This is a genomic window from Cylindrospermopsis curvispora GIHE-G1 (assembly GCF_014489415.1).
GTDB classification, from domain to species: Bacteria; Cyanobacteriota; Cyanobacteriia; order Cyanobacteriales; family Nostocaceae; genus Raphidiopsis; species Raphidiopsis curvispora_A.
Window position 1 is genome coordinate 980,418 of record NZ_CP060822.1, and the last position, 115,343, is coordinate 1,095,760.

General features: G+C 40.4%; 87 protein-coding genes, 2 tRNA genes, 1 other RNA gene, 3 pseudogenes and 1 CRISPR repeat array (2 of these 94 cut by a window edge). Of the genes and pseudogenes, 41 read left to right on the top strand and 52 right to left on the bottom strand.

From position 1 onward, the window contains the following. A protein-coding gene (locus tag IAR63_RS04715; protein ID WP_187706775.1) for a DUF4276 family protein crosses the window boundary here: on the bottom strand, nt 1-455 show its 5' portion. Its footprint begins 178 nt before the window's first position; only the first 455 of its 633 coding nucleotides appear in the window; the start codon lies at nt 453-455; its stop codon lies off the left edge, out of view. After that, on the bottom strand, nt 455-1,657 hold the full coding sequence (locus IAR63_RS04720) for an AAA family ATPase (RefSeq protein WP_071242149.1): 1,203 nt from the start codon (nt 1,655-1,657) through the stop codon (nt 455-457). The genes IAR63_RS04715 and IAR63_RS04720 overlap by 1 nt, the downstream gene beginning before the upstream one ends. Before the next feature lie 305 nt (nt 1,658-1,962). On the opposite strand from IAR63_RS04720, the gene IAR63_RS04725 reads away from it, so the two are divergent. The 6 genes from IAR63_RS04725 (at nt 1,963) to IAR63_RS04765 (ending at nt 20,805) form a co-directional block, all read left to right on the top strand. After that, complete coding sequence (locus IAR63_RS04725; protein ID WP_235678416.1) at nt 1,963-2,691, top strand: LptF/LptG family permease; 729 nt, start codon at nt 1,963-1,965, stop codon at nt 2,689-2,691. Nucleotides 2,692-3,356: 665 nt separating this feature from the next. Continuing rightward, nucleotides 3,357-4,214, top strand: coding sequence for a DNA adenine methylase (locus tag IAR63_RS04730; RefSeq protein ID WP_187706776.1), 858 nt, complete (start codon nt 3,357-3,359; stop codon nt 4,212-4,214). Between the two features lie 245 nt (nt 4,215-4,459). Then, nucleotides 4,460-8,716, top strand: coding sequence for a choice-of-anchor I family protein (locus tag IAR63_RS04735; RefSeq protein ID WP_187706777.1), 4,257 nt, complete (start codon nt 4,460-4,462; stop codon nt 8,714-8,716). Between the two features lie 92 nt (nt 8,717-8,808). Beyond that, complete coding sequence (locus tag IAR63_RS18185) at nt 8,809-15,405, top strand: ExeM/NucH family extracellular endonuclease (RefSeq protein WP_223007710.1); 6,597 nt, start codon at nt 8,809-8,811, stop codon at nt 15,403-15,405. 623 nt (nt 15,406-16,028) lie between these two features. Continuing rightward, nucleotides 16,029-18,314, top strand: coding sequence for a calcium-binding protein (locus IAR63_RS18350; protein WP_235678353.1), 2,286 nt, complete (start codon nt 16,029-16,031; stop codon nt 18,312-18,314). Between the two features lie 121 nt (nt 18,315-18,435). Beyond that, complete coding sequence (locus IAR63_RS04765) at nt 18,436-20,805, top strand: metallophosphoesterase (RefSeq protein ID WP_187706779.1); 2,370 nt, start codon at nt 18,436-18,438, stop codon at nt 20,803-20,805. A gap of 55 nt (nt 20,806-20,860) precedes the next feature. Here the strand turns inward: IAR63_RS04765 and IAR63_RS04770 are convergent, their stop codons facing one another. Next, complete coding sequence (locus IAR63_RS04770) at nt 20,861-21,553, bottom strand: IS1 family transposase (protein WP_187706780.1); 693 nt, start codon at nt 21,551-21,553, stop codon at nt 20,861-20,863. 309 nt (nt 21,554-21,862) lie between these two features. After that, nucleotides 21,863-22,254, bottom strand: a pseudogene (gene tnpA, locus IAR63_RS04775) (IS200/IS605 family transposase). 196 nt (nt 22,255-22,450) lie between these two features. Between tnpA (IAR63_RS04775) and IAR63_RS18355 the strand changes: the two are divergent. Next, a complete protein-coding gene (locus IAR63_RS18355) occupies nt 22,451-22,639 on the top strand; it encodes a hypothetical protein (protein WP_235678236.1) in 189 nt (62 codons plus the stop codon). Next, a complete protein-coding gene (locus IAR63_RS18360) occupies nt 22,588-22,989 on the top strand; it encodes a transposase (RefSeq protein ID WP_235678354.1) in 402 nt (133 codons plus the stop codon). The genes IAR63_RS18355 and IAR63_RS18360 overlap by 52 nt, the downstream gene beginning before the upstream one ends. Here the strand turns inward: IAR63_RS18360 and IAR63_RS04785 are convergent. After that, nucleotides 22,904-23,554, bottom strand: coding sequence for a P-loop NTPase family protein (locus IAR63_RS04785; protein WP_223007712.1), 651 nt, complete (start codon nt 23,552-23,554; stop codon nt 22,904-22,906). The genes IAR63_RS18360 and IAR63_RS04785 overlap by 86 nt on opposite strands. Nucleotides 23,555-23,620: 66 nt before the next feature. Then, the gene (locus tag IAR63_RS04790) at nt 23,621-24,397 is read right to left on the bottom strand and encodes a tetratricopeptide repeat protein (protein ID WP_187706781.1); all 777 of its coding nucleotides are present in this window, start codon (nt 24,395-24,397) and stop codon (nt 23,621-23,623) included. Nucleotides 24,398-24,909: 512 nt separating this feature from the next. Here IAR63_RS04790 and IAR63_RS04795 point away from each other — a divergent pair. The 3 genes from IAR63_RS04795 (at nt 24,910) to IAR63_RS04805 (ending at nt 28,456) form a co-directional block, all read left to right on the top strand. Then, complete coding sequence (locus IAR63_RS04795; RefSeq protein WP_187706782.1) at nt 24,910-25,869, top strand: protochlorophyllide reductase; 960 nt, start codon at nt 24,910-24,912, stop codon at nt 25,867-25,869. An 86-nt stretch (nt 25,870-25,955) separates the two neighbouring features. Then, complete coding sequence (locus IAR63_RS04800) at nt 25,956-27,347, top strand: pentapeptide repeat-containing protein (protein ID WP_187706783.1); 1,392 nt, start codon at nt 25,956-25,958, stop codon at nt 27,345-27,347. A 161-nt stretch (nt 27,348-27,508) separates the two neighbouring features. Beyond that, nucleotides 27,509-28,456 carry a zinc-binding dehydrogenase gene (locus tag IAR63_RS04805; RefSeq protein WP_187706784.1) on the top strand — a complete coding sequence of 316 codons (948 nt, stop codon included), beginning with the start codon at nt 27,509-27,511 and terminating at the stop codon, nt 28,454-28,456. A 39-nt stretch (nt 28,457-28,495) separates the two neighbouring features. On the opposite strand, the gene IAR63_RS04810 is transcribed toward IAR63_RS04805, so the two are convergent. From IAR63_RS04810 to tyrS, 7 genes are all read right to left on the bottom strand, one after another. Beyond that, complete coding sequence (locus IAR63_RS04810; protein WP_187706785.1) at nt 28,496-28,777, bottom strand: hypothetical protein; 282 nt, start codon at nt 28,775-28,777, stop codon at nt 28,496-28,498. Beyond that, complete coding sequence (locus IAR63_RS04815) at nt 28,770-29,096, bottom strand: hypothetical protein (protein ID WP_115538979.1); 327 nt, start codon at nt 29,094-29,096, stop codon at nt 28,770-28,772. The genes IAR63_RS04810 and IAR63_RS04815 overlap by 8 nt, the downstream gene beginning before the upstream one ends. After that, entirely contained in the window at nt 29,089-29,394 is a 306-nt protein-coding gene (locus IAR63_RS04820; RefSeq protein ID WP_057178071.1) for a hypothetical protein, read from the bottom strand. The genes IAR63_RS04815 and IAR63_RS04820 overlap by 8 nt, the downstream gene beginning before the upstream one ends. After that, on the bottom strand, nt 29,387-29,671 hold the full coding sequence (locus tag IAR63_RS04825; protein WP_187706786.1) for a hypothetical protein: 285 nt from the start codon (nt 29,669-29,671) through the stop codon (nt 29,387-29,389). Before IAR63_RS04825 ends, IAR63_RS04820 begins: the two co-directional genes overlap by 8 nt. Before the next feature lie 81 nt (nt 29,672-29,752). Continuing rightward, the gene (locus tag IAR63_RS04830) at nt 29,753-30,337 is read right to left on the bottom strand and encodes a protein kinase family protein (RefSeq protein WP_187706787.1); all 585 of its coding nucleotides are present in this window, start codon (nt 30,335-30,337) and stop codon (nt 29,753-29,755) included. A 104-nt stretch (nt 30,338-30,441) separates the two neighbouring features. Then, entirely contained in the window at nt 30,442-31,185 is a 744-nt protein-coding gene (gene pyrF / locus IAR63_RS04835; RefSeq protein WP_407927147.1) for an orotidine-5'-phosphate decarboxylase, read from the bottom strand. A gap of 27 nt (nt 31,186-31,212) precedes the next feature. Next, complete coding sequence (gene tyrS / locus IAR63_RS04840; protein ID WP_187706788.1) at nt 31,213-32,409, bottom strand: tyrosine--tRNA ligase; 1,197 nt, start codon at nt 32,407-32,409, stop codon at nt 31,213-31,215. Nucleotides 32,410-32,645: 236 nt separating this feature from the next. Between tyrS and IAR63_RS04845 the strand changes: the two genes are divergently transcribed. Continuing rightward, nucleotides 32,646-34,568 (top strand): transglycosylase domain-containing protein, encoded by a 1,923-nt coding sequence (locus IAR63_RS04845; RefSeq protein WP_187706789.1) that lies wholly within the window; start codon nt 32,646-32,648, stop codon nt 34,566-34,568. Between the two features lie 350 nt (nt 34,569-34,918). Here the strand turns inward: IAR63_RS04845 and IAR63_RS04850 are convergent, their stop codons facing one another. Together IAR63_RS04850 and IAR63_RS04855 are read right to left on the bottom strand one after the other, a co-directional pair. Further along, the gene (locus tag IAR63_RS04850; RefSeq protein ID WP_009343452.1) at nt 34,919-35,242 is read right to left on the bottom strand and encodes a DUF1825 family protein; all 324 of its coding nucleotides are present in this window, start codon (nt 35,240-35,242) and stop codon (nt 34,919-34,921) included. 126 nt (nt 35,243-35,368) lie between these two features. Beyond that, a complete protein-coding gene (locus IAR63_RS04855; protein WP_187706790.1) occupies nt 35,369-35,776 on the bottom strand; it encodes a universal stress protein in 408 nt (135 codons plus the stop codon). Between the two features lie 88 nt (nt 35,777-35,864). Between IAR63_RS04855 and IAR63_RS04860 the strand changes: the two genes are divergently transcribed. Then, nucleotides 35,865-37,067, top strand: coding sequence for a phosphoglycerate kinase (locus IAR63_RS04860; RefSeq protein ID WP_187706791.1), 1,203 nt, complete (start codon nt 35,865-35,867; stop codon nt 37,065-37,067). An 80-nt stretch (nt 37,068-37,147) separates the two neighbouring features. On the opposite strand, the gene IAR63_RS04865 is transcribed toward IAR63_RS04860, so the two are convergent. Continuing rightward, nucleotides 37,148-37,924, bottom strand: coding sequence for a PatU (locus IAR63_RS04865; protein ID WP_187706792.1), 777 nt, complete (start codon nt 37,922-37,924; stop codon nt 37,148-37,150). Between the two features lie 196 nt (nt 37,925-38,120). Further along, the gene (gene hetZ, locus IAR63_RS04870) at nt 38,121-39,317 is read right to left on the bottom strand and encodes a heterocyst differentiation protein HetZ (RefSeq protein WP_187706793.1); all 1,197 of its coding nucleotides are present in this window, start codon (nt 39,315-39,317) and stop codon (nt 38,121-38,123) included. Between the two features lie 19 nt (nt 39,318-39,336). On the opposite strand from hetZ, the gene IAR63_RS04875 reads away from it, so the two are divergent. Next, nucleotides 39,337-39,816, top strand: a complete 480-nt coding sequence (locus IAR63_RS04875) for a hypothetical protein (RefSeq protein ID WP_187706794.1) — start codon at nt 39,337-39,339, stop codon at nt 39,814-39,816. Between the two features lie 104 nt (nt 39,817-39,920). Here IAR63_RS04875 and sds read toward each other — a convergent pair whose 3' ends face one another. Continuing rightward, nucleotides 39,921-40,901, bottom strand: coding sequence for a solanesyl diphosphate synthase (sds, locus tag IAR63_RS04880; RefSeq protein WP_187706795.1), 981 nt, complete (start codon nt 40,899-40,901; stop codon nt 39,921-39,923). 770 nt (nt 40,902-41,671) lie between these two features. Here sds and IAR63_RS04885 point away from each other — a divergent pair. Together IAR63_RS04885 and fabG are read left to right on the top strand one after the other, a co-directional pair. Next, complete coding sequence (locus IAR63_RS04885; RefSeq protein WP_187707362.1) at nt 41,672-41,851, top strand: hypothetical protein; 180 nt, start codon at nt 41,672-41,674, stop codon at nt 41,849-41,851. 73 nt (nt 41,852-41,924) lie between these two features. Further along, nucleotides 41,925-42,665, top strand: coding sequence for a 3-oxoacyl-[acyl-carrier-protein] reductase (fabG, locus tag IAR63_RS04890; RefSeq protein WP_187706796.1), 741 nt, complete (start codon nt 41,925-41,927; stop codon nt 42,663-42,665). 66 nt (nt 42,666-42,731) lie between these two features. On the opposite strand, the gene IAR63_RS04895 is transcribed toward fabG, so the two are convergent. Further along, nucleotides 42,732-43,814, bottom strand: coding sequence for an MraY family glycosyltransferase (locus IAR63_RS04895; RefSeq protein WP_187706797.1), 1,083 nt, complete (start codon nt 43,812-43,814; stop codon nt 42,732-42,734). A 242-nt stretch (nt 43,815-44,056) separates the two neighbouring features. On the opposite strand from IAR63_RS04895, the gene groL reads away from it, so the two are divergent. The 5 genes from groL to rnc all read left to right on the top strand — a co-directional run bounded on the left by groL (nt 44,057) and on the right by rnc (nt 48,924). Further along, nucleotides 44,057-45,733, top strand: coding sequence for a chaperonin GroEL (gene groL / locus IAR63_RS04900; protein ID WP_187706798.1), 1,677 nt, complete (start codon nt 44,057-44,059; stop codon nt 45,731-45,733). A 103-nt stretch (nt 45,734-45,836) separates the two neighbouring features. Continuing rightward, complete coding sequence (corA, locus tag IAR63_RS04905) at nt 45,837-47,009, top strand: magnesium/cobalt transporter CorA (protein WP_235678355.1); 1,173 nt, start codon at nt 45,837-45,839, stop codon at nt 47,007-47,009. Nucleotides 47,010-47,040: 31 nt separating this feature from the next. Next, a complete protein-coding gene (locus tag IAR63_RS04910; protein ID WP_187706799.1) occupies nt 47,041-47,757 on the top strand; it encodes a hypothetical protein in 717 nt (238 codons plus the stop codon). A 36-nt stretch (nt 47,758-47,793) separates the two neighbouring features. Further along, nucleotides 47,794-48,171, top strand: an RNA gene (gene rnpB, locus IAR63_RS04915) — RNase P RNA component class A. Between the two features lie 30 nt (nt 48,172-48,201). Beyond that, nucleotides 48,202-48,924, top strand: a complete 723-nt coding sequence (gene rnc / locus IAR63_RS04920; RefSeq protein ID WP_187706800.1) for a ribonuclease III — start codon at nt 48,202-48,204, stop codon at nt 48,922-48,924. A 98-nt stretch (nt 48,925-49,022) separates the two neighbouring features. Here the strand turns inward: rnc and IAR63_RS18690 are convergent, their stop codons facing one another. Further along, on the bottom strand, nt 49,023-49,829 hold the full coding sequence (locus IAR63_RS18690) for an RNA-guided endonuclease InsQ/TnpB family protein (protein ID WP_328701250.1): 807 nt from the start codon (nt 49,827-49,829) through the stop codon (nt 49,023-49,025). Continuing rightward, nucleotides 49,766-50,188 carry a hypothetical protein gene (locus tag IAR63_RS18695; RefSeq protein WP_328701233.1) on the bottom strand — a complete coding sequence of 141 codons (423 nt, stop codon included), beginning with the start codon at nt 50,186-50,188 and terminating at the stop codon, nt 49,766-49,768. The genes IAR63_RS18690 and IAR63_RS18695 overlap by 64 nt, the downstream gene beginning before the upstream one ends. Before the next feature lie 196 nt (nt 50,189-50,384). Between IAR63_RS18695 and tnpA (IAR63_RS04930) the strand changes: the two are divergent. Beyond that, a pseudogene (gene tnpA, locus IAR63_RS04930) lies at nt 50,385-50,781 on the top strand (IS200/IS605 family transposase). 147 nt (nt 50,782-50,928) lie between these two features. Further along, nucleotides 50,929-51,705, top strand: coding sequence for a D-Ala-D-Ala carboxypeptidase family metallohydrolase (locus tag IAR63_RS04935; protein ID WP_187706801.1), 777 nt, complete (start codon nt 50,929-50,931; stop codon nt 51,703-51,705). Nucleotides 51,706-51,716: 11 nt separating this feature from the next. On the opposite strand, the gene IAR63_RS18775 is transcribed toward IAR63_RS04935, so the two are convergent. Then, entirely contained in the window at nt 51,717-51,890 is a 174-nt protein-coding gene (locus tag IAR63_RS18775) for a hypothetical protein (RefSeq protein WP_407927148.1), read from the bottom strand. A 105-nt stretch (nt 51,891-51,995) separates the two neighbouring features. After that, nucleotides 51,996-52,565: a Uma2 family endonuclease gene (locus IAR63_RS04940; protein ID WP_187706802.1), complete on the bottom strand. Its 570-nt coding sequence runs from the start codon at nt 52,563-52,565 to the stop codon at nt 51,996-51,998. Nucleotides 52,566-53,097: 532 nt separating this feature from the next. Here IAR63_RS04940 and IAR63_RS04945 point away from each other — a divergent pair. After that, on the top strand, nt 53,098-57,123 hold the full coding sequence (locus tag IAR63_RS04945) for a WD40 domain-containing protein (RefSeq protein WP_187706803.1): 4,026 nt from the start codon (nt 53,098-53,100) through the stop codon (nt 57,121-57,123). Here the strand turns inward: IAR63_RS04945 and mnmA are convergent. Further along, a complete protein-coding gene (mnmA, locus tag IAR63_RS04950) occupies nt 57,113-58,162 on the bottom strand; it encodes a tRNA 2-thiouridine(34) synthase MnmA (protein ID WP_187707364.1) in 1,050 nt (349 codons plus the stop codon). The genes IAR63_RS04945 and mnmA overlap by 11 nt on opposite strands. Nucleotides 58,163-58,441: 279 nt before the next feature. Between mnmA and IAR63_RS04955 the strand changes: the two genes are divergently transcribed. The 3 genes from IAR63_RS04955 to IAR63_RS04965 are packed head-to-tail and all read left to right on the top strand — an operon-like array spanning nt 58,442 to nt 61,076. Continuing rightward, entirely contained in the window at nt 58,442-59,173 is a 732-nt protein-coding gene (locus IAR63_RS04955; RefSeq protein ID WP_187706804.1) for a hypothetical protein, read from the top strand. A gap of 11 nt (nt 59,174-59,184) precedes the next feature. Then, entirely contained in the window at nt 59,185-60,753 is a 1,569-nt protein-coding gene (locus tag IAR63_RS04960) for an NAD(P)H-hydrate dehydratase (RefSeq protein ID WP_187706805.1), read from the top strand. A gap of 35 nt (nt 60,754-60,788) precedes the next feature. Beyond that, nucleotides 60,789-61,076, top strand: a complete 288-nt coding sequence (locus IAR63_RS04965) for a hypothetical protein (RefSeq protein WP_187706806.1) — start codon at nt 60,789-60,791, stop codon at nt 61,074-61,076. A gap of 14 nt (nt 61,077-61,090) precedes the next feature. Here the strand turns inward: IAR63_RS04965 and IAR63_RS04970 are convergent, their stop codons facing one another. From IAR63_RS04970 to IAR63_RS04990, 5 genes are all read right to left on the bottom strand, one after another. Continuing rightward, nucleotides 61,091-62,671: a metallophosphoesterase family protein gene (locus IAR63_RS04970; RefSeq protein ID WP_187706807.1), complete on the bottom strand. Its 1,581-nt coding sequence runs from the start codon at nt 62,669-62,671 to the stop codon at nt 61,091-61,093. Beyond that, nucleotides 62,668-64,284, bottom strand: a complete 1,617-nt coding sequence (gene murJ, locus IAR63_RS04975) for a murein biosynthesis integral membrane protein MurJ (RefSeq protein ID WP_187706808.1) — start codon at nt 64,282-64,284, stop codon at nt 62,668-62,670. Before murJ ends, IAR63_RS04970 begins: the two co-directional genes overlap by 4 nt. A gap of 93 nt (nt 64,285-64,377) precedes the next feature. After that, entirely contained in the window at nt 64,378-65,091 is a 714-nt protein-coding gene (locus IAR63_RS04980; RefSeq protein ID WP_187706809.1) for a serine/threonine-protein kinase, read from the bottom strand. Between the two features lie 70 nt (nt 65,092-65,161). Beyond that, the gene (locus IAR63_RS04985; RefSeq protein WP_187706810.1) at nt 65,162-66,532 is read right to left on the bottom strand and encodes a cytochrome c biogenesis protein; all 1,371 of its coding nucleotides are present in this window, start codon (nt 66,530-66,532) and stop codon (nt 65,162-65,164) included. Between the two features lie 39 nt (nt 66,533-66,571). After that, nucleotides 66,572-67,312 carry a cytochrome c biogenesis protein CcdA gene (locus IAR63_RS04990; protein ID WP_187706811.1) on the bottom strand — a complete coding sequence of 247 codons (741 nt, stop codon included), beginning with the start codon at nt 67,310-67,312 and terminating at the stop codon, nt 66,572-66,574. 191 nt (nt 67,313-67,503) lie between these two features. On the opposite strand from IAR63_RS04990, the gene nifJ reads away from it, so the two are divergent. After that, on the top strand, nt 67,504-71,067 hold the full coding sequence (gene nifJ / locus IAR63_RS04995; RefSeq protein WP_187706812.1) for a pyruvate:ferredoxin (flavodoxin) oxidoreductase: 3,564 nt from the start codon (nt 67,504-67,506) through the stop codon (nt 71,065-71,067). Between the two features lie 32 nt (nt 71,068-71,099). Here nifJ and infC read toward each other — a convergent pair whose 3' ends face one another. From infC to IAR63_RS05025, 6 genes are all read right to left on the bottom strand, one after another. Further along, on the bottom strand, nt 71,100-71,633 hold the full coding sequence (gene infC, locus IAR63_RS05000; protein ID WP_006278519.1) for a translation initiation factor IF-3: 534 nt from the start codon (nt 71,631-71,633) through the stop codon (nt 71,100-71,102). A 243-nt stretch (nt 71,634-71,876) separates the two neighbouring features. After that, complete coding sequence (locus IAR63_RS05005; RefSeq protein WP_096545543.1) at nt 71,877-72,212, bottom strand: hypothetical protein; 336 nt, start codon at nt 72,210-72,212, stop codon at nt 71,877-71,879. Between the two features lie 202 nt (nt 72,213-72,414). Then, entirely contained in the window at nt 72,415-73,374 is a 960-nt protein-coding gene (locus IAR63_RS05010; RefSeq protein ID WP_187706813.1) for an orange carotenoid-binding protein, read from the bottom strand. 130 nt (nt 73,375-73,504) lie between these two features. Beyond that, complete coding sequence (locus IAR63_RS05015) at nt 73,505-73,975, bottom strand: Tab2 family RNA-binding protein (RefSeq protein ID WP_187706814.1); 471 nt, start codon at nt 73,973-73,975, stop codon at nt 73,505-73,507. A 44-nt stretch (nt 73,976-74,019) separates the two neighbouring features. Then, nucleotides 74,020-74,093, bottom strand: a tRNA-Met gene (locus IAR63_RS05020). 193 nt (nt 74,094-74,286) lie between these two features. Continuing rightward, a complete protein-coding gene (locus IAR63_RS05025) occupies nt 74,287-76,086 on the bottom strand; it encodes a peptidoglycan DD-metalloendopeptidase family protein (protein ID WP_235678390.1) in 1,800 nt (599 codons plus the stop codon). A gap of 173 nt (nt 76,087-76,259) precedes the next feature. Here IAR63_RS05025 and IAR63_RS05030 point away from each other — a divergent pair, with 173 nt between their 5' ends. Then, complete coding sequence (locus tag IAR63_RS05030) at nt 76,260-76,400, top strand: hypothetical protein (RefSeq protein ID WP_187706816.1); 141 nt, start codon at nt 76,260-76,262, stop codon at nt 76,398-76,400. A gap of 486 nt (nt 76,401-76,886) precedes the next feature. Here IAR63_RS05030 and IAR63_RS05035 read toward each other — a convergent pair whose 3' ends face one another. From IAR63_RS05035 to IAR63_RS05055, 5 genes are all read right to left on the bottom strand, one after another. After that, the gene (locus tag IAR63_RS05035) at nt 76,887-77,348 is read right to left on the bottom strand and encodes a tRNA (cytidine(34)-2'-O)-methyltransferase (protein WP_187706817.1); all 462 of its coding nucleotides are present in this window, start codon (nt 77,346-77,348) and stop codon (nt 76,887-76,889) included. Between the two features lie 91 nt (nt 77,349-77,439). Next, on the bottom strand, nt 77,440-78,603 hold the full coding sequence (gshA, locus tag IAR63_RS05040) for a glutamate--cysteine ligase (RefSeq protein WP_187706818.1): 1,164 nt from the start codon (nt 78,601-78,603) through the stop codon (nt 77,440-77,442). A 41-nt stretch (nt 78,604-78,644) separates the two neighbouring features. After that, the gene (locus IAR63_RS05045; RefSeq protein ID WP_235678356.1) at nt 78,645-79,493 is read right to left on the bottom strand and encodes a hypothetical protein; all 849 of its coding nucleotides are present in this window, start codon (nt 79,491-79,493) and stop codon (nt 78,645-78,647) included. Continuing rightward, entirely contained in the window at nt 79,471-83,862 is a 4,392-nt protein-coding gene (locus IAR63_RS05050) for an AAA domain-containing protein (RefSeq protein ID WP_187706819.1), read from the bottom strand. The genes IAR63_RS05045 and IAR63_RS05050 overlap by 23 nt, the downstream gene beginning before the upstream one ends. A gap of 244 nt (nt 83,863-84,106) precedes the next feature. Beyond that, on the bottom strand, nt 84,107-85,567 hold the full coding sequence (locus IAR63_RS05055; protein WP_235678357.1) for an S-layer homology domain-containing protein: 1,461 nt from the start codon (nt 85,565-85,567) through the stop codon (nt 84,107-84,109). Nucleotides 85,568-85,732: 165 nt separating this feature from the next. Here IAR63_RS05055 and IAR63_RS05060 point away from each other — a divergent pair, with 165 nt between their 5' ends. Together IAR63_RS05060 and uvrA are read left to right on the top strand one after the other, a co-directional pair. Further along, complete coding sequence (locus tag IAR63_RS05060; protein WP_187706820.1) at nt 85,733-86,620, top strand: alpha/beta fold hydrolase; 888 nt, start codon at nt 85,733-85,735, stop codon at nt 86,618-86,620. A 90-nt stretch (nt 86,621-86,710) separates the two neighbouring features. Next, on the top strand, nt 86,711-89,590 hold the full coding sequence (uvrA, locus tag IAR63_RS05065; RefSeq protein ID WP_187706821.1) for an excinuclease ABC subunit UvrA: 2,880 nt from the start codon (nt 86,711-86,713) through the stop codon (nt 89,588-89,590). Between the two features lie 163 nt (nt 89,591-89,753). On the opposite strand, the gene cas2 is transcribed toward uvrA, so the two are convergent. The 4 genes from cas2 to cas6 are packed head-to-tail and all read right to left on the bottom strand — an operon-like array spanning nt 89,754 to nt 92,544. Continuing rightward, a complete protein-coding gene (cas2, locus tag IAR63_RS05070) occupies nt 89,754-90,038 on the bottom strand; it encodes a CRISPR-associated endonuclease Cas2 (protein ID WP_006278534.1) in 285 nt (94 codons plus the stop codon). A 1-nt stretch (nt 90,039) separates the two neighbouring features. Then, nucleotides 90,040-91,044 carry a CRISPR-associated endonuclease Cas1 gene (cas1, locus tag IAR63_RS05075; protein ID WP_006278535.1) on the bottom strand — a complete coding sequence of 335 codons (1,005 nt, stop codon included), beginning with the start codon at nt 91,042-91,044 and terminating at the stop codon, nt 90,040-90,042. 52 nt (nt 91,045-91,096) lie between these two features. After that, nucleotides 91,097-91,693 carry a CRISPR-associated protein Cas4 gene (cas4, locus tag IAR63_RS05080; RefSeq protein WP_057177009.1) on the bottom strand — a complete coding sequence of 199 codons (597 nt, stop codon included), beginning with the start codon at nt 91,691-91,693 and terminating at the stop codon, nt 91,097-91,099. 2 nt (nt 91,694-91,695) lie between these two features. Continuing rightward, nucleotides 91,696-92,544 (bottom strand): CRISPR-associated endoribonuclease Cas6, encoded by an 849-nt coding sequence (gene cas6, locus IAR63_RS05085; protein WP_187706822.1) that lies wholly within the window; start codon nt 92,542-92,544, stop codon nt 91,696-91,698. A gap of 210 nt (nt 92,545-92,754) precedes the next feature. Here cas6 and IAR63_RS05090 point away from each other — a divergent pair, with 210 nt between their 5' ends. Next, on the top strand, nt 92,755-93,594 hold the full coding sequence (locus tag IAR63_RS05090) for a helix-turn-helix transcriptional regulator (RefSeq protein WP_187706823.1): 840 nt from the start codon (nt 92,755-92,757) through the stop codon (nt 93,592-93,594). 144 nt (nt 93,595-93,738) lie between these two features. Here the strand turns inward: IAR63_RS05090 and cas3 are convergent, their stop codons facing one another. The 4 genes from cas3 to cas10d all read right to left on the bottom strand — a co-directional run bounded on the left by cas3 (nt 93,739) and on the right by cas10d (nt 105,002). After that, nucleotides 93,739-96,141 carry a type I-D CRISPR-associated helicase Cas3' gene (cas3, locus tag IAR63_RS05095; RefSeq protein ID WP_187706824.1) on the bottom strand — a complete coding sequence of 801 codons (2,403 nt, stop codon included), beginning with the start codon at nt 96,139-96,141 and terminating at the stop codon, nt 93,739-93,741. A 186-nt stretch (nt 96,142-96,327) separates the two neighbouring features. Beyond that, a CRISPR array of direct repeats spans nt 96,328-99,607; the repeat unit is 37 nt; unit sequence GTTTCAATCTCCTATGGAGATAAGTCTAAATTTGAAC. Between the two features lie 258 nt (nt 99,608-99,865). Next, nucleotides 99,866-100,630 carry a type I-D CRISPR-associated protein Cas5/Csc1 gene (cas5d, locus tag IAR63_RS05100; RefSeq protein ID WP_187706825.1) on the bottom strand — a complete coding sequence of 255 codons (765 nt, stop codon included), beginning with the start codon at nt 100,628-100,630 and terminating at the stop codon, nt 99,866-99,868. A gap of 20 nt (nt 100,631-100,650) precedes the next feature. Beyond that, complete coding sequence (cas7d, locus tag IAR63_RS05105; RefSeq protein WP_187706826.1) at nt 100,651-101,682, bottom strand: type I-D CRISPR-associated protein Cas7/Csc2; 1,032 nt, start codon at nt 101,680-101,682, stop codon at nt 100,651-100,653. A gap of 131 nt (nt 101,683-101,813) precedes the next feature. Next, the gene (gene cas10d, locus IAR63_RS05110) at nt 101,814-105,002 is read right to left on the bottom strand and encodes a type I-D CRISPR-associated protein Cas10d/Csc3 (protein WP_187706827.1); all 3,189 of its coding nucleotides are present in this window, start codon (nt 105,000-105,002) and stop codon (nt 101,814-101,816) included. A gap of 54 nt (nt 105,003-105,056) precedes the next feature. Between cas10d and IAR63_RS05115 the strand changes: the two genes are divergently transcribed. Both IAR63_RS05115 and IAR63_RS05120 read left to right on the top strand, forming a co-directional pair. Next, on the top strand, nt 105,057-105,269 hold the full coding sequence (locus tag IAR63_RS05115) for a hypothetical protein (protein ID WP_187706828.1): 213 nt from the start codon (nt 105,057-105,059) through the stop codon (nt 105,267-105,269). A 371-nt stretch (nt 105,270-105,640) separates the two neighbouring features. Beyond that, nucleotides 105,641-106,423 (top strand): class I SAM-dependent DNA methyltransferase, encoded by a 783-nt coding sequence (locus IAR63_RS05120; protein ID WP_187706829.1) that lies wholly within the window; start codon nt 105,641-105,643, stop codon nt 106,421-106,423. Between the two features lie 84 nt (nt 106,424-106,507). Here the strand turns inward: IAR63_RS05120 and tnpA (IAR63_RS05125) are convergent. After that, a pseudogene (gene tnpA / locus IAR63_RS05125) lies at nt 106,508-106,868 on the bottom strand (IS200/IS605 family transposase). A 196-nt stretch (nt 106,869-107,064) separates the two neighbouring features. On the opposite strand from tnpA (IAR63_RS05125), the gene IAR63_RS18365 reads away from it, so the two are divergent. Together IAR63_RS18365 and IAR63_RS18370 are read left to right on the top strand one after the other, a co-directional pair. Continuing rightward, entirely contained in the window at nt 107,065-107,253 is a 189-nt protein-coding gene (locus IAR63_RS18365) for a hypothetical protein (RefSeq protein WP_235678236.1), read from the top strand. Then, nucleotides 107,202-107,588, top strand: a complete 387-nt coding sequence (locus IAR63_RS18370) for a zinc ribbon domain-containing protein (protein WP_235678358.1) — start codon at nt 107,202-107,204, stop codon at nt 107,586-107,588. The genes IAR63_RS18365 and IAR63_RS18370 overlap by 52 nt, the downstream gene beginning before the upstream one ends. 88 nt (nt 107,589-107,676) lie before the next feature. Here IAR63_RS18370 and IAR63_RS05135 read toward each other — a convergent pair whose 3' ends face one another. Continuing rightward, the gene (locus IAR63_RS05135; protein WP_187707368.1) at nt 107,677-109,341 is read right to left on the bottom strand and encodes a metallophosphoesterase family protein; all 1,665 of its coding nucleotides are present in this window, start codon (nt 109,339-109,341) and stop codon (nt 107,677-107,679) included. A gap of 61 nt (nt 109,342-109,402) precedes the next feature. Between IAR63_RS05135 and IAR63_RS05140 the strand changes: the two genes are divergently transcribed. Further along, entirely contained in the window at nt 109,403-110,236 is an 834-nt protein-coding gene (locus tag IAR63_RS05140) for a carbohydrate ABC transporter permease (RefSeq protein ID WP_187706830.1), read from the top strand. A 126-nt stretch (nt 110,237-110,362) separates the two neighbouring features. On the opposite strand, the gene IAR63_RS05145 is transcribed toward IAR63_RS05140, so the two are convergent. Next, nucleotides 110,363-111,952, bottom strand: a complete 1,590-nt coding sequence (locus tag IAR63_RS05145; RefSeq protein ID WP_187706831.1) for a glycoside hydrolase family 57 protein — start codon at nt 111,950-111,952, stop codon at nt 110,363-110,365. Between the two features lie 126 nt (nt 111,953-112,078). On the opposite strand from IAR63_RS05145, the gene IAR63_RS05150 reads away from it, so the two are divergent. Next, a complete protein-coding gene (locus IAR63_RS05150; RefSeq protein WP_187706832.1) occupies nt 112,079-112,837 on the top strand; it encodes a hypothetical protein in 759 nt (252 codons plus the stop codon). Between the two features lie 104 nt (nt 112,838-112,941). Here IAR63_RS05150 and murA read toward each other — a convergent pair whose 3' ends face one another. After that, nucleotides 112,942-114,273, bottom strand: coding sequence for a UDP-N-acetylglucosamine 1-carboxyvinyltransferase (gene murA / locus IAR63_RS05155; RefSeq protein ID WP_187706833.1), 1,332 nt, complete (start codon nt 114,271-114,273; stop codon nt 112,942-112,944). 121 nt (nt 114,274-114,394) lie between these two features. Between murA and IAR63_RS05160 the strand changes: the two genes are divergently transcribed. From IAR63_RS05160 to IAR63_RS05170, 3 genes are all read left to right on the top strand, one after another. After that, nucleotides 114,395-114,476, top strand: a tRNA-Leu gene (locus IAR63_RS05160). Nucleotides 114,477-114,506: 30 nt separating this feature from the next. Then, nucleotides 114,507-115,298: a TrmH family RNA methyltransferase gene (locus tag IAR63_RS05165; protein ID WP_187706834.1), complete on the top strand. Its 792-nt coding sequence runs from the start codon at nt 114,507-114,509 to the stop codon at nt 115,296-115,298. Between the two features lie 18 nt (nt 115,299-115,316). Continuing rightward, nucleotides 115,317-115,343: the 5' portion of a thermonuclease family protein gene (locus IAR63_RS05170; RefSeq protein ID WP_187706835.1), read on the top strand. 540 nt of this gene lie beyond the right edge of the window; only the first 27 of its 567 coding nucleotides appear in the window; the start codon lies at nt 115,317-115,319; its stop codon lies beyond the right edge, outside the window.

Consider the following 115,343-nt stretch of genomic DNA (forward strand, 5'->3'; position numbering starts at 1 on the left):
TCGGGACTGCGAAAGATTCCTGATTTAGGTGATATACTCGGCAAGCTGGAGAAAGCTTTACGCAAAGCCTCTGTATCTCCAATAAACCAAGATTCTAGTTCTTTGATCACAATCCGATTGAGAACTACAAATCTTCCTTCAGAATCTGGTTTAGATTTGGTGGATAATCCTGTTTGTTGAGCAATTGCCTCTAATTGATTTTTTAATTTTTTACAATCATCATTGTCTTGATCCACTAATACAATAATCCGTACGTTTTCTCCTTTGCTGATGCGATCGCCATAGGCAGATAAACGTTGGCTCAGTAACTTAAGCAGTTTTGATTTACTCCCAAAATTAATGATTTTATGGCGAGATCGCCCCTTGAGTAATTTTGGCAAAAGGGTTTTGAGGGCTTCTTCAGCAGAAGGTTCTTCTACTAAAACCTCGATGCAAAAACTATTTGTTTTGGGCATTAAATACCCTCCTGATTTAAAGGATCGCCAACTTCAAAATGTCCCTCCATCCACAAATCTCCTAAGTTTGCTCCATGTTGGATAAATTCCTTGATCCCTGGAATATCCTCAATAAGTTGTGTTCGAGTATAGCCATCAGTTCCTCTATAGATAATTCGCACTTGCTTAGGCTTAAGCTGATTGATGAAGAAGGGAGAGTGGGTGGTGACAAGCATTTGAGTTCTAGCAGTTGCCTGCTGGCACTCCTCAGCGAGTTCGGGGAGCAATCTGGGGTGGAGATAGTTTTCAGGTTCTTCAATGCCAATAAAGGAAGGGGGAGCGGGATCTTGCAGCAGCACCAAATAGGCCAGCATTTTTAAGCTGCCATCGGAAGCAAAGCGTGCTATTATAGGGTGGGTAAAAGGAGTATCTTTGATTTGTAGGAGTAGGCGACCATCGGGCATAGACTCAGTCAAAACCCTTTCAATGCGGGGGATTCGCCGCCGCAAAGTTGTAAAGATTGCTTCTAGGCGATCGCGATGTTGTTCATTTAAGTATTGGATCACGTTGGCAAGGTTATCTCCGCTGCGGTTTAGATGTTCTTGGGGGCCTGCTTCAGGTTGAGTGCGGATACTGTCGGCGGAGAGATAGGAGACGTGCCAACCGGTGATGAAGTCTCGTAGGGCGGCGACGCGGGGATGTTCAGCAAATTGACCCAGGGCGTTAACAGCTAGCAGGTCAGGGGATTTGAGAGGAATTTCAATGCGTTTGTCTTTTTCATCGGGTAGCTCACCACTGATTGCTTTTCCATTTCCCTCCTTGTAGTCTAGGAAATTAAACGGTTGACCATGTTTGCCTCGTCGCCATTTCAGCCATTCTTCCTTGACAAAGGGTGCGCCATTGCGTTCGTCCACTGCTAGGTGGTAGGTAATGGTGGGATAGTCGGGTTCTTTATATTGAATCTCAATGACGATCGCCTCATCACTGCCCCTAGTTTTTAGTTCTTTAGCTCTACCACGTTTATCCCAGGCGCGACGCAGTCCTAGTTCAAAGCACTCAGAGAGGAAAGCAAAGACATCAAAGAGGGTAGATTTACCGCTACCATTGGGACCTAGGAGGACTGTGAGGGGCGTAAGGTTTTTGAGCTCGACTTTCCGTAATGCCCGAAAGTTTTCGATTTTAAGGTATTGGATCCGAGGAGGAGTTTTATTTTGATTCATCATATCTAAGGTACTTCTTGAACTCAACATAGCAGTTCGGGGAGGCTTCTACAGGCGATCGCTTCCCATAGGTTCCCATTCTAACCTTTATCTTAACACACTAGTTCGGATAGGTTTTTGCCAATAGACTATACCACAGGTAGACGAATGCCACAAGCGATCGCTTGCTGATTGGTTCATTTTAATAGTATTAAAACGTACTTTTAAAAAATACGTACGTAATTTTTCTGAAACCTATTGACAAAACATTATTAATATTATTTTTTAGTAGTGATTTCATTGTTCCATATAGTAACCATCAAGCTGCTATTGCCTTAGAGTCGGTGATGAATATAAATCGAGAGAGATTGGATAATAATGACATTATATATAAAGAGTTGGCACAAACAAGTAAGAGTGATCTATCAAACAAATATAAGTTTATTAAATACTTGTTTTACGCTGAAAAACTGATCGATCACAAGATGATTAACCCTACTTTACTGATTTCAGACTCTCAAGGATTAAAAGTAATAATAAACTCTCAAATTGCCCTAATTTATGGAGAAAGTAAATGTCTTCATTTTTATAATGGAGTTAAAAATACAATCAACCAAGATGGATCTTTTGGTAAGGAACAAGTTTTTGAACAAATTGTGGTTGATTCGCCTAATATATGTCAGCAGTTTCAACTAGATAGAGAAAAATTGGATGATAGAGAAATGAATATTCTCCAGATCTACCAGAGATTGATAGTTTCCAATAAACTAGGAGACATGAACAAAATAATAAACCTAAAAATTACCTTATTTAATCGTTTCAACTTACCTATATCTTGCGTCATTTTCACCCTACTTGGGTCGTCAATAGGAATCAATATGCGACCGAAAATCAAATATAGTAGCTTTAGCCTTACGTTGCTAATTATTGGAGCAATAAAGGTCTTTGAAGCTATAATTAACGCTTTAATTATTCAAAGGTATGTCCCAGTATTTGCCATCTTCTCGCCTAATATACTTGGACTTGGTATAAGTCTTTATTTGTTGTCAAGACGCTAATCACAAAAATAAGCCCTCTAACGACTCTAACGACCAATTTTTATGCGATCGCATTTACGACCATATCTAAACACGGTAGCTTAGATAGATTTTTTTAGTGAGCGATCGCATAGGGGAGTCTTATATTGGCAAGATCACATTATCTCCCTGAGTCCTAGGTTAATATATATAAAACCGCCATATTATAAAAAATCGCATTAAATAAAGTAGAATAATCTCTTGGCTTCAAATATAATCTATTACGCTTAAAAGTGCATTACGTGATCTCGAAGGAAGGGATCTCATACCGACTAGTAACCAAGGGGAGGTTATGAGTATACTAGTAAATGAAGAGCGATCGCTGATTTTGTGGTACGTTATATTTCACAATAACATTTCCTTTTTTTAATGGTGATGCATGAAACCCAACACCCCCATGGGTTATGCTACCCCTAACCCATCCTACAAATAATTGTGCGTCTCTACTTAGTGGGAGGAATCTATAGCCTTAGGCAGAATCATTGCATGAAGTGTAAACAAAAGCACTTTAATATATCAGAAGTTACCTCCGCATCTATCCTAGGGTAGATCTTTAACCTTAAACGCTGGAACGAATACAAAAAGTTTATATGCGATTACATACTACATCTAATAAAATAATCTCTTGCATTCAAATATAATCCATTATGCTTAAGAGCCCATTACGTTATCCTGGTGGTAAACAAAAGGCAATTTCTCAAATTGCTCACTACCTACCTCATAAATATAAAGAGTTCCGCGAACCTTTTGTTGGGGGAGGTTCCGTATTCTTTTATGTTTTACAAAATCACTATCATATACCCTGTTGGATAAATGATCTCAACCCCGAACTATATTACTTCTGGTCCATGGTCAAAACTAATCTACCACAGTTAGTCGAGTCCGTGTGGAAAGTAAAAAAACAGACAACAGATGGGCGTGCCTTGTTTAAATCTCTCTCCCTAGCTCCCACAAGTAAAATGAGTCCACTGGAGCGAGCTGTCCGATTTTTCGTTCTTAACCGAATTACCTTTTCCGGGACAATTGAAAGCGGAGGTTATAGCAATGCTTCTTTCAACAGTCGCTTTACAGACTCTTCTATTGAACGGTTAGCAGCACTGGATAGTTGTTTTACTAATACCCACGTGACTAATTATGACTACAGTGTCCTACTGACAGAACCAGGAGACGATGTATTTATATTTCTAGATCCACCTTATTTCACCAATACTAAATCTAGGCTTTATGGTAAAAAAGGGGATTTACACACGTGTTTTGACCATTCTCGCTTTGCCAACCTGATGAAAGATTGCTCACATAAATGGTTGATCACCTACGATAATTGCGAACAAGTGCGGCACAGTTTTTCCTTTGCCCATATTTATGAGTGGGAGTTGCAATACGGAATGAACAACTACAAACAGAATAAAGCAGACAAGGGCAAGGAATTATTCATCACTAACTATCCATTTGAAGTCACCACCGAGGCGATCGCTAATCAAGAACGTCAGAGACTAGGACATTGATACCTATTGCTGAATTTATGTGCACGCATCTTCCCCTGTCATCACCACAATAGCTGCTCGACGAAATTGCTATTTTTTAATTCTTAACCTAATTATAACCGTATCTTAAGCCGATTGCCTATCTTAATCTTGTATATTCGTTAATTGTTTGTTCTTAAGAAAGTCTTTAACTATCTTGAGCTATCACCCAGAAATTTGTGGATTTTCAGTTGAAATATTGATATATTTAGAGGAGATGGGCGAAAATGGCAATTAGACTAAATAAGGTTGGTAGTGCCACTAGTACAACCAATTCAGAAATTCCTGCTTTTGACTCTATCAGTAAACGTCTCTATGTTGTTGCTGCTAGTGTTGTAGATATCTATACAATGACTACTACAGGGGCATTGACCAGTGTTGGAAAACTGACCCCTGGGTTTAGTCCTACTTCTGGAACAGCTGCGCCTAATAGCATTGCGATTAAAAATGGAATAGTGGCAGTTGCCTACGAAATAAAAGATACGGCCACAGGAACTCATCAGCGCGGTCGGGTTAGCTTTTTTGATGGTGGCAATGGTAACTTCATTAATTCCGTGGAAGTCGGTTTCTTACCTGATATGCTCACCTTTACCCCCGATGGTAAGAAGGTTTTAGTGGCTAATGAAGGGGAACCCAATGAGAACTATAGTTCTGATCCAGAAGGTTCTGTTAGCATCATTGACCTAACCAATGGTCCAGCTAATGCTACCGTCCAGGAAGCTAAGTTTAACGCTTTTGATAGTCAATTGGCTACCCTAAGATCCCAAGGACTGCGGGTTATTGGCAACAATACAACCCTATCGCAAGATGTGGAACCCGAGTATATTGCCATTTCCCCCGATGGTTTAACCGCTGCAATTACCCTACAAGAAGCCAATGCGATCGCCTTTCTTGACGTTGCTAGTGCCACAATTACCAGCATTAAACCTCTAGGGCTAAAGAATCATAATCTGGTTGGTAATGGTATTGACCCCAGTGATAGAGATGTTAATGGCACTTCAGGTGGAGGTGGCAAGATCAATATTGCTAACTGGCCAGTATTTGGCATGTATCAACCTGATGCGATCGCTAGTTTCATTAGCAATGGTCAAACCTACTATATTACAGCCAATGAAGGTGATTCCCGGGTACGTCCCACCTCTAATAATTCCTTTGGCAATGAAGGGACGATTTTCAATGAGGAGTCAAGAGTTGGCGACGCTTTCTACGTACTGGATCCTACAGTTTTCCCCAACGCTAGTGACCTGAAAAAACCTGAGAAACTTGGTCGTTTGGTAGTTAGCAACAAATCAGGGGATGCGGATGGTGATGGGGACTTTGACCAAATTCAAGCCTTTGGAGCCAGATCCTTCACCATTTGGGATAGCAGTGGCAACTTGATCTTTTACAGTGGTGATCAGTTAGAGAAACTCACTGCCCAATTTAATCCCACAGGGTTTAACTCCGATGGTGCACCCAATGCAGGATTCGATACCCGCAGTGATAACAAAGGTCCCGAACCAGAGGGTGTGACTGTTGGTGTGATTGATGGGCGTACCTATGCCTTTGTTGGTTTAGAGCGCGTTGGTGATGTAATCGTTTATGATATTACTAATGCCAGCAACCCAACCTTTGTACAGTATGTTAATACTGCTGAAGATCGTAGCGCAGAGGGGTTGATTTTTGTCCCGTCCGTTGATAGTCCTACTGGCAAACCATTAGTAATTACTGCCAATGAAGTCAGCAACACTGTTAGTGTATTTGAAACTGTAGCAGCTATAACTAGTACAGGCAACTTCACCCTGCAAGTTCTCCATGGTTCAGACTTTGAGGGTGGCATTCCTGCTGTTACCGATGCAATTGGCTTTTCAGCTGTTGTCAATAAACTCAAGGATGATCCTAAATACAAAACCAACACGTTGATTCTCTCTTCTGGCGATAACTATATTCCAGGCGCATTTTTCAATGCTTCCAGCGATACCAGCTTGAATAATGTGGGTGGATTGGGATCTAGCACTGCTCCAGTCATTGGACGTGGTGATATTGGCATTCTAAATGGGATTGGCATTCAAGCTTCCGCATTGGGCAACCATGAGTTTGACCTGGGTGTGAGACAAGTGCGTGATATTCTCAGGACAGGAAGCGGTAACCCAGGGACCAACTTCCCCTATTTGAGTACTAACCTGGATTTTAGCCCTGAAATTACAGCGGGCAACCTCAGTGCAACTGACCTGGCCGCTAACCAAAATACCGCTGATGCCAGCTCTATAAAGGGTAAGATTGCTAAAAGTACCATCATTAATGTTGCGGGTATTGATGGTATTACTGGCACTGCTGACGACCAAAGAATTGGCATTGTAGGTGCAACTACACCAACTTTGGCAAATATTTCTTCAAGTGGTAGCACTATAGTTAAGCCAGCTAACCCCATTGACTATGACGCATTAGCTGCGGAAATTCAGACTTCTGTAGATATACTCAAAGCACAGGGTATTAACAAGATTATCTTGTTAGCTCACATGCAGCAGTTGACTATTGAGCGGGATGAATTGGCGAAGCGATTGAGAGATGTGGATATCATCATCGCGGGGGGGAACCATACTATTCTGTCTGATGCCAATGATGGGCTGAGAACAGGTGACAGCAGCAAGGGCGATTATCCCATTGTCAAGACAGGCGCAGATGGTAAGCCTATTTTGGTGGTCAGTACAGATGCTAATTACAAGTACGTCGGGCGTTTAGTGGCTGAATTTGACCAGGATGGGGTGATTCAGGTTAACAAACTGGATAGCGCAATTAATGGAGCTTATGCTACAGATGATGCAGGAGTTGATCGCGTCTATGGCAGTGATGTTGATCCTCGTGCTGTAGCTAACCCCAATGTGGTAGCGATCGCTGATGGGATCAAAAACCTTCTTGCTAGTAAAGACAACTTAATTGTGGGCAAAGCCAGTGTGTTTCTCAACGGTACTCGTGAGGATGTGCGCACCCAAGAAACCAACTTTGGTAACTTGACCGCTGATGCCAATCTTTGGTATGCCAAGCAGCTAGATCCCAGCGTGGTTATCGCCCTAAAAAATGGCGGTGGTATCCGGGACAATATCGGTGCCATTGGCACAGGTGCAGGAGCAATCAGCAAAGATGATGTTGTTAAGCTGCCAACTCAGCCCAACCCTCTAGCACCAAATAAAAAGGAAGGTGATGTGTCTCAGTTAGACATTGAGAACTCCCTGCGTTTTAACAATGACCTATCACTAATTACGGTTACCGCCCAACAACTACAGCACATAGTTGAGCATGCAGTAGCGGGTACTGCCCCAGGTACAACCCCAGGACAATTTCCCCAGATATCCGGGTTAAACTTTAGCTTTGATCCTAGCAAAACATCGATTCAGTTTAATAGTACGACTGGTGAAGTGAGTAGACAAGGTGAGCGGGTTCGCAATTTAGCAGTGGTGAAAGAAGATGGCTCATTGGTAGACATCATTGTGAAAGATGGTGTGTTAGTTGGAGATGCCAACCGCAGCTTTAGAATGGTAACACTAAACTTTCTGGCGGGTACTAGTGCTACTGCTGTCCTTGGTGGTGACAATTATCCTTTTCCCACTTTTGTCAAGCAAAATGCAAGCCTAGCCAACCGAGTAGATTTGCGCGGTGAAACGGCTGATGTCAATGGCAATGGCAAGGTTGATACTGCTTTAACTTTGGCTCCCGGCAAATTTACCTTTGCCCTTCCTGGTACGGAACAGGATGTTTTAGCTGAGTATCTTGGCGATCACTTTAGCACTAAGGCCTATGGAGTTCCTGATGTTAGTCCAGCATTTGATACTCGTATCCAAAACCTCACCTTCCGGGAAGACACGATTATTCCTAAACCAAGTCTGATTACTGGCACTCCCAATGCTGACACCATCCAAGCTGGCGTTAAGGAATTTACTGGCTTCAATAGCTTGGTATTTACGGGTGCTGGCAAAGACGAAGTGGATATCCCCATAGGCGGAGCTAAATCCTATGTTGGTTCTAATCGCATTTTCACTGGTAGTGGTGCAGATATAATCTCTGTAGCTGATGGAGATCGAGCCTTTGGGGGTAGTGGGGATGACCAGTTTGATGCCACAGAAGCCAGTAGCTACCGGATATCTGGTGGTGTGGGGAATGATATCTTCTCCCTCGGTGTTAATGGTCGTGCCATCGGTGGTGATGGTGATGACCGGTTCTTTGTGGGTGAAGGTGGAGGTAATATAATCTCCGGTGGTGCTGGTGCGGATCAATTTTGGATTCTCACAGATGACCCGACCCGCTTACAAACCCCCAATAGGATTGTTGACTACACCATCGGTACGGATGTAATAGGCATTGCCAACCAGTTTGCAAACTCTCTGGGCGACCTGACCTTCAGTGGTAGTGATATCAGCCTAAATGGTGTGTTAATTGCTACTCTAAACGGGGTGAATGCTGCAAGTGCAACCTTCGTTTTTGCCAATCCTCCAGCTAATTTGCCCTAGGCCTCGCTTTGTAATCTTGGTGTCTTTGTGGTAAGTAATTAAAACCACAAAGGCACAAGGAGTCCTCTAATTCATTTCAGAGACACACTACAATGAGTAACACTTATCATAATTTAGCAACGGGTGGTTTTACACAAAACTGGACAGATACCACAGGAATTACAATAAATAATGATTGGAGTAATATTCCTAGTATTATTGGTTATAGAGGTGATGATTTAACCAATGCTACTGGAGTTGATCCGCAAACTGTGATTGCCGATGGTACTGGGGTTATTAATGTTATTGCCAACCAGTCTAACCCTAATACAGTTACTACTGGAGGAGTAGCTGAGTTTGAAATTAGTGATCCTGTGGTTTCCCTGCAGGGTTCCGGTACAGCGGATGCTCCTTTTTTATTAATTCACCTAAATACTCTGGGTGTTACCAATATCAATATCTCCTACAACCTGCGTGATATTGATGGCTCGACGGACAATGCAGTGCAGGCGGTAGGTTTGCAATATCGCATTGGAACAACAAGTAATTTCACGAATATTCCTAGCGGTTATGTTGCTGATGCCAGTTCTGGTCCTAGCTTGGCAAATTTGGTGACACCTGTTAGCGCTATTTTGCCCACAGAAGCAGAAAACCAAGCTCAATTACAGGTAAGGATTATCACCACAAATGCCCCAGGTAACGATGAATGGATTGGTATTGATAATATCAATATTGTGGGCACGCCACAAACTGCTTCGGCATCGGGAATAACCCTTACCCAGTCGGGCAACTCTACCGATGTAGCTGAAGGTGGTGGGACTGATACTTACTCTGTGGTGCTGAATAGTCAACCCACCGCCAATGTGACGATCACTATTAATGCGGGTTCACAACTCACTACTAATATTACCAGTCTTACCTTTACGCCACAAGACTGGAATGTTGCCCAAAATGTCACGGTAGCAGCGATTGATGGTGCTAATTTTGAGGGTAATCACACAGGTACATTGACCCATACGGTAACAAGTACGGATACTAATTACAATAATTTGGCTGTTCCCAATATTACTGCTAATATTACTGATAATGAGGCAGAAACTGCGCCTACGATTCAGATTCGCATTACTGAATATATGTATTCAGGTGCAAATGGTGAATTTGTTGAATTAACCAATATTGGCAATACATCGATCGACTTCACGAACTGGAGCTATGACGACAATTCCCGAATTCCCGGTTCCTTCTCATTAAGCGGTTTTGGCACTGTCCAAGCTGGGGAATCGGTAATCTTTACGGAAGCGGCTAATAGCAGTGACTTCCGCACAGCTTGGGGATTAGCGCCGTCGGTAAAGGTGATTGCAGGTTCCAATCAAGGGTTGGGGCGTGCTGATGAGATCAATATCTACAATCAGAATAATCAACGGGTTGATCGCCTGACCTATGACGATGGCACGATCAGTGGTTCTGTCCGCACCCAAAATGTCAGCGCTTGGACAGGTGTAACAAATTTGGGGCTGAATGATGCGACCAAGTGGCAACTCTCTACTGTCGCTGATGCTCAAGGTTCGGTGACATCCACAGGCGGAGATATTGGTAATCCTGGACGCTATGGGATTGGCACTGTGTCAAGCATTGTCTTGACCCAAACCGGTGGCAACACTGGCGTTATGGAAGGTGGCGCAACTGATACCTATACTCTCGCGTTAACCAGCACCCCAACTGCCCCGGTAAATATCAATGTTACGGTCAGCGATGGGCAGACTTTAGTTAGTACGGATGGTGTAAATTTTGGAACTACAGCAATTCTTGCTTTAACAGATATTGTTGCTAAAATAATTACGGTGCGAGCTGTTGATGACAGCATTTTTGAATTCAAGCCCCATACTGGTGCGATCGCCCATACAGTGACTAGCAATGATTCTACTTATAATAGTCTTACTATTCCTAACCTCAATATCAGCATTGGGGATAACGATACTGCTCCTAATCTACCCGCAATCAGGATTACGGAATATCAATACGATGGCAATGGCAGTGAATTTTTTGAGTTGACTAATATTGGGAACACGGCCATTGATTTGACAGGATGGAGCTATGACGATGACTCAAGAATTGCTGGTACTGTTTCACTTAGTGACTTTGGCATCCTGCAGGCGGGGGAATCGGTCATTATTACGGAAGCTGGAGCGGAGATTTTTCGTGCTGATTGGGGACTTGCACCAACAGTGAAAATCATCGGTGGCTTAACCGTTAACCTCGGGCGCGAAGATGAAATCAATATCTTCAACAATAATGGAATCCTTGTCGATAGCTTGATCTATGGTGACAGCACCAGATTCCCCGGTACAGGGCGCACCCAAAATGTCAGCGCTTGGACAGCGGCGGCCAATTTGGGCAAGAACGATATTACCCAATGGGCTTTGTCAACGGTTGGCGATGGTCTAAATTCTTATAACTCCCTGAGTGGTGGTACGGGTAACCCCAGTAGTTATAGCAGTGCGTCTGTGCCAAGTCCCGCAATATTAATAGCGCAGTCAGGTGGCAATACTGCCATTACGGAGGGTGTTTCAACTGACACCTACACAGTGGTACTCAGAAGCCAACCCACCGCCAATGTTACGGTTGATGTGGTGGCTAGTTCCCAATTGAATGTAACTAATACTTCCCTCACTTTTACCCCTGCCAATTGGAATGTGGCACAAACGGTGACAGTGACTGGGGTTGACGATAATTTGTTTGAAGATGCACATACGGGTGCAATCAGCCATAGTGCCACTAGTACGGATACGCGCTACAACCGTATTACTATTCCCTCGGTGAATGTGAACATTACTGATAATGATGTGGCGGTGGGCGCAGTTCCTTCAATTACCGAAAATACCACTTCACCTTTGATCAGTTTAGCGACCACGGGGATAGGCGTATTGAGTGGGGTGATTGGTGATCCCACAGACCCCGCGAGTACCTTGGGCATTGACTTTGCGATCGCTGATGCAGATACGTCTTTAAATAATCTTACTGTGACAGTAAGTAGCAGCAATCAAACGGTTGTCACCAATGGCAATTTGGTTTTGAGTGGCACAGACATAACCCGCAACCTCAAGATCACGCCTACGGGTGTGGGCTTTTCCGATATCACCTTGACAGTCAATGATGGCAATAATGTTGTCACTTACAAAATCAATTACGCGGCTTCCCAAGGTTCTGTTAGCCCCAATACTACTCGCTTCCATACAGGCACCAGTGATGCTTCCACAGCGATCGCCATTGACGATCAATATATGTTGGTTGGAGATGACGAAGATCAACGCATTCGCCTCTACGATCGCACTAAATCGGGCGCACCAATTACCAGCTTCGATTTTGGTTCTGTGACGGGATTAACCTCAGAGGTGGATCTGGAAGGTTCGGTGAAAATTGGCAACAGGATTTACTGGATCGGTTCCCATGGTAATAACTCCAGCAATCAAGATGCTCCCAATCGTGAACGCCTGTTTGCCACCACCATCACAGGTACGGGGGTGAATACCACCCTCACCTTTGCGGGATACTATCAATTTTTAGAAGATGACCTCATCGCTTGGGACAATAGCAATGGTCATGGATTGGGGGTAGGCTTCCTTGGACTTGGTGCAAGTGCAGCTTCGGGTGTATCTGTAAGCGTTGTCAATGGTTTCAATATCGAAGGTTTGACCACTTCTCCCGATGGCAATAGCCTATATGTGGCATTCCGCACACCGCTAGAACCCACTGGCGATCGCACCAAAGCCTTAATCGTTCCCGTTACCAACTTGGGCACCATTCTCAATACCAATGGCGGTACTACAGGATCCGCCACCTTTGGCGCACCAATTCAGCTAGACCTGGGCGGACGCGGCATTCGCAGCATTGAACGCAACAGCACAGGGCAGTATGTGATCATTGCAGGAGCTGTGGGCGCATCCACAAATAGCGCTCCCAATGATTTCCGTCTTTACACATGGACAGGCAACCCTACAGACAAACCCCTATTGCGAGCCACGGATCTCACGGCCCTGGATAGCAATGGCAGTTTTGAGGGCATTGTCACCGTTCCTGAGAACCTCACTGGTGATAGCAAGATTCAACTATTGGTGGATAATGGGGACACCTTTTGGTATGGCAACAGCACTGCTTCCAAGAATTTGAACCAAGACAACTGGCAGAAATTCCGCACTGAAGTGGTGACCTTGGGACCGATCAAGATCCACCAAATCCAAGGTAACGCTGTCAGTCAAACTTCCGCCGGTGGCCGCGCTGATATTAGTCCACTCAATGGTCAGACAGTAACAATCGAAGCAATCGTAGTAGGTGACTTCCAGGCTGGTGATACAGACACTAAGCGGAACTTGAATGGCTTTTACGTTCAGGAAGAAGATACTGATGGAGATGGGAATGTACTTACGTCTGAAGGTATTTTTGTATTTGACGGCTCTAATTCTAGTGTAGCGGTCAGTCGGGGAGACAAGATTAAAATCACAGGAACGATTAGCGAGTTCTTTGGGGAAACCCAACTTACTCCCACAACAGTTACCATCATCAGTTCTGGCAATACCCTGCCCACAGCGGCAAATATTACCCTACCCACTCCTACCACTAGCCTCAGCCAAGGGGGAACGCCTCAGCCAGATTTGGAAGCCTTTGAAGGGATGTTAGTTAAGTTCACGAACACCCTGACGGTGACGGAGATGTTTAACCTCGATCGCTTTAACGAGATCAAGTTAGCTCAAGGCGATCGCCCCCAACAGTTCACCCAGTTTAATAACCCGGATGTAGCGGGCTATGCAGCACACCGGGTGGAGGTTGGTTCCCGCACCATCACTTATGATGATGGGTTAAGTGTTCAAAATGCTCTGATTGGGAATCTGGATGGCTTTGGTCCTATATTTAACACTGCTAGTAATATCCGCATGGGGGATAGAATTACAGATTTATCTGGTGTTCTTAGCTATCAGTGGGCCGGTAATGCTGCCAGTGGTGCAACCTGGCGGGTAAGATCTACTCAGGATGGTCAGAATAGGTTTACTAAGGTAAATGATCGTCCTGTAACTCCTAAGACAGTGGGTGGTTCTATTAAAGTTACGGGTTTTAATGTCCTTAATTACTTCAAAACAATTGATCTGCCTGGTGTGAATACGGTGATTGGTCAAGATCCTCGTGGTGCGGACAGCATGGATGAGTTTAATCGCCAAACGGACAAACTAGTTACTGCCCTACTAGCTATCAATGCGGATGTTTTAGGTTTAGCGGAACTGGAAAATGACTTTTTGGCGGGTTCTAGTGGGAATGGGATTGAGTACCTCACAAATCAGCTTAATGCAAAAGCTGGCGCTGGAACCTATGCCTGGGTGAATCCAGGAACTCAGTTTGTGGGCAGTGATGCGATCGCGGTGGGACTGATCTACAAACCTATGGCGGTGAGTCTGTTAGGGGATGTAGCTATTCTGAATAGTTCTGAATTTATGGATCCTAACAACACAGGGCAGGATCGTAACCGTCCTGCAGTAGCACAAACCTTCCAAGATTTAGCAACTAACGAAAAATTTACGGTAGTAGTAAATCACCTAAAGTCTAAAGGCGCTTCTGAACTAACAGACATCAACTCTCCAGACTACGATCAAAACGATGGTCAGGGCTTCTGGAACAATACCCGGACTAAAGCAATCCAGGCGCTAGTGGACTGGCTCAACACCAATCCTACCAAGGTGAATGACTCAGATTATCTGCTCCTTGGTGACTTTAACGCCTATGCTCAGGAAGATCCGGTGAAAGTGCTAAAAAATGCTGGCTATATCGACCTGGCCTCCGCATTTCATCAAGGGACTACCGCATCCTACGTGTTTGATGGTCAAACCGGTACTCTGGACTATGCCTTTGCCAGTGCAAGCCTAGCACAGCAGGTAACAGGAGCAACAGAGTGGGCGATCAACAGTGATGAGGCCGATGGGATAGACTATAACCTTGACTTCGGAAGAGATGCTGCTATTTTTGATGGTACCACCCCTTACCGATCCTCCGATCATGACCCGGTTATTGTGGGACTTAATCTGGTCTCCTCTGTTAACGAACCTCCTCTAATTATCAGTGGAACCTCTGGCCCAGACAATTTAAAAGCAGGAGTGAACTTTGCTGGTGTAAACCAAATCATATTTACTGGAGCAGGTTCTGATATGGTAGATATTCCCATTGGCGGAGCCAAGCCCAGTCTAGGTTCCAATAGCATCTTCACTGGCAGTGGTGCAGATACAATCTCTGTGGCTGATGGAGATCGGGCCTTTGGTGGTAGTGGGCATGACCAGTTTGATGCCACAGAAGCCACTGGCTACCGGATCTCTGGTGGTGTGGGTAATGATATCTTCTCCCTCGGTGTTAATGGTCGTGCCATCGGTGGTGATGGTGATGACCGGTTCTTCGTGGGTGAAGGTGGAGGTAATATAATCTCCGGTGGTGCTGGTGCGGATCAGTTTTGGATTCTTACTGATGACCCTACCAAATTAAAAGCATCTAACACGATTGTTGACTACACCATCGGTACGGATGTAATAGGCATTGCCAACCAGGTGGCCGACTCTGTGGATGATCTAACCTTGAGTGGTAGTAATATCAGCGTAAATGGTGTGTTAATTGCCACCCTCAACGGGGTGAACGCTGCAAGTGCAACCTTCGTTTTTGGCAGTCCCTTGGCCAGCTAGTAGAGATTAAATTGGCCTGAGCTTTTGTGTTTTTGTGGTGAATTTATACCACAAAGACACAGATTATTGAAGAAATACTTTAACTTAACCCTAACCATACCTTAAACAAATTATCTGTATTTATCCTGTAGAGTTACCAAAGAAGTTTTACCCTCTCAGGAATATCTTTAACTAGATCCTGGGAAAACTGAGATTTCACCGTAGATTCACAGCAAATAAGGAAAGATATGGCAACTGATATAACAAAAATTCTCATTGGCGAAACCACGGCCCTAATTCCCCAGGCCGGCGCCTCCACTGCACCTGAACATTTACTCGATGGTGGTAGCGGTGATACTGACTTCCCTTATGGAAAGTTCAAAGCGATGGCAACCGTGGGTGAAATTGATCCCAAAACCGGGCATGTATTAACAGGTTGGCCCGATGGTCAAGCAGCCTGGCTACTGGATGAAGACACTATCCGCGTTGCCTACCAGTCTGAGTCGTACGCCACCTTCGTCAAAGAAACCTATGGGTGGAAAATGGATAGTGGTGTGAGCTTTACCGGTTCCCACGTCCACGTCATCGACTACAATCGGGCTGCTTTTGCTGACTTCCTCAACAACAACAGTCCCGCCAGCAAGATGTTTGAAGGAGCAGGACATCTATTTAATACCGTATATAACGTTTTTGGTGAAATTGTAGATGGCAAGAATGCTGATCCTAAAGATTTGAGTGCAAAGTGGGGCAACCAAACGGGGGCAGATGGAACCCTTTACGAGTTTGACGAAAGATATCGCCTAACTCAAGGTGACTGGTTCTTCCACTCCTTCTGCGGTGCTTATTACGAGGAAGCGAACAAGTATGGTAACGGTATTGGCTTTGCCGATGATGTGTGGCTGATGGGTGAAGAGTGGAACATTGGTCAGATGTATAGCAGTCGTGGTGGAGATAAATTCTTCACTGACAACACCATGGGTTTGGCTTCCATGGTAGTGGATATTGCCAATAAAACTGCTTACACTGTCCCAGTTTTAGGACAGTCTGGCTACGAGAAAATACTGCCCATCAACTCCGGTCATAAGGACTATGTTGTTCTGGTTATGTCCGGTTATAACCTGGAGGTTGAACCCGCGCCTCTGAAGATCTATATTGGCAAGAAGAATGTGGATGCGGCGGGCAAGGCGATGAATTACAACACAGCTTCTGCTCGCGACGCCTTTCTGGGTCGCAATGGTTTACTCTTCGGTCAGCTCTATGGTATGGCTGCCACCAATGATACCTATGCAGACCTGGGCATTGCCAACGTAGACGCGGATACTGAAATGCTGAATGCCTACACCGCTGATGCAGATGCTCCTGATACTTTCAAAGTGCGTTACTACCCCACGAAATATCGCTGGGATGGCTTCGACACCCCTGAAAATGCTGGTAAAACAGAGGTCTACCGGTGGCTGCAAGATGGTGACACTGTAGGTGGTGTGAAGGAAGCAAATGAGCAACCAGAAGGTTATACCTTCTTCAATGGTGACAGCAAAGTTGAGCACCCAGCAGTAGATCCAGATATCACCCAGTCTCGCTACGTGATCAACCTAACGGATGCCCGTTCTATTTTGGGTATTGACTTTAACAACATCGTTACTGATCTGACCAACGATGCTGACGGTAACGGCTTACCGGATTACCTGTCCGCAGATGTAACTCGAGTCCTGGCAGGTGTGGATGGTGCTCTCGTCTTAGAAACCAATGGTAAAGGGGCAGCTCCTACGGGTCCAAACAACCCCGCTAGCTCTTTAACCCATGCAATTCATGTGGAACAGGGCAAGGCCTACGCAGATCAACCTGATGGTCTCCAGTGGGTCAAAACTTCTGATGGTGACTACCTCATCCTAGATGAAGATTCGGGTAACGATTACGGCGAGCGGAAGTACGTTCTGCCCATTGATTCCGAGACGTTACAATTGACAGATCCTGGTACAGGTTACTTCCTGGCTTCCGCTGGCGGTTCTCTTAACCCCCGTGCTAAGGCCAAGGTTGCTGCCATCCCTGGCACCTTCTCAAGAGCTACAGGCGCTGAGTTTTCCGGTACTTGGAATGTCACCCACTTAGTAGCCAAGAAGGAAGACGGCAGTTTCTACACCCAGGAAGAACTTGATGGAACTGGTGCTCAAAGAATCATTGGTAGTTTGCCATTGGAAGAGCAGACCTTTATCGGTGTGGTGCAGCAAGGTGGGGAATCGGGCGGCATTCTGGCAGAACGCAAAGCAGACCAAGGTGGTCAAATTTTCATGTTCAACATTACGGAACCCCTTGAGTTCGTCAAGCCCCTGATTACTGGCACTCCCAATGCTGACACAATCCAAGCTGGGGTTGGGGAATTTACCGGAGTCAATAGTCTGGTGTTTACAGGTGCTGGCAAGGATGAAGTGGATATCCCCATAGGGGGAGCTAAACTCTACCTAGGTTCCAATAGCATTTTCACTGGCAGTGGTGCGGATACAATCTCTGTGGCTGATGAAGACCGGGCCTTTGGTGGTAGTGGGGATGACGAGTTTGATGCTACAGAAGCCACTGGCTACCGGATCTCTGGTGGTGTGGGGAATGACATCTTCTACCTCGGTGTTAATGGTCGTGCCATCGGTGGTGATGGTGATGACCGGTTCTTCGTGGGTGAAGGTGGAGGTAATATAATCTCCGGTGGTGCTGGTGCGGATCAGTTTTGGATTCTCACTGATGACCCTACCAAATTAAAAGCATCTAACACGATTGTTGACTACACCATCGGTACGGATGTAATAGGCATTGCCAACCAGGTGGCCGACTCCGTGGATGACCTGACCTTGAGTGGTAGTAATATCAGCTTAAATGGTGTGTTAATTGCTACCCTCAACGGGGTGAATGCTGCAAGTGCAACCTTCGTTTTTGGGTAGTTCTCAGCTAGTAGAGATTACCAAATTAGTCTAAGCTTTTGTGTCTTTGTGGTGAATTTATACCATGGAGACACAGATTACTTGTGAAATACTTTAACTTAACTAACCTATTCTTAAACTCATGAGCAAATTTCGCGTTAATCCCTATCTGCAAAATCCCTCTTCCAATGGGGTTTCTGTTACCTGGTTCACTACAGAGGATGTGGACGGTACTCTCACCGTGACTGGCCCAGGTTTGACCAGTCCTTTAGTATTAACCAGTAATCCCACCTTTGAACCCGTACTCGCCTACACCACTGCGGAGCAAAATCAGACCATCACGGGGTTGGCAAATAGTTGGTTAATCGACAACAACAATTACAAGCACAGAATAAATTTAGACGGATTAGATTCAAATCAGACTTATAGTTACACCGTCGCCCAAGGGGGTGCTACCTTTACTTCTACCTTTAAAACTGCTCCCCTTGCTACAGAATGGTCTAGTATTCGCTTCATTGCCATGTCCGACAGTGAAACAGAACCCCGTGGGCGAATCACCTATCGGGAGTGGCAACCAGGTTTATTGGCGGAGGGTTCTGAGCGTCCTAGCTTAACGGGTAGTCAGTGGGCTACCACCTTTGGCACCTCTGGTTCTGGCGCTGCCCAAACCTTGCGCTATGCGCTGACGGAAACTAAGGGGTATCAAGAGAACTTGAATATTGTCAACAGTAGAAACCCGGACTTTTTACTCATGCCTGGAGACCTGGTACAAGGGGGTGGCTACCAACCAGGTTGGGATGAATTTTTCCGTCACAACGCCGGGGAGTTTGATAGTGGGCTGTCTAAGTACGCCATTTTACCCGCCCTGGGGAACTGGGAAAATTTTGGCGCTCTCAACGGGGGGTATGGTACGGATGCTGATGGCCGTTTTGGACCAAAGTTTGGGCGAGATAAGTACCATGTTTACTTTGATAGTCCGGAAAATGGAACTCCAACTCACCGGGACAACTACTACCGGGTAGACTATGGTCCTGTGACTATCCTCACTCTAGATAGCTCTAATGGGGAACCGGATGATCGCCGCAGTAACTATGGTGGTTCGGGTCAGCCACCTAAGGTCACTGGTACTACTTTTACTGATCCGGGAAAAGACACCCAGGATAATTATACCCGTCAACAGTACGAAAGCTTTGGCGGTACTGATCTGGCAGACTTTAACCCCGGTAGTACTCAGTGGAACTGGGTAGAGGCCCAACTTCAAGATGCCCGCGCTAATGGTCAAATCATTTTTGTACAGTTTCACCATGTTCCCTATAGTAGTGGCGAGCATGGACAACCTATGAATCATGACTTATCCACTGGTCAGGGCGGTACACCTCTACGCCAATATCAAGGAATGTTTGAAACCTATGGTGTTGCTGCTGTTCTCTCTGGTCATAGTGAGATGTTTGAGCGTAGTTTTGTCGATCAAAATGCAGATGGCACTGGGGTCACTTACTACGATGTTGGTGTGTCCGGTGATGGATTACGGGGTGAAAAGCGCACGGGATCTGGGGTGAGTACTCCTTTGCTTAGTTATAATGAGTACAGTCAGTGGACTGCCGATCAAAGTGAAGCGGAGGTTTGGAAAGTGATTGATGGTGTGCCTCAACTCGTGGACGGAGGCAAACATTATGGTCATTTGGAGGTAAATATTGAACCTTTCACTCCTATAGCAGGAATCACTGCCAAAATTGAGTTTACGCCGGTCTACAGTTTCCCCATTCTGGATGCAACCTATAACCTTGTGGCAACTGAGCGCCGCGTTTATGATGATCCGGTGGTTATGCTGGTCACGGATGAAGGATCGGTGATTAATATTCCTTTAACTCCTGAGGCTACTGTGGCGGTCTTAGAAGCTAAGCTAGTCACTACTACACCAGGATCTGATATGGTCATTGCTAATGCCCCCAATAGTCAGGCAGATGGTATCAATGACCTGATCTTGACCGGAGCTGGAAATGATGAGGTGGATACTACTTTGTCTTTGCCCCTAACTCTGAAGGGACAAAATCGTATTTTTACGGGGAGTGGTAGTGATATAATAACGGTAAATGATCAGGATCGGGGTTTTGGCGGCAGTGGTAATGATGTATTTTATGCCACAGATGCCAGTGGCTACCGGATCTCTGGTGGTGTGGGTAATGATATCTTCTACCTCGGTGTTAATGGTCGTGCCATCGGTGGTGAAGGTGATGACCGGTTCTTCGTGGGTGAAGGTGGAGGTAATATAATCTCTGGTGGTGCTGGTGCGGATCAGTTTTGGATTCTCACTGATGACCCTACCAAGTTAAAAGCATCTAACACGATTGTTGACTACACCATCGGTACGGATGTAATAGGCATTACTAACCAGGTTGCCAACTCTAAGGGTGACCTCACCTTCAGTGGTAGTGATATCAGCCTAAATGGTGTGTTAATTGCTACTCTTAACGGAGTGAATGCTGCAGGTGCAACCTTCGTTTTTGGGTAGTCCTCAGCTAGTAGAGATTACCAAATTGGTCGGCGTTGCATATTTGCGGGATGAATCAACTAAACGCGGGTATTACTTCATACTTTAAATAGTGAAGTAATAATTTAATTGAATACCTAAGCATATCTACAGATTTTGAATAGCATAGCGTTTTTCTATGTAGTCGCGCTAAGTAGTGACGTAAACGTGTATTTTCACCCTCTACCCTAGTCATATATGTTTTGCTCACAATATGATCCTCTGGCTGAATAAAACTCGGATAAACCCTCCACCCATCAGTAACATAAAAAAAGCATTGCCAGAGTTTAACGATGTCCCACAAAGGTTGAAATGCTTGTGAGCTGTGGTCTCCCACAACCCAAGCCAGGATATTTTTACGGAAGTGATTTACTGCTGTCCACAACCATATTTTGTTTTTTTTTGATCCCACAAAGGTCTCCAACTCATCAAGCTCACCTACCAAGGGTGTTTCCTCAACTGGTGGAGCATCTGGAAGTATGGAACCAATTTGTTTTAGCCAGTAAATAATAGTTGTATGATGAACGCCTTTATCGCGTTCAATTGCTCTAAATCCCATACCGTTAATACAAGAGCGCAGGCAACTTTGTTTAACTTCTTCTGAATAACCTTTAGGTGGACTATAGACATCGATAAATTGACGACCACAATCAGCACAAATGTGATTTTGTTTACCTCGACATTTGCCATTCTTTCTGATTTTGGAAGACCCGCAGTTTGGACAATGCACAGTAGATTACCTCAATTCATACCTCTATTATGCAACGCCCGAAATTGGTCTAAACTTTTGTGTCTTTGTGGTGAATTTATACCATAGAGACACAGATTACCGATGAATCATGACTTATCCACTGGTCAGGGCGGTACACCTCTACGCCAATACCAAGGAATGTTTCTTAATAGCTTTAGCTAAGGACTTCACAGCTAGGTCCACCTGTTTCTGTTAGGGAGTGCTTCGCAATCACAAGAAAATCGCCGGCACGGAAGCCACTTGGCTTTAGACAGGAAGTGCCAACGGCGAATTTATTCGCCTTGATATTTAACCGTGATGCGGATCTTCAATATACCTTTTAATAACATCTGCTGAAACCTGTCCAGCAGTGGAATAAAAATAACTATTAGTCCATAGGCTAGGAAGTTTAAGTAATTCAGGAAATTTTCGTCTTAACAAGCAAGATGACCGTCCTTTAAAAGCTTTAACCACTTGATTTATAGCATGGTTGATGTTCTACAAATAAATGAACATGGTGCAACCTCAAGAGCGAGGATATCCCAGTCTTTTTCTTTGGCTAGTTCGTAAATTACCTGTCGAAGGCGTTTAGCTATCTCTCCAGATAATACCTTTTTTCGGCGTTTAGGTATCCATACAAGATGCACTACTGCATTACCTTTTGAGTGATTTCCTATTCTGTATTCCAGTGTTGTCTTCATATTGTTTCGTGGCTGCTATTGACAAGTAAATCATATCTCAACTATACTTTTGAAATCAACAAACATTGAAGGTCGAACAATGTACGGATGCCAACAAGTTCTTATCAAGTCCGATAAATCAATAACAGCCATATTGGAGTACGTCTGCACAGAAGCTAAAAAGCTGACAAATTGTGGCGTTTACTATTCTAGGCAGATGTACTTTAAAACTGGTTATATTCCTAGTAGAGCAGATTTGCATAAACAACTAGGAACTTATCAGAAAAACGTTCATTATCAGGCATTGTATTCTGATACTTCTCAACAAATACTAACTAGTGTAATAGTATTGATTTGGGGTCTAAAAACAATCAGAAGTTTGTCCAAATTCCCACAGCAAGATTAAAAGACCGTATTGCTCAATTATGTAAACAATACGGAATAGATTTTATTGAAACAGAAGAATCATACACTTCTCAATCATCGTTTTTTGATTGCGACAATATACCTAAATTCGGTGAAAAACCCGAAGGGTGGGAAGCAAGCGGGAAACGAGTTAGTCGTGGAGTATATGAAACTTCTGATGGGTTCAAAATTAATGCGGACTGTAATGGTGCTGCTAATATTTTGAAAAAAGTAGCGGTGATGCTAGGAATTGATCTTAGCGGAATCAGTAGAGGCTGTTTAAGCCAGCCTCAGAAAGTTCGTTTATGGACTCTTCAGAAATCTCTGTGTCTTCAGACCGGAGAAGCTTAATTCCCCCCGCTTTTACCTTGTAATCGCGTACATCCCGCATGCCAATTAATCCTAAAGAATAGGGAAACCCCTGAGGACGATTGGGATACCCCGATCTCAATTGTCGCAAAACTCCAATTAAACTTTGATCACTGAGAGCATCAATTTCATCCAAAAATACGACTAAGGGTCGTTCAGAGGTTGCAGCCCAGGCGCTTAAAAAAACGTTTAATTTAGACCTGGTTTCCATACCAGGCCAATAGGTTGGCTGTAAGTTTGGAGGTAACCGAAAACGGATAGACTGTTTCCACTCGCTCAATATGGCCTGTTCAGCTGAGTCTAGGTCAGAGGAAAAGGGTGCTCCTACCTCCAAAGACAACATTACAGCAGTGTACTCACCACTAGCTGTTAACTCCTGGGCTAAGGCCAACATAGCAGTGGTTTTACTTACTTGTCGGGGAGCATGGATAACAAAGTAATTTTGCTGGTTAATGAGAGAGCGTAGTTCCGGTAGTCTTGCGGTGGGTGGCAACATGTAGTGGATATCGGCTTTACAAGGACCAGCGGTATTAAAGTGTTTCGACATGGTGAGTTGTCAGAAGCGAGAGTTTATGGTATGGTTTCTCTACCAATTCTATTTGCCCTGTGTTATTTATCTCAACAATTCCTGAAATTCCCTGTTATGCCTAATTTGAAGAAAGTCTTTATCCGCTTTTGCTAGTTCAGTATATTTTTGACGTTCCATCTTAATAGCTTTAGCTAAAGACTTCACAGCTAGGTCTGCCTGTTTCTGTAAGGCATAATTACAAGCCTTATTATAATATGCGGCAGCGAAGTTCGGATTGATGCTAATTGCTTGATTATAGGATGCCAAACCTTCTTGGTAGCGTCCCAGTTTTGTCAGGGCAATTCCCTTATTTATCCATGCCTCAAATTTATTTGGCTCAATCACTATGGACTCATTATACGACCTTATTGCCTCTTCGTAACGATCTAATGCTGATAGGGCATTACCCCGATTATACCAGGCTTCATTTTTGTTAGGGCGGAGGGCGATCGCCTGATCATAAGATTTCAATGCTTCCTGGTGGCGTTTTAGGGACAGTAGGGCATTTCCCCTGTTTACCCATGATGGTATATTATCCTTTTGAATTGCAATTGCCTGATTATAAAGCTGAAGTGCTTCTTCGTAACGTCCAGTATTTAAGAAACCATTGCCCTGACTCAATAGATTTGCGACTTTTTGACTATCCTGAACTTGCGCCATTAGCTGCGCTACGTTATTTTCCCGAACAATTTGTCTTGTATATTCCGTAGAAGATTGGGCTGCATCAGCACAGCCACTTACTAGGAAACCAATCAACCCAGATGTAATCAAGCGTCGAAAAATAACCATACTACAACTACGCAAAATATCATCTCCTAGCATAATTTTATGATTGTTCAATCACCCAATGAGGTATCTAAATCAACCAGAATAGGACTAATTATCTTTTATTTTCCACGTTCAAAAATGAAGATTTCAACAAAACTAGTAAAAACAGACTAAGAGTACGTTAGGTATGCGTGACAAGCACCAAATCATTGAGGAGGCGTGTGAAGGGAAACTTTCATGCACGGTTTTGAAGACTAACGGGGTTGGTGACAACCTCGTTGAGTTTAATTCCTCAACCCAACCCACATTATATTATATTTATAATTTTCTAATCGAAGCCTTTCCTGGTATTTATTCCGTATGGGCAAGGCTCTCTATACCTATATTATGTAGCTTAAACTACATTCCAAATTTAGAATTTCTGATCCTTATTGGGAAGGCTTTACATTTGAGGCACTTCTTGCTAAAGTTAGGCCGACTTTAGTGAGAATTGCCTAAAAATATCCGCTATTGCGGTAAAATGTCACAATAAAAACCAAAATACAGTCAACATTTTAAATATAAACATGGAACAACATCATTCAACAGTTATAATTACTGGTGCATCCTCCGGTGTGGGATTATACTCAGCTAAATCCCTAGCAGCCAGGGGTTGGCATGTGGTTATGGCTTGTCGGAACCTAGAAAAAACCAAAACCGCAGCTCAAGCAGCAGGAATTGCTCCGGATAGCTATACTATTATAAATTTAGACTTAGCGTCATTGGATAGTGTCAGAAAATTTGTACAAGAGTTCAGATCCACCGGTAAAAATTTGGACGCTTTAGTTTGCAATGCGGCTATTTACATGCCCTTGCTAAAAGAGCCTTTATATAGTCCAGATGGTTATGAGTTGAGTGTGGCCACAAACCATTTGGGTCATTTTCTCCTATGCAATCTCATGTTAGAGGATTTGAAAAAATCCCCTGCTCCCGAACCAAGGTTAGTAATTTTGGGGACAGTTACCCATAACCCGAACGAGCTAGGAGGTAAAATTCCCCCTCGACCTGATTTGGGGGATTTACAGGGTTTTGCAGCTGGATTTAAAGCTCCCTATTCTATGATTGATGGAAAAAAATTTGAGCCAGTGAAGGCCTATAAAGATAGTAAGGTATGCAATGTCTTGACCATGCGAGAACTGCACCGTCGCTATCATGATTCTACAGGTATTACTTTTAGTTCCCTCTATCCAGGTTGTGTAGCTACTACGGCACTTTTCCGCAATCATTATCCACTGTTTCAGAAACTGTTCCCCATTTTTCAAAAATATATTACTGGTGGATTTGTGACAGAAGAGCAAGCTGGTGAAAGAGTGGCACAAGTGGTTGCTGACCCAACCTATAATCAGTCTGGGATCTATTGGAGTTGGGGTAATAGACAAAAGAAAAATCGTCAGTCTTTTGCCCAAAAGGTTTCTAATGAAGCTAGTGATGATGCAAAAGCTGAAAAGATGTGGAACTTGAGTGCTAAGTTGGTTGGAATCGCCTAAGGAGATGGGGGAATGGGGCACATTATCTACTATTTAGTATCTCCTATATATTTACCATCTAATATTTTCCGAGGTTTGAGCAAGTAATGAGTGTGGAGTCTAATTCAAGTCCCAATTCAAGTCCTGATTCTCACAGTTTATCAGGTGCCCATCTGCCAGATCATCAATTACACCCAGATGATTTTGATGGTAAAGCGGGTGAAAATACGCTGGTATCTGAACATTTATTTGCTCAACAACTCCCCGCTGCTATTTCTTTCTTGCAATCCCCAAAATATACCAATCTTCTCAAAAAGTCTACCTCTATTTTCTCCCACAACACTACCCTAACTTCTGGTGCTAATTCTCAAGATTTTATCTTTACCCTCCTGGCGATCGCCTTAACTATTATCAGTACAACCATTAATAATAATTTTCTGGGTGTTATCAGTACCATATTGACTATTTTCCTATGCACAAAACTACTTTTACCCTGGTTAAGAGCAATTATTAAAGAGTGGGTTTCTCCACAAGATCAGAAGATTTTCCTGGGTTTTATTACCCTTACCTTTGCCATTGTTGGCAGCTTAAAATTCTTTGGTTTAGGTAATGTTATCATCAAGGAGACTGGGAAAATTAATTGGGATGTTTTAGGAAGCGTAGCGGATTGGTTTGGAGCTTTAGGTCAAATTTTTATAGCTATAATTGCAGTTTATGTGGCCTGGAGACAATATATAATTTCCAAAGACCTAACTATTCAACAAAATTTACTAACTATTCAACAAAATATTATTACCCAACAACAAACCATAGATTCCTACTTTCAAGGAATTTCTGATTTGGTCTTAGATGAGGAGGGATTATTAGAAGATTGGCCTCAAGAAAGAGCGATCGCTGAAGGGCGCACCTCTGCAATTCTTAGTAGTGTAGATGCTAGTGGAAAAGCCAAAATACTCAGATTTCTTTCTCGCTCTAAACTCCTCACTCCTTTACAACGTGACCGTCGTCTAGGTAGACCCATTCTTGATGGTATGGGTGGTTATGCTGAAGACAGATTATATGGAACCCGGGTTATAGATTTAGGAGTAATGTTAGCGGGTTCTGATTTATCGAATACTGATTTACGTTGGACCGATTTAACGGAAGTGAATTTAGTTCATTCTAACCTGAGTGGTTGCGACTTAGTCAAGGCTAATCTATCTCGTGCCATACTATATGAGGCAAATATGAGCCAAGCAGATTTTAATGGAACACGGTTGTTCTATGGATCAGCAGAGCAAGCTTCACCTCGTAGTCGTACTGAACCTCCTAACTATCAAACAGGGGAGCATACAGGAGCAGTGGTAGAGAACGTGGATTTTACTGGTGTGCAAAGAATGTCAGAATCAACCCGTTACTACTGTTGTGCTTGGTGTGGAGAGAAATCCAGAACTACCATACCTGGTGGTTGTGAAGGAATACCAAATAAATTGCCGGGAAATGAAAGGAACAAAACCTAACAAATATCATGATAATGTATTTATTCAGTATGAGCAAGGCTCTCTATACCTATATTCTGTAGCTTAAACTACATTCCAAATTTATAATTGCTGGAGAAACCGAATTTTTTCTATCAATCAACCAATTTCAAGTTACAATTTCAAACTAAGTTGATAAGAACATGAGTGATAGAATGCGTGCCATTGTAGTTGACCCTAACATACCAGGGCGCTTAACAATAAAAGAAGTCCCAGCACCCACACCCACTGTGAATGAAGCTTTGATCAGAGTTGCATCAACTTCATTAAATCGCGGTGAAATCAGACGTGCTAGTACAGCTACCCCTGGTTGGCGTCCTGGTTGGGATTTAGCTGGTACTGTAGAAAAATCCGCTGCTGATGGTTCTGGTCCTGCTGTGGGAACACGGGTAGTAGGTTATGTTCCCAGTGGTGCATGGGGAGAGTTAGTCCCAGTACCCACCCATTCTCTGGCCGAATTACCACACTTTGTATCATTTACCCAAGCTGCTACCCTACCGATAGCAGGTCTAACAGCTTACCATATCATGAAAAAAGGTGGTTTTCTACTGAATAAATCCGTGTTAATTACTGGTGCATCTGGTGGAGTTGGTAACTTTGCCATTCAGCTGGCTCGATTAAGCGGAGCAAAAGTAGTTACACATCTACGACAATCTAAATATGAATCTGTAGTCAAACAAGCGGGATCTCGTCACGTGGTCATTGGTGAGGATATTTCATCTGCTCAAGTATACGGACCCTATCACTTGATTGTAGATTCTGTAGGTGGTAATATTCTTGGTCAAGCTCTCAATTTTCTGGACTCTAATGGAACAGCTGTGGTATTTGGAGCTACTGGGGGAAGGGAAGTAACCTTTAACGCAGGCAATCTTTATGCTCTTGGTGGTGCGAGTATATATGGGTTAATAGTATTTCATGAATTGAAACAAGAACCAGCGGCTATAGGGTTAAAATGGTTGTTGGAGCTAGTGGAATCTGCCCAATTACGTCCCCATATTGAGATAGAAGCGTCATGGAACGAAGTTGCCAACATAGCACAAAAGTTGATGGAAAGAAGTTTTCCTGGTAAAGCAGTTTTGCATATTCTATGAGCCCACTTACTGCTAATCTAATATCAATTAGTTGGTTTGTTATCCATCCGTTTGTGGTGGAAGATTTTGCAGAATATCTAAAATGCGGCGGTTTTCAGTTTGTAAACCCCTCACATCCAGTTGTATTTCTCTTACTTCTGATTGTATCTCTCTAATTTCTGATTGCATCTCTCTCATTTCTGTAACCACACTATCAAAGTTACGCTGCATTACTTCAAAATTACGCTGATGTATAGCCACTGTTTCTAGAAGTGCGCTCACAGCTAATCTAATATCAATCAGTTGGTTTTCCATGTTATTTATCCGTTCTTGATTACTCATAACTTCCCCCGGGTGGAAGATTTTGGAGAATATCTAAAATGCGACGATTTTCAGTTTGTAAACCCCTCACATCTAGTTGTATTTCTCTTACTTCTGATTGCATCTCTCTAATTTCTGATTGCATTTCTCTAGTGTCTGATCGCATTTCTCTAATTTCTAACTGTATCTCTCTCATTTCTGTAACCATACTGTCAAAGTTACGCTGCATTACTTCAAAATTACGCTGATGTATAGCCACTGTTTCTAGAAGTGCGCTCACAGCTAGTCTAATATCAATCAGTTGGTTTTCCATGCTATCCATCCGTTCTTGATTACTCATAATTTCCCCCAGGTGGAAGATTTTGGAGAATATCTAAAATGCGACGATTTTCAGTTTGTAAACCCCTCACATCTAGTTGTATTTCTCTTACTTCTGATTGCATCTCTCTAATTTCTGATTGCATCTCCCTAATTTCTGATTGCATCTCTCTCATTTCTATAACCACACTGTCGAAGTTACGCTGCATCACCTCAAAGTTGCGCTGATGTATAGCCACTGTTTCTAGAAGTGCGCTCACAGCTAATCTAATATCAATCAGTTGGTTTTCCATGCTATCCATCCGTTCTTGATTACTCATAATTTCCCCCAGGTGGAAGATTTTGGAGAATATCTAAAATGCGACGATTTTCAGTTTGTAAACCCCTCACATCTAGTTGTATTTCTCTTACTTCTGATTGCATCTCTCTAATTTCTGATTGCATCTGTCTCATTTCTACAACCACATTGTCAAAGTTACGCTGCATCACTTCAAAATTGCGCTGATATATAACAGATGTTTCTAGAAGTGCGCTCACAGCTAATCTAATATCAATCAGTTGGTTTTCCATGTTATCTATCCGTTCTTGATTGCTCATAAAAAACTAAAACTAGCTAAATTCTGTTCTTGGTTCAGGATTTTTGGGCGATCGCAAAATATATTAACAATCTAACATTAGTTAACTTCTTAAACTTCCTGCTTGACAGTCTCGTAACCACAATTTAACAGCTTGCGCAATAACTCCATTACTACTATTTCTAGGTGGGGATATAACTGATTTTAATGGATAGTCACCTGCTTGGCTAAACATCATTACCACTCGCCAACCAGATGGAGTTTTAGTTACAAATAACCAGTGGAACTGTTGTAACTCTATTGATTTTCCCTTGCTATATTGTCGTTCTAATGTGGTAAAAAATAGCTGTTCCACACCTTTGGATACATAACTAGAGTCCGTATTAATATTAGGATTTAAAGGTAAAGATTTAAACTCAGATCTACCCGCTACCATAACATAGGGATAAAGATCAACGCTCAGACCAAGACGACGAGAACGTTGAGTCACCCGATTGGCATAACTAGGTAAATCAAGCATTAACCGAGTAGTTAAATTTTCCCAACTCTGTTGAGAACAAGAAGTGGCAAATTTGGTTTTGGATGGGTAATTTATGGGTTCATAAGCAGTATTTTTAGCGTAAGTAGGAGATAAAAAAACAAATAGGCAGTAATAAAAGGAATAAGGTAGGAGAAATAGTCTATTCACAATCAGATACCTTCCCAATAATCACAAATCATCAATGGTTTAGTCATTAAGCTCCTCCGGTTTAGAAAACCGGGGATTTCTCAAGAGTTCATAGACGAACTTTCTCAGGTAGTAGATGATAGATTTTGAATTGAACCTAGTTCCTCACATATCTTTTCCCAGGCGCTCAACGGATTAGTAGCAGCAGTGATAGGTCTGCCAATTACTAAATAGTCAGCACCATATTGTAAAGCTTGCACAGGAGACAAAGCACGTTTTTGGTCGTTTTTATTTGCCCATACGGGGCGTACTCCAGGACAAACCAACAAAAAATCTGGTCGACAACTTTCCCGCAGTTGTGCTACCTCCTGGGGAGAACAAACTACCCCATCTAAACCAGCATTTTCAGCCAAGAGTGCCATTTGTAATGCGAATTCGGGCAATTCCAAGGGAATTTTTAAGTCAAAAGCTAAATCTCGTGCTGAAATGCTAGTCAACAAGGTAATGGCAATTAATTTTGGTGGTGCAGTACCACCAGTTGCTGCTCCCTGGAACAATGCGTCCATCGCCCCCCTAAGACAATCCTTACCACAAGTTGCGTGAATTGTCAACAAATCCACCCCATAAGTACCAGCAATACGACAAGCACTCCCTACTGTATTAGGAATGTCGTGAAACTTTAAATCTAGGAAAACTCGCTTCTGGCGGGATTTTAAAACGTCCAGAATCCTTGGACCAACGCTGGTAAATAATTCTAAACCAACCTTCCAAAAGGACACATCTGGTAGCAATTCTATTAATGCGATCGCCTGGTCTAAATTTGGCACATCTAAGGGAACAATAATCCGTTCACTGGCAATTATGGACATTTACTTGTGATTTATGAGGATGGATAACTATGGAACAATACGAACAAAGTTCTTTTTACCTACTTGTAAAACTTTACCAGATAAATCTCCGGGACCAAAAAAGGTCAAATCCACATCGGTAATCTTTTCACCATCCAAGCGCACACCACCCTCTTGAATTTTTCTTTTACCTTCCCCTGTGCTTTTGCACAAACCGGAAGCTGAGAGAATATGAGCTAATTTGGCAGGGAATTGAGTGATATTAGCCAAAGAAAACTCCGGTAATACACCTTCCTTCCCCTTACTTTTTGCCGCCTCCTGAGCCTGATTAGCCTGGATTTCACCATGATATTGGCGGACAATTTCCCAAGCTAAGAACTGTTGGCGGTCTCGTGGATTATCTGGCAAAGTGTCTAAGGGTAAATCCGTGAGTAATTCAAAATACTGAGTCAGCAAATGATCCGGAACACCTTGTAGTTTCTGGTACTTTTGGGAGGGATGTTCCGATAACCCCACATAATTGCCCAGGGACTTAGACATTTTTTGAATACCATCAGTTCCAATTAAAATGGGCAATAGTAAACCAAACTGAGGACGTAAACCAAAATGCCGTTGTAAATCCCGACCTACTGCAATGTTAAACTTCTGATCAGTACCGCCCAATTCCACATCAGATCTAATAGCCACCGAATCAAAACCCTGCATTAAAGGATAGAGGAACTCATGAAGGAAAATAGGATTCTCTTTTTTATAACGTTCGGCAAAACCCTCCTTAGCCAGCATCTGACCCACTGTCATGGTGGAAAGCAACTCTAAGATTTTGGCTAAATCTAAACCAGAGAGCCACTGAGAATTATAATGTACCTCTAATCTCCCAGGTGTGTCAAAGTCTAAAATTGGTCTTACCTGTTCAAGATAGGTTTGGGCATTTTGTGACACATCCTCTTCTGTCAGTTGACGACGCACATCTGACTTACCTGTTGGGTCGCCAATTCTAGCAGTAAAATCACCGATAATCAAAACCGCAGTGTGACCAGCATCTTGAAAAGCCCGCAATTTTCTGACTGGGATACTATGACCTAGATGAATATCCGCACCGGTAGGATCAATACCCAATTTAATTCGCAAAGGATGGTCAGCATTTAATAAACGCTTTTCCAAACTTTCAGTTTCACTATCAGTATCATGGGATTGGGGAAAAATTTCCGCCACGCCACGATACAACCAGGAGAAATCTTTAGCCATATAACACTTCTGTTCTCTATTGACTACAGCACGCTAGAAATTATAGCTTTAGCCAGAACGCTGTAAACAGAGTCTAATGAACACTGGATAGGCGTTCTGGAACTGCCATAGATTGGTATCTACTGGCAAATTAGTCATTTTCTATTGTGCCAAACTACTATAATTGCAAAAAATTAACCTTTTTTTTCCATTCCATCAATTACATTTAAATTTATTAGTGAGGAAGTAAAAACGTCGTGTCTTCTAGAATTTTTACCAACAAAAACTCCCAAGAGCAGGTTTCACCTGGCTTTGAATTTTTTAAAGGAGTAGGTCAAGTAGCTGGTGCAACCCTACTATCTGTTACCTTGCTATCAAGCTCTATAATAGCCGGATCCCTGGTGGGATTGGCTATTAGTTTCCGCAATTTACCAGATGTTAGACAGTTACGCAGTTTCTCTCCTACAGAAACTACCTTCATATATGATATTAAGGGTAAGCTTTTAGCCAGTATTCATGGTGAAGCTAACCGTCAAGTTGTACCCCTAGACAGGATTTCCCCTAATCTTAAACGTGCCGTACTTGCTAGTGAAGATGGTCACTTTTACAGTCACCATGGAATTAATCCCTCCGGTGTGGGAAGAGCTCTGGTAGTTAACTTAGTAGCTGGCGGGGTAAAAGAAGGTGGCTCTACTATCACCATGCAGTTGGTCAAAAACTTGTTTTTGTCCCACAAACGAGCATTTACTCGTAAACTAGCAGAAGCAGTCTTAGCCATTCGTCTAGAACAAATTCTAGAGAAAAATGAAATTTTGGAAATGTACCTCAATCAGGTGTATTGGGGTCACAATAACTATGGTGCCCAAACAGCAGCTCGTACCTATTTTAACAAATCCGCAGAACTTTTAACCCTGGGTGAGTCAGCAATGATGGCTGGCTTAATTCAAGCTCCAGAAGAATTTAGTCCTTTTGTAAGCATGAAAAAGGCTAAACAAAAACAAAGAGAAGTTTTGGGTAGAATGCGTGAACTGGATTGGATTACCCCCAAAGAATATGACCAAGCAATTAATGAAAAAATTACATTAGGTCGAATTAGGTCTTTTCAAGGTAGTGCTCTACCCTATATTAGCAACACTGTGGCCCAGGAATTGGCCAGAAGGTTCGGTCGAGATGCACTGCTTAAAGGGGGTATGCGTGTGCAAACTACTGTTGATGCCAAGTTCCAAATCATGGCAGAATCTACTGTAAGTAGATGGCACCAAGATTTACTTAGCAAGGGACTGCGGAAAAACCAAATTGCTTTAGTTGCTATAGATCCACGTACACACTTTGTCAAAGCTTTAGTCGGTGGCGTAGATGCAAAAGCAAGTGAGTTTAATCGCGCAACTCAGGCTCAGAGACAACCTGGTTCTTCTTTTAAACCTTTTGTTTACTATGCAGCCTTTGCTACGGGTAAGTACACACCGGATAGCACCATATTGGATGCTCCTGTGAGTTATCGAGATGGCAATGGTTGGTACTATCCGAGAAACTATGATGGTGGTTTTAGTGGTGCAATGTCTATTCGCACCGCCTTGGCCCAGTCCCGTAACATTCCTGTAATTAAACTTGGCAAAAGCATAGGCATGAATAAGGTAGTGGAAACCTGTCGGACTTTGGGTATTACGAGTCCTATGGAGCCAGTAACATCGTTACCTCTTGGTGCAATTGGGGTTACACCACTAGAGATGGCTAGTGCCTACGCTACCTTTGCTAATTATGGATGGCAGTCCCCGGCTACAGTAATAGTACGCATTACTGATAGTAGCGGTAATGTTATACTAGATAATACACCCAAACCCCAAAGAGTTCTGGATTCTTGGGCATCAGCGGCTACCATAGATATTATGCAGTCAGTAGTAACCAGCGGTACAGGTAAAGGAGCAGCATTGGGTAGGCCATCAGCAGGTAAAACGGGAACAACATCCTCAGAAAAAGACATTTGGTATGTAGGCACGGTGCCACAACTGACAACAGCAGTGTGGGTGGGAAGGGATGATAACCTGCAATTATCCAGTGGTGCCACTGGTGGTGGAATGGTTGCCCCTATCTGGCGTGATTTTATGGTGCAAGCCCTAGAAAACGTGCCAGTGGAGAATTTTAAATCACCTTCCCAGTTTCCCCGTCCTAAGTCAAATTAGGGTTGGCTGCTGTTCGACAATTTCTGGACATAGCTAGACATTCCTTGTTTAATTTGGTCGGTTTGACCAGTCCTTAGTAATGTGTTCCTCGACAATGAAAAACAGGCTTGTCATGGTAGTTCAGAGGGCTTTCTAAGATGTCTCGCCTTTTGTTGAAGTTACCGACAGAGCTACAAACTGGAGTTAATTTGTAGGTGTCATGACCTGTCTTTCGTAGCCAACCTTACCTGATGGTAGGTAACTCTTTTTTATGGCGGAGTCATGCACGCTCACCCCACCTACCCAAATTGTTAATATCTGGGTAGGTTTGGGTAGACATTAATGAGCGGGAATTGTTAACTATTGACAATCTACACCTGTTTTTCTAGCTCAGTTTTCATGCGCTCCAGAGTCAGATGCATTTGCTCAAACATTTGCTGTGGGGTCACACCAAATTGATTGAGCTGGGTTTTTAGTTGCTCTACTGTCATTTGTGCCATGAAATCCTCTGATAACTCGAACCGCTTCATAAAGATGCGGTAACGGTCCATCATGTTTTCCATTTGTTCAATAAACAGCTTTTTGCCTTCACGGTCAAATTTGCCGTAGTTATTACCAAGCTGAATTAGTGCCTGATAATCTTCAAATAGCTGCTTGGCTTCTTGTTGCACTATCTCAGAGTCAAAGAATCCCATTTTACTTGTATTCAACTGAGCGAATGTATGTGGTAGCTTGAAGTTTCTTCTATCTTAACCTACATTTTAGCCTACAAGAATGGGAGAAGGCTTCATGGTAAAAATCCAAAATCTACAATTCAGGCCCTAGGGGATAACCAGAACTGGACAGGGTGAGAGGTTGATGACTCTTGTGGTCACACTGTCATTGGCTCCTTCTTGGGTAAGACCTAAACCTCGACAACCCATTACAATCAAATTTGCTCCTACTTCATCTGCTACATCACAAATTGTAAAAGCTGCTTTCCCCTGCTTTTCTAACACTTCTGGATTAATACCATGGTTAAAAAATAAACTCTGGGCCTCCTGTAAAAGTCCGGCAACCAACTCTGGAGATGCCATTGCTGTGTCATTCGTTTCCTCCGATGATACTTCTTCCACCACTGATAGAATTATTAGGCGGCTATTATACTGCTGGACAAGATTGACAACTATGTCCACAGCTTCTCGCGCTTCTCGACTGCCATCAATGGGAAATAGAACAGTTTTAAACATAAATTATCTCCATACCCCTTAGTCCGGTAAAATCTGGATTGTGATACTTTCAAAACAATAACAAAAACAGAATCAGGAGAGTTTGGCCATGTCAAAAAAAAGTTTAGCAAGTTTATCTGCTGCCGATATTTCTGACAAACGCGCCTTGGTACGAGTTGATTTTAACGTACCTGTGGATAATCAGGGGAATATTACCGATGACACTCGCATTCGGGCTGCCCTCCCTACCATTCAAGATTTAATCAGCAAGGGAGCTAAGGTGATTTTAGCCAGCCACTTTGGTCGCCCCAAGGGTGTGGATGAGAAGTTACGTCTCACTCCCGTTGCCAAACGTCTTTCTGAACTTTTGGGACAAGAGGTGATCAAAACTGATGACTGTATTGGTGATGATGTCACCGCCCAGGTAGCAGCTTTAGAAAAAGGACAAGTGCTATTGCTAGAAAATGTCCGCTTCTATAAAGAAGAGGAAAACAATGATCCAGAATTTGCCCGCCAATTAGCCGCTAATGCTGATTTCTATGTTAATGATGCTTTTGGTACTGCTCACCGGGCCCATGCTTCCACTGAAGGTGTAACTAAGTATTTAAGTCCTTCCGTGGCTGGTTACTTGGTTGAAAAGGAGTTACAATACCTACAGGGTGCTATTGAGGCTCCTCAACGTCCTTTGGTAGCCATTATTGGTGGGTCTAAGGTTTCTAGCAAAATCGGTGTCATTGAAACCCTATTAGAAAAGTGCGATAAGTTGATTATTGGCGGAGGGATGATTTTTACCTTCTACAAGGCACGGGGACTAAATGTGGGCAAGTCCTTGGTAGAACAGGACAAATTGGAACTAGCCAGTTCTTTAGAGAAAGAAGCAGCGAAACGTGGTGTGACTTTGCTGTTACCTACGGATATTGTTGCAGCTGATAAATTCGCACCTGATGCTGATGCTGTCACTGTTTCCATTGACCATATCCCTGATGACCGTATGGGTTTAGATATTGGACCTGAGTCGGTTAAAGTTTTTCAAGCAGCTCTAGCTGATTGCAAAACCGTTATCTGGAATGGACCTATGGGCGTGTTTGAATTTGACAAGTTTGCCGTCGGTACTGAAGCGATCGCCCAGACTTTAGCAGAAATTGGTAAAACTGGTGCCACAACGATTATTGGTGGTGGTGACTCTGTAGCTGCTGTAGAAAAAGTTGGTTTAGCTGACCAAATGAGCCACATTTCCACTGGTGGCGGTGCTAGTTTGGAATTATTGGAAGGTAAGGTTCTACCCGGTATTGCAGCTTTGGATGAAGCCTAATTACTAGCTTACTTAGCTAACTAATAGGTTTAAGCTTCCCCGTTTTTCTAAACCGGGGAAGCCAAGTAAATTCTCTCAAACTATACGGTCACATTAATTGCTAATAACAAAGGCTGAGTTTCCGCCTGTGGAAATTCAACTGTGAGGACACAAGTTTGGTTGGCACGGGGACAGTTTAATTCTAAACTAGCCTTGTGACCTTCCTTAGAGACGGCAGTTACCGATGTGCCATTCCCTTGAATTGTGAAAGTTGCTGGAGTTGGTAACTCACCATAAACACATAACTTCATCGTGGCACCCAGGGAAAGGAGTTGTGCTTGAACAGTTAGAGTACCACCGTAACTTTGCCACTGTTGTTCTACTACTGGGTTAGAAAGGGAAATAGACAAAGTTAGACTTTCTAACAACTGTTTAGCAGCTATCAATGACAAAGCCATTTGTTGACGCGGTTGCAACTTAAAATAGTCTTTGTCAATACTAGGTAGGGTTTCCAAAGTGCTTACGGATCTGTAGGAGCTTCTGAGTACTAATCCAGCTAAGTCGCTAATTAACTGATCCTCATCTGGAAACATATCTGCCACTGCCTGTATCAATTTAGGACCCAATGGGATGCAAGATGTTACTAGTGATAGACACCTGTCTACCAAGTGTTGAAAAACCTTATCCGGTAGGGGAATTGGTAAACTAAGTTGAGATTGCTGTGCCAACCACCCCCAGGCGGGAATTAAAGCAATCCCGGGATCTTCGACAAATTCTGGATACTCTACTAATTGACTTTCCCAAGGAAATAAAGGTGGGCGGTTTTGGATTTCGAGTTGTAATCGCCGCTTGAGGACGACTTGAAAACGTTCTTGCACAGTAGGAATTTCTCCTAATTGAAAAGGTTGGGGTTTTCCCCTTAATGATGGCTTACTACTTTACTAAGTAGCAACTTTTTCACAGGGGGTCTTCTACCCGATAAATTCTCCCACACTCCACTGAGAGATTCTTGCCGCTTTGACACAATTTGCCAAAAAGTGACTTTGATACCAGTATTGTATGAGTTGTAAGTCCTTATTCATAAGCAGATGGACTGGATCCGGACAATGAATTGCGAATTTCCCATGCTTTTTCTAAAATTTTAAACCACCGTTTTTGGAGCTGGGCCATAGATAATCCCAAATTTTTAGCTATTGCTTGGTCAGTTTCTCCTTGGTGTTTTAAATCTAGTAAATATTTATCCTTTTCATCTAAATTACGCATATATATTTCCCACTCATGGGGTGTTAAACCTAAGTTAGTTGGCAGTGACGCTTCTAGCCATTCATGTACTAGTTCCCAGCGATGCAAAAGAGAGAATCGCATTAGATGATACTTGAATCGCTGCTGCAAGTAATCTCGTTGGCGTGGAGTCAAGCCCAAAATTGATTCAATCTCCTGGGTGGAAAATTCCTGAAGTCGCAGGGAAAAATACTCAGCACAGTCCAATTGTTGTTTTTGCTCAAAATAGCTCATTAACTCAGTAATCACCAGGGAGCGCAAACTACCTTCTTCAATTTCTGACTCTGGTTGTATAGCTATAGCAGCTCGCAATTGGGTTAATATGGGCTCGTCCCAAGAACGATCAGATTCACCACCACTTGCTTGGGTAGCTTGTTCAATATCCACACTAATTTCTAGCGATTGCTGTTGCGAGAATGTCTGTGCTCTTAAAATTATCAATTGTTGCTGGCGTCCGGGTAATGGAATCCGACGTTTAGCATACCGTTCGGTAAATGCCATATATTCTGCTAACTCTAGGAGGGTTTGAGGACGATAGTCAGGTGGTTGCTGATTCTCGCGGCGAAAGGCGTTTAGAGACTCCAAATAAAAACTTTGCAGGAAGTCCTCTATAGCAATCATTCTCCCTTGGTAGCTCAATTGCCTTTGGGGTAGGTTAATATATCTATATACAATTGAACTTAGGGTGCTGTGCAGTTCTATCCTACCTTTATGAGAACCCAGTTGGTAATAGTGCAAGCACTGTTGGAGTCTGTATCGGGCCAGGGTGGTGGCAGAGCTTTCTATTTCTCCAGACGATTGAATGCGTTTGCTTTCGTTGCAAATTCTCATTACTTCACTGGCAATTCGCACTGCTATATTGCGACAGTTTTTTTCTGTCGATTTGGTGCACTGCTGGAGTTCCCTTAGAAGAAATTCAAATATTACTTCTATCACCTCTACTCCAATAGATCCATCCCCTTTATTAATTAATGTTACCGTTGAATTCATACTCCTAACTTTAAAAATTATGACAAATTTAGAAAAACAAATTCAATTATTGATTAAGAATGCGCCGAAAGATGGCATGACACCAAAACTTGTGGCGACCATCGCGCCAGTTTTAAGGGTGGCTGCAGAAAATCTTCGACACCCCCGATACTACATCCTTCAAAGTTCTGAGGGATCTTGGGTTTCAACTACGTTGTGCAACAGATCCAATCCGGAATTGAAAAAGCAGGTAATTTACGCCTTTCCTAGACTAAACGATGCCATTCGCTCATCACATATAGGAATGAACCCCAAGGTAATGGCTAAACCCATACCTATAATTGATATTTTATTTCAACTGTTGGCAATAACACCAGTGGATAGCATAGTTTTTATGGAAACCCCTGGAACTAACACCAACGCTATTGAAGTAAGGCGTGCAGATCTGGAAGATATGATTCAACAGACCCTACAACCACACCTACCCACTGGGCAAGTTCCCCCCACAAACATAGCCTGAGCAATAGTGAAATTGAGACTGGGTAGGCGTTCTAGCTTGCTCCCTTTCAGGTGGCCACTATAAAAACCGGGAATCCCAGTCTCCCAGCTAAAATCCAAAATTGCTTAGTATAGACGACTTAGCACGTAATCTGTCATGTTAATTAATGCTTGCTTTGATTCAGAAGGTTCCAAGTCTGTAATATGTTGCCTTGCTAACTTGGCATGGTGGGCCGCTAATTCTCTGGCCTTGGGTATCCCTTGACTGTCGGAAATTAACTTCACAGCTTGTTCTAAATCCCCTTCTTGAGCAAACTCCCTTTCAATTAGTATTTTCAGTATTTCCAGAGATGGTTGCTCCTCCAGGGCAAATAAAACCGGTGCAGTTAGATTACCACTTCTGAGATCCGATGCAGCTGGTTTACCCAAAGTGTCCATAGAACCAGTGAAATCTAAAATATCATCTACTATTTGAAAGGCTAAACCTAGATCCTTACCATAATTATATAGGTTGTTAGCACTTTCTGGGGATACGTTACTCAAAATTCCGGCGGCTTTAGCACTGTTGGCAATCAATGAAGCCGTTTTGTAATAACTCTTTTTTAGGTAAGTTTCTATCGACAGACTGGTATCAAAGCGATTTAACCCTTGCTGAATCTCTCCAGCTGCTAAATCCATGATTACTTCTGAAAGCAGTTTCACTACCTCTAGGTTATCCAGATTGGCCAAGTACCAGGAAGATTGGGCAAAGAGAAAATCTCCAGCTAACACTGCAATGCGATTGCCAAACAAACTATGAACCGTAGGCACTCCTCTACGTATATGTGATTCATCCACTACGTCATCATGAACTAAACTGGCTGTATGAATCATCTCTGTAATTTCAGCCAATCGTCTGTGACCTAGGGAGATGTCTTCTTCTAGCGTTGTAGCCCGCGATATTAATAAAACAATGGCTGGTCTGATACGCTTACCCCCAGCACCGAATAAATGTTCGGCTGCTGCATAGAGAATGGGGTGGCGATTTCCAACTAGCTGTGTCAGGTTATCTGCTAGTATTCGCAGGTCTGCTTCCACAGGGGTAAACAGGAAGGTGGCTGAGGTCATGGATGGGCGGACTCTGACTTTAGTTACGAAAGTTTACATATTCTTTACTCATTTTAAGATAAACCATCAAGGACGCAAAGTTATCGGTTAATAGTTGACCACAATTGTTACTTTTCCTGGTTTTTTGTATCCTTGTTTACCATTTGCTTTTATTTATGTTGTTTAAAGTTAGAACTTGATAAAATTAAACTTGGTCGACTATATTTTAACTTTTTTATTAGTTTATAAACTCGTTTATCTGTGCAGGGTCGGCAAAAATTCAAACTACACTTGTAAGTATGGCTTGACCCGTAATTCTAAGGAATGAAAGAATGGATAAAGGTGAGACTGGCGTTCTGGCTGACCTTGACCCCCTGCAGGTGGCTATGGTCATAACTGAAAAATAAACTCAAAATTTTGCACAAATTTTATTTCCTCATGTTAGACTAGAACCTAGAAATTTTAAATTTTTGAGATATTCACTTCCGAGAAAAAATTCCTCACCAGTAGGTAATTTTGCTCATGGTGTCTGTGAGTACAAAATAATTCGTTGTCCGCGAAATCAGGAAGTTTATTCCGACGATTTTGACATGGGGAGGTATTTTTCCCACTTAGATGACATGGTTTCAGCGAAAAAGGGCTAATAAGGTCTGTAACTGGTAACGGTTGCTGTTGACATTTAAGGGACAGAGCTGTTTTCTGCTGACAAACAATGAAGAAAATACTTGATTGCTAGTAGAGGAGCAGAGGTTCTAGCTTTATGTTTCTTTGGGGGTTGGGATGGTTTAAAAATGAATTATGAGAACGTGCCTATGATGATATTTATTTTAGCTTCCGGATACTTGTTAATTGTCTATTTGTTGTTAGCGCTGGCTAAACGAAGCACCGGGAGTGGGTCTCGCACAGAAAAAGTTACCGGACAACATGAAAGGCAAGCAAAGCTAGCCAAAAAGGTTGCTGAACTTGGTTAATATTATAGCTGTAGCCAGAACGCCTACTTAGTGGTTCTGAATACGGCAATTAATCAATATTCAAAAACACCCAATGACATCAGTAAAAGATCAAATTGCAATTGTTACAGGAGCATCGAGAGGTATCGGCCGGGCGATCGCCCTCCAACTGGCAGAGAAAGGAGCTAAAATAGTAGTTAACTATGCTAGCTCCAGTGCTTCTGCGGAGAAAGTAGTATCTGAGATTATAGCATTAGGGGGAGAAGCGATCGCCCTGCAGGCGGATGTTTCCCAAGCGGATCAGGTAGAAGACATGGTGAACAAGACCTTAGAAACGTTCAACCGAATTGATCTGTTGGTAAACAATGCGGGTATTACCCGTGACACACTATTGCTGCGGATGAAGTTAGAAGACTGGCAAGCAGTAATAGATCTAAACCTGACGGGTGTATTTTTATGCACAAAAGCTGTGAGCAAGATTATGCTCAAGCAGCGATCGGGGAGAATAATTAACATATCTTCTGTAGCGGGGCAAATGGGCAATGCGGGGCAGGCCAACTACAGTGCGGCCAAGGCAGGGGTAATAGGCTTTACCAAGACCGTTGCTAAAGAATTAGCATCCCGTGGTATTACGGTCAATGCAATTGCCCCAGGTTTTATCCAAACGGACATGACCAGTGAAATCAAGGCAGAGGGAATCCTGCAATACATTCCCTTAGGGAGATTTGGCAAGCCGGAAGAAATTGCAGGAATGGTATGCTTTTTGGCCACTGATCCTGCTGCTGCCTATATTACTGGACAAGTATTTAACGTAGATGGGGGCATGGTAATGTAAAATTGAAAAGATAGGGCCTGCGTTATGGCAAGCCCAAATTGACTATAATGTTCCATAAATACTCAGCTAGGAGTTACTACGGATACGTGGAATTAAGGTAGCGGACATAAATAAAATAATAGCGAATGCAGAAGCAAAAATTACGGGTAAAGTCATAGCTTGTATAGACATAGCTAAAACATTAAAGAACAAGGTTAATGACCATAATATCAAGCTAGCGCGTCGTTGAGAAAAACCCCAAGCCAATAGACGATGATGTAAATGATCCTTGCCGGGAGTACTGAGAGGGTTTTTTCCTGCTAGGAGGCGTTTAATAAAAACCTGAGTGGTATCTAAAACTGGCAACATCAAAAACAAAACCGTTGGTATAAGAGAATAAATGGTACTTTCCTGTAATTTACCTAAAATACTTGTAGCAGCCAGCACATAGCCAAAAAAATAGGCTCCAGCATCACCCATAATAATGCGGGAGGGGTAAAAGTTGTGGCGTAAAAAGCCAAGAGCTGCCCCCGACAGTGCAGCCAAGACCAGAGTTGCTGCGGCTCGATTATCAAACTGGGCAGAAACCCCCAACAGACTCATGGCAGTAATAAAACTAATGCCACCAGCTAAACCATCCATGCCGTCCATGAGATTAACGGCATTGGTAATGCCAACTATCCATAAAACAGTGAGAGCTATAGACAAAAAGGAATCAATAGGAGTACCAAACATCACCTTGATACTCATACCATTAGCCACCAACAACAGGGCAGTAATAATTTGTGTCCATAATCGAATAAATGGAGGCAGGCCAAACTGGTCATCTATAAACCCAACCAAAACAAGAATGGATCCACCCAAAAGAATAGTAAGTACCTGGGCTAAAACCCCCTGGAGTTCGATGGGTCGGAAAAGACTGGCAAAGACCACAGCAGCAATTACGCCGGCATAGATAGCCAGGCCTCCCGCATTGGGTAAAGGTTCCCGATTGAGTCGTCGGGCATTGGGTTGGTCAGCCCAACCCACCCGGAGGGCAAATTGACGAACAGTGGGAATTGAACCCCAGCTTATCAGCCAAGCCAAAATAAAAGTAAATACCACTGCTAACCAGCCGGTGCCGCTAGGGTTAGCAATACCAAGAGCCTTAAGGGAGTTGTCTATATCCATTTCCCCCCATAACCATAACCATTAGTTTGCCAGACCAGTACCAACTGTAATAGTATAGCTTTAGCCAAAACGCCCAGAACAAAGTTGATCGGTAAAAGTTAGTGCCACATAGGCGTTCTGGCTTACTTCCAACAGCTACACCTATTTTTGGTAACTATTTGTTAAATTGAATAGGCGGCACAGTTAGCACTCCTGAATTAAGAGTGCTAAATTGTTTAATGGAACTAAGGAAAAGATCAACCATGGCTAAAATCATTGCATTTGATGAAGAATCACGTCGGGCTCTAGAAAAGGGTATTAACGCATTAGCGGATGCGGTAAAAATTACCCTGGGACCAAGGGGTCGTAACGTGCTGTTAGAAAAAAAATTTGGTATCCCCCAAATTGTGAACGACGGCATTACAGTAGCCAAAGAAATTGAATTGGAAGACCCTCTAGAAAATACTGGGGCCAGACTAATTCAAGAAGTGGCTTCCAAAACCAAGGATGTAGCTGGAGATGGAACTACGACCGCCACAGTGCTGGCACAAGCCCTAGTTAAGGAGGGATTAAAAAACGTAGCTGCTGGTACAAATCCCATTGCTTTAAAACGTGGTATAGATAAAACTGTAGAAGCACTGGTCAAGGAAATTGCCAAAATTGCTAAACCTGTAGAAGATAGCGAATTAGATTCCCCTGCTGCCAGTATTGCTCAAGTTGCCACCGTTTCTGCTGGCAATGATGAAGAAGTGGGCCGGATGTTAGCCCAGGCCATGGCCAAGGTTACCAAGGATGGTGTCATTACCGTGGAAGAGTCCAAATCCCTAACAACGGAACTGGAAGTAGTAGAAGGAATGCAAATTGATAGAGGTTACATTTCTCCCTACTTCATTACCAACAATGACCGTATGACGGTAGAATTTGATAACCCCCGCATTCTAATTACAGATAAGAAAATCAGCAGTATTCAGGACCTGGTGCCAATACTAGAAAAAGTAGCCCGGTTGGGTCAGCCTTTGTTAATTATTGCTGAAGATGTGGAAGGAGATGCTTTGGCAACCCTAGTAGTCAACAAAGCACGGGGAGTTTTAGCCGTTGCGGCTATTAAATCTCCTGGCTTTGGTGAACGTCGTAAAGCGTTATTGCAGGATATTGCCATTCTCACCGATGGGCAAATGATTTCCGAAGAAATTGGTTTAAGTCTGGATACAGCAACCCTAGAAATGCTGGGGAAAGCTCGGAAAATAACCATAGATAAGGAAAACACCACCATTGTTTCTGGTAGTGAAAACAAACCAGAAATCCAAAAACGGATTGCCCAGATTCGTAAGCAGCTAGAAGAAACAGATTCCGAGTACGACGCGGAAAAACTGCAAGAAAGGATTGCTAAATTAGCTGGCGGCGTGGCAGTTATCAAAGTCGGTGCTGCTACGGAAACCGAACTAAAAGACCGTAAACTGCGAATTGAGGATGCGCTCAATGCTACCAAAGCAGCAGTAGAGGAAGGGATTGTTCCAGGTGGTGGCACAACTCTAATTCATCTAGTTGCAAAAGTAGATGCAATTAAAGACACCTTGGATGGGGAAGAAAAAATTGGGGCAGAAATTGTGCAAAGATCCCTAGAAGCCCCCCTACGTCAAATTGCCAATAATGCAGGTGTGGAGGGTTCTGTAATTGTTTCTCAAGTTCGCAACAGCGATTTTAATATTGGCTACAATGCAGCTACTGGTGAATTTGAAGACCTGATTGCTGCTGGCATTATTGACCCTGCCAAAGTGGTTCGTTCCTCATTACAAAACGCTGCATCTATTGCAGGTATGGTGTTAACCACCGAGGTTTTAGTAGTGGAAAAACCAGAAAAGAAAGCTCCTGCTGCACCTGACCCAGGCATGGGCGGTATGGGCGGTATGGGTGGCATGGGTGGCATGGGTATGTTCTAATTGCCGCCCTTTAAGGTAAAATTTTTCATGGTTTGTCTTTTCCATAAGACAAACTTTTTTGTTTTTTTCACCACGTGTCACTAAAAATTAGGTGAAATTTCCGATGAATAAGAAACACGCTCGCTCTAGGAATAGCAGGAGTAATCGAGTTATAGATGGTGCAAAAACCGGTAAATCCTTTTCTCAAGAATATTATCATCAACCAGGCACTATTCCAGGTACAATTATCATTCATGAGGATGCCCAGCAACCGCAAATTGTTTTAATGGATTACAACCCAACCGATTTAGTCGAAAGGCGAATCATCAATCCAGAAGAATGTAGTGACTACCTACGGACACAGTCCGTTTCTTGGGTGGATGTCCAAGGTTTAGGAAATGGGGATGTGATTCATCGCCTGGGACAAACCTTTGATTTACACCCGTTGATTTTGGAAGACGTAGTCAATATGGCAGAACGCCCCAAGATTGAAGATTATGAAGAGCAATTGGTGATAATTGCCCGAATGGTTGTGCCAAATACCAATAATCGTAGTTTTTATAGTGAACAGGTTAGCTTAGTCCTAGGCCCCCATTATGTTTTAACCATTCAAGAAGAATCAGAACATGATTGTTTTGATAGTGTCAGGGCAAGAATTAATAAGAATAAAGGTATTATCCGTAGAGAGAAAAGTGATTATTTGGCTTACTCCCTATTAGATGCCATTATTGATGGTTTTTTCCCAGTTTTAGAATTGTATGGGGAGCGTATTGCTGAGCTGGAGGAAGAAGTAATTACTAATCCTACATCGGAAACTTTAAAGCAAATATATCAAGTTAAACGAGAGTTATTACAACTAAGAAGAGGAATTTGGCCTCAAAGGGATGCGATTAGTTCCCTTATTCGTGATGGTAGCCACTTGATTAGCCAAGAGGTAAGTATTTACTTAAGAGATTGTTATGATCATGCAGTCCAGGTCCTGGATATGGTGGAAAATTACCGAGAATTGGTTTCGGGTTTAATGGATGTTTATATGTCAGCGGTAAGTAACAAAATGAATGAAATCATGAAGCTACTAACGGTAATTTCATCTATTTTCATCCCCTTGACATTTGTTGTAGGAATATATGGCATGAATTTTAATACCGAAAAATCACCTTATAATATGCCAGAACTAAACTGGTATTGGGGTTATCCCTTTTGTCTGGGATTAATGGCAGTGATTGCCGGTAGTTTAATGTTGTTTTTTTGGCGTCGAGGTTGGTTAACTAATTCATTTGAAATTAATCAAAAATAAGTTTGATTTATTGGTGAGGATAAATAATTCTATGGCATTACAAAGTGGTGATCAAAATCTGATTTTGTTGATGGTTTATATTCTGTGCCTATATTACACCTTCAACCGGATGATTACATCAATTGATGATGTGATCATGCTCAAGTTTGAGAAAGAATCTGTCGCCCAACAATTAAAGGAGCAAAACCTAGACAACGAAATAGCAATTTCCTGTGGAGGGGGAACCTATTCCTTGGAGAAAGTTAAAGATAATTTAAGACAATTACCCATCAGCATTGAAAACAAGTCAGAAACTTTTGCTGTATATGTGGACTGGGATAATAGTTCCTGGGTATTTGAACAGAGTAAAAAATCCCGTCGTGTTATTCGCCAATCTCCAGATATGATCCGAGACCTAGCTATTCCCCAGGTTCCCACAATTATCGCGCCTAAGAAAACTATGTCTGAAACAGTAACTGCTGAGGATATTTTAAAACGAAATAAGGAAAGCGGAGTATATGAGGTTAGCAAACCATTAGTTGATATAGCGGTAACCAAGGGACAGAGAAATCTCCAGGGTTGGTACAAGGAGTTTATGGAAGGGAAAAAGAAAATAGAATTCTCCCTGCAGTTGGTATTAAGAATATCGGAGTTACGTACTGGTTTAGCTTCTGGTACAAATATACCACCTGTGTCTATCATAAACTGTCCCTTTACCATTGAAAAACTACCGTGGACTTATGCTCTACCTTGGAATAAGAGACGTTGACCTTAAAGGTAAATAAAAGGTTAAACTGGTAGGAGGGAGAGTAGACGTAGGTGGTTGCAGATTGGTGATTAACACCGGTTTGAGGAAAGTCCGGGCTCCCGAAAGGCCAAACTTGCTGGATAACGTCCAGTACGAGCGATCGTGAGGAAAGTGCCACAGAAAAACACCGCCAGCTTTTTTAGAATGCTAATTCTAGGGTTGGTAAGGGTGCAAAGGTGCGGTAAGAGCGCACCAGCAGTACCGAGAGGTACTGGCTCGGTAAACCCCGGTTGGGAGCAAGGCCAGAGAAACTATGGTTGGTCTTTTACCAGTTTCGGCAAATTAGAGCCGCTTGAGGTAGTTGGTAACAACTATCCCAGATAGATAACCACCCTCGCAAGAGAACAGAACCCGGCTTATGTGCTGCTCTCTCTTCTTTAAAACTTATATTTCTAATTTTTACTAATGTCCCGCGTTTACCCTCGCCGTCAACGGCAACTTGAAAGTTTAATCCAAAAGTTGGGATTATCAGCGAATATTCCTATTAAGTGGCCATTGCTGGACTTGGCACTTACTCATCCTACTGTTTCTGAATCGGCAAATTATGAACAGCTAGAATTCGTCGGTGATGCTGTTGTCCGTTTGGTAGCAGCTGTTGTTCTTTGGGAAAGCTATCCTGACTGTTCTGTGGGTGACTTTGCTGCTATCCGTTCCGTCCTGGTGAGCGATCGCATTCTTGCTAGATTAGCCAGGGAGTATGGTTTAGAATTATATTTGTTGGTCGCAGGTAGTGCCACAGCGGATAATATTGGACAGGAGTCTCGTTTGGCAGATGCCTTTGAAGCGCTATTAGGCGCTCTCTATCTTAGCACCCAGAATTTAACCCTAATTCGTCCTTGGTTGGATCCTCATTTTCAGCAACTGGCAGAGCAAATTCGTTTAGATCCAGCAAAGCTAAATTATAAAGCTGCTCTCCAGGAATGGACTCAAGCAGGGTATAAGGTGTTACCGGAATATCGGGTTGTGGAAGTTAATCAACCCCAGAATACCCATGAACGTTTTTTGGCTCAAGTTTGGTTACATGAAAAAATACTGGGACAGGGGAAAGGAAGATCAATCAAAGCAGCTGAACAAGCAGCAGCTAAGGTAGCCTATTTAGCGATTACTGAAAGTCAGAGCGTCACGTAAAAACACAAGGTTTTTAACTACCACAAGATAATTTAAGAACTTAACACCCATACTAGTGCATGTTAATAATTGTATCCAAATAGAGATATACTTAGTTGTTAAGCTTCTCCGGTCTGAAGACACGGAGATTTCGGAAGAGTCCATAAACGAACTTTCTGAGGCTGGCTTAAACAGCCTCTACTGATTCCGCTAAGATCAATTCCTAGCATCACCGCTACTTTTTTCAAAATATTAGCAGCACCATTACAGTCCGCATTAATTTTGAACCCATCAGAAGTTTCATATACTCCACGACTAACTCGTTTCCCGCTTGCTTCCCACCCTTCGGGTTTTTCACCGAATTTAGGTATATTGTCGCAGTCAAAAAACGATGATTGAGAAGTGTATGATTCTTCTGTTTCAATAAAATCTATTCCGTATTGTTTACATAATTGAGCAATACGGTCTTTTAATCTTGCTGTGGGAATTTGGACAAACTTCTGATTGTTTTTAGACCCCAAATCAATACTATCTTTTTGTCCTTTATTCCATCCAAAAACAATAGCACCAATCTTATTTTCAATACAGTGGTTAACGACTATTCTTGCAGCTTTGTTAACTGCATCACGCATTTGTCGGTTTCTTTTTTCGGTAATAGCAGCTAATCTGTTAGACCAAAAACCTTGCGGTTTATCACTTTTAAGTTTAGCTACTGATTTGTTGTACCACTGATTTAAACTTTTTAAATGAAGTCCATCAACAATAAATGATGTTCCCAGATTAGAAACACAAGTTAACCAGTTATTTAACCCGTGGTCAATCCCTAAAACATTATTTCTATCAACATCAGATTTTATTTCATCTACCTGATAGACAAATTCTGCATAAAATTGTCTATTTCTAGGTAAAATACGTACTTGATTGATTTGAAGTCAAGGTTAGATGGCATTGGTAGACAAAAAGAATCTATCCCAAACCATGCCTTAACTTTTGTTCCCAAAGGAAACCTAATCATCCCATCAATTAACTTTAATGACCTGCCCGTAAAAGTAGCTACAGTCATAACACTTTTACAGTAATTAGGTAATTTGGGTTTTTGGGAAACTTCGCCCTTTTTTGCAGCTTTTACTAGCTCAATGTACGATTTAAAGGATTCAGCTACACTGGTTAGTATTTGTTGAGAAGTATCAGAATACAATGCCTGATAATGAACGTTTTTCTGATAAGTTCCTAGTTGTTTATGCAAATCTGCTCTACTAGGAATATAACCAGTTTTAAAGTACATCTGCCTAGAATAGTAAACGCCACAATTTGTCAGCTTTTTAGCTTCTGTGCAGAGGTACTCCAATATGGCTGTTATTGATTTATCGGACTTGATAAGAACTTGTTGGCATCCGTACATTGTTCGACCTTCAATGTTTGTTGATTTCAAAAGTATAGTTGAGATATGATTTACTTGTCAATAGCAGCCACGAAACAATATGAAGACAACACTGGAATACAGAATAGGACATCACTCAAAAGGTAATGCAGTAGTGCATCTTGTATGGATACCTAAACGCCGAAAAAAGGTATTATCTGGAGAGATAGCTAAATGCCTTGGACAGATAATTTACGAACTAGCCAAAGAAAAAGACTGGGATATCCTCGCTCTTGAGGTTGCACCATGTTCATTTATTTGTAGAACATCAACCAGATGTTGCTATAAATCAAGTGGTTAAAGCTTTTAAAGGACGGCCATCTTGCTTGTTAAGACGAAAATTTCCTGAATTACTTAAACTTCCTAGCCTATGGACTAATAGTTATTTTTATTCCACTGCTGGACAGGTTTCAGCAGATGTTATTAAAAGGTATATTGAAGATCCGAATCACGGTTAAATATCAAGGCGAATAAATTCGCCGTTGGCACTTCCTGTCTAAAGCCAAGTGGCTTCCGTGCCTGTCGGCGATTTTCTTGTGAATGTTCTTATTTTTAGGATATGTTTTTATTAGTTTACCGATTTTTGAAGTTCTTAAGGTGCAATTATGACAGATAACTCTCCTGGAATTAATCCGAAAGAGATTAGGTCTCTCAATGAGTTTATCAGACTCAAAGCTCCAGCCATATTCATTATGGATGCCCATCCGGATTTAGTGAAAGAAATCCAGTCACTGCTAAAAATAGAACCAGATGGTCTAGTTGGACCAGTGACTAAACAAGTATTCTCCGAGTTTAAAACATTAAATCAATTACAGTATCCCTTAGGTTTGGGCGTAGGTACTGCCCAGGAACTATTAGAATTAAAAGACAAGGAAGAAACAGAAGCGACCAGAGAAGACTTGATTAAATTAGACCTAAAAGTTAATCTGGATGCGGGTTCTCTTACTGGTCGTAGCATGACCCTACCCGATGGTAAAATAGTTTATGCCAACCAGTATATAGTTGAGGGTATACCGTTAACTTGGGGAGAAGCAACCAAAGACTGTACTCGTGTTCCTACCAGTGCGGAATATGTAGCCAATGCCATCCGAGTGGCAAAAACCTGGGGACCAGTGAGGGAGAAATTTGGCTCACCCATCAGAATTACATCCGGGTATCGCCCACCTGCAGTTAATAGTTCCGTAGGTGGTGCGCGTAATAGTCAACATCTTTACTTTCGTGCCATAGATATGATTCCCATGAATGGAGACTTCAAGAAACTCTGGGATGTCCTAAAGTCCTCCGATTTTTCCGGGTTGGGAGATGCGGTGTTTATGGGGAAAAACAAGGGCTTTTTTCATGCTGATGTGAGACCCGGTGGTAGGGTAATCTTCCCCTATTAAGTTGTATAATGTTATGGTCTGGGGGGATTCCAGGGAAAGACTGTAATGGTTTTATCTCTAGCCCCAGTGGCTAAAAGTTTGCCATCAGGACTAAAAGTAATTGAAATGGCATCTTCGGTACATTTGTTATAGGATAGGTATAACCATATATAGTATGTCTTTGGTAGCCAAGAATGTGATCGCACCCAAACACAGAAGGACTAAACCAATATATTCCCTAGCCTGGACCCCTAGAATCTTACTCATATTTATCTAATTATTTATTTTCCATACAAACCAGTTGTTTTGAATTATCCTTTTAGAATCTCATTTACAGTTAACTTCACCTCAGAAAATAAAGGGGAACAAATCATCTCATTACCTGTAAAAACCTGCTCCTCATATAAACCTTCTACCCACTCCAAAACAGTCACCTTTTGCGCCATCGGATCAACGATCCAATATTCATTAATACCCCGTGCTGCATACTCAGAACGCTTGTAACGATAATCTCGGTTTTCCTGATTAGGACTTACCACTTCAACCACCAACAAAGGATGGGGCATATCCATTAAAATTAAAGAGCGTGTGGCATCTTTTATCACCTCAGCTAATTCTTCAGAAAATACCACCAAATCAGGAACACGTACCCCTACCATGCGACTATTTACAGCTATTTCTGTTTTCATTCTTAACCGATAATAGGGAATACCTAACTTCAGAAAATAGGCAACTAAGAACATTGCTATTCTTTGATTTATTTCACTTTCAGAAGGCATAACAATTAATTCGCCATTTTCCAATTCATATAAATTATCTGTCCCATCATCATAATTAAGAAATTTCTCAAAAGTCATTTTTTTAGCAGTTGCAATTATCATGACTATGACTCCTATAAAATGCTGATTTTACTATTTTAACACCTGATATCACGGTCTATTTTTGTTTAACTTTTTTTAACTTTTATTCAACAGGCAGTCATTATAACCTATGCAAACTCGGAAATGTCAAGTATCGTTACAAAAATTTGTGAACTACAATGGTAAGTTGTGCGCGTTGCACTCGTGCATTACTTCCATCCCTTTGCCACGGATGGCTGTTTGATGCGATCGCACCCCAAAACAAAAGGATTAAACCAGTATATTACCTAGCACCATAGACTCACAGGTAAAGGTTCCATAGCTTCTTAGCAAATGCGATCGCGTATAGATGATGATGTTGCGTTTCGTTCCTCAACCCAAGGTACATTATCCTCTCCATTGCTGTTGCACCACTAACTAAACTATACTGGACTATGCTGGATTAATTGTTCAAAACCGCATTTGTCGCCTTTAACTATCACAACTTGCTATTCCCCATTTAATACAATCTAATTTTAGTGGAATCAACAGGATTTTCCCGGAGACCAACACCATGAATGATCTAGAAAATATTCCCAATCATCACTATGAACCTACCAAAACCATCTTGCGAGTAATTGATTTCTCCCAAGGTCAATTTTGCCTGATTTTTTTGCACTGTAATGATGCTGAATTACGCCAACAAGTGGCAGCACAACTGCGGGAAAGATCGCCCAACAAAATTGAGGAGATTACTCTACCTCATTCCGCCATAAGTCTCTATGATAATATATCCCTAACCTTGGATAGACATCCAGAAGTTTTGATGGTCTTTGGACTGGAGACTGTTAACAACCTGGACTCTATTTTACAGTTCTCTAACCAAATTAGAGAAGAATTTAGAAAAAACTTTACCTTTCCCCTATTGATTTGGATAGATGATCAAATACTGAGAAAAATTTTGAGGGTTGCACCAGATTTAGAAACTTGGGGTAGTATTATTGGCACACCTAATTACTACAATGGAGAAAACCAAGTGAAAAGTTTGGCTCAAATTCACAGGTTTTTGGCAGAAGCGGCTTTAGAAAATCAACAATGGTCAGAAGCTAAAAAGCAGGCACAGTATGCACAAGAAATCTTAACCAGTGTTGACCACATAATCTTACCAGATGATGGTTTATATCAATTATTGATTGCTCGTTCCCAAATTGGTTTAGGAGAAATCAGCGCGGCTATTAAAACTTTAGATATCGCTAAAACTCATAGCGAATCTCACCAGGATCCCCAACTCTACATTGAGATTTTAAAAACTTTGGTCAGTTTATACTTTGATAACGGTAATTACTTAGAGGCATTTTGTATTCGACAAGAGCAACTACAAGTTGAACAGCAGTATGGGTTAAGAGCATTCCTGGGATCATCCTATTTAAATCCCCAACGCCCAATCATTAACAGGACTAATGGTACTAATAGTCGTCCCATGGCATTTGGTAGGGAAGAAGATATCAAAAGGTTGTGGCAAAGAATCTCAGACAATAAACATCCATTAGTCGTGATTCACGGACAATTTGCAGTGGGTAAAACCTCAATTATTCAGGGAGGGCTACTTCCTATCCTGGAACGGGAACTTATTGATGACAGAAAGGTATTACCTATTATTCTGCGGAAGTACACAAATTGGTTAGAAGAATTATCAGAGCAATTATTAAATAAACTAGAGAAGAAGTTACAATCAACTATAGCCATAGAAACATTTAATGGATTATCTCCACAGGAGAGAATTATTAAACTATTAAATATCAGTGGCGATAAAAATTTATTAACGGTTTTGATATTTGACCAATTTGAAGAATTTTTCTTTGTCACCAATAACCTAGAGGAAAAAAGAACATTTTATCAATTGTTACGCTCTTCCCTAGATATTCCCTTTGTTAAAATTATCCTTACCCTGCGGGAGGAATACTTACATTACTTACTGGATATAGATAGACTAGTAGATTTAAGAGTTACTGATAATAACATTCTTGACAAAACTATTCGTTACTACTTAGGTAACTTCTCTAAAACAGTAGCTAAAAGGATTATTCAAACTCTAATGGTCAAAGACCAATTTGAGTTACAGATGGAATTAATTGACCAATTAGTTGAAGAGTTGGGGGACGATTTGGGAGAGGTTAGACCCCTAGAGCTACAAATTGTTGGTGCACAATTAGAAAAGGAGGGAATTGATACTTTAGACCAATATGAACAATTTGGTGGTAGACAGAAACTACTAGAAAAATTCTTGCAGGATGTGATTAAAAGTTGCGGACCTGAGAATGAGTCAACAGCTGAATTAGTTTTATACTTGCTCACAGAGGAAAATGGAACTAGACCCTTAAAGACTCAAGCAGAAATAATAACACAGTTGTCAGCGGAAAGTGATAAACTAGATTTGGTCTTAAAGATTTTCGTTGGTTCAGGTTTGGTGTGGCTACTGCGAGAATCACCTAGGGATAGATACCAACTGGTTCATGACTGTTTAGTGCAGTTTATTCGTCAGCAGTATGTACGGTCATATTATGCTCAGTTATCAGCACAATTAGAGAAAATTCAAGGAGAGCTTAGACAAGAAAGGGAAGCTGAAGAGCAAGCTCAGTTGGTAACTAAGCTGGAAGAAGAAGCATTAATTGCTTTAGATCAGTTTCAATCTGAGCCTCTACTATCCCTGGTTAGTGCTATACGTAATGCTAACTTATTAAAATCCATAGTTCAAAACAATCCTCTGGATAAGTACCCAACCGTTCGTCCCATTTATGCATTAAATACTATTCTTGACGCCATCAGCGATCGCAACATCATCAAAGGTCATGAAGGTGGAATTACAAGTGTCTGTTTTAGTCCAGATGGCCAAACCATAGGGACTGGTTCCTGGGACAAAACAGTTCGGTTATGGAATTTGCGGGGTGAAAACATCCAGCAGTTCCGTGGTCATGAAGGTGGAATCACAAGTGTGTGTTTTAGTCCAGATGGCCAAACCATAGGGACTGGTTCTGAGGATGGAACAGCTAGATTATGGAATTTGCAGGGGAAAAACATCCAGCAGTTCCGTGGTCATGAAGGTGGAATCACAAGTGTGTGTTTTAGTCCAGATGGCCAAACCATAGGGACTGGTTCTGAGGATGGAACAGCTAGATTATGGAATTTGCAGGGGAAAAACATCCAGCAGTTCCGTGGTCATGAAGGTGGAATCACAAGTGTGTGTTTTAGTCCAGATGGCCAAACCATAGGGACTGGTTCTGAGGATGGAACAGCTCGGTTATGGAATTTGCAGGGGGAAAACATCCAGCAATTTCATGGTCATGAGGACTGGGTTACAAGTGTGAGTTTTAGTCCAGATGGTCAAATCCTAGCTACCACCTCTGTGGACAAAACAGTTAGATTATGGAACTTGCAGGGAGAGACCATTCAACAATTTCATGGTCACGAGAACTGGGTCACCAGTGTGAGTTTCAGTCCCGATGGTAAAACCATCGCTACCACCTCTGTGGACAAAACAGCTAGATTATGGAACTTGCAGGGAGAAACCATTCAACAATTTCATGGTCACGAGAACTGGGTCACCAGTGTGAGTTTCAGTCCCGATGGTAAAACCATCGCTACCACCTCTGTGGACAAAACAGCTCGGTTGTGGGGGTTAAATAGACACAAAATTCAGGAGATTAGGGGTCATGAAGATTGGGTCACCAGTGTGAGTTTTAGCCCAGATGGTCAAACTATTGCAACTGGTTCGCGAGACAACACAGCTCGGTTGTGGAACTGGGAAGGTCGTCTGATTCAAGAATTTAAAGGTCATCAAAGTCGAGTCACAAGTGTTAATTTCAGCCCAGACGGACAAACTATAGGGACCGGTTCTGCTGATAAAACAGCTCGGTTGTGGAATTTGCAGGGGGAAAACATTCAGGAATTTCAAGGTCATGAGGACTGGGTTACAAGTCTGAGTTTCAGTCCCAATGGCCAAACCCTAGCTACTGGTTCCCGGGACAAAATAGCCAGGTTATGGAGCTTGCACGGTGACCTCCTTAGAGAATTTCCAGGTCATGAGGACTGGGTTACAAGTGTCAGTTTCAGTCCCAATGGACAAGCTCTAGCTACTGGTAGTGCTGACAAAATAGCTAGGTTATGGAACTTGCAGGGTGACCTCCTTGGAAAATTTCCAGGTCATGAGGGTGGGGTTACAAGTGTGAGTTTCAGTCCCGATGGCCAAACTGTTGTTACCGGTTCAGTTGACAAAATAGCTCGTTTATGGAATTTAAAGGGTTATCTGATTCGGGAATTCAAGGGTCATGATAGTGGGATAACAAATGTGATTTTCAGTCCTGATGGCCAAACTCTTGCTACCGCTTCTGTTGATAAAACAGTCCGGTTATGGGACTTAAAGGGTCAGCTGATTCAAGAATTTAAGGGTTATGATGATACAGTTACAAGTGTGAGTTTTAGCCCAGATGGCCAAACTCTTGCTACTGGTTCTTTAGATAAAATAGCCCGCTTATGGACTGTACGGTATTTAGATAGAGCGTTGAAAGATGGCAACACCTGGTTAATTGATACTAATTTTTGATGATCCCCCCACCTAATACCTTATCTCCCTCATACCAAACCGCTGCTTGTCCAGGTGTGATGCTGAACTGGGGCTCATCAAATACCAGTTGTACACAGTCCTTTTCCCCAGGGATAATTGTTGCCAGTACAGGTTGAGAACGGTAACGTATTTGCACTTCCCCACGAATACTACCTCTGGGTTCTGCCATGGATACCCAGTTTACTCGCTCAACTGCACACTCTTTATCTGTACCTTTTGTGCGATCGCCTACTACGACAAGATTGTTAACTGTGTCTAACTTTATGACATATAGTGGTTCAGCTGCGGCAATTCCCAAACCTTTGCGCTGTCCTATAGTATAGTGGTGAACACCATCATGGGTGCCCAAAATTTTGCCGTTACTGTCCACAATATCACCAGGTTTAGGGGCTAAATATTTGTCTAGAAATGCCCGCATGGAACCGTTGCTCTCTACTAAGCACAAGTCCTGGCTCTCGGGTTTATCGGCGGTTTTTAAGCCATATTCGGCGGCAATTTTACGAGTATCATTTTTATTTAACTCTCCCAGGGGAAAGATAGTACCTGCTAGTAGTTCTTGGGATAAATCATATAAAAAGTAGGATTGATCTTTGTTGCGGTCAAAGGCACGTAGTAACTGATAACGTTCACTCCCATGGTCGTAAGCAATTCGGGCATAATGACCAGTAGCAATGGCATCACATTCCAGTTTTTCTCTTGCATATTCTAACATGGGACCAAATTTCACAGTTCTGTTACATTGGGAACAGGGCAAAGGAGTGATTCCCGCGCTGTAACCAGAAACCAGATAATCCACAATGTTAGTTTGGAACACATCCCGCATATCAACAATTTCATGGGGAATACTTAGTTGTTCGCAAATAGTAGCTGCATCCACCATACCCTCGGAGCAGCACTGACCCTTCCCTTTCATTAACCAAAGGGTCAAACCAATGACATCATAGCCTTGATTGTGTAGAATGGCTGCTGCTACGGAACTGTCAACGCCACCAGAAAGACCAACAACAACTTTTTTCATCATTAATCTTTTTCATACTTGAGATTTACAACATAATAGACACCTTTCTAGGGTAGCACAGGTTTTGCGTTAGTGGTTGACGGTTGTTGACTCAAAGTTTATGGTGTCTTTAGACCGGAGAAGCTTAATCCAAGACCATCCTGATTAAAATGATGAATGATAGAAATTTAAAGCAAAACTTCATCTTTTGGTAAAGTCTGTTGAAGTTAGGGCTATTTTACCTTTGGATTTTTAGATCTGGTTTGATTTATTAAAATTCTCCCACTCTACATGACAAATATGGCGAATTTAAATAGTACTACCTCTTTATCTATGCTGTTCTTGTTAGCATCTAGTAATTTAGTGATAATGTGCCAACAAGCTTTAGCCAAAACGCTTGTTACAGAGTTTATGGGTCAGGGTGAGGTGGTTATTCTCTCTCAATTAGATACCCGTGGCTATGCTAGCAGAAACTCGGACAGATATGTGGTCTATGTTGAAAGTGATAGTCAATATGTTTTACAACAAGTCCGTCGAGTTGATAGTAATGCTTATATTCGCCCTTTTGGTGGACGTAGTGTTATTCAGTCAGGTGTTTTTAGTGAATCCTACTATGCTGCTGAACGGGTAAGAGACTTAGAATTAAATGGTGTAAGTGGTATTCGTGTCATGGTTGTCTCCCCACCAGGACAAATCTCATCTTCTGTCTCTACCACTACATCCAACTTGGGTTATGATAGTGGTGCTGCAAACTCTTCCGACAACTCTACTAACATTGACCTGACAAAACAAGCCCACTACTATGCTGATTCTTATTATGTGGTTGTTCCTACAAGTGCTGAGAATTTACGAACCATCTGGCAACAAATTCGACACAAAGTACAAGGAAGAGTTGATGTTCTGATGAGAAGTGAACCCAGGGGATTTCACGTAGCTTTAGGTAAATTTAAGGACCGCTATCAAGCGGAGCAATGGAGTAACTATTTGAAAAGACTGGGTTATGGTAATGCTAGGGTATATTATGGGAGATGACGTTTGACATAATGAATAACCAGGATTTGAAGCATCTAAAAGAAATATTTGTTGTCACTGCTGCTCAAATGCGGGATGTGGAATCAAGGATTTTCGCTGCAGGAATGCCCATTCCAGCTTTGATGGAAAAAGTAGGTAGACTCATTTGCGATCGCCTTTTATCTATGACATTAAAAGGTTCTAGCGTTGGTATTTTAGCTGGGCCTGGTCATAATGGTGGTGATGCTTTGGTGGTGGGAAGGGAATTACATTTTCGTGGTTATAATGTTTGGATTTATCAACCTTTTGGTCAACTGAAGGAGTTAACTAACCAACATTTTTACTATGCCCAAAGTTTAGGAATTCCTTGTTTTTCTCAACTAGCTGAATTGCCAGATTGTGATTTTTTAGTTGATGGGTTATTTGGATTTGGTTTAGAAAGAGAAATTACTGGCAACATTGCTGAGGCTATTAATCATCTTAACCTCTGGAACAAACCAATTTTTAGTATTGATTTACCATCAGGCATACACACCGATACGGGAGCGGTTTTAGGAACTGCTATTTGTGCCTCCCACACTTTTTGTTTGGGTTTGTGGAAACAGGGTTTATTACAAGAACAAGCAATACAATATACGGGAGAAACAGAGTTAATTGATTTTGATATTCCTCTGGCTGATATTCAGGCCGTTTTGGGGGAAATTCCCACCATCAAACGCATTACCCAAAATCTAGTGGTTAATACTTTGCCTCTACCTCTTTCTCCCATCCTGCATAAATATAAATCCGGGCATCTGTTACTAATTTGTGGTTCTAAACGCTATGCAGGGGGAGCAATTTTAACTGGTTTAGGTGCAAGAGCATCTGGGATTGGCATGTTATCTATTGCCGTGCCAGAAAGTATTAAACCTTTATTAGTTTCCCACTTACCAGAAGCTCTCATTATTGGTTGTCCAGAAACAAATAATGGAGCAATTTCCCATTTACAATTGCCTGGAGAAACCACTTTAAATTCCTTTACTGTTATTGCTTGTGGACCTGGATTAACCACGGAAGTAACTCCCATTGTGGAGCAGGTAATGAAAAGTGAAGTTCCGCTAATTCTGGATGCAGATGCTCTGAACATTCTAGCACAATTGGGCACAATTACTAGTTTAAAAAACCGCCATCAACCTACTATTCTCACTCCCCATGGAGGAGAATTTCATCGCCTATTTCCCGAGATTGATATCACAAACAGGGTCAAAGGAGTGCAAACAGCAGCATCACAAACTGGAGCCATAGTTCTATTAAAAGGAGCAAGAACTGCGATCGCTAACGAGCAAGGGGTTACTTGGGTAAACTCTGAAAGTACACCAGCTTTAGCTCGGGGTGGTAGTGGTGATGTATTAACTGGACTAATGGGGGGGATTTTAGGACAGGTGGTTAACAGACAAGTTAATATGGAGGATGTGGTAGCAACAGCAGTTTGGTGGCACTCTCAAGCTGGTATTTTAGCAGCAAAGGAGAGAACAGAGTTAGGAGTTGATGCTTTTACCTTAACCCAGTATTTAAGCAGAGTTTTGGCTCAAATCCAAACTGATGAGATATGTATGGGATAATAAATTTTGATATTTATTTTATCAAGTGAGTAAAAATGGAGAAAGTTTTAAGAGTGATTAATGACGTAATTACCAGTCCACCAATTCCCCATGAACCCTACAAACAATCTTTAAAAAATTGGGCAATGTACTGTTTACGGGAAAGAGGATTTATCGTGGTTTATGCACAAAAGGGTGATTTTGCGGTTCAATTGAAAGGAGGAGAGAAGTTATATTTTAAAGTTACCACCAGTGCGGTAGAACCAGAAGAGAATTTAAACTGGATAATATGGGATAACCTGAGCCAAAAAGCCAGTTTCATTCCCCAAGATCTCCCAACTTGATAAAGTTATTAAAACTATACAATTATGGCATCCAATTGCTTGTTACACCATTTTCCCTCAATTAATTCCGTTACCAGTGGTGTAATTACAAATTGAGGAGGAATACCAGCTTTAACATCCACACGCACACAAGAATAGGGTTTTCTCGTCTCTAAATCATAACCGGTACGTCCCACATACAACAAAGAATTGGCAACTTTTCGCGTGTGGGCACTATCATGCTCGCTAAAATCCTCTAACAACTCAGTTCCTTCCTCTCGCTGACGACGAGGACGACGACCACTACCACCACAGACAATATAGTTAATACCAGAATCTCCATATCCAGTGTCTGTAGTTTTTAAAAACTCCAAACAGTGGGCGTGACCATTAAACACCAGATCTACCAAGGGTCTTCCCCCAGTTATTTCTCTCCCCATATTTCCTAAAGCTACCCTTATCTGTTCCAATACCTCCCTTAATCGATGGCGAACTGCTAAAGTTTGTCCCTGTTGCCATTTGGTTGCTTCTGTAACGTAGGGAGGATGATGAAAAAATAACACCCTTCCCCTAACATTTAAATCTTGCCAGGATGCAATTAATCTATCCCTTAACCATTCCAGTTGCTCAAAATCTGTATCCGCATTAGTGTGATTTTCTAATTGTTTCTCAATATCAAGTTTGACTTCATTTAATTGATCCAATTTACCCGCTAAATCTGCTAGAAGATCTGATTCTCGCGGATTTTTTGAGTCTAACTTCTCATATACCGCTAAAATTTCTAACTCCTCCCGCTCCAAAGAGCGACGACTTTCCCACAATTTTTGACGAATATCCTGGGCTCGACTTTTTGGTAAAGGTTCTGGAGTATTAAAAGTGTTAGAATCCAAGGCAAAAAAATCTATTCCCCCATAATTAAAACTATAGTATCTATTGGGTAACCTCGTAAATTCACCTGGTTGGTAATTTAAGCATCTACCTGTATTAACTTTCCCAGTATAATATTTATTTAGGTGAGCTACCAAATCAGAGGAACCAATAGCAGCTAGATAATCAATAAAAGCTCTGGCGTAAGTATCTCCTTGGTTGGAACCATGCCAACCAATTTCAATATCTTTATAACGTAACATTTGTCGTAGAGGTAAGGTTGAACCTGTAATCAAACGATATAATAAAGGTACATCATAATAATCATGATTGCCGAGAACTGGTAATATGGGCAACTTAAAGGTCATGTGATTATAAGCTATGTTTTCTGGATTCTCTCCACCAAGTAAAAATTCCCGGTAAGGTTGAATGAAATTGGCTGGATAATATTCACGAGAACCTACAACATAAACCACATCTCCGGTATGTAGAATAAAACGACAATCATCAAGATGATTTAACATCATTTCAGTTACTTGACGTTGCGGATGGGATCCATAATTTGATTTCGTCCCACTGTCACCCATAACCATAAAGGAAAATTCTTGATTTTTTTCCCTACCTTGATCATCGAATGTCATCACGGTTTGGTCAATATTATGCTCCAAAATAGCTGGATGTCGCCATCTAACTCTTTGTTTCATTCTCTGAATTTTAATTGGAACCGAGGGTTCAGAAATTAATTTCATCTGGATATCCTCAAAAACTTCTGTTTCATTTTGGTTACAAAAACATTGACTTCTGGTATTTTCATTGTCCCCACAATCATGGCAAATATAGCAATTCCCACAATAGCAGCAACGGACAATTCAAGAATCAAAACTACTAAATTTTGACTGGCTATTACCAGTTGACAATTAACAAAGGTTTGATAACTACTAACACCAGCAACCATACTGCCAAAAGTTAACCCCAAAATGGGCAAGGTCCATTCTCCTAAGGGTAAACCATTGAGTTTACGGTTTAACAACCACAATAACATTAACATAGAACTACAATTAACACCCACTGTGGCTAAAACTAAACCAGGAGCCCCAAAAGGTTTCACAAGCACAAAATCCAAAACTACATTCAAGAAAATATTAAACGTGCTAATTTTGAACGGAGTTTGTCCATCACCTAAAGCGTAAAATACCCTAACTAAAACATCTCTCCCCAAATAGGCAAACATTCCTATTCCATAGGCTATTAATAGGGAAGCAACTAACTCGGTAGCTTCTTGATTAAATGCACCCCGTTGATAGACTACCTGAACAATGGGTGTGGATAAACCTATCATTAAACCACCTAAAGGTAGCATGGTCACAGCAGTTAATATAATCCCCTGACGAATGCGTAATTTTAGATCTGGCCAAGATTGTGGTTCAGCTAACTTGGCGAACATTGGTAAGAGGGGAAGTAAGATAATATTGGAAATAATTCCCAGTGGTGTTTGAACTAGTAAATTAGCATAGTTGAAAGCTGCTGCTGCACCTTTGATGGGACTGGCAAAAAATAAGTCGGTCGCTACGTTAATTGGCATCATACCAGAAGAAATAGTAGCAGGAATCATTATTTTAATTACTTCTTGAACTGCAGGAGATTTAAAATCAAACCTCAGTTTTAATTTTCCTAAACCTAACCTCCACTGGAAAATTAATTGTACGGACCATTGTAAAATTGCGCCAATTAAAGTCCCCCAAGCTAATACCATCCCTCCAATAAATGCAAATTCTGGCTGAATTATTTGTTTACCATATTCTAAAGCCAAAATACCAATACCAATCACTACTGTAATACTGGATAATAGGGGACTAATTGATAATAGCCAATATTGATTGGCTGCATTCAAGGTGCCAAAACCAAGACCTATTAAACCAGAAAATAAGGCCATTGGTGACATGATTTGTAGCTGACGAACAGCAATTTCTCTGGTTTTTATATCTAATCCATAACCAACAAGATCAATTAAGGGTTCCGCTAAAAAAATTTGGGCGACTGTTACTATTAATAATAATCCGCTAACTAGGGTCGTTACTGTTTCTACAATAGGAGCTGCTTCTTCTTGTTTGCGTTTGGCTAACACACTGATAAGGGCACTATGTAAAGGACCGTTTACCCCACCGAGTAAAATCAATAAAAATCCAGGAATAATATAAGCGTAACTATAAGCAGTAGCAGCAGCACCTACACCAAAAGCAGCTGCTATGGCTTGTTGTCTAATTAAACCGAATATTTTACTAATTAAAGTCGCAGCAGCAACTATACCAGCAATACCAGCAAAGGAACGGGATGGTTTATGCTTTTGTGGTTGTTCAGTCACGAATAATACCCAAAGATTTACACTAGACCAACATAATATCAAAAATATAGTGGTGGTCATGGGAAGGTAATCCAAAAACCTACCCAGATTTAACTAGATATTAAATTTTTGCCTAATTAATTTCTTCAACCATGGTAGAGTTCTACCGGAAAGGGAAGTGATAAAACGATAGGACTGACGAATCTTATTGAGTAAAGAATAGGGTACTCGTAATTTAAAAGGATAAAAAATTGGTAGATATATTAAATAATAAGCCTTTTTTAAATCCTCCCATTTGGAACATTTATCCTCATGGAGAAAATCAGAAATGTCTACCACTAAACCTCTCCCCTCAAACATCATGACATTTTTACCATGAACATCATGGGGAAAAAGACCTCGACTACGTGCATAATCCAAAGCTCGATCAATATCTTTAATCACCCTGGGAGGAATGGGTAATCCCCGATTTAAACAATCATAGAGGGTTACGCCAAATAGTCTTTTTAAAACTAATAGACCATTGCAAGCATAAAAACATTGTGAATAGGCTGGATGAGTACCTATACGTTTATAAACCTCTAATTCTTCATCAAATCCGGGACGACCAGGAGCGTAAATCTTGACCACCATATCAGGAAAATCAGGATGACAAACCACTGCTGCATAGTTACCCGTACCTATTAGCTCCCAGGGATGTGGTAAATGATGAACCACTGCTGGATTGTGGGGGTGCACACTTTCCAGAGCTAACTGGGGTAATAATTCTTGATGAATAATGGTAACTAATGGTTGAATACTTGCTTGATCTATAGAATATGTACCCATACATACAAAATTGAGTAGTATTGCATTTATTAAATGTACCACTCAATTAGCATCCTCACTCCTAAAAAAATTATTTCTTTGCTGTTTGAGCAAGCTGGTCTAAAATTTCTAGGACTTCCCTTTCAAAGGTGACTTGAGCCCGGTTAGTTTTTCCACCTACATATAGCACATCACCATGTTGTAAAGCCCAAATTTGAGAGTGGGAAAAATAACTCATCACCACTCCTAACATTAATAGAGCAAAACCTATATATACAATAGGAATTCCCGGATCATATTTAATTTGTAAACCTGTACTACCCACAACTTCAAGAATTTGTAAATTCACTCCGTTCACAGGTATGGACATTCCTGCACGCACGGTATTAACTAATTTTCCCTCATTATCATAGATTAAGACCATACCTTGTAGATCCTTAGCTAACAGGGAAACCCCTGCACTTAAATCTGGTTTGGTTGGTATCCAGGTTCCCCATAATCTACCTTGGCCATTAGTATTTAATAATGCCATGGGTAATTGAAAAATGGGACTGTTATTAATTTTGACTTTAACCCCAGCAATTCCCCAATCTGTTTGATAGAAGACTACACCATGATAGCGTAATGGTTTATTAACATAAATATTTTCATGGTTAACTTCTTCACCTTGGTCATTTAAAACTGATAGATCGGAGTAAAATTGGTCAATTCCCCCTTTGGGAGTATAATCAATCCAAAATCTGTTAACTTTAACAGACCAGTTTTTTAACACATCCTGAGAAGACCAAGCTCCCGCATCAATGATATTTTTCACCTGGAAGGTGTCACCGGAGGTAATCATTTCCTGGGCCATAAAGCCCGTCATTGCGCCCCATATTCCCCCTAGCAATATCATCACAATTCCAATATGTACAACAATAGGACCCATCTTACCAATTATCCCCTTACGAGCATAAAGTAGATGATTGCTTTCCTCTTGCTGGAAAATTTGATATTGGCTTTTCTTTAATAGGGAAGTAATGGAATTTAAGTTAACATTTTCTAATTCAGCACTAAGAGCTAGTTTATTGAACTTTCTTGGTTCATCATAATATTGCCACTTTTGAGCAGCTTTTAAGGCTGGTAGTTGTCGTGTAAAAGTACAAGTTGTTAAACTCGCACCAAACAAGACTAATAAGGACAAAAACCACCAAGTGCGATAAACATGATCTAAGCCTACGACCTGAATCACCTTCCAACTAAGAAAACCAAATAAAGCTGGATGTTCAGGATAATTGGCCTGATAAAAAGCAGGAGTTTGTCCCTGTTCGATCACGGTCCCACTAACACTAAAAACAGCAATGACTAATAATAAAACAATTGCTAATTTCAAATCGGTAAGTACGGGTAAAATTTCCTTTCTTATAAAACGAATCGGAAGGGAAACTAAGTTAAATTCTGGAGATGAAGAATCGAGTGTCATTGCTGAAAGGTTTGAGGTTTACATTAATCAAGAGTGATACTAATAAATACCAATAGGTAATCGAGAAAGCAAGGAAAAAACTCCAAAACCTACTAATAATACACCACTAACCGGGTTTATCCAACCCGACCACTGACGAAATTCCAGCAATTTTTTAATGCTAGCAGTAAAAGTACCCGCTAAAATTAGTGGTGTTACATATCCAGCTGTATATGCTAGTAGTAAAAACCCCCCCAATAGGAAATCTTGACTGTTGGCAACCCAACCTAATAAACTGGCCAGTACAGGGGTGCTACAGGGGGAAGCAACTAACCCGAAGGTTAATCCAATACAATAAGAACGAACCCCAGATGGCATGTCATTGGAAATCCAATTGGTTTCACCCCAGGATGGAAATTGTAAGGGTAGAGCTTCCAGTAGGTTTAAACCCATAATAATCGCTAAAATACTCACAATGATTGGTAGTCCCATTCCTACCTGACCATAAACCCTTCCTATCAAACCAGCTAGGATCCCTAGACCTGCTAATGTGGTTGCTAGTCCTAGTGCGAACCAGGTAGATTGTGCAGCAGCTTGTAATCTACTTTTAGCTTCATATCCTCCAATATAACCAATGGTAATAGGCAGCATAGATAACATACAGGGAGTTAAACTCGTTAACAACCCAGCAAGAAAGATGATGGCAATACTAATGATTGTTAGATGACTTAGTTGTTGAGCAACTAGGATGTTAGCGAATTGTTCCAGATGATAAATTTGGGTTTGCAGGTTCTCCAGCATGGTTTATCTTTTTATCAAGTTATGAAGTCTTCCCCTATATCTTAGCTTAATTCTTGCCAAAAGGGGGAGAAGAGGAAGATAAGAGAGAATTGATTATTGGGGGAGGTTTGGTTTATAATGTGGTTACGATTCTGATATTTTTTGGGCTTCTCTGGGTAAATTACCAAAAAATATAGACAGGAAGAAAAATCATGACTAAATCATTTGCTGCAATTGATGGTAATGAAGCAGTAGCACGGGTGGCATATAAATTAAATGAGGTGATTGCTATTTATCCAATTACTCCATCATCAAATATGGGTGAATGGGCTGATGGGTGGATGGCAGAAAATAAACCCAATTTATGGGGGACAGTTCCCCAGGTGACTCAAATGCAAAGTGAGGGTGGTGCAGCTGCTGCTGTACACGGTGCCTTACAAACAGGGTCTTTAAGTACAACTTTTACTGCTTCCCAGGGTTTATTATTAATGATTCCCAATTTGTTTAAAATTGCGGGGGAATTAACTAGTTTTGTTCTTCATGTTTCTGCTCGTTCTTTGGCTACCCATGCTCTATCTATTTTTGGAGATCATAGTGATGTCATGGCAGCTAGAACTACTGGTTTTGCCTTACTGTGTTCAGCTTCTGTACAAGAAAGCCATGATTTTGCTCTGATTTCTCAGGTGGCAACTTTACAAGCTAGAGTTCCCTTTTTACATTTCTTTGATGGGTTTAGAACTTCCCATGAGGTGCAAAAAATTGAGTTATTATCCGATGAAATTTTACGAGAATTCCTACCTATAGATTTAGTATTATCCCATCGTCAAAGGTGTTTAACTCCCGACCAACCAGTGTTAAGAGGGACAGCACAAAATCCAGATGTTTATTTTCAGTCCCGTGAAGGTGCTAACCCCTATTATCAAACCTGTCCAGAAATTGTGGAGAGGATCATGAATAGGTTTGCCCAAAAGACGGGGAGACATTACAAATTATATGAATATTATGGTCATCCTCAAGCCCAACAAGTAATTGTTCTCATGGGTTCTGGTTGCGAAACGGTTCATGAAACTGTTGATTATCTCAATCAACAAGGAGAAAAATTAGGTGTTGTCAAAGTCAGACTTTTTCAGCCTTTTGATGTGGGCAGATTTATTGAAGCTCTACCGAATAGTGTAAAGTCCATTGCTGTTTTGGATAGAACCAAAGAACCAGGAACTGTGGGAGAACCTTTATATTTACAGGTAGTCACTGCTATTCACGAAGGCTGGAAAAAATCCTCATTTCCTAAAATTGTTGGTGGAAGATATGGCTTATCCTCTAAAGAATTTACTCCAGCAATGGTCAAGGCAGTTTTTGAAAACCTGACTCAGCCCAAACCGAAAAATCATTTTACCATCGGAATTAAGGATGATGTGACTTTCACTTCTCTCGGTTTTGATCCTAGTTTTTCTACTGAACCAGATACTGTGGTGCGGACCATGTTTTATGGTTTGGGTTCGGATGGTACAGTTGGTGCTAATAAAAACTCTATTAAAATTATTGCCGAGGGGACAGAAAATAATGCTCAGGCTTATTTTGTGTATGACTCTAAAAAATCTGGTTCTATGACCGTTTCTCATTTACGTTTTGGCATGGACAAAATTCGCTCTACCTATCTGATTAATCAAGCGAATTTTATTGGTTGTCATCATTGGGGGTTTCTGGAAAATATTGATATCCTAAAAAACGCTGCTGCTGGTGGAGTATTGTTACTCAACAGTCCCTATCAACCAGAGCAAGTCTGGCAATATTTACCTAGGAAAGTGCAACGGCAAATTCTTGATAAACACCTGAAAGTTTATGCTATTAATGCCAATCTAGTAGCTAAAAACAGTGGTATGGGAAGAAGGATTAATACTATTATGCAGGTGTGCTTCTTTAAGTTGGCGGGGATATTACCAGAGGTGGAAGCTATTGCTAAAATTAAACAGTCCATTGAAAAAACCTATGCCAAAAAAGGTAATGATGTGGTGAAAATGAATTTGCAAGCGGTTGATAATACCCTAGCAAATCTTCATCAGGTGGTAATTCCTGCAGTAGAAATTGTGCAGAGGGAAGATAACCCGGAGAATTACCAATCATCCATGGGTAAACCGGAATTTTTCCAGGGAGTTCTGAACAAAATCATGGTGTGGGAAGGGGATGATTTACCTGTGAGTGCTTTACCTGCTGACGGAACTTTCCCCACCGGTACCGCAAAGTGGGAAAAACGTAATATCGCGGAGGAAATTCCCGTTTGGGATGAAGATGTTTGTGTCCAATGCGGAAAGTGTGTCATGGTCTGTCCCCATGCTACCATTCGTGCCAAAACTTATGCACCACAGCAATTGCTAAATGCACCAGCAACTTTCAAGTCCACGGATGCTAAAGACAAAAGTTTTGCTGGGCAAAAATTTACTATTCAAATTGCACCTGAAGACTGTACAGGTTGTAGTTTGTGTGTGAATATTTGTCCTGCCAAAAATAAAGCAGAACCCACAAAGAAGGCTTTGAATATGCAACCTCAAATACCTTTGAGAGCGCTGGAAAAAGAAAATTGGGAATTCTTTTTGAATTTACCCAATCCTGACCGCAGAAAGTTGAAATTAAACCAAATTCGTCAACAACAATTGCAAGAACCATTATTTGAATTCTCTGGAGCTTGTGCAGGATGCGGAGAAACTCCATATTTGAAATTACTCACCCAATTATTTGGAGACCGCGCTCTCATTGCTAATGCTACCGGTTGCTCTTCTATTTATGGCGGTAATCTACCCACTACTCCATGGACTAAAAACCAAGAGGGTCGAGGTCCTACATGGTCTAATAGTTTATTTGAAGATAATGCGGAGTTTGGTTTTGGCTATCGCCTATCTATAGATAAACAGACAGAATTCGCAGTGGAATTATTGCAAAATTTACGTGGTCACATAGGCGATCGCCTGGTGAATGACATACTGCAAAATAGTCAGAAAACAGAGGTACATATTTGGGAACAAAGGGAAAATGTGTCCCATCTCAAACAGAGATTGAGTGAAATCCTAGCACAAACCAAGGAAGAAAACCTGGGAGTAAAAATCCAGAATTTGCAATCTTTAGCTGATTATTTAGTCAAAAAGAGTGTGTGGATAGTAGGAGGTGATGGATGGGCTTATGATATTGATTTTCATGGCATTGATCATATTTTAGCCAGTGGTAAAAATGTCAATATTTTAGTCATGGATACGGAAGTTTATTCCAACACAGGGGGTCAATCTTCCAAAGCTACTCCCACTGCTGCGGTAGCAAAATTTGCTGCTAGTGGTAAACCAGCAGGGAAGAAAGATTTGGGTTTAATGGCTATGACATATAATAATGTTTATGTTGCTAGTGTTGCTTTAGGTGCTAGGGATGAGCAGACATTAAAAGCCTTTTTAGAAGCAGAAGCTTTTGATGGTCCATCCCTAATAATTGCCTATAGTCATTGTATTGCTCACGGGATAGATATGACTAATGGTTTACAACAGCAAAAAGCCTTAGTTGAGTCTGGTAGATGGTTGTTATATCGCTATAATCCTGGATTACAAAAGGAGGGAAAAAACCCCCTACAATTAGATATGAAAGCTCCCAGCGAACTGGTGGAGAAATCTATGTATCAGGAGAATCGGTTTAAGATCTTAATCAAGACTAAACCGGAAATCGCCCAAAAATTGTTGATACAAGCTCAACAAGAAGTTAATACCAGATGGGGTGTATACCAATATTTAGCCAATAAATAAATGATAAGGGGGGGAAATCCCCACCCCATATCTTATTTCTTAGGAGAAATGAGCATCATCATATTTCTCCCTTCTTTCTTAGGAGCTTGTTGAACCTCACCAAAGGGTTCTAGGTCTGTAGCCATACGATTTAGTAAGGTCTCTGCTAAATCACTGTGCTGAATTTCTCGACCCCGGAACATTACAGTGGCTTTAACCTTGTCCCCATCTTTAAGAAAGCGTTCCGCCTGCTTCACACGCACATTATAGTCGTGTTCTTCAATTTTGTAGCGCATTTTTACTTCCTTAACATCAGCCGTGTGCTGCTTTTTCCGGGCTTCCCGCGCCTTTTTTTCTTGCTCAAACTTATATTTCCCGTAGTCCATGATTCGACAAACCGGTGGGTCTGCTTTATCACTGAGCAAGACCAGGTCTAGCTCTTTTTCTTCTGCTAGTCTTAGAGCTTCCAATGGTGCCATAATACCCAATTGGGCACCTTCACTGTCAATGACTCGAATTTTTGGGAAACGAATACGTTCGTTAATTTGGGGGAGATCGCGAGTTCTTTTTTTCTCAATCACAGGCATTATGATTTTTAAGAGATCCTTTGTTAGAGATTTGGATTGGTCTTGGCTTACTTGGTTGCGTTTACTATGGAAATTTTTGGACCACGAAGGAAAAAGTTAAACTTATTCCTTGATCGTTGTCACGGTTATTGACCTGAATTCTAGCTTAGCACAAAACCTGTCGTCAAACGACTGTTTGAGAAACCAGCGAACAATTCCATTTGAAAACATTTGTACTAAAAATCCCTTGGTGCACCCTAACTATCACATACGTGTAAGAGCTGATACTTTAGCTATCTTATCCACTTCTAGCCCCTTTAGATCTTCAATATGTAGCCAACCTTCCCTGACCAATTGGGCAAAAACAAATATCAACACAGAGTATCTATAGTCGTATTTGCCATCAATCTGATGCCTTCTTGCACTTAGGAAATCGTGTAACTGCCATATCTCATCCAGTTTTGTAATCGTGCTAGCTTGTTCACGAACCGTTTCTATTAAGGCATTAATTTCTCGTTTATAAGCTTGATCAAAAGCTTTCCGAGCTAACTCCTTCTCTGTTGTAGACCACTCAATGTCATTCACTTGAACTATCCCCATATTAACTGTTAGTTCTCAAAATTAGTTGTCAAAATTAAAAATCACTTCCCAGGAGAAAGTGCTAAAAACCATTCACAAGCAAAATATAGCTTTAGCAGAACCCAATAGTAGGTAGGCGTTATAACTCGTCTATTGCAAGTGAGTATACAAAGATGTGCAAGCAGGAATGCTAACCCCTACTTACACAAGCTGAGAAACTGCCTTAGCGCATCAAGTTCAGCAGTTCCTTGGGAGAAGCTAATAAGTCAATTGCAACAAAGAAGATCTTACCTTGAGGATTAAGCAAGAATCGCCAAGCGATATTCATTCCCACGGCCGCGCCAAACCAGGGAGTTTGCACTTTACCGGTCACCTTTATTTGAGTATAACCATCTTCTACGGGTTCAGAAACTCCTCTTTCTGGAATCAGAGTCAGATTTTGACATTCCTCATTGAAAAATCTCAGAATGGCATCTCTGCCAACTATAGGTTTTTGAAAAGGAGGTTGGAGGGCACCATCAGGAGCAAATAGATCAATTAAGGCACCAAAGTCATTAGCATTCAAATTATTTACGTAACTTAGCACTGTTGAGTTAGTTACCCCTTCAATGGTAACTTGAGTCCGCTTTGACATTTCCGTGGGGACAACAACAGGTTCAGATATTCTGGTATAATCACCCAACTTGTTTGGGTCAAATCCCATGTCCACTACCGTACTGCGTAAGGTTGTAATTTGCTGTCCCTGGTCCATTTCCCTCAGTGCTTGTAACACTGCTGCTGCATTAGCAGAAAGTTGGTATCCCGCTGGAATCGGAGCAACAATACCCTGTTCCATCCACTCACCCAGTTGATTCCAAAATCCTAGCTTGATATTAGGAGACCATGCTGCGTAGGTGCGGCAAATTGGGGTGTCGGCATTATTCGCCAAGTCACACATAGCCTGTGTTTGTTCAGGAAAAGACATTTGACGAATTTGATTCAACGTAGGTTCTGCGAACTGCATGCTAGCAGCTCCTGGTGCGGCAATTGTAACGGTCTTGCCCATTTCAAGATAGGCAAACCAAATCCATGCTAGCTGATCTTCTGCACTGAGCTGCTTAAATCGGGCGATTGTAGCTGGTACTGCATCAGCGGAAAGAGTTTGTGGAAAAATCCCACGAGCTGAGTCAATTGTAATTGCCATCTGTAAACCTATATTTTGAATTACATCACACAAAATCAAGGATCCCACAAAACCGAACCCAATTATCCTTTTAGACCAATAAAACTTAACTCTTTTCTGCCAATATGGCTTTGTCCATACCTTGTAACTTTTAGACGTGATCTTTTAATAACCAAAAACCACTGAAAGTTATTCCTGAATTGTCGGGTTGCACTAATAAAAAATGCACTCCCCCACTTACTTTTTTGCGTTGTTGATAAACTTTGGCGGCCGCTGTCACATCCATATCTGTAAAAGTTGCTACTATCCAGCGATTCATGGAACCAGACTGTAAAATCAATCCATCAGGGGCACCAGCAATATAGTTCAAACTAACTGGATTATTTTCATTTAACCATCTTGCCAAACGCAAAGACTGTTTACCACCATAAATCACCACTCCAGGTATGGAAACAGTCCCAGCTAAATCTAGGTTAGCTGGCACAAATGAGTCTGGAATTTTCCTAAATGGAATTGGACGACTGCCAAACTCTTCCAGGATATCACCAGCACTAACACTTGCAAAACACCACTCCTCACCCCAAAGGCTTTCTGGCAATGGCATTGGTGGTAGCTGATTCATACCCGGTGCTTTCCCCCTACAACTTATGAACTATCAATATCAAATGGCTCAGGTCGGATTCGAACCAACGACCCCAGGCTTATGAGTCCCGTGCTCTAACCTACTGAGCTACTGAGCCTAACTTTTTATTTGTCTAACCTATCCTAGCACAGTATTTCCTCCATGACAACTCCCCAAAAGAAATTTTTTGGTCCTGATTATCCCGCAGATTTTGGTCAGGATAATCAGGACGTGCTGGGTATTGGCAGCTTTTAACCATAAGCTTATCTTAAATAACCAACAAGCAAAGTGGTTAAACATCAACCAAATAATTACAAACGTGCCTGAGAAGGTAAAAAGGCGATGGGATTAACCGCACCTTTCCCTGTGGGATGGATCTCAAAATGGGTGTGAGGACCAGTGCTAAAACCAGTGCTACCCATGGCGGCAATGGTTTCTCCCTGTTGCACTTCCTGACCTACCCGCACTAAAATACGGCTGTTATGGGCATAACGGGTCATACTGCCATCCTCATGGCGTATTTCCACCAACAGTCCATAACCTCCATTATTCCAACCTGCTCTTTCTACTCGACCTGGAGCAGAGGCGTAAATTGGAGTTCCCACACCATTGGCAATATCAATACCTCTGTGCATTCTACCCCAGCGCCAACCATAACCGGAAGTTAGAACGCCTTTAGCAGGCCAAATGTGACCCGTAAGAGCAGGACTATTATTTTCTTCCTCTGTATTTCTGGGTAAATATATATCCACTGCAGCCAAAGGAGGTAAAGCTGGAGATACGGTTGTACCCCGCAATTTACCCAGAGAATCCCGGGCGTTCATCCTCCTGGGAGGCACATTTAATCTAATACCCGAAGGATTCCTTCTGGTATTTCCAGGAACAAACTGAGGGTTGACAGGCTCATCATTGGGAGCGATCGCATCTACACCAAATTGAGAATTAACAGACACATTACCATCTTCCGTTAGCCTAGGTACAGCAATTGTCACTGCCTTGGGTTGAACACCTAGTGAAACTTTGACCGGATCAATATTCCCTTGTCCCAATGGGGATAAACTATTCTCAACTTTGCCAGAGTTAGCCAGGGTAATGCCAGATCTTTGAGCGCGATACTTTTGGCGTAGTCTTTCAATTTCTGCTTGTAAGCTACGAATGCGATCGTTGTTTGGCGTGACCTTTTCTAACTGAGTTGGAACTGTTTTTGGGGCTATTGCCACACTCGTGGTAAACCCATCTGTAGAGCCACCTATTCCCTGTGTACTGGGGGTAGTTGACCGAGCTTCAGGCACTTGGGGGAGATTTTTGCCAACCACAGGTACGCTTATGGCAGATCCACTGCTTGGTGATGGGATCTGAGGTACTGCAATGGCAACTCCCTCATTGCTCACTGACGCTGGCAAAGGCAACTCAGCAGCATTGGGCAAATTAGCTTCCCGGTCAGGGGGAACTAAAGGAGAAATAGCAATTTGGGCAATTCTTTTGGGTGGAATAGCAACCGGACTGGTTGGAGTAGGTAGCTCCTGTAGACCGGTCCCAGACTTAACCTGAGGAATAATCAGTTTCTGATTGACCTGCAAATCGTGAGGATCGCTCAGACCATTAGCCTGAATTAGCTCACCCACAGAGATCCCATAGCTACCAGCAATTTCCATCAAGGTGTCACCTGGCTTCACCTTGTAGTCAGAAATTTCCGTTGAAGCCACAACTTGGGGAGTTGTCAGTGCTGTGAAGGATTTTTCTTCTGGGAAGTTGTTATTGTTGACACTACTTGATTCTTGTGCCTCTTGAGGCAAGGAATTCAAATTGGTTTTTAAACGTTCCGATTTTTCTTTTAGCTGGTTAAGTGCAAACTCTTGTTGTTCCCTTAGCTGGTCATCAGCAGTATTGTCAACCTCGGTAGGCACTTCAATACTTTCAGGCACGCTTGCTAAAGTGGGAGTTTGAACATCCAATTTTTCTGCCGTGATTTTTTCTACATCGGTTCCGACCGTAGCTGGACCTACGAAGGCTGCTTTTTCACTGCCAACCGGGGCTGCTGCCTGCGCTTGGTCGCTTTTTTGGGTGACAAAAAGGCTGGTGGCACCCATAGAAATTGCTAAACCAATCATGGCTGCTCGTGGTATTGCCCGGCAATTACCCTTTTGATTTGTCTCATTTAAGGCAAATTGGAAACTGTCAGAATTATTTTTAACCACAGCGTTTACCCTCTTGTTTAATGCTCGATTCAAAGATGACCTCCTATGATCAAACTTCGCTTAACTGATTTTGACCTTTCTTTTAAATGTCCGATGTTAATTCACAATTGGAACTACATCAAACCATAAGTCAAGATCACATTCAAGTCACACCTACCAGAGATATTGACCCAAGATTAACCTGTTTCTCTGATTTAGACAAGTTCATAGTTGTTAGTAAATCTTAATTTTTTTCTTGGTTTGCTCTGTTAATACACCTCACAAAATTCAAGATTGTTGCAATCGGGCGGTTTATGTACTTAGGGTTACTAAGATCGAAACCGGAAATAATGGTCATTGTTCGGTTTACTATCTTGGTTAACCTTTACTGGGTTGGGGTCACCAACAAACCATCCTCTTTACATCCTTAATACCTGGTTTTTTATTCCTATCCGTTTTACCAATATCAAACTTTATGTCCTTGTTCTCTAAAAAACAACCGTACAAGTTTTTACTAGTTTCCCCACCAGATAAACTGTGTCTCATGTCACAATCCCCTAAAAGACTTGATGGTACTTGCTTTCGACAATTTTACTGTGGAGAAAAAATCCTCTGAATAGGCTAAAATCTAGAAATCAACAAGTGCACTAAATTTGCTATATAAATTTCTTATATGTTATTACTGCTACATATTACTGTGCAGTGGAAAGTGGCCTTTTGGTCATGCTTTCATTTTACCTTAAATATCCTAACTGTCGTCGTGACTCAAATAAGGCTACAGCTACGCTAACTGATAGATTTAAGCTGCGAACGCCAGGTTGATCCATAGGAATGTAGAGGGTAGAGTCACAAATATCGAGAATATTTTCTGGTATACCCGTTGTTTCACTGCCAAACAATAACCAGTCATCAGGATGAAATTCGTACTGAATATAGCTAATATTGCCCCTGACGCTGAAGCCTAGGAGTCTACCCCCTCTTTGCTGATGGACTCTCAGGAATGTATGATATGATTCATGGTAGTTAAGTTTTACATGGGGCCAATAATCTAACCCTGCTCTTTTGAGGTAGCGGTCAGTGATTTCAAATCCTAAAGGGCCAACTAAATGCAGTTCGGTGGCCGTAGCAGCGCAGGTGCGGGCAATATTGCCTGTATTGGGGGGAATTTGTGGGTTAATTAAAACTACCTGAGGCATAAAATCAAAAACAGGGTTTTAAATGGTCAAAAACAGGTTTAGATGGGAACAGTTGGGATAACCTATAGGTTTTTCTTATACCTGGCAACTTTTAAGCAATTGCGGAGGAACACAATAACTTGCTTTCTAGTTCTTTTTCCCGTTCGTGAGTACTAACTACCGCTTGTTTGATGACTTGGTGAATGTCTATTCCCACTTTGTGTAATTGTAGCCACTGCTGGGCTTCGTTACCTTCCCGGAGTATTTTCTTTAGGGGGGAGAGAAAACAACTAAATCCCTCTTGTTTGGCTATTTTCCACACTTGTTCATATACCTGGCTAATCCATTCTCTGGCTATAATAACACTGCCATCTTGCCAGTGCTGTAACTTAGCGTCTAAACTGAATTTGGCTGCTGACATTTCGTTTTTATTTGTTAGATTAATTAAATCATCTAATGAAAAGTTACTCTGTTTGAGTGGATCTATGTTATCATTCTCTATTATTTGTAACAGTCTTGCCTCTAGTAAAGAAGTAATTGCTAACAAAGAAATGGGATCTGTTACTAAGTCACAAATTCTCAATTCCAATCGGTTCAAATTATACGGACGGCGATCGCCATTAGGTCTAACGGATGTCCATAAATGTCGCACATTCCTCATAGTACCTGCTTCTAACTGGGATTCTACCCACTTGACATGATGTGTATGACTGGTAAATAGAGGTACATAATTGGGAGTTTGAGGGAATAGTCCCCATCGCGTGGAATGATAGCCAGTAGCTTGACCATTTAAAAAGGGTGATGAAGCACTCAGTGCTAAAAATAGAGGAGCTTCTAAACGAATAACTCGACAAGCTCGCATCAAAACTTCTGGATCTGGTATACCAACATTAATATGCACACTAGCAGTTACCACCTTTGTGCCGTAGGTTTGCTCAATGTAATCATGATATGGGTTAGTAAGATCAGAGCGATAAAATCGATCACCACCTCCAAGGGATAAGGTACTTCCCGGAATTAGCGTATATTTATTATTTAATTTATCCAAGTTAGACAAATTATCTAAATAATTTCTTAAGCGTTGTCGAGGAAGCAAGAGGTTACACAACTGATATTCATAGCTAGTGGACGGGGGAGTAATATATTCTACATTACGACTATCTGGTTCTCGCATAAAACCTTGTAGTTCTGAAACAATACGATCGGAGAGACCGACAATATCACCCTCAGACGTACCGGTATAGATTTCAATTTCAAAGCCTTTTGTTAAGACCACGTTATTTTGCTCCTTGGCTCTTCTAATTTAAATAAATTGTATCAAACTTGACGATTTTTGTCATCCAAGAGAAAGTTAATCGTTTCTTGAGGTAAATCACATAATTCTGACAGAGAAATTCTACCTTCATCTAAAAAATAGCCAACCCTAGTGGATGCTGCTGGCAAAATTCGCTTACCACTACGAATCTGTATCTGAAACTTATGCTCTGTAACGTCAAACATCACAAACAGTGATACTAACTTCCAAATCATTTGAGTTGGTGGTAATATTCTAAAACCCGTGACTATTTTCCCCATCTCTGGTAAATGAAATGACAAATGGGAATTTTGAATAATTTCTTGTATGTCTGTTAAGGTTAATGCAGAAATGTCCAAATTGCCATCTTGCAAGTTGAGCAACAAGGACAAGTCTGGTAAATGCCTGGGCACGTCATGATTAAAAGCTTCCGTCGTCAGAGTAAATTTACCCTCTAGGATATCTGTATTAGCGTAAATGTGTACATCATAAGCTGGTTGAGGAACAGTTCCTTTTTCATAGAATAATCTACCTTCCTGAGTAACCGTGATTGGGGTTTGAAATGCCAAAGTTTGTAGTGATTGAAGAATAGAAATTGTACTGTGGACGAATACAGGATCTAGAGCCAAAATTGCTGCCAACTCATCTGGTGTTGGTGCGGGTTTAAATTCTATTGCTGCACGAATAATAAACTCCTCTAAAACATTAAATGGGCGAGATTCCTTAATGGTTAAATCTAGGGAATTTTGATACAAACTATAGCGAAATTGACGAGCAGCAAAAACCGACAAATTGGGATTTTTAATTTCAATTTCGCCGACCATGGTTTTCAGATAGGGATCAATATTTTTATTCAAAGAAGCGGGAAACATCAAAAAAACCTCCATGACGACGAACAATATTTGAGACCTGTGAATACATACCACCAACTACACCGAGATTTTTGGTAAATAAATCATGACATCCAACAATTATTAGTAATTCCTGAGCGCGAGAAAAAGCGACGTTAACCCGTTCTGGTTTTTTGGCAAAGCCCACATCTCCTCGCTCATTATTTCTTACCATACTCACAATAACCACGGGTCTTTCCATCCCTTGAAACCTATCTACCGTTCCGGTTCTGATATGTAATGAAGGAAAAAGTTCTGGAGTTAGACGCTCTTCAATTTTTCGTAACTGAGCTCCATAAAATGTGATTACGGCTATTTCCTTCTTGGGTTTTCCATTGGCTATCTTTTCCCACCAATTATCTTCAAATTGTTGACAGATTTTTTGGATCACGTCTATTTCCGCCATATTAAAAAAAGATGTGCCTAGCTGTTGTTCTTGAAACTTCTTTTCTTTGGGCATTTTTACCCAAATTAAATGGTCTTTTGGTCGCAGTAGAGTTCCTGCTAAGTTGTGGGCCCGTTTGATATCAGCTTCTAAGATACCACATTCCAATTTCCCATGATAAAACTGATTAATTGCTCCCATAATAGTAGGGTGCATTCGATATTGGGTATTTAGCATTTGCTTAATGCTATCATCTGCTTTTTCAAACTGGAATTTAAATAAGGATTCCTCCAGAAATCTAATTTCTTCTCTGGAGTTTTCCATTGTTTGAGCAACTTCCTCAACCGTATTGCTATCAATCATGGGTGGTAGTTGGCGATGGTCTCCCACCATAACTAATTTTTTCGCTTTTAATGCGGGAATAAGTAATTCCGGTGGTGTGCATTTACTCACCTCATCAATAATCACAACATCAAAATATTTGAACTCTTCTGAGAAGTTGTAATTTGCAGCTTGCACGCAAGTAATACCAACAACGTTGGCATTATCCAAATAAATTTGTCGTAAATCGTTGCTGTCTCTCTCAGAGGGTTGACGCAGTTTGGCTACCCAATCTTGGATAAATTGTTGATATTTACCTAGATAATTTTGTTGAGTTTCTAGTTCCTGGTACCAAATATCAAATCTTGTTTTTATCTGATCTAGAAAATCTAAATTTAATAAATCTGTTTCTGGAGTTTTGGGTTTTAGTTTATCTGGTAGATCTTGTAAATGAATATCCCACCACTTTATTTCTTTGATTAAATCGTGGGGTATATCAGTTGCTAATTTTGTGGCTATTTCTTTTAATTGGTCTTTTACTTTCTCTAGTTTACGCCATGATATTTCACAGTTTTGGGTAATTTTGATTAATTCTTCTGGCAATCCTTCTTGAATTTTGGCTAATAGGTCTACAGGATTTAATCCCGACTGCAAATTGTCTAGATTGGTGATGGAATTTTCCCACAGGTTAACCTGCTGGGTAAATTCTGGCTCCCTTTCCCAAATAGTTGCTGGTTTGGCTAGACATTCTTGGGTAATATTTTTTAATTTCGGGGGCAAATTTTTCTGCTTATATAGTTGTTTTAAAATTACCACAACTTGTTCTAGCTGATTTTTTACATTCTCCTTAGATTTATCTACCATAGCTTGAGCTTTGGCAAGTTGTTCCGAATTAACTTTCTGCTGGTCTATAATTTCCCGTGATTCTTCTTTGGGCAAGTTATTTCTTAAATTATCTAAATTATTTAAATTATTTATTTGTGCCTCCGTTTCTTTTTTTAGTTTGAGAATGCATTGCCGGGAATTGGTCAGAACCACATCTATTAATTCTTGAGTAATATAATTATAATGGGCTGTAGCTTGAGAGCTATTGGATTTGTCCCTACTGTAGGTCTGTTCTAGTTCTAATAACCAGGATTGAGTGTTTTCAACTAGAATTTGCCTTTGTTTGTTACCCAAAAATTGATACTTCTTAAACTGTTGATAGATCCCTTGCCATTTTTGGCGATCGCCTTTTTGTAAAAGCAGGAAGTGTTGACTAAAATGTTGTTGTATAAACTCACTAAAATAATACTGTTTTCCCTTGACATTAGAGCATTTAGCAGTAATTTCATAGGACATGGCTTTGATTAAAGCTTGCCATTCTGGTTGTTTTATTTGACAATTTTTAGGGAGTATTGGCAACTGCAACTGATGGGCAAACATTAATAGTCCTAAAGGTAGATTGAGCATTTCTTCGGTCAGCAATAGATCAGAGGTTTGTCCATTAACCACCAAGTCATAAATATGGGCGGGAGCATTCTTTTTCCATTCTTGAATAGCATCAATAATATAGTTAATCTCTCGCTGACGATTCTCCCAGTTTTTGATGCTTGTTTGTGCAGTTTTCCCCAGATTGTGATCCCGGTGGGGTAATTGCTTTTGTAATTGTTGTAAAGTTCCAGAATGCTTATGAAAAACCTTGACCATTTTCACCAAGTCGGCCATAGCCATGGTCCCATCATAAGCATAACTAAATGTGGCTTGGAATCCGTCAATTTCCTTAGCTATATTTTCCTGTAACCATAGAGATAAGCTAAACATATCATCTTCAGGACAACTAATTCCTAACTGCTCCATATAATTTTTAGCTTGAGCCACTTTTTTTTGGAAACTTTTTGATAGATTACTGGATAGATTATTTTCCACCCCATGGATTCTTATTCGTGATAATGTTTTCCTGAGTTCCAAATTATGACTACTAATATTTTTAGTCCTCTTGGGTTGATTGAGAATATTCTCTAAATCAACTATTAGGGATTCCATATCCTGTTTATCCTGAATTAATTGGCTGTACACCCTTTCTTCTTCTTCCCAAATACTCTCTAGCGTGCTTTTTTCTGTTTTTAATTTTTGCTGTTGGTGGTTAAACTGCTTTATTGAATTGTAATACTCCCTGAACCGTTCATAATTTCTCAGTAACCCCTGAAGAACCTGGATATTTTCCCAACGCTGATAAAGATTATTTTCACAGTCATGGGCAGTATTTTCTAGCCATCTTCCAATTACTTGGTCTTCCAGAAATGGTTGTCCTTCCTCTCCTACCTTTTCCGCTTTTCCCTTTCTCACCGCACGAATAGCTGGACTATGTACTAGCCGACTTAACGCGTTGTCAACTGCCAAATTAGCTTGGGAGGTAATTAAGGTACGACCACCACGCAAAGCTACTTGATAGCAAATTTCCGCTATCACCGTGGTTTTACCAGTTCCGGGAGGACCCTGAATCAGGACTAAATCCTCAGCAGAAAGCACCTTTTCCACGGAAGCTTTTTGTCCAGGATTGGCCGCAGGTAATAATAAATCCTGAGATTGGAGCTTGATGGTTTTTTCAATTGGTCTTGCTTGGGAAGCATCAAACAGAAAATCTCCTAGATAGGGATTTTGAGTACGACCTTGTTTTAACTGCTCTAATGCCTTTTCTTTACGTTGAATCTGTTTAATATCACCAGCAGCATCAAAAAACAAGTATCCCTTGGTTGGCAATTGATAATTTTCAGTTGCCATGTACTCTATCAGATCTTGTTCTAGTCTGATATGAATAATGTTCCTGTCTGAGTCTATCTTTTCAATTGTTCCCAATTGACGACTGGTGCGACGGATTTTTTCTGTAGGTATAACATCAGAAAATTTAATCTCCTGGTTTTTTGCTTGTTTTACCCTTTCCCAAAAGTTATCTTCATCTATATAGTTCTCTTCATCTCCATCAAGAGTGGCTGAGTTAATATTAATTTTTAAGGCAATTTCTCTTTGCTTTAAATCATAGTGGGAATTTACAAAATTGACACAAAATTGTCTAGCTTTGGCTACTCGCTCTTCTACTTTTAAGAATGCTTTCCATGCCCGCAATTGCTCTTCCGTGGGAACATGATTTCCACATATTGGCATTTTGACTATTTGTGCTAAAGTCTTAGGGGGAATATGTACCGGTTCATATTGATTAGGAACTAATTGTAAGTTTAATGGAAAAGCATAAGCGTCTTTTTTACCTCTTGCAATTGGTAATAAATAAGTAGAGAGAATTTTTAAACCACCATTACCATTTTTTTGCAGTGCTGCTCTTAAACCTAAAGTCTTGTCAAGTTCCTTTAATCTTTTTGGCAGTGTAAATTCCCCCTCATCTGTAGCTATGGTCAAATCTAGAATTTCTTCTTCTGTATCCCTCACATTGCCTTGGCGACGAATATAAAATAGGCATTTTTGTTTCCCCACACATTCAAAAATTAGTTCGTTAGCTCGGTCTTTTTTTTCTCTAAAGTTTGAATATGATTTAACTCTTTCTTGCCCTTCAAAACTACGAATTAACCCATCTATTGTGCAATTTAATAGGCTATATCCCCAGATTTGTGATTGATTGATCTGCGACTGATTTTTGACTGAGTTTGTCATGGATGTTCCTGATTCTTAATTTCTCTCACAAGTCACTGTTAGTGATTTCTTGTATGAGATGTTAGTTTTGGGATGTTGGTTTTTTCTAAGGATGATTTTAGGTGATTTTAATTTTCTAAGTCTTTACCCATAGACAATACCAACATTCCTTAAAGATAGTCCAACTAGTATATCATCTTATTCAGGTTTTGATTGAGGTTTCCACTCTGGAATTATTATGATTGGGTCCAATTATTTGCATTCCTCACTTGATATTGGATCTAACTGTGTATACAGATGAAAAATCAGGCACATTCCCTTGGCTAACCATTGCTCTGTATAATAAAGCGCAAACCTCTGCCCTAGTCACTAGTTTTCTGGTGTTTAATAATCTTATGTTTGGGTAATTGACAACCACACTGTTTTTTGTAAGAGCAGCAATCAGCCCCCGGTGTTGACTCCTAATTGTAGAAGCGTCTTGGTAAATAGATAATATATCTTTTGTTGAACCGGTGAATTTATAATTCAAGGCTTTTGCTATGGTAGTTAAAACGTCTAAACGGGTGAGTTTTTGGTCAGGACGAAATTTTCTGTTCGCACTAGGGGTCAGAATACCCATCTGATAAGTTTCCTGGATGGCATTGTAGGCCCAGTGGTTTTTGGGAATGTCTCCAAATGTGATCTTTCCTCCCATTTTAGCTTTAGAAAAGATTTTTGGCAATAGGGTAGCTAGTTGGGCCCGGGTGATGGGAGCATGGGGGCGAAATGTGCCATCAGGATAACCGTCAATGACTTCCATGGCGGCTAATTCCTCAATATAGTCTTTGGCCCAGTAATTTTGGGGAAGATCGGAAAATCGTACCCGAATTCCCTTGGCAACTCCCACCTCTCTATATTTAGCCAATAAGTTATTCAGCTGGTATGCACTTTCACTCAGTTGGGTTAGTTGTACTAGGCTACCTGGAGGAGATAGTAGAGCTTTGGCTAGTTGGGAATCATTAATGCTAATGGTTTTACTAACTAGGGCAAATTGTCCCTCGGTAAAGCTCCTAGGATACGTACTTGGTTGGGCAACTTTTGCAAATCCTGCAGCTTGATAGGGGTTAAGATCAATCTCTGGCGGACTACTGAGGAAGGTAACCTTTTGGTTCCTGATTGCCGTGAAGTAGTCGTAGCTCATGGTTGTATCTGGATCAACGATCCCATCTTCATCACTATCAACTCCGTAAAAAACTCTTACTAGGGGATTTGGTGGGGAATTCGCTGGTAAAATGAGGTTGACTGTGGTGTGGTTGGGTAAACAAGCAAATTCCGTATAACCAATCAGTTGGTTTTGTGTATCATATAATCTAACCACAATGCGATCACCCCATTTAAACCCATTTTCAAATTTAGCTTTTTGCTTAATTTTATATTGATAATCTCCCAAAAATCTTTCTTGGAGATATTTCTCTCCATATTTGGCTTTCAGGGATATACGAGCAATAACTGGAGAAATTGTGCCGTTAGGTTGCCAAATATAAAGTGTAAATCCGGATTTTTTCCCCCGCACTGGTTGAGGTGTGGGAATTTCTATGGGAACCGATTCCTGTGCCAAAAGTTGCCGGTGAGTGGCTGCTGTGGCCAATGACTGAATTGCCCAGTTCTGTATTGGCAACATATTAATTATATTAATTAGGGAGGCAAAAACTAGGCCTTTCAATACCGTTAATTTACTGTTAGTCATTGTTTTTTATTTAACCAAATGATTGATTTTTACACAGCAACTATTCTACCATTGTATTTTCGGATATTGTTCTAACTCCGCCATGATATTTTTTCCACAATGTCAAGAGCATAAGAAGAAGATTACTATAAAGAAACAATTCTTTAGAAATCTTAACCACTTACCATGATCACCACTGAAAATTTACCAAGCATAGAAAAACAAATTTGGACTTGGCGAAACTATAAAATCCAATATACTGTTATGGGTGTGGGTCAACCCCTAGTTCTGGTTCATGGATTCGGAGCTTCTATTGGTCACTGGCGCAAAAACATCCCTATTTTAGCTAAAGCGGGTTATCAGGTTTTTGCCCTGGATTTATTGGGATTTGGAGGTTCTGAAAAAGCAGACATAAAATATAGCATGGAAGTTTGGGTAGAGCTACTAAGGGATTTTTATCACGAACATATCCAGTCACCCGCTATATTTGTTGGTAATTCTATTGGTGCGCTTTTGAGTTTAATGGTTGTCACCCAACATCCGGAAATTGCCAGTGGGGCGGTTTTGATTAATTCTGCTGGGGGTTTAAATCATCGTCCTCGGGAATTAAACCCCATTACTAGATTTTTTATGGCCACTTTTCGTCAATTGGTTACTAATCCCATTACAGGAACTGTTGTTTTTAATCGGGTTCGCACCAAATCTCAAATCCGTCGTACCTTATACCAAGTATATTGCGATCGCAATGCAGTTACTGATGAACTAGTAGATATACTTTATGAACCATCCTGCGATCGCGGTGCTAGGAAAGTTTTTGCTTCCATTGTCACCGCACCTCCAGGACCAGCTCCCATTACCCTACTACCCAAGTTGACACATCCCTTATTAGTTCTTTGGGGTGAAAAGGATCCGTGGATACCCATAACTGGGACCAATATTTATGCAGAAGCGGCTAATAGTGGTAAGGATATTGAAATTGTACCCATTTCCAATGCTGGTCATTGTCCCCATGATGAAGTTCCAGATCTTGTCAATGGGGTAATTATTGACTGGTTAAGAAAGAAAAATCTTTAAGCCCATCTGGTCCCGCTGCTAAAATGCGGGGCTATAACTCTATAATATTAAATTCTTTAATTCTCCATTGTTAATGTGAAGTAGTGTCAAATGCCAAATCCATCAGTAAAAAATTTATTAAGCGATAACCTTCCCCACACTCCAAATCAGGAGAATACCATTCGCATTCGCGGTGCTAGACAGCATAATCTGAAAAATATTGATTTGGACTTACCTCGTGACCAATTAATTGTATTTACTGGCGTCTCTGGATCGGGGAAATCCTCCTTAGCTTTTGATACCATCTTTGCAGAAGGTCAAAGACGTTATGTAGAATCACTAAGTGCCTATGCTCGTCAATTTTTGGGTCAATTAGATAAACCCGATGTAGAATCCATTGAAGGACTAAGCCCTGCTATTTCTATTGATCAAAAATCCACCTCCCATAACCCTCGCTCCACCGTGGGAACAGTTACAGAAATCTATGATTACCTGCGATTGCTTTATGGACGTGCTGGTGAACCCCATTGTCCCCATTGCGATCGCTCTATTTCTCCCCAGACCATTGACCAAATGTGCGATCGCATTTTATCACTTCCTGACCGTACTCGATTTCAAATTTTGGCACCTGTGCTGAGGGGAAAAAAGGGAACCCATCGGAAACTGCTTTCCAGTTTAGCAGCCCAGGGGTTTGTTAGAGCGCGGATCAATGGAGAGATTTTCGAACTTTCAGAGGGTATAGAATTAGATAAAAATATTAGTCATAATATAGAACTGGTAATTGACAGATTAGTTAAAAAAGAAGGTATTCAGGAGCGTCTAGTAGATTCTCTCACCACATGTTTGAAACAGTCCGAGGGAATAGGGATAATTGAACTGATAAAAAACCCTGCAGATGAGGTAGATAAAAATATTTCCTCAGAGGAATTACCATCAGAGATTATCTTTTCAGAGAACTTTGCCTGTCCAGAACATGGGGGGGTAATGGAAGAATTATCCCCCAGATTATTTTCCTTTAACTCTCCCTACGGTGCTTGTTCCCACTGTCATGGAATTGGCACACTAAAAAGATTTTCTCCTGAGTTATTGATACCCGATCATAAAGCACCAATATATGGAGCCATAGCACCTTGGTCAGATAAGGAAAACTCCTATTATTTAGAATTATTGTACGCCTTGGGAGTGCAACATGGATTTCAATTACAAACCCAGTGGGGGGATCTAACTAAAGAGCAGCAAGAAATAGTTTTATATGGAGAGAAGCTAGAAAACACAACGGGAGGGAGAAAACAAAATTTTAGGGGAGTAATTCCCATGTTACAAAGACAATACGAGGGAGGAACGGAACTAATCAAGCAGAGACTAGAAGAATATTTAATCGATCAACCTTGTGAAGTTTGTGACGGAAAAAGACTAAAACCGGAAGCTTTAGCTGTGAAATTAGGTCAATATGGAATTTGGGATTTAACCAGCGTATCAATTAGGGAATTTCAGGAACGAATAGAAAACTTAAAATTAACTGCTCGGCAAATACAAATTGGCGATTTAGTCATTAAAGAAATTAAACAGAGATTGCAATTTTTACTAGATGTAGGTTTAGATTATTTGACCTTAGATCGTCCCGCCATGACCTTGTCAGGTGGAGAAGCACAACGAATTAGACTAGCGACCCAAATTGGTTCCGGTTTAACAGGAGTGCTTTATGTGTTAGATGAACCGAGCATTGGACTCCATCAACGAGATAATGATAGACTGTTAAAAACCCTGATTAAACTGCGAGATTTGGGAAATACCCTAATTGTGGTAGAACATGATGAAGAAACTATCAGAGCAGCAGATCACATAGTTGACATTGGTCCGGGTGCAGGTATTCATGGGGGAAATATTATTGCCCAAGGAACAATTGAAGATGTATTAAAGGCAGAAAATTCCCTAACAGGAGTCTATTTATCCAAAAAAATAGTAATTGATACACCCACAACTAGAAGAGGGGGAAATGGCAAAACTCTGAACATTAAAAATGCCCACCGCAATAACTTAAAAAACATAGATGTGGAAATTCCTTTGGGAAAATTAGTTGCTGTAACCGGAGTTTCCGGTTCAGGAAAATCAACTTTAATTAACGAATTGCTCTATCCTGCACTACAACATCATTTATTAAAAAGAGTACCCTTTCCTCCAGAAATCAGTGGAATAGGAGGATTAAACTGTGTGGATAAGGTCATTGTCATAGATCAGTCACCTATTGGGAGAACACCCAGATCTAACCCAGCTACCTACACAGGAGTATTTGACCTGATTAGAGAAGTGTTTTCCCAAACTATCGAGGCTAAAACTAGGGGATATAAACCTGGACAATTTTCCTTTAACGTCAAGGGAGGTAGGTGTGAAGCTTGCAATGGACAGGGGGTAAATGTTATAGAAATGAATTTTTTACCGGATGTTTATGTTCAATGTGAAGTATGTAAAGGAGCTAGATATAATCGAGAGACCTTACAAGTTAAATATAAAGATAAATCCATCTCTGATGTTTTAAAAATGACCGTTGAGGAAGCACTAGCATTTTGTGAAAACCTCCCCAAAGCAGTCAGCAAATTACAAACATTGGTGGATGTTGGTTTGGGATACATACAGTTGGGACAACCCGCTACCACCCTATCAGGAGGAGAAGCACAACGGGTCAAATTAGCTACGGAGTTATCTCGACGTGCTACGGGTAAAACATTGTATTTAATAGATGAACCCACCACCGGACTATCTTTTTATGATGTTCACAAGTTATTAGATGTGATTCAGAGATTAGTGGATAAGGGAAATTCTATCTTAGTGATTGAACACAACCTGGATGTGATTCGTTGTGCGGATTGGGTTATAGATTTGGGCCCAGAAGGAGGTGATAAAGGGGGAGAGATCATCGGTGTGGGAACTCCAGAACAACTTGCTCAAAATCCCCGCTCCCATACGGGAAGATATTTACAACGGATGTTATAACTAAGCATATCCTTTTGTTGGGTTTCTACAAGATTGGGCGATCTCGCGTAGCCAGTTCTTCCCAATCGCATCACAGGGAGATTATTTGTTCGGTTTTATTCCTCAACCTAACCTACAAAATTGGGCGATCGCACTGAAATTCTTAATTATCCCTGCTCAAACTTTAAATCACAAAAACATCCAGATTACGTGGTGGATCACAACCAATTCTCTCAATGTTATACTGACAACATCTTCCTAATTTGTAAAATAGGATATTATCTTCCTTAGGTTTAATCAATTTATCCAATCTTTGTCGTAACCTTTGATATTGAGTTAACGTTAATCGACATTCAAACAAAGAATACTGTTTCCATTCTCCATAAGATTTAAGGCATTTATGAATTTTATTGCGTCTTTTATCTTCGGAAATGTCATAGCTAATGATATAAAAACTTTCGTCAATCATCTTATCTCACTTTTAAGGGTAAATATTTTTCTATTTCTTGATTTAGATGTTTAGCTAAGAGTCGAGCTTGTAAAATTAAAGCTCGTCGATAGTCCGTTTGAATTTCAAAAACTGAGTGTTGAAATGTAGTATTTTTTCTCTGTTCATAGCTTTGGATAAATTTCTTCATTCCCTGTTCATTTAAGTGAACAGCACCACCAGGATAATTAATAAAAGACTCTTTTTCTAAGGAATTATTTCTTAATAGCTGTAGAACCAATCCATCTACAAAGATAGGTCGAAATTCTTCCATAAGATCTAATGCTAAATTGGCACGTCCATAACGCTCACCATGTAAAAACCCCTGGTATGGATCTAACCCGACTGTATGTAATGCTGCACGACAGTCCCCATATAGTAAAGCATAACCAAATCCTAATAATGCATTAACTGGGTCTGTGGGAGGTCTGCGGGTACGATGGGAAAAACTCCAGGGAGTTCCCGTTAATAATTCTCCTAGAACTCCAAAATAAGATGATGCACCTTGTCCCTCATATCCTCTTAATTCATTTAAAGATGTAGTTTGATCAATAGATTTTTGACAAGCCTTTAATGATTTTAAAGCTGATATGACTTTCTCAGATCTTTCATTTTGTCGAGAAAACCTTGCCAAAATAGTGTGTTGATTAAATAGTTTACCCCTGATAATTTCTCTAGCTATTGCTAGAGTTTTGTGAGTATCAAAACTAGCTTGATATTGCTTAGATCTTAAAATTGCATTCGGATTTGGTTCTGGAAGCAAGGTCGCAACTGTACGACCTTCTTCGGATAAATAGGTAATAGGAATTGATCTTTGATTTAAAATTTTTAAAGCTGGAATAGTAAGAATAACTCTACCATACACTACTACTGATTCTAACTTACACAGTGGGACATCAGTCAGTCTTTTATCATGCTTAAAAATTTCTAATCTTTCATCAATTTGACGAACCAAGGTATCTTGTTCTAACAGGAAGAGAATAGTCATTTTTTTACTCTCGTTATTTTACTGTGACATTATTTTCTTTGAAACTCTTGTTTTATATATCGTGAGCAGCTAATCTAGCTTTTTCCGTTTCCTTTGGTAAACAAATATCATAAAGACTACAACCTTTACACTTTGATTGGTAATTATTAGGAGGACATTTAGTTGTGACTAACATCTCTCTAATTTCCTGAATTATCTGAATAGTTTGCCTTCTTAAATTATCATCCATATCCACAACCAAACGCTGATGGCTGGCTGCATAATACATGAAAGCTTTGGGAATACTAATATTAAGCATTTCTTCTAGTGCCAAGGTTTGAGCACATAGTTGAAGATGATCATTTTGCCACTTAGCACTATAACCTACTTTATATTCCACAGGATAAATTTCATCCCCAGACTGTTCCACTAAATCTGCTTTACCAATCAATCCCAATTTGTATGAATAAAGAGGCAAAGAGCGCCATTGTTTCAAATTCGTTTCACTGGTAAATTCTCCACTATCTACCCTCTCATGCTGACGAGTTCCCGCTATGGTAAATTCATTATCTTGCCATTCACCTGTTACGTAAATATACCAGCAACATCTTGGACAATAATTATAGTTGTTGATAGCCGCAATTGGTACTAAAGATTGCTCATCATTCATAATTAGATATTAGGATTTTCATTCGAGTTTGTGGGTTGATTATTATCTTTGGAAAAGTCTAAAGACTTGCTAGTTATATTGGTTTGTCCCATACCAATTGTGGTTTTATATCCAGTCCCGCAGTAAAATGCAAAATGACTCAGAATATTAGCTGTTTTTTTGATATTGTCATCACCATGAATTTCATAACTTGCTTTTCCCTTAAATCCTTTTTGTTTAAAGTTGCCGAAGTAAACCGTAGTAGTTTGTAAGTTATAACTACTTATTTGAGAGGAAGTGAACCAATCATCAGGAGTTAACTCTTGTGGTAGTGGTATAGGTGATATTTTCAACCATCTTTTTTGCCATGAATAAAATATGGTTTCGGGAATTGGAAATAAAGAATTACGGTGTTGTTGCTTAATGGCCGTGGGTGAGTGCCATTGCAAGTTAATAAATTCTTGTGGTGGACTTTCTACTAGTTCTTCCCAGCTTTGGTATCTAACCCAAATGTTATTAGTTTCAGGGGAAACTTGCACATTATAAATAGAGATTGTGGTATTACCTAATCTTAGTTCCTGTTGATCAATTTCGGCTAGTATACATAATAGTTCACTAATCTTCTGATCATCTAGTAGTGTTAATCGGACATGACACAGTTGTCCTTCCTCAATTTCATGTTCTTTTCCCTTAGTTCGCAAAGGAGATAGAGTGAATAATTTATAATCATACTGTTTATGTATGTACTCTGCATATTCTGGACTAATGCGATTAAATAGATTAAAAACTAATGCGTGCAACCACTTACCCCCACTAGCAGAGCGAGTAAGTTGGGAATGAGGGAAAAAATGGATTAACATACTAACTGGCATTTTCTTTGTGATTTTACTGACTAATTTTACCTGTGGATAATTTGGATAATTACTGGTGCTATAGTTAAAACTGTATAACAACAACTGTAGTAAATTTGATGACAGATGACTAAACGGAAAAGTTCTCACTGCGCAACGGAGAGGATGTTATTCCTACTCCGCTATCTCTCAGAAGGACCTCATTCTATACATGAGTTAACAGAACGGCTTATGAACGATCAAGGATACCAGTACAATCGTGTTACTATACAAAATGACTTAAGCCGATTAAAAGAGTGGGGATTTTGTTTGGAGGTAGAGAAGAAAAAACGAGTTTTGAGATCTCCTGCTTTTCCCTTTAATTTACCTGAAATTACATTAAATTCTGTAAGACTTGCTTTTAAACTATTGGACGATATTGGTTTAAAAGCTTATGCTGCTTCTTTGTCCCAAATAACAAAGATTATTCCCGATTCTCAGCAGAAACTACTACAAAAAAGCACCGCATTTAATGTAATACCTCAAAATTTGATTAATTTATCAGATCACTATTCTAATATTCAAACACTAGAATATGCGATTTCTCATCGTCAAGAAGTTGAGTTTGAATATTCAAGTAAAAAATCAACTCAAGGTGAGGTTTTTTTACGTCAAGTTGAACCAATAAGTTTAGATTGGAGAGAAGGTAAATTATACCTATTAGCTTATAATTATAAAGTACACAAAAATCAAGAAATAGATTTTCGTGTTGATAGAATTTTGGGTAAGGTCAAAGTCTTACCTATCAAATTTGCCCCTAGAATTCCTATGACCCACCCTATTTCGTTTCGCATTTGGGGAAATGTTGCTAAACAATATCAACCAAGTTTTTATCGTGAAGATTCACCAATTAAAGATCCCTGTATTTATCATGAAGATGCTCTATTAATCCACGCTGAAGTTACAGATTATTTCTGGGCTAAACAGCGGTTACTAAAATATTTACCTTTTGTGCAAGTTACTAGGCCAGATTCTTTGGTTGAGGAATTTAAACAAATTACAGAGGAAATGGTAAAATTATATTTGCACTGAAGTATGAATTATTTAGAGTAGTTAACATTGATAGGTAAGAACGTAGATTGGGTTGAAGTATGAAACCCAACACCACGGGTCTCGTTACTCGACCCATCCTACAAATAATTGTGCCTCCCTACTTATGACCAGTGAACAAACTGATCAAGAGATGATAATTGAATGGTCGTGATTGGGGGAATTAATACTTTCCATCAGAAAAGCGTTTAGGTCAAAGGACAAATGATACTTAGCTTTATGATGCTGAACTTCACCCGATTTAAATTCTATGACTTCAAATAATGGAGGTAAATGTTTTTGTTGAGTGATATTAAAAGCTGATCCAGAGTTAATATAGATAATCGCATCTCTTTTTTTTAAAACTTCATTAAGTAATGATAGATTCGTAAAATCTTCAATCTTAGTAGTTTCAATTGATAATCCTGTAACCCTTTTAACTTTTCCTAGAGGTAACTTAGATATTTTTCTTTTGACAATTTCTTGTTTTTCCTTATCATATTGATAATAGAAAAATTGACTTTGGTGAGTAAAATGCCATTTTCGTGGCTCGGTTAAATCATCATAAACCATGGCATAAATCATCGGTTCACTTTGATAAATTTGCTTGCAATATTTATCAAATCCTGGATGATTCGAGTATGTTTCTAACTTATTTAAAAATGTTTGTTTATTAACAAACTGGCATTTAGTGCGTCGCAATAGATAAGTCAAGGAATAACTATGAAATGGGAAAGAATTTTCTTCTTGAGATTTTAGAGAGTCAAAATAAGGTATTTCTAAGTCAATTAATGGTTGGAGAACTTTGCTTTGTTTATCAAAGTTCATCATGCGATAGATATTATTTTCCAATATACCACCTCCATTACGAAAGCCCAAAATCCCGGTAATAGTCCCATTACCAACCATTTTTTTTAAGTTTTTGCCGATATTCTCTCGATTATAACCTGGATATAGTCGGATAATTAATTCACTTAATTGCTCTCTGGTAATTTTTCTTTCTGCAGTTTCTTCTATCCTTCCTGTATGGGGGTTTTTCCCATATTCATAACATTTTAGATAGATTTGACAGGTATACTCTGCTTCTATAGGTGAGTAAATACTAAGATAATTACTAAATCTTTCAGGTTCAAACCAGTGGAATGCTTGTTTAATTTGTTGGGTAAATGTATCACGTTCCATTTCGTGGGAAAGCAGTGGATACTCTTGGAAATAGTTAAAAACCTCTGTCGGTACTATAGCTATAACTTGGTTATTAGCAGAATCGCGTCCATTCCTACCAATTCTCCCTAATCTCTGTAAAAACTGAGAGCTTGTTCTCCCCTCAAATAATAGTAAATCCTTGAAGTATTCATCTGTGAAATCTATTCCCACCTCGATCCCACTTGTTCCTGTCGTATGAACTTTTGTGAGAGCATCTTTTTTTTCCTGTGGTTGCACTAAACCATGAGCTTCTCCTACGTTTTCGTGTCCAAACATTTGACTTAGTGCTTGTTTTAATTTTCTAGCTGTACCCACAGAATCCATGACATATAAACAACGATGCTGGTTATTATCCAATAGTAGTTTTTTAATATCTGGTAACAATTCAAGGGCTTTGTTTTCCCCTTCCCATGCTCTTAGATTTCCTGGTACAAGAGTTAAGTTAATTTCTTCCATTACTGGGCGTCCTTCTTTTTCTCCCGGTTGTTCAATATTTAGTGCAGTGATGCCAAATTTTTCCAGATAGTGTAATTGTTGTCCAAACCCTTCTTTTGGATTTAAAGGTGTGGCAGATGAAAAAATGAAGTTATGAGGAATTTTATTTTCTATTTTATTAAAAAGCTGAGTTGCAAGTCCTACGAACCATACGGTAGAAGCCTGTTGTTTGATATTATATAAATGAAACTCATCAAAAATAATGGTTTTAAAATCTCTGATTAAAATGGAAAAAGCTGTGATATTTCTACCTGTATTTTCTTTACTATTAGCATAAAGATGATGACAAATTAGGTATAGTATATCCGGATTCGTTAAAACTATTTTTCCTCTACCCAAAATATACTCAATGAGTTTAATATTTCTTTCTCCTGCTTCTCTCTCTTCTCTGAGGAATTCACCATCAACTATTAATAAATCACCATCAATACCTATTGTTGGCTCTCTCCCATGAATTTGTTTGAATAGTTTAGTAATAGCTCTTTTTTGATCGTGTAGTAATTCATTGGTGGGATAGACTCCCAATACTTTGGTTCCCGAGGATGTATTTAAACAGTGTTCCACAGAGTAGGCATAGTTAGCTAATGTTTTGCCACCGCCTGTAATAGCTGAATTAATAATACAAAGACTATTATGGGTGTCTGAAGGCTGAAATTTATTAATGTCACATCTCTCAACTAACTCGCAGTTATTGCACCATTGCGATGCTGTTTTATAATTTTGATTCCTAGCTATGGCACAATATGTTTGTATTTGATGTTGATAGGGTGATATGTTGTTTCCCAGTTCCGGAAATGGAACTGATGTTCTTAGCTTGGTTTGATAATATACGGGTTTAATTTTTAATTTCATTTCTTTATCTCATTGCTAATTCATTAACAATTTTACTATTATTCTTCAATCTCTGGAAATAATAAGAAACTTGAAATTATTCCGACTTAAAGTGATTAGTCTTGCTTGTTTAGTATTTGAACCTCACATTCATATCTATTTGAGTTTGATTGCAGTAGCACAAGATACCTCGTTTAAAAGGAAAAAGTTTCAATCTCCTATGGAGATAAGTCTAAATTTGAACAGATTAAGTAAAGCCATTAAAAGATACTTTCTAGCGGTTTCAATCTCCTATGGAGATAAGTCTAAATTTGAACGGGAACGGCACATAATGCCTGGTTTTGTGGTAAAAACACAGGTTTCAATCTCCTATGGAGATAAGTCTAAATTTGAACAAGTTCAACTCGGTATCGAGTTTCTTCTTGAAGCTTGTTTCAATCTCCTATGGAGATAAGTCTAAATTTGAACGCACTGATTATGAAGTCCTAATGGTTTTAGAGCTATTAGTTTCAATCTCCTATGGAGATAAGTCTAAATTTGAACGTACAAATCAAGAAACACTATACTAGACCTGTAGTTTCAATCTCCTATGGAGATAAGTCTAAATTTGAACGGGGATTTAGACAAAACACTAGCGGAAAATAAAAGATGTTTCAATCTCCTATGGAGATAAGTCTAAATTTGAACCAATTACAGCAGCATCGGGAAGTAATCTTTTAACCCAAGTTTCAATCTCCTATGGAGATAAGTCTAAATTTGAACGCTGACGTTACAGACTGTTCCTGTTCCCTTTCAACAGTTTCAATCTCCTATGGAGATAAGTCTAAATTTGAACATATATGGTAACTTGGAAATTTTTAATTTCCAGGACTCTGTTTCAATCTCCTATGGAGATAAGTCTAAATTTGAACAAACTAGTTTTATAAGTGGTATCCGTTCCTAGTACCAGTTTCAATCTCCTATGGAGATAAGTCTAAATTTGAACGTATTAGCGGATTTATCTTCTGCTAGTAGTATATTAAGTTTCAATCTCCTATGGAGATAAGTCTAAATTTGAACCTCCAAGGGATGGTTGATTGACCGTGACATGATTTTTGTTTCAATCTCCTATGGAGATAAGTCTAAATTTGAACTTATGCTTTCCATCCATTTCCACCCATTGGAACGAGTTTCAATCTCCTATGGAGATAAGTCTAAATTTGAACCTTTATCATCATCGGATTGGGCTTTGGTGCAGGATTTATCCGTTTCAATCTCCTATGGAGATAAGTCTAAATTTGAACATTTGGGAAATATTTTAAGAATAGCTAGAAGTCTGTTGTTTCAATCTCCTATGGAGATAAGTCTAAATTTGAACATCCTGAATACCTTGAGCTTGGATACTTTGTGGTTCAGGAGGTTTCAATCTCCTATGGAGATAAGTCTAAATTTGAACAAAATTTTCTGGTTTAAGTTAGTAGTGTAAATTGAATTGTTTCAATCTCCTATGGAGATAAGTCTAAATTTGAACTCTACTGGACCTTCCACTTCCCCTTCAGATACAGCTCCTAAGTTTCAATCTCCTATGGAGATAAGTCTAAATTTGAACCATGGAATACTTCTTATGCAGCTTTCGTTCATGGTTTCAATCTCCTATGGAGATAAGTCTAAATTTGAACTCCAGTAGACTTCCAGCTATTTTAGAAATATTTCCCCAGTTTCAATCTCCTATGGAGATAAGTCTAAATTTGAACCTGCCATTAATTGCAACCGCTAAATTTAAGCTACGTTTCAATCTCCTATGGAGATAAGTCTAAATTTGAACAGGAAGTAAATCCAGGTTTTCTGGAAAAACAGCTCACGTTTCAATCTCCTATGGAGATAAGTCTAAATTTGAACGTGGATGACTTTACCGGTTTAGGGTTTATCCCCAGTTTCAATCTCCTATGGAGATAAGTCTAAATTTGAACAAAATTATTTTTTGGCTAGATTAATCAATACCATAGTTTCAATCTCCTATGGAGATAAGTCTAAATTTGAACCAACTATGTTGTTGGTATCTGGAGATATTTTTTTCAACGTTTCAATCTCCTATGGAGATAAGTCTAAATTTGAACTGGTTGCTCCCCTGATTCTCTGTTCCCTTTCAACGTTTCAATCTCCTATGGAGATAAGTCTAAATTTGAACGCTAGACTTAATTAGCATCTTAAACCGTAACCTACTGTTTCAATCTCCTATGGAGATAAGTCTAAATTTGAACCTTATTTGAACGGCGTGCATATAGCTGAGTCAACCGGTTTCAATCTCCTATGGAGATAAGTCTAAATTTGAACAAACTTCGTATATAAGCGAATTGCAGATGTCTGTTACAGTTTCAATCTCCTATGGAGATAAGTCTAAATTTGAACGTATAACCACAGCAATGACATTTCTGGGATGAATATTGTTTCAATCTCCTATGGAGATAAGTCTAAATTTGAACCAAGTGGGATATCTGGCGGGTAGAACCCAGGGTGGTTTCAATCTCCTATGGAGATAAGTCTAAATTTGAACGGCTTACAGCCCCGAAGCTAGAGCTAGAAAGGTATGTTTCAATCTCCTATGGAGATAAGTCTAAATTTGAACAGAGCTGCCATTAATTGCAACCGCTAAATTTAAGCTACGTTTCAATCTCCTATGGAGATAAGTCTAAATTTGAACTATACGCATCAGATATCCTGCTACTAGATAAAGCTGTTTCAATCTCCTATGGAGATAAGTCTAAATTTGAACGCGTGTTTACCCTTAAATCTCCCTTGTCTCACATAGGAGTTTCAATCTCCTATGGAGATAAGTCTAAATTTGAACCTATAACTTGGGGAACCGATTGAGAGCAGGTGTAACGTTTCAATCTCCTATGGAGATAAGTCTAAATTTGAACGCGGTAAAGGATTGGGATAAGTCTTTCCCGGAATATGGTTTCAATCTCCTATGGAGATAAGTCTAAATTTGAACAACAAGAGCTAGTAAAGTATTTATGCGCATAGAAAATGGGGTTTCAATCTCCTATGGAGATAAGTCTAAATTTGAACTTACTCATATCAGCGTATCTGTCTTCCCACCATAGTTTCAATCTCCTATGGAGATAAGTCTAAATTTGAACAAAAAAGATAGTACGGTAGAAAGTGACTGGGGTAGTGTTTCAATCTCCTATGGAGATAAGTCTAAATTTGAACAGGATAGACTTGTTTGCTAATTTAATAGGTGTTCCGTTTCAATCTCCTATGGAGATAAGTCTAAATTTGAACGGTTTTTGACAACCAACCACCCAGGTCGAAAGTGAGTTTCAATCTCCTATGGAGATAAGTCTAAATTTGAACTGTCTTCTTTCTTCTCTTCTCTCTCTTTTCTCTTTGTTTCAATCTCCTATGGAGATAAGTCTAAATTTGAACGAACACTCTCAAGAAAACCGAATTGAGTTAAAGCGCAGCGTTTCAATCTCCTATGGAGATAAGTCTAAATTTGAACGGCGATCGCCCAACCCATTGCAGCAGGTAGCCTAGAGAGACATATTGCGAGGCGAATTGAGCTAACATAGAATATACCATAAAAGAGTAGAACGAAAGTACAGGGAAAAAAGAGTCAAACCACCATACAGCAAACCTTTAAAAAATGCGAGACAAGAAACCAGTACCGGGAGTAGAAAAAGCTAATCAAATCAAAAGCTTCAGAGATGATTAGCCTAAAAGATGAACTCCAGAACCCAGACAACTCGCAGAAATCCCTCTACAGAGCAGCCAAGTAATTCATATCACTCGGTAAATAAATCACCTCATCATCAGCAAATTTAACCTCTAATAGACGAGTAGAGACCAAATACTTACCATTCTCTAATAAACGAGTGGGTAAGGCTGAAGCAATTAAATCAAAGAGCTGAGGTTTAGTAACCAAATCAGACCAGTTAAGCATTCCATTAACTGTTTTAGAATTATTAACCAAATTTACAGAAGTGGCTTTTTTTAAAGTCATCTTGACCTTAGCCATAAATTTCCCCAACCGCAGGTACTGAATCGGTAGTATGCTGACTTCAGCATCATAGATATTACTTAATCTTTCCATACTCGTAATTAAAGAGTCTTGACAGATTAAATAACCAAATGCATTAGCAAGAAACTGATTGGGTCTAGAAATAACAGTTTTCTGAGAAATAGGACGAAACATCTTAGCAAAACCCCAAGCGGGATAACCTAAGGACTTACCACGGGTTAGAGTAAACGTCTCATCCATGGTATTAAACTGGTTGATACAATATCGAGTATTATTTAAAACCTGTGCTGGAGTTAAATAAATTCCTGCCTCATTAATAGGAGCTAAATCTCGCTTATAACTGGGTTTTTGTCCCTCTTCTCTATAATGAGAACGCGCCAAATTTAAGGCATAACTTATGGAATAATTGTGTATAAACCAGCCAGTTTCAAATACTTTACCCCTTTCCGTAGTGGCATAAAAAACATAGTCTTCAAATTGAAGAAAATAGCGGTAAACTTCCATTACTCTATTACTCCAATTTTTCAACTTTTACCCTTAGATTTGGCATACTGGCGAGATGCAGCATCAAGACCAGTTAAGAACTTTTGGCAATTTTCTAAATCACTAAAAATCGAATTAAATTCCTCAACTAAAAGTTTTAAGTCCTCTGATGACATTGCCTGACTATGGCCAGGTAACTCAGTTAGAACTTCATTAACAACATCAAAAATATTACCAGTCTGTCGATCATTGTTAATAAAATTACCCAAATCCAAAATATCATTGATGTGACCTTCTGGGGATAACTTGTCATATAGTCTTTGGCTTAAATCAAGATTAGACAATTTTTCCACATTACCAAAACTAATTGCCACCAGGTGATTGCGAATATAACCTTGACGATTAGACTCAGCTCCATAACGAGTAGTTTGTAAAATATTACCCAAAACATACATAAATTCAGCAGGAGTAACATCAACCAATGTTTCTACACAGGGCAAAAAAATCTGGGGAATTAAAGTATCTTTTTCCGCAAATGCTGAACCACTAACACCACCTTCGGTTTTGTCTTGAATGGCATTAAGTTTAACCATTTTTTGAATCTTACTATAACTCCGTAAACTAAATGAAGAATCTGTTAAAACACGAGACTTTTGAGAAGACTCCCCCTTAACCGCAGCAAAACCATATAAAGTACAATCTGGGCATTCCCCACACATTCCATCCATTAAATAACATGATTTTACCTTTTGCTCTTGTTTGGATTTTTTATTTTCATTATCATCTCCTATTGCCACTAGTCCAAATTGACGTAAAAGAGCTTTACCAGTACGTCTTTCTGATGCAATTTGTTTGCGTTTAAACATTACTACTCTATCTAACTTTTGAGTAGCATTTTTAGAACTATATCCTGCTTGTAATATTTCCGTATCTAAAGTATCACCTTCGGTGGTAAAAATGGCATGGGACTTGGTTTCTCTTAACACTACAATTTGAATATATTTGTTTTGACGAAATACCGGAATGGATTCATGAAAATAGCGTTGGTACTTAGTTAAACTGGTAAATTTCATGGTTAAATCTCCTAACAATAATTAACTTTTGAACTTTTAGTTGAGCAGTCCGATAATTATTCGGATATGCTTATCCTCAAAAATTGATGGGTATTCAGTGATCTTGTCAACTTGACTCGTCAACTTGAGAGTTATTTTTCCTTCCATTTAGCCCATACAGAACTCAAATGGACACTAGTGTAAAAGAAAACTCCATCGGCTAACTTATTTTCATAACGACTCAGAAGAGAAAAACTCCTGTTGCATCGTTGTTCAAATAAATTGATTACGATAGTTTGGGCAAATGTTTGGGCTAGTTGATTTTTTTCTTCCTCCTTTTTATGAAAGGGAAAAACAATTCCTGTTCCAGTTGATCGTTCTAACTGCTTAATTAAGCTCCCCGCAATATGTCCAATAATTTCTTCATTAGAAAGATTTGGTTCACGGCAGATCTCTTTCAAGGTGGAAATGGCAGCGCGATAGGTCTTTTCATAGCGATTAGCCTTTCCTTTACCATCAGACTCGGAAAAAGGTAAAAACAAATCTAAAGATTGAATAGCTATTGTTTCCGCTAAATTTTTGAGAGTCATAGAATAAGCATTATCCTTTTTTTCAAAACTGTCGAGAATAATATGACAAGCCAGAGTAAACACAGAGTTAGGTTTAAACTCTTTTTTTCGATCATAATCGGCAAAAAATCTTGCACCAGCCAGCTCATTTTGATTGATCTCTTGCAAACAGTTAGCAATGAATTTTTCCTCATCATTTAAAGTTTCGTTAATCACCCATAAGGCTGAGATTCTATCTAGTAATTCATCTACATTAACACCTCTTAAACTTAGTTTATTAGAAGATAATTCTTCCTTAGCATTGAATAACGAACGTAATGCTATATGCTCTCCATCTATTTCCAAAGCGTTAGTAATTTGGTCTAAATAGGCAACAGGAAGATAGGGTCTATCGGTTAAATAAACTCGCATTCCCAATAGATCCTGTAACACTAGAGCAGTTAAAAGACCTCTCATCCAAAGTTCAGATTTTTTGATTGGTTCGTTATAGCTTGATGATTCTAAACTGAAAATTAGAAAGTTGCTGGCTAAACGATGATGGTCATTATTTATTTCTGGATCATCATCCGAGTAATCATCATCATCTAAATACTCATCATCAGAGTAGCTGTTAGATCCTAGCAAATAATTACCGGGTATCCTTTGATGATTTTTTGTTTGTCGACTAGTCTCTTCTGCTAAACTGTTTAAAACCTCTTCGAGCCAAATTCTTCCTTCACCTTCAGATGAAATATCTTTGTTCTCTAACCAAATTCTGGGAATACTCTTGGCACCGTGTTTACCATATTGTTTGACTACAACAGAGGTTCTTCTTAATAAGTTTAACTCATTTCTCAACACATCTAATAACTCGGGAGTAATAATTGGATTAGGTAAAATGAAAAAGTATAATCTCGCCGAATTATTGGCTTCAGCTTGAGGTGCATAACCTAATCCGGATAATTTTCTAATCATCCATTCCAAATAGCACTGGGGACACCATAACCGTGAACTCACATCCTTAGTTTTAGGTAGTAACCGGTTAGAAAACTCTTTGATTCCATCCTCAATCATATCTGCTTTAATCGGCGAGGATTTCATTTTAGAAGTAATTACTCGGTTACATAAGCTACATAATTTTGCTGGGGAACCTGTCTTATTTTTAGCTGTGATAACTGTTAAACTATCAGCTTCTATCTCTTGTTTTTCTTCCCAACTTAAAACTAAATTTTTGCTTAAAAACTGATGGGTATCAAAACTAAATGCTAATTCATCCTCTACATAGTTTTTCCTTTTTTCTTGATTATCCGCTTCTCCAATGTCAGTTTCTAATTTTGACAATAATTGCTGATTTAAATGTTCTAATATTTCCAGAAGAGGAACGGTGGAAGCACTTTGATTTTGATGCTTGAAACTATGAAGATAGTGATAAGCTAAAAGGTGACTAAATTCAGGAGTTCCCGCTTGGTTAAACGTGGAAATATTATCAAAAATGTTAGACATTATATCTCTTGGTATATCTAAAAATTTGCCCGTAAATTCAGTTGTTTTTTGCCATGTATCATCAGGAGCAAGATAAACATCTCTGAGTAAATTTAACAAACCCCCTAAATAACTACTGACAGCTTTCCATTTCTCTGCAAAATCTTCCTGATTGTTTTGATCATCAGTAATCTTAAATATTTCTAAGAAATTTTCTTTATCTTTAAAAGTAGTAATAAATTTCTTATTTTCACTAAATCTTTTCTTCACCAAATCTTCAAACCAGTCCGTTTTAGTTCTAGACTTACCTCTAGGAATAACATTATTTTTGAGATATTCTAATTGTTGTTTTATTCCTGAAAAAGCAAATATATATTTCTCAAATCTTTGAGTCTTGGCATTGTATTGTAGCTCGTCATTTGAGACTTTACCTAATTGGCTTAAAGACTCGTTAAACTCATTATAGACAGAACTAATGAAGCTGTCTTTATCAAATGATTGTGTATCTTTTTCGCCAATATAAATCGTTCCATTTTCAAAAAACATTAGGGGATAGAAATTGTACTTCTCTTGTAAAGTTTTAGCCACTGATTGGTGGTATAAGTTAGTACTTAATCCTCGATAATCGTCTATTTTATGGTAATAAAAATGAATGTTTTTTAAACTTCTAGCAAAATCCTTTATCCGGTTTTTTAAACTATTTGTTCCCTCTTCTAGAGTTTGTATGGATGCCATCGCATCTGCTAATCTTACTAGGCTATAGAGTTTTTCGTAGTTGATTTCAGCACGACAATATTTGCGATCGCCATGAGTTGTATCACTCAGATGAATCATTGCTTCACGATATTCATAGCCATTTAAATCGTCATTATTTAACCATTCAGTTAAGGATACTTGATTAGCAATTTCTAACATCAATACGGGTTGGATGGAAGTTTCTTTCTGTTTTACTTCGCGAGCAAGATAATCATCTTTATGTAAATCATGGAGAGCAAATAAGGCGCAAACGCGGCGAAAATCCGATTCTGTGACCTTTGCTCCAGATGACAACAGAGAGTTTTGGTCTAGATAATTGAGAAATCTTACCAGTGCAGTTAGACCCACTAATACATGGGTTAACTGGGTAGTTGCTAAATAGGGTTTACCTGTGCGTTTATTTATAAAAGGAGTTCCATCGGGTTTAATACCCCCTTTGGCTAACCTACGGTGGAATTCTAATTCACTGCGTAACTTAGGGAAAATGTGTATTACAAAGTCTTTGAGAATTAGGGAGAAGTCACTCATACACAAAATAATTTGATTCAGATTCATTTCTCTAACTGTTTTTATTGAATCACATTAAGTGTAGTGAATTAAACTACACTTGTGTTTAACCTTAAGGATGTGGCAGCGGTGATCCCCGTGAATGTGTTTGGGGTTACCCCTGACCTACCAGCGATTGCCGATCTCTGTCCACAAGGTGGGATGGAGGCTATCGACCAATGTAGTAAAATTGTTGGTAGACCCATGAGTTGGAGTTACAGTGAACAAAATCGTCTGGGTGACCATATTGCAAAAATTCAAAGATCACTATCCTAGCTGGGATTTTAAGTACAACCTAGATGACATCTTGATTCAAATCTATGAAGGTCTATCTCGGCGAGAAGATAAGGCACTGGTTTAGGAAGCAAGGGCTAAGCGGATGTAATTTATGTACAGGAGGGAAGAAAGATGACTATTGAACCTTCACTCCTTGGTCCTCCATGCAGTGGTATAACCCCCCTGCGGTATGGCAGAATCGCGGCGATCGCCTTTGGGTTAGTCCACAGCGATTTTCATCAAGCTATCCATTCAAGAAATCAGTGCCGAGGCCACAGTGTTCAATCGTTTATGGATAGCTAATTTGGCATTTACGGGCTTAAAAGGAAATATTATGGTAGATTTTAAGGAATCCAATTTTTTGAACTTAAATGCTATCTAGCAACTCTGAATTAACATCAACCTTTTATCACGGGAAGTTCTATGACCTGATTTTTGGGTCTTCCTATCGATATGCTATCCAATCCCAAGATATTGACTTCTGGCGATCAATGGCTCAGAACTATGGATCACCAGTGTTAGAACTTGCCTGTGGAACGGGCCGAATTGGAGCTATATTAGCGAATGAGGGGTTGAAACTAACAGGTATTGAGATTTCCGAATCTATGCTAGAAACGGCCCAAGCAAAGTCTCAAGCAGCCCAATGGATTCAAGCCAATGTATGTAATTTTGATCTAAAAACTCAGTTTCCACTGATTATTTTTCCCTACGATACCTTGACCCATCTTCATAGTTTTGAAGAGGTGAGTCAATGTTTAAAGTGTGTTCGTAATCATCTGGATTTGGGAGGTCATTTTATCATCGATCTTAAAAATCCTCACTATATTTTTGACATTCTGGAAAATCCGGATCGTATTGATTTCTATTCACAATTTACGCATCCAGAAGATGGCTCTCAAATTGAGGTAAAACGAAAACGACGCTATGATTCCTGGAAGCAGATTCACACTATGACCTTACTATTTTATCGAAACCAGGTTCAGTTTAACCAAGAAGATCTTAATCTTAGGATTTTCTGGCCTCAGGAAATCACTAAGATCCTGCAAGATAATCACTTTGAGATTATCCAAGTTTGGGGAGATTATCAGTATGGTCAATATGGTGACCAATCCTCACATATGATCCTCGATTGTAAAGCCATTCCCCTAGTATAATTTCACAAGAAAATCGCCGAAAGGCACGGAAGCCACTTGGCTTTAGACAGGAAGTGCCAACGGCGAATTTATTCGCCTTGATATTTAACCGTGATGCGGATCTTCAATATACCTTTTAATAACATCTGCTGAAACCTGTCCAGCAGTGGAATAAAAATAACTATTAGTCCATAGGCTAGGAAGTTTAAGTAATTCAGGAAATTTTCGTCTTAACAAGCAAGATAACCGTCCTTTAAAAGCTTTAACCACTTGATTTATAGCAACATCTGGTTGATGTTCTACAAATAAATGAACATGGTGCAACCTCAAGAGCGAGGATATCCCAGTCTTTTTCTTTGGCTAGTTCGTAAATTATCTGTCGAAGGCGTTTAGGTATCCATACAAGATGCACTACTACATTACCTTTTGAGTGATTTCCTATTCTGTATTCCAGTGTTGTCTTCATATTGTTTCGTGGCTGCTATTGACAAGTAAATCATATCTCAACTATACTTTTGAAATCAACAAACATTGAAGGTCGAACAATGTACGGATGCCAACAAGTTCTTATCAAGTCCGATAAATCAATAACAGCCATATTGGAGTACCTCTGCACAGAAGCTAAAAAGCTGACAAATTGTGGCGTTTACTATTCTAGGCAGATGTACTTTAAAACTGGTTATATTCCTAGTAGAGCAGATTTGCATAAACAACTAGGAACTTATCAGAAAAACGTTCATTATCAGGCATTGTATTCTGATACTTCTCAACAAATACTAACTAGTGTAATAGTATTGATTTGGGGTCTAAAAACAATCAGAAGTTTGTCCAAATTCCCACAGCAAGATTAAAAGACCGTATTGCTCAATTATGTAAACAATACGGAATAGATTTTATTGAAACAGAAGAATCATACACTTCTCAATCATCGTTTTTTGATTGCGACAATATACCTAAATTCGGTGAAAAACCCGAAGGGTGGGAAGCAAGCGGGAAACGAGTTAGTCGTGGAGTATATCAAACTTCTGATGGGTTCAAAATTAATGCGGACTGTAATGGTGCTGCTAATATTTTGAAAAAAGTAGCGGTGATGCTAGGAATTGATCTTAGCGGAATCAGTAGAGGCTGTTTAAGCCAGCCTCAGAAAGTTCGTTTATGGACTCTTCAGAAATCTCCGTGTCTTTAGACCGGAGAAGCTTAACATTATGAACATCGGTCAGTCCGGGTAGGATAATCTCAGCTCCTGGTAACTCATTAAGATTCATAATTCCCGATTACAAACTAAACTCATCGAATTTAATAACTGGAGAATTGGGACTTGTTGTATCGAAGCGATAACTGCTAACAGTACCGGTTCCAGTGTCAAAAATAGTAAAAACTGTGAACTGATTGCTTGCAATATAAGGTAAGGGTTGACCATCTTCCCCTAGGAGTGGAGAAATAGTAGGTGTGATTGGTGGTAAACCATTGGGATTACCACTTGCTATGTAGTCTTGTGGAAAATCCTCTTGATATTGCTGGGGGATGTCCCGCTCTCTTTTTCCCCAAGCAGCACCGTAGGAATTACCCACATTAGAAGTTTCTAAAAAGTTGATTCCTCCTTGATTGAGAAACCGATTCCACAGGTGGGAGTGTCCATAAAAGACTAGTTGAACTTTGGCCTGCTCTAGTAAGGGTATCAAGTCACGAATTATATAATCGGTGTTCTTTGGATATTGATAGGTTACAGACTGAATATTCCCTAATTCATCTTTTTCAATAATCTGTAAGGGATTAGTATAAGGTGGGACAATATTATCACCTAGGGTATGTGCTGGATGGTGAAACATTACCACTTTATATTTTGCTTGTTCAAATTCAGGACTGTTTAATTCTTGCTCGAGCCAAATATATTGGTCACTTCCTGGAACAATTGGTTCATAAATTATTTGGCCATATCCCCAATTTTCAGGAGAGGAAAGTTGCTGGTTTGCTTCCTTATATCTCCCTTTGATAGAGGACTCTAATTTGGGATTTCTCCACGCGTTCGTCACATATAAGACTATTAATCTCACATCCCCAAAACTGAGGGCGTAATAGGTTTTTCCCCCGGTTTTACTCTCGGGTAGACTAAAAATTTCCTCATAGGTAATAGTATTAAAACAATAGTCTTTTAAATATTCTTTTCCACAAACTTCATTATAGCATTCCTGAGCAATTTCCCGGGGAATGGTATCATTAAATTCCTGGTTTAAACTAATATTTCCCGTATATCTTCCCATAATCTCATGATTACCAACACAGGGGAACAAGGGAGCATTCTGAATAATCTTACCACCGGTATAGGTAAGTTTTTCCCCGTTATATTCCATAGTATATTGGGCACGACCTTGTAAACCTGGAAAAAAAGCATTACCGCGAAGATCATCAAACCACTCTGAAGCGCGATCTGGCACATTGACTAAGTCTCCAGCAAACCATACTGCGTCAACTACACCCACTGTTTCCACCACTTTCTGTAAATTGGCCGCTATCATTGGTTTTAATTGGTGATCAGAGGTGAGAAGAATTTTCAGGGGTTTACCTGGTTGGGGAATAGGTGTAAGGGTAAAAACCTCACTGTTTATTTTCACCCCATCTTCCGTTATGCTCGTTACATAGTAGGGAATCCGTAAATTGGGGGTTAGATCCGTAATTTCTGCTTCCTGTCGCCAAATATCTCGTTGAACTGGTTTTTGGTAAACTTGTCCTTTTTTTCTTTGCTCTTTTACCCTGGAGTCCTGATCTTCTCTGACGCGAGTCAGTTTTGTGGTTTGAGCAATGGTGGTTTTTTCCAGATGATGACCATGAGTAACTAAATGCTGCTCACCCGCAAATTCCGTAAACCAAACCACCCGCACCGAATTGACCATTGGTAGTTGTAGAAATGGATCTGTTAACAGTTGAGGTTTTGATGTCATCTGGGAAAACTGTGCAGTCATGGTTATACTATCTTACCATTGTATCATATCACCACAACCTATGAACACCCGAAAATCTCCCATCCAAATTTTTGGTGTATACTCCCTATTACTGGCGATCGCTCTTTTGACTCTTTTTCCCTTACTATGGTTAATTAGTACCGCTTTAAAATCACCTACGGAGAATCTTTTAGAGACTCCGCCAAAACTCTTACCCCTTCAACCCACCCTAGATAACTTCCTGCGGGTTTGGGAGTCCTTACCTTTTGGACAATATCTATACAATAGTTTTCTAGTAGCCATACTAACAGTAGTTTTGAACCTATTGTTTTGTTCCTTAGCAGCGTATCCCCTAGCGAGACTGTCATTTTTGGGGAGAAATACCATTTTTATTGCCATTGTTTCCACAATTATGATTCCCTTTCAGATTGTGATGATTCCCCTGTATATCATCACCGTTCAATTGGGTTTAACCAACAGTTATTTAGGAATGATTTTTCCCAGTTTAGCCTCTGCTTTCGGTATATTTCTGTTGAGACAAGCCTTTATGGGAGTGCCAAAAGAAATAGAAGAAGCTGCTCGTATAGATGGTAGTTCCGAATTGGGATTATGGTGGTTCATCATGCTACCAGCTATCAAACCAGCATTAATCACCTTGGCAATTTTTGTATTTATTGGAGCTTGGAGTGACTTTCTGTGGCCATTAATTGTCATCCAGGATGAAAGCCTATATACTTTACCACTAGGGGTAGCTAAATTAGCAGGTACATTTTCCTTAGATTGGCGATTGGTAGCTGCTGGGTCAATTATTTCCGTTGCTCCTGTTTTACTCTTATTCTTATTCTTACAGAAGTTTATTGTGCCTACGGATACAGGCAGTGGTATCAAAGGTTAGAAACCGCTGTTCATTATAGCTGTAGCCACCTAAAAGGGGGTGGAGTTGACTAGCTACCCATTAACCTTTTATATAGCGTTATGGCTAAAGCTATAATTAAAATATATCGAACAGCAGGAGTAACAACTAAACAGGTCTATAAACTCGATAATTAATGTTAGGGAAAATATTATCCATTAACTCAACCTTCTCTAGCCAACCGCTATCAACCTTGCCGATTTTAATATCTTCGTAAAGTTTGTTAAACCGCATCAAATGAGATCTTGTTCTTCTTACCGCGTATGGAACCATTGTTCCTGTGCGCATAATAAATGCCCAGTCAGAAGATTGTGCCAACAACAATTCCCGTGCTGCTTGATTCAACGCTTTCCACTGGAGTTCATCCGCTGGTTCAAAGCGAGAAAGTTCAATCATTCTTTCAGCAGCTTTATGTAAGTGAGCATAAATCCAGGCGTTAGTATCATTTAACCAGTATTCATGGAAACCCTTGTAACCCCAACTAGACTGGGAGGGACGACAAACCTGTTGATAGGGATTATCTCGTAAGTAATCTGCCAAATGGGTCATTTGATAGGTGCCCTGGTCATACCAGGACTTACGAAATAGATAATCAATAAACCAAGGACCTTCATACCACCAATGACCGAACAACTCCGCATCGTAGGGAGAAATAATAATTGGGGGTCTACCCATAATACCATGTAGATGTTCGGTCTGCTTCTCCCGATTATACATGAAGTTAGCAGCATGTTCTGCGGCCTTTTCCTTAGCCCAGTAAGGATCATACAAGGCTTTGTCGGAAAGACCTAAGCCACGCCCGGTGATTTTATGATACTTAATCCCTATGTTTTTCCGCTGACCATTGGGCATAATGTAAGGCTTGATGTATTCATATTCCGCTTCCCAACCGAGATCTTTGTAAAATTCCCGATATTCAGCAGCACCAGGATAACCCACTTCCGAAGACCATACCTGTTGTGAAGATTCTTGATCACGACCAAAAGCAGCTACTCCTGTTTCTGTAAAAATGGGAGCATAAGTTCCAAAACGAGGACGGGGACGAGCATATAAAATACCATGACCATCGGTCAGAAAATATCTTAGTCCAGCATCCGCCAGCATTCGCTCTAAACCTTCATAATAGGCACATTCGGGTAACCAAATTCCCTTGGGTGGTTGACCAAAGGTTTCTGTGTAATGCTCACAGGCTACCTGAATTTGGGCCCATACAGCCTGGGGATACATTTTCATTAAGGGTAAATACCCATGGGTAGCTCCACAGGTAATTATTTCTAAGTTATTGCTTTGTTGGTATTCCTGGAAAGCTGTAACTAAATCACCATTGTATTTTTCCCATACATGACGTGCTTCATTGAATTCAGTAGCATAGTGTTCAGCCAAATAACGCAAGTGTCCATGCTGAAGATAGCGTTCTGATTCTAACTCTATTAATTCTTCCAGCTTACTTAGATGTTGGTCATAGCGTTCTTGCAATAAGGGATCACGGAGCATGGAGACCAATGGTGGTGTCATACTCATGGTGATTTTGAAGTCGATGCCATCCCGCTTCAATCCTTCAAATACTTTGAGCAAAGGAATGTATGTTTCTGTAATGGCCTCATATAGCCATTCCTCTTCCAGCACATAGTCACTTTCTGGGTGACGAACGAAGGGTAAATGTGCATGGAGTACAAGTGCGACGTAGCCTATAGCCATAATGGTTTTGGGGTTAGGAACTGTGGTTAAATTAGAGATCTGGTTAAATTGGAGATCCGGGGTTGGGCAGAAATTAACAATATTTTAAGATAATTATGTTTACTATTGTCACATTTACGGAAGTTCATGAATATTAAAATCAGAAAAAGAAAAATGCTTTTCCTCGTTGCCATAGGGCTAGCAGTTGCCATTTTTACCATAAGTGTAGTTATTGCCCAAACCAGGATGCAGACCCAGTCTACGGGTAATACCACTACTAGTGTTGAGTCTGTAGGGCAAAATACTGCACCAGAAACTCCCAGCACCAACTTAAATCCCCAACCTCAGTCCACAGATACTAAAGAACCAGTCAAGGAAAATACCGTGCCAGAAACTCCCAAAACCAAGCTTAACTCCCAAGCGCAGTTAAGTATCAATGGTATTGGGCCGGTAAAGGTAGGAATGAATATTCCTGAAGCTGCTGCTGCTGCTCAGGGAACCCGCCTATATATTTCCTACGCTGGTAACGATAGTTGTTATTACCTTGAAGCGAAGGGGCGACTCAAAGGTGTATCTTTTATGGTCACTAAAGATGAGGAAAAAGGTCGTCAGCAAAACATCACCAGTGATGCCATTGCTAGGATAGATATAAACATTCCAGAAATCACTACGGTTTCAGGTGCCAAAATTGGGGACACAGAAGAAAAAATCAAATCCCTTTACCCTCTTGAACAAATTGAAGTTAAAACCCACGAATATAATCCCAAGGGACATTATTTGATTTTTGTTCCTAAAGAACAGACAGACAACAAGTATCGCATGGTTTTTGAAACGGATGGTAAGCAGGTTACTAGCTTTAGGGCGGGTAAGCTACCAGAGGTGGGATATGTGGAGGGATGTAGTTAAAGCTTACGAAAAATTAGGACTTGCTGTTATGACAATAAGTCCTATTTAAAACTATATGCCGTATGGCAATGAATTACCAAGGAAGTTCAACTATTACTTATATTTTATGTACGGATTATTTTTGCCCCAACTTGCTGTAATTTAGTATCTAATCTATCATAGCCACGATCCAAGTGTTTTAGTCCTTGAATAATCGTTTCTCCTTGTGCTGCAAGACCGGCTAAGACCAGTGCTGCGGATGCTCTTAGGTCTGTACCGATAACTGGTGCCCCTGATAATACTGGTACACCCCGAACAAAGGCCGTATTACTCTTAACGCGAATTTCTGCCCCTAACCGGTTTAACTCAGAAGCATGACTCAAACGGTTTTCAAAAACCGATTCGTTAATAATACTATCACCATCAGCTATGCTTAACAGTGCCATAAATTGCGCTTGCATATCCGTAGGAAAACCTGGGTGAGGCAAAGTATCAATATTGGTGGCTTTGAGTTTTTGTGCAGGTTTTACCCGCAAGCAATCTGCACCTTCCTGGAAGATGGACACACCAATATCTTTCAACTTAGCAATTACAGGGATTAAATGCTCTGATACAACTGGAGATAGAAGCAATTCAGAGTGAGTAATCGCAGCAGCAATTAGAAATGTACCTGCTTCAATGCGATCAGGAATAATACTATATTCGGTAGAGTGAAGTTTATCAACACCGACGATAGTAATTGTGCCTGTGCCCGCACCTTGAATTTTTGCTCCCATAGAATTACAGAAGTTAGCCAAATCTACTACTTCTGGCTCTCGTGCAGCATTTTCAATGATGGTTTCTCCATCAGCCAGAGTGGCAGCCATCATCAAGGTTTCTGTGGCACCAACACTGGGAGTATCTAAATATATTCGCGCACCTTGCAATCTACCATTGTTACCAGTAACCTGGGCATGACAAATCCCATGTTCAATCTCCATATCTGCTCCCATGGCTTGTAGTCCGCGAACATGCAGATCAACGGGTCTGGCACCAATAGCGCAACCCCCCGGTAAAGGCATTTGTGCTACACCTAATCGAGCTAAAATTGGACCGATGGCAAAAAAACTTGCCCGCAACTGGGTGACCAGTTCGTAGGGTGCTTTAGATGTAATAATGTCTCTAGCGTTAATATTCAGTGTATCCTTGTGCCTTTCCAAAGATAAACCTAAAGCAGTTAAAACTTGCCCCATTCTTTCTACGTCCGCTAACAAAGGGACATTACTAATCCGACAATCTCCAGAACAAAGCAAAGCTCCAGCCATGATTACCAGGGCTGAATTTTTAGCCCCGCTAATTCTTACATTCCCTTCCAGGGAATATCCACCAGAAATTTTTAAGACTGAGGAGTCTAATTCAGTATCTGACAGGGTGTTAGGAGAATTAATAAGCCTACCTCCTTTAAGATTTAGGGTCATAGGTGTTCGCGTTCAGTTTTAGATTCTACAGCAAAGTTTACCAGTTCTCTTGACAATCCCCAAGATTTACGTCATCATATTAATTCAGCAGTGAAATGCGGTAAAATACTAAATTTAATGTGCGGAACTGGCGGAATTGGCAGACGCGCTAGATTCAGGTTCTAGTGCCGCAAGGCTTCCGGGTTCAAGTCCCGGGTTCCGCATTCAGGCAATTGTTAATCCTTGGGAGTGTTGTGCTGACCAGTTTACAAAATCCTCTAGTTAAGCAAATCCGTAAGTTACACTCCCCTAAGGAGAGACATAAACAACAGTTGTTTGTGTTGGAGGGAACCCATTTAATTGCAGAGGCTTGTAGTGTAAATTACCCATTGGAAACAGTTTGTTACACTATGGATTGGCAAAATTCCCATTCGGAATTGTGGCAAAGTGTTTGTAATGTTTGTCACCGTGTGGAGATCGTCAGCCAAGAGGTTTTAGCAGCTATGGCCACCACGGTCCAACCGGATGGTGTGGTGGCCATGGTCAAACGTTGTGAGGATCACCCCATTCCCATGACGGGGTTGGCTCTAGCTCTGGAAACTATTCAGGATCCGGGTAATTTGGGAACTATCATCCGTACTGCTGCTGCTGTGGATGCTTCCGGTTTATGGTTAAGTAATGATAGCGTGGATTTAGACCATCCTAAGGTTTTGCGGGCTTCTGCTGGCCAGTGGTTTCGCTTAAAAAAGCATACCACTCACAACCTAAAGGACACTGTACAAGATTGTCAAAAAGGGGGTATGCAAGTGGTTGCTACCCTACCAACAGCTGAGTTAACCTATTGGCAAGTGGACTGGTCTTTACCCAGTCTCATTTTACTGGGCAATGAAGGTGCTGGTTTATCAGATGACTTGGCAACAATGGCAAATATACAAGTTAAAATACCTCTTAGCCCTCAAGTTGAATCCTTAAATGTAGCTATATGTGCTGCTTTAATACTATATGAGGCGCAGCGACAAAAAACCTGTGGACAAAATACAAATTAGTACTCGGCAAAAAAACGAATGAGTCAGTTCTTGATTAAGACTTTT

Coding starts and splice junctions, on each gene's coding strand:
- IAR63_RS04810 (WP_187706785.1), bottom strand. CDS start 28,777: ATGAGTAATCAAGAACGGATAAATAACATGGAAAACCAACTGATTGAT.
- IAR63_RS04885 (WP_187707362.1), top strand. CDS start 41,672: ATGAATTATGAGAACGTGCCTATGATGATATTTATTTTAGCTTCCGGA.
- IAR63_RS04790 (WP_187706781.1), bottom strand. CDS start 24,397: ATGCTAGGAGATGATATTTTGCGTAGTTGTAGTATGGTTATTTTTCGA.
- IAR63_RS18695 (WP_328701233.1), bottom strand. CDS start 50,188: ATGTACTTTAAAACTGGTTATATTCCTAGTAGAGCAGATTTGCATAAA.
- IAR63_RS18365 (WP_235678236.1), top strand. CDS start 107,065: ATGTACTTTAAAACTGGTTATATTCCTAGTAGAGCAGATTTGCATAAA.
- hetZ (WP_187706793.1), bottom strand. CDS start 39,317: ATGAATTCAACGGTAACATTAATTAATAAAGGGGATGGATCTATTGGA.
- uvrA (WP_187706821.1), top strand. CDS start 86,711: ATGCCAAATCCATCAGTAAAAAATTTATTAAGCGATAACCTTCCCCAC.
- IAR63_RS04825 (WP_187706786.1), bottom strand. CDS start 29,671: ATGAGCAATCAAGAACGGATAGATAACATGGAAAACCAACTGATTGAT.
- cas5d (WP_187706825.1), bottom strand. CDS start 100,630: ATGGAAGTTTACCGCTATTTTCTTCAATTTGAAGACTATGTTTTTTAT.
- IAR63_RS05120 (WP_187706829.1), top strand. CDS start 105,641: ATGCTATCTAGCAACTCTGAATTAACATCAACCTTTTATCACGGGAAG.
- IAR63_RS04820 (WP_057178071.1), bottom strand. CDS start 29,394: ATGAGTAATCAAGAACGGATGGATAGCATGGAAAACCAACTGATTGAT.
- IAR63_RS05055 (WP_235678357.1), bottom strand. CDS start 85,567: ATGACTAACAGTAAATTAACGGTATTGAAAGGCCTAGTTTTTGCCTCC.
- rnc (WP_187706800.1), top strand. CDS start 48,202: ATGTCCCGCGTTTACCCTCGCCGTCAACGGCAACTTGAAAGTTTAATC.
- pyrF (WP_407927147.1), bottom strand. CDS start 31,185: ATGTCCATAATTGCCAGTGAACGGATTATTGTTCCCTTAGATGTGCCA.
- cas6 (WP_187706822.1), bottom strand. CDS start 92,544: ATGCCAGTTAGTATGTTAATCCATTTTTTCCCTCATTCCCAACTTACT.
- IAR63_RS05015 (WP_187706814.1), bottom strand. CDS start 73,975: ATGAATCAGCTACCACCAATGCCATTGCCAGAAAGCCTTTGGGGTGAG.
- IAR63_RS04960 (WP_187706805.1), top strand. CDS start 59,185: ATGAATAACCAGGATTTGAAGCATCTAAAAGAAATATTTGTTGTCACT.
- IAR63_RS04945 (WP_187706803.1), top strand. CDS start 53,098: ATGAATGATCTAGAAAATATTCCCAATCATCACTATGAACCTACCAAA.
- IAR63_RS04850 (WP_009343452.1), bottom strand. CDS start 35,242: ATGGGATTCTTTGACTCTGAGATAGTGCAACAAGAAGCCAAGCAGCTA.
- IAR63_RS18350 (WP_235678353.1), top strand. CDS start 16,029: ATGTTTGAAGGAGCAGGACATCTATTTAATACCGTATATAACGTTTTT.
- IAR63_RS04965 (WP_187706806.1), top strand. CDS start 60,789: ATGGAGAAAGTTTTAAGAGTGATTAATGACGTAATTACCAGTCCACCA.
- cas7d (WP_187706826.1), bottom strand. CDS start 101,682: ATGAAATTTACCAGTTTAACTAAGTACCAACGCTATTTTCATGAATCC.
- IAR63_RS05135 (WP_187707368.1), bottom strand. CDS start 109,341: ATGACATCAAAACCTCAACTGTTAACAGATCCATTTCTACAACTACCA.
- IAR63_RS05150 (WP_187706832.1), top strand. CDS start 112,079: ATGAATATTAAAATCAGAAAAAGAAAAATGCTTTTCCTCGTTGCCATA.
- IAR63_RS05140 (WP_187706830.1), top strand. CDS start 109,403: ATGAACACCCGAAAATCTCCCATCCAAATTTTTGGTGTATACTCCCTA.
- IAR63_RS04910 (WP_187706799.1), top strand. CDS start 47,041: ATGGCATTACAAAGTGGTGATCAAAATCTGATTTTGTTGATGGTTTAT.
- nifJ (WP_187706812.1), top strand. CDS start 67,504: ATGACTAAATCATTTGCTGCAATTGATGGTAATGAAGCAGTAGCACGG.
- IAR63_RS04955 (WP_187706804.1), top strand. CDS start 58,442: ATGGCGAATTTAAATAGTACTACCTCTTTATCTATGCTGTTCTTGTTA.
- mnmA (WP_187707364.1), bottom strand. CDS start 58,162: ATGAAAAAAGTTGTTGTTGGTCTTTCTGGTGGCGTTGACAGTTCCGTA.
- IAR63_RS04735 (WP_187706777.1), top strand. CDS start 4,460: ATGGCAATTAGACTAAATAAGGTTGGTAGTGCCACTAGTACAACCAAT.
- IAR63_RS05035 (WP_187706817.1), bottom strand. CDS start 77,348: ATGCCTCAGGTAGTTTTAATTAACCCACAAATTCCCCCCAATACAGGC.
- IAR63_RS04990 (WP_187706811.1), bottom strand. CDS start 67,312: ATGCTGGAGAACCTGCAAACCCAAATTTATCATCTGGAACAATTCGCT.
- cas4 (WP_057177009.1), bottom strand. CDS start 91,693: ATGAATGATGAGCAATCTTTAGTACCAATTGCGGCTATCAACAACTAT.
- IAR63_RS05145 (WP_187706831.1), bottom strand. CDS start 111,952: ATGGCTATAGGCTACGTCGCACTTGTACTCCATGCACATTTACCCTTC.
- cas3 (WP_187706824.1), bottom strand. CDS start 96,141: ATGAAATTAAAAATTAAACCCGTATATTATCAAACCAAGCTAAGAACA.
- IAR63_RS04785 (WP_223007712.1), bottom strand. CDS start 23,554: ATGTCGAAACACTTTAATACCGCTGGTCCTTGTAAAGCCGATATCCAC.
- cas1 (WP_006278535.1), bottom strand. CDS start 91,044: ATGACTATTCTCTTCCTGTTAGAACAAGATACCTTGGTTCGTCAAATT.
- IAR63_RS04855 (WP_187706790.1), bottom strand. CDS start 35,776: ATGTTTAAAACTGTTCTATTTCCCATTGATGGCAGTCGAGAAGCGCGA.
- IAR63_RS04815 (WP_115538979.1), bottom strand. CDS start 29,096: ATGAGTAATCAAGAACGGATGGATAGCATGGAAAACCAACTGATTGAT.
- IAR63_RS04860 (WP_187706791.1), top strand. CDS start 35,865: ATGTCAAAAAAAAGTTTAGCAAGTTTATCTGCTGCCGATATTTCTGAC.
- IAR63_RS05025 (WP_235678390.1), bottom strand. CDS start 76,086: ATGATTGGTTTAGCAATTTCTATGGGTGCCACCAGCCTTTTTGTCACC.
- IAR63_RS05010 (WP_187706813.1), bottom strand. CDS start 73,374: ATGGCAATTACAATTGACTCAGCTCGTGGGATTTTTCCACAAACTCTT.
- murA (WP_187706833.1), bottom strand. CDS start 114,273: ATGACCCTAAATCTTAAAGGAGGTAGGCTTATTAATTCTCCTAACACC.
- IAR63_RS04940 (WP_187706802.1), bottom strand. CDS start 52,565: ATGATAATTGCAACTGCTAAAAAAATGACTTTTGAGAAATTTCTTAAT.
- IAR63_RS05005 (WP_096545543.1), bottom strand. CDS start 72,212: ATGGGGATAGTTCAAGTGAATGACATTGAGTGGTCTACAACAGAGAAG.
- corA (WP_235678355.1), top strand. CDS start 45,837: ATGAATAAGAAACACGCTCGCTCTAGGAATAGCAGGAGTAATCGAGTT.
- IAR63_RS05030 (WP_187706816.1), top strand. CDS start 76,260: ATGTCCGATGTTAATTCACAATTGGAACTACATCAAACCATAAGTCAA.
- IAR63_RS04980 (WP_187706809.1), bottom strand. CDS start 65,091: ATGGGTACATATTCTATAGATCAAGCAAGTATTCAACCATTAGTTACC.
- fabG (WP_187706796.1), top strand. CDS start 41,925: ATGACATCAGTAAAAGATCAAATTGCAATTGTTACAGGAGCATCGAGA.
- IAR63_RS04800 (WP_187706783.1), top strand. CDS start 25,956: ATGAGTGTGGAGTCTAATTCAAGTCCCAATTCAAGTCCTGATTCTCAC.
- IAR63_RS04765 (WP_187706779.1), top strand. CDS start 18,436: ATGAGCAAATTTCGCGTTAATCCCTATCTGCAAAATCCCTCTTCCAAT.
- IAR63_RS04985 (WP_187706810.1), bottom strand. CDS start 66,532: ATGACACTCGATTCTTCATCTCCAGAATTTAACTTAGTTTCCCTTCCG.
- cas10d (WP_187706827.1), bottom strand. CDS start 105,002: ATGAATCTGAATCAAATTATTTTGTGTATGAGTGACTTCTCCCTAATT.
- IAR63_RS04895 (WP_187706797.1), bottom strand. CDS start 43,814: ATGGATATAGACAACTCCCTTAAGGCTCTTGGTATTGCTAACCCTAGC.
- infC (WP_006278519.1), bottom strand. CDS start 71,633: ATGCCTGTGATTGAGAAAAAAAGAACTCGCGATCTCCCCCAAATTAAC.
- IAR63_RS18185 (WP_223007710.1), top strand. CDS start 8,809: ATGAGTAACACTTATCATAATTTAGCAACGGGTGGTTTTACACAAAAC.
- IAR63_RS05045 (WP_235678356.1), bottom strand. CDS start 79,493: ATGTTTCCCGCTTCTTTGAATAAAAATATTGATCCCTATCTGAAAACC.
- IAR63_RS05050 (WP_187706819.1), bottom strand. CDS start 83,862: ATGACAAACTCAGTCAAAAATCAGTCGCAGATCAATCAATCACAAATC.
- IAR63_RS05090 (WP_187706823.1), top strand. CDS start 92,755: ATGAACGATCAAGGATACCAGTACAATCGTGTTACTATACAAAATGAC.
- IAR63_RS04795 (WP_187706782.1), top strand. CDS start 24,910: ATGGAACAACATCATTCAACAGTTATAATTACTGGTGCATCCTCCGGT.
- IAR63_RS18355 (WP_235678236.1), top strand. CDS start 22,451: ATGTACTTTAAAACTGGTTATATTCCTAGTAGAGCAGATTTGCATAAA.
- sds (WP_187706795.1), bottom strand. CDS start 40,901: ATGACCTCAGCCACCTTCCTGTTTACCCCTGTGGAAGCAGACCTGCGA.
- IAR63_RS05060 (WP_187706820.1), top strand. CDS start 85,733: ATGATCACCACTGAAAATTTACCAAGCATAGAAAAACAAATTTGGACT.
- IAR63_RS04970 (WP_187706807.1), bottom strand. CDS start 62,671: ATGAAATTAATTTCTGAACCCTCGGTTCCAATTAAAATTCAGAGAATG.
- tyrS (WP_187706788.1), bottom strand. CDS start 32,409: ATGGCTAAAGATTTCTCCTGGTTGTATCGTGGCGTGGCGGAAATTTTT.
- IAR63_RS04875 (WP_187706794.1), top strand. CDS start 39,337: ATGACAAATTTAGAAAAACAAATTCAATTATTGATTAAGAATGCGCCG.
- IAR63_RS04935 (WP_187706801.1), top strand. CDS start 50,929: ATGACAGATAACTCTCCTGGAATTAATCCGAAAGAGATTAGGTCTCTC.
- groL (WP_187706798.1), top strand. CDS start 44,057: ATGGCTAAAATCATTGCATTTGATGAAGAATCACGTCGGGCTCTAGAA.
- IAR63_RS04720 (WP_071242149.1), bottom strand. CDS start 1,657: ATGATGAATCAAAATAAAACTCCTCCTCGGATCCAATACCTTAAAATC.
- IAR63_RS04730 (WP_187706776.1), top strand. CDS start 3,357: ATGCTTAAGAGCCCATTACGTTATCCTGGTGGTAAACAAAAGGCAATT.
- cas2 (WP_006278534.1), bottom strand. CDS start 90,038: ATGATTGACGAAAGTTTTTATATCATTAGCTATGACATTTCCGAAGAT.
- IAR63_RS04805 (WP_187706784.1), top strand. CDS start 27,509: ATGAGTGATAGAATGCGTGCCATTGTAGTTGACCCTAACATACCAGGG.